The following is a 114830-nucleotide window of genomic DNA, read 5'->3' as shown; positions in this document are numbered from 1 at the left end:
CTGCCCTGACGGCTGCCATCCAGCGTGGCGTGGCCCTGGCCATCCAGCGTGACAGGACGATCCAGGGTCAGATTTTCATAGTAGGTGCCAGGCGCCAGAAACAGGGTATCCCCGTCTGCCGCCTGCATGAGCGTATCCGCGATGGCCCCCGCCCGATGGGGGACCTGCCAGTCGGCGGCGCGCGCGGCGCCTCCGATCAGCAGGGTTATAAGCAGGAGCCAGCGCATCTTGCTTAGGCCTCCCGAGGCTCTACGAACATCCGGCCGCGCATTTCCATGTGCAGTGCGTGGCAGAACCACTGGCAATAGAACCAGTGCACGCCAGGACGTTCGGCAATGAAGGTGACCGAGGCAGTGGCCTGCGGGCCAACCTCCATTGCGACGCCAAAGTTGGCCATGCAGAAGCCGTGTGTCAGGTCGTCGATATCATCCAGGTTGGTGACGTGGACGGTGACCTCATCGCCCTGCTTGACGCTAAAGCTCTCGAGGCTGAAGTTTGGCGCCTGGCTCGACATATAGACGCGGACCTTGTTGCCATCGCGGATGATCTCTTCCTGATAGTCGTCAAGATCCACACCGTCTGCCTCGGCCTGGGCGCGTGCATCGGCCCACATTGGGTCGTTCCGATCCCAGACATTCACCGGGTTCACCTTGGAGCGGTGCACGATGATGCTGTCGTGGGGTTCGGCAAAGGTTGGGCCATCGTGGACAATCTTCATCTTATCGCCAGAGATGTCGATGAGCTGCTCGTTCTCGGGCTTCAGAGGTCCGACATTCAGGAACCGGTCTTTCGAGAACTTGTTCATCGAGATCAGCCACTTGCCATCTGCCTCTGAGGTTTCCCCCATCGAGGTAGAGTTGTGGCCCGGCTGGTAATGCACGTCGATCTTTTCAAGGATCGGGTCGGCATCTCCGCCAGCATAGGCTTCAATCGCCTTGGCAATGTCCCATTTCACCACCTGGCTGTCGAGGAACAGGGTGGTATAGGCGCGGCCCTTGTTATCAAAGGCTGTGTGAAGTGGCCCAAGGCCCAGCTCTGGTTCGGCCACGATAGCGGAACGCGGGTCGGCATCGTTGTTGAACAGATCGTCCAGCTTTTCGACATCAATCACTGAAACGGTGGGCGACAGTTTGCCGTTGATCATGATGTGGCGCTTGTCGGGGGCTGCGTTCACACCGTGGGGGGAGTTGGGGATCGGGATGTAGCGGGTGTATTTGTTGCCCGCGCCCTTGCGGCCATCGACAACCTTGACGCCTTTCAATTCCTGATAATCGCCGGCTGCGATGCCTTTTTCGATTTCCTTCAGGTTAAAGACCACGACGTGGTCCATTTCGCTCTCGGTCATCTCGGCCAGGTTCATGCCCATTTCCGAGTTGTAGGAGGTCGAGAAGGCATATTTGCCCTGGTAGTCGCAATCGGTGTTGTCGAGGTTGCCCGAGACAATCACCTGCCAGGCCACTTCCATCTCGTCGCCGTCGATGGCGGTGAAGATGTTCACATATTCCGAAGGCTCATCCAGCACTTTGCCGTCGTTGACCAGCGGTGCTTCGTGTTCGCCATTGGCAAAGACATAGCCGGTGCGGGGGAATTTCTGCGGCCGCAGGCCGTGGATGTCATGCGCGTTGGGGACTTCGATGATCTTGTCGCATTTCATGACATCGCAGCGCACCCGCGCCACGCGGGTATTGGCCTTGTCGTTCATGAACAGAAAGCGACCATCATAGGACCCGTCGGTGAAGGACATGTGCGGGTGGTGCAAATCGCCGTTGTCGTAGGTTTTCTTGCCATTCGCCGCGAGGAATTCCTTGGTCTCGGGCAGCAGGCCTTCGGTCAGGATTTTCATCGATTCATTGGTCTGGCCCCAGCCGGTGGCAGAGCAGCGGTTGAACACGGGCACCCGCATGAATTCGCGCATGGAGGGCACACCCATGATGCGCAGCTCACCGGTCTGACCCGAGGACCAGAAGCCATAGTATTCGTCAAGCTCACCCGGAGCCAGGCTGGCTTCGTTGCCCGAGGCCTGGGCAGGGCCTGCGCCCAGCATCGAGGAGCTAACGCCAGTGGCGGCGAGGGCGGCACCGGTGGCGGTTGCCCCCAGCAGGCCACGACGGGTTACGGATAGGTTTGTTTTCTCTTCTTCAGACATGATGTCCTCCTTCAGGAAACAGATACTTTTTCTGCGTTGGGGTGATTGGCCGGTGGGCGGCCAAGGGCGAGATCAGGACCGGGGTTGCCAGTCTTGGCGCGGCGTTTGATCTTTTTGATCACCACCGGGCATTTGGTTTCTGATTGGTAAAGCACCTGACAATGCAGGCAGTTGACGCATTCATTCGGGTTGATTTCACCCGTGGGGTGAATGGCCTGAACCGGGCATTCATTGGCGCAGGTCTGACAGGGGCTGCCACATTCCTTGTAGCGTTTGAGCCAGTCGAACATGCGGATCCGGGCCGGGATCGCCAGCGCCCCACCCAGAGGGCAGAGGTAGCGACAGTAGAAGCGTTCGACAAACAGGCCGGCCAGAAGCAGGATCAAGGCAAACAGCACAAAGGGCCAGTCGCGGACAAACTTCAGAATGATCGCGGTCTTGAAGGGCTCGACCTCGGCATAGGTCTCTGCCAGCGGCATAGAGACCATCGACAGGCCAAACAGCCCAAGGAAGATCATGTATTTCACCGGCCAGAGCCGTTCATGCAGGCCCCAGGGCAGGGTCCACTGCGGCACCTTCAGGGCGCGGGCCAGCTTGTTTGTCAGCTCTTGCAGGGCACCAAAGGGGCAGAGCCAGCCGCAATAGGCACCCCGGCCCCAGAACAGGAGCGCGGCGGCGATGGCAAACCACTGGATAAAGACCAGCGGATCCATCAAGAAGGCATCCCAGGTGAAGCCAGACCGCAGAGAGCTGGCCAGTGCCATCAGGTTGACAACGGAAAGCTGCGCATTGGCGTACCACCCCAGAAATACCAGGGTAAAGCTGAGGTAGCCAATGCGGAACCAGTAGAAGACGCGCGCATTCATGGTGGACTGGAACTGGAAGAAAAACACCGCCGTCAGCACCAGAAGCATAGCGCCAAGAATGCCAATCTCGACCTGTTTGTCACGCCAGATCCGCTGCCACAGCGCCGATTTGGCGGCGGCCTCGTCGCTGTCATTGTTAAGGGCAACGGGGGCGGTCGGGGCCAGTGGCTGCAGATATGATTCTGGTAGTTTGTACCCCAGATCAAAGGTCAGAAAGCTCTTGTCGATGGCACCAACCGACCGCTGTACCAAGAGTTGCAGGCGGAAGGGCTTGGTCGGGTCAAATTCGGTATCGGCGGGGATCTTAAAGATGTCCAGCTCGCTGAAACTGGGGCTGTCATCGGTGGCCAATGCGCCTAGACGTCGATGCTGTTTATCAAAGAAGCGCACCGAATTGTCACCCTGGATCAGTTGGATACGGTCAAAGATGCCGCCCCGCACATAGCCGGATCCCTTAAAACTATAGACGCCACGCCCCAGTACCAGAATGGCCTCTTCGCCCTCTTGCAGCCAGTCGGACAGGTTTTGATATTCGGCCTCACCCAGCAGGCTGCGACCGATGGCCGGTACAGAAACCAGCGCCAGATGCATGTCGATATAGGTGTCGTCGGGATTGCCCGGTTCTGGGCGCTTGATGGCACGGGCATCGCCGGTCCCTTCAAAGGCGGCGTTGATCTGGCCAATGTCCAATGTCATCCGCCGGGTTGATCCATCACCCGCCAGGCTCTGCCAGTTGTAGGTTTCGCTCTGGGTCATGTCGACGGCGCGCTTGGGGCCAGTGGCGAGATTGGGGGCCAGCCCGCCCAGCCCCAGGGCGCGTGCGACCTTGATGCCGCCGCGGACCAGACTGTCGTCGATGATCATGATGGTGACGGTAGCGCCGGAAATGATATCCAGGTCATGCGCCTCGCCGCCGGTGGCGGCCTCGGCCTTCAGGTCCATCCCGGCGTAGCTCTCGGTGAGCGCAACCATTTTGGAATTGGGAATGCCGATCAGGACAATCGGCTCAGAGTGTTTGACCAGTTTGACCCCGGTCAGCACCGCGTCATGGTCAATCCCGGCGACCACATGAATCGGCTTGCCGGAATATCCGGTGGTGCCAACAAAATCAGAGGTCAGAAAGGCATAACCGAGGGTCTCACCGCCCTGCAGGATCGGCGCGACGGGAACATCCGCGCGGATCGGGCCAAAGCTATCGGCACCGGGCATCAGCTCGGCTGGCGCAAGATCGCTCAGAAAGGAGGCAAGGCTGTCGGCCTGCGCCAGGCTCGGGGCTGCGAATGCCACGAGAGAGATCATCAGGGGTGTAACCCAGCCGGAAAGGGTGCGCATTAGCTTCACAGCGCCACCTCCTTATATTGAGTGTGCGCCATGAACGCGCCGCGCGCGCGTGTCATGTTCTGTTGCTGCTTGCGTGGAGGCCCCCGGCCATCATGCCAGAACTGAGCCGGGTTGGACGCCACCTCAAGAGATGGCACCTGTCCGCTTGTGCCTGTCAGATAGGCCGGTTTGGTCCGGGTCGGCGCAGTGGCCTGGGAGGGGGTGATCTGCGCTAAACACATCAGGCAGGTGCCGCAGTCGGGGCAGTCCTTGTTCTGGGTGTTGCCTGTCTCTGCGGCGATGTCGATGCGGACTACGCCGACCTCGCCACAGATCTCGATCCAGTTTTCTGCCGCCTCTGCCCGGCCAAGGCCCGGCAGCAACAGCTGCATGATCAGTATAGCACCCAGACCATACCCCAAGGCTTGGCGCAATACTGCACCAAGCCGCTGAAGTTGTGTATGAAAAGGGGGCAGGACCATGTGTCGCCAGATTCGTTGCAGGATATGCGCGACCCTAGCGACAGGACAGGTCCAGTTATTTGAGCTAGATCAAAGATAACATCGTAGATGCACATTTTTTTCAGCGCCTGCCTTTGCCGCTATCTGCCCGGAAATCAGAGCCCGAGATCAGAGAGACCGGGATGATCATCCGGGCGGCGCCCAAGCGGCCAGTGAAACCTGCGTTCCTGCGCGCTGATGGGCAGATCATTGATGCTGGCAAAGCGGTTCTGCATCAGGCCATTTGCGGTAAATTCCCAGTTTTCATTGCCATAAGAGCGAAACCAATTGCCGCTGTCATCGTGCCATTCATAGGCATAGCGCACCGCAATGCGATTCTCGGTGAAGGCCCAGAGTTCCTTGATCAGGCGATACTCCAGCTCTCTGGTCCATTTTGCTGCGAGAAAGCGCTGCGCTTCGGCGCGCCCGCTGACAAAGCAGGCCCGGTTGCGCCAACTGGTGTCGGGCGTATAGGCAAGCGCCACCTTGGCGGCATCGCGGCTGTTCCAGCCATCTTCGGCCAGGCGGACCTTGTGGCGGGCGCTGTCTTGGGTAAAGGGCGGCAGTGGTGGGCGGGTGTCCATTGGTTGGGATCCTCCATGTTGCAGGGACTAGAGCGCGGGGGCTACTGGTCAGTTCGGGTTTGGGTATCGGTGCGAAAGGGCAGGGCATCCTGTAGGCACAGCCCCTCATCCAGGGAAAAACGCCAGCCGCCGACAGCATCGTCAAATCCCTGCAGTTCGGGGCTATCTTGGGCCAGCAAGGCGGTTCGCCCGGTAAGTTGCAGCAGTGTGCCGCTGTCAAAATCGGGAAAGACCAGCCCAGCCCTGGGGTTCAGAAGAAAGTTTCCCAAGGTGTTAAAGTGGTTGTTGCCGCGATAGTCGGGGATGATCAGGCTATTGCCGTCGATCCTGACAAATCCGACAGGCCCTCCCCTATGAGAGACATCAACCCCCTGAATTACGGGGTTGTCCTGCGCCTTGATGGCGCTGGCGACAAAGAACACCTCAGCCGCCACGATCTGGTCACGGACCGCCCCGGTCAACTGGGTAAATCGGGCAGAGACCCTGGCGGGGCTACTGTCTGTTGCGGGGCGCGACGGGGTCAGCTGGCGGCGCTTGATGTATTTAGGGCAATTGCCAAAGCTCTGATCAACCCGCAGTCGTATGTGATTGATATCCAGCGATTTAATCCGCCCGTTCAGCCGATTGCGGCGGCGGCTGTGCATCTCGATCCCGAGCAGGCCAATCGCTGCACCCGGTTGCAGGGCCTGGCGCACCGGGTCGGCTGCAGCACCATGCAAGGCAAGATCCAGGTGGTATTCATCAGGCGTGTGAACAAAGCCGGGCGGGCCGGGAAACAGGCTGGCCCAGGGGCGGCCATCCCCGTCAACTGCCGCCACTGCCACAAAGGGGAGCTGGGCAAAAAAGGCGCGGTGCTGGTCTGGCAGATATGGGCGTATCGCCCGGCGACCAAACATCTCTATCCTGTCGCGGCTGCCATTTGCGCGCTGCAGCGCCTGCTCCCCCGCGTGAAAGGGGGAGGGGCCGGGATCTGGCTGCACTGCAGTGACGGGCGCTGCAGTTGGGGGGATGGTCTTGGGCATCTCGGGCCTCATGGGGGGGGGGCAGGGTAGGGGGCGCGTAGGTTTCCAGCCCCGGCCAGCGATGCGACCGGGACATTTTGGATGCTGCGATTTCCACCTGGTGCCAGATAGGCGGCGATCAGGCGGCAGACAGGCCGACCGGGGTGGCGGGCATCGGCTTGAAACCCGGCAGGCCTTCGATTTTGGCCAGGAAGCGGCGCACATTCGGGAAGGGTTCTAGCGAGATATCGCCTTCGGGCGCATGGGCCAGATAGGAATAGAGCGCCACATCTGCGATGGTGACGCCGTCGTCAACCAGGGTATCGCGCCCCTCCAGATGGGGTTCCAGCTTGGCCAGCAGGCGCGTGGCGACGGATTTGCAGAACTCGGCATCCAGCGGTGCGTTAAACACATTTATCAGCCGCGCCGCCGCAGGGCCAAAGGCCAGCTCTCCTGCTGCCAGGCTGAGGAACTTTTGCACTTGGGCTTCTTTGACGGGATCACTGGGCAGATAGCTGGGGGCATATTTACGGGCGAGATAGACCAAAATGGCATTGGAATCGCTGATCACCACCGCACCATCTTCGACCACCGGCACCTGGCCGGCGGGGTTCAATGCCAGAAAGCTGTCGGTCTTTTGGGCACCCTTGGCCAGATCAACATGCACCACCTCATGCGGGATGCCTGCCAGCCTGGCGAAGAGCTCAACCCGGTGGCCGTGACCAGAGAGCGGAAAGCTGTGAATGCGGAGTGTTGTAGACATGAGATATTCCTATCTGAGGCCGCGCATGCGCGGTGACTATGAGCAATGCGACCTAGGGCCTTTGGCCCGGCCGCAGTGATAGGGGATAGATACATTCAGAACGTTCAGGTTATAATTGATCACTTTATAGACTATATATGTACGCTATGGGGGTAATGGGTGCCCTGATCAAAGCGGAACCCAGGGAGGCGTAGGGATGGATATTTTGCAATGCATGCGTGCCTTTACGGCGGTGGCGGGGCAAAGCTCCTTTACCGGCGGGGCGCGTCAGATTGGCATCAGCACCAAACTGGCCAGCAAATATGTTGCCCGGCTGGAGGAACATCTGGGCGCCCAGTTGCTGCACCGCACCACCCGGTCGGTCACCTTGACCGATACGGGGCAGGCCTATCTAGAACGCTGCCTGCCGCTGCTGGATCAGATTGATGAACTGGAAGGCGTCATCCAGGAACGCCAGTCGGAGCTGGGCGGCCTAATTCGGCTGACGGCGCCAACCGGCTTTGGCAGCCGCGAATTGGTACAGGCCCTGATGCCGTTTCAGCAGGCGCATCCCAAGGTGCAGATAGAAATGCAGCTGTCGGATCACCACGTGCCGATTGTCGAAGAGGGCATTGATCTGGCCATTCGCTTTGGGCAATTGCAGGATTCGACATTGGTGGCACGCAGGCTCTGCGATATGCGCCGGGTGGTGGTGGCGGCACCGGGCTATCTGGCGCGTCACGGCACCCCGGCCACCCCGGCGGCGCTGACCGATCACAATTGCCTGCTGCTGCAGCCTTCGGGCCAGCCGGATCACTGGCGGTTTCACGAGGGCGCGGCGACAACAGAGGTCGCCGTCGGCGGCAGCTTTCGCGCCAATTCCCCCCGCGCGGTGGCCTATATGGCGCTGGGCGGGCAGGGCATTGCGCGCTGTCCCTATTACACCGTTCAGCGCTTTGTCGAGGCGGGGCAATTGCAGCTGCTGTTGTGCGCGCATGAAGACGCGCCGCTGCCGCTCTATGTGGTTTATCCGCCAAGCCGCCACCTCACCGCGCGCATTCGCGCCCTGATTGAGCATCTCGCCCAGTGGTTCCGCACGGCTCCGCTTACATCACTTGGGGATTAGCCATGGTGGGCTTTGACCGGGCCACGCAGGGGGTGGGGGCCGCGAAATAAGGTGGAGCAGCAATCGGTCAGAGCCGATAGCGGCAAGATCGGCGGTTCAGACGGAAACATTTCCGCGCAACAGTCATCTATGGGGGTATCTTCGGGGTGGGACAGAAAAGAAGTGGTGGCGTGGGGGAGACTTGAACTCCCGACCTATCGATTATGAGTCGATCGCTCTAACCAACTGAGCTACCGCGCCATCTTCTGTGAGGGGCGATTTACGGAATGGGGCGCGTGGGGTCAAGGCGCAATTGCAGAAGAAACCTTCTTTTGGCAGTTTTTTTTGCCGCCGGTGGAAAATGCCGGATTTCTTCAGTTTGTTACGATTGCTTGTCCAGGGCTTTCACCGTGGCCCGGATAAAGTCTTCGCAGGGCTGCGGTGCGGTGATGGGCAGCATGTGGCCTCGCTGCGGCAGGATCTGGCAGTCAAGGCCATAGGTCTCCATTACTTTGCCCTGGGTCAGCGGATCCAGAATGGCGTCCTCTGACCCAAAGAGAATCGCGCCGGGCGTATTGAGCTGCGCGGCATAACACGCTGCCTGGGTTTCAATCGCAGGATAGAGGAAGGAAGCATCCGCTGAGGCCGCGACAAAGCTCTCGGGGCGCAGGCCAAGGGCACCGCCAGCCTTGATCAGGAAGTCATCGGGGCAGGTCTCTGGGGCGAAGATTTGGTTCAGAACCGGGGTGGCAGTGCGCTTGGCGGTGGGGATGGCCACGGTCTGCGCCATCAGGCGCCGCATCATGTTATTGTGCACGATCAAGCCTTTGAAAGCCTCTGGCCCCTGTTCTGCCGGGTGGGTCAGCGGCGACAGCAGCGCCAGGCCGGCAATGCGCTCGGGTGCTGCGAGCGCCATGGCCAGCGCCACTGCACCGCCCAGCGAATGGCCCACCAGAACAGGATGATTCACCTCGAGGCTCTGCAGCACCGCAAGCAGGGCCTTGGCTTGTTCGGGCAGCCGGGCCATGGCGTCACTGGTACGGGTTGAATAGCCACATCCGGGCCGGTCAAGAACGATCACCCGGTGATCTTTAGCCAGGCGATCTGCCAGCGCATAGGTGAAATGTTGCAACTGACCGCTGAGCCCGTGGATCAGAACCAGCGGCTGGGCCTGGCGGGGCCCGATATCGATATAGTGTATTCTGCCCTGCGGTGTGGCGCAGAACTGGCCAATGGGCGGCACCAGGTCGCGCGCCTCGCGGGCCAGCTGCCGGGTTTTCAGATGCGATGCGCCCAGCAGGGCAGCGGGGGCGGCAAGCGCCAGAATGGCAAGACTGCTAAGAGCGGACATGGGCTTATCTCCGAAACGGGGCGGTTTAGCTGACAGTGCCGGGATCCAGCGCTGACAGGCTGGGGCGCGGCAGCTGGTCAAGCAGGTCAAAAACACGGGTGCGACAGGTCTCGCCGGTCCAGTCGGCGGGGTGAAAGCTTGGCGGCAGGGCGGGGTGGCGCAGGGCGATTCTACGCCAGTGGTGCACGATCAAGGTGCGCAGTGTGGCCACCTGCACCGGCGACAGATCCGCAGGAGGAGAGAGCTCTGCCAAGGCCCGTTGCAGTGCCTGGCAGCTGGTGATCAGGTCCTTTGGAAACATCCGGGCCTGCAGCCAATTGGGGACCTGCGGTTGTGACAGGCTGGCAACAAAGAATTCCGCGTCCAGGGATACCGGGCGGGGACCATACCCCAGCGCGGTGCAGCGGTTGACCCTGGTATATTGCGGCAGCAGCAGCGCCGCCTCCAGCGCGGCCGAGCCACTGCTGTCTTCGCAGATCAGCAGATGCCAGTCCTGTGGCGCGATGGGGTCGCGGGCATAGATGCGTGGGGTCACGGCGGCCGATTGGCTGCGGCCATAGTCGGTTAGGTAATGCACCGAGGCCCGGCCCGAGCGGGTGCTTTCGATCCAGCCGTCCTTGCGCAGCCGGTGCAGGGCGACGCGGGTTGCTTCGGGCTTGATGCCCATGGGCGTGATGATCCGGGTGAGGGTGGTGCCGTTGATGCGGTCACCGGGTTTTTGCGCCAGATCGCCAAACAGCGAGACAATGATCGACCAGACCCGCAGGTTTTGCAGGGTGTTCAACTGGGCAATGCTTGTCTCAAACCATTGGGAGTGCGCGCTATTCATGCGCTTAAGATAGGCGCTCCGGGGCGGATAGACCAGCCCGGAGCGCAAAAGATCCCTGTCGCCCTAGAAGGCATTCATGGTCAGCAGTTCGTATTCCGCGACCTTTTCATCGTCCTGATTGGTCAGGGTGACATGCCAGCGCACCTCACCGTAGTCTTCATTCCGGGGGGTCTTTTTCTTGACGCTAAGCCGCACCTTGATGCTGTCGCCCGCCGAGACGGGTTTCATAAAGCGCAGATTGTCGAGACCGGTATTGGCAAGAACGGGGCCTTCATTGGGTTCGACAAACAGGCCGGCAGCAAAAGAGAGCAGCAGATAGCCATGCGCGACGCGACCGGGGAAGAAGGGATTCCGCTTCGCCGCTGCGTCATCCATATGGGCATAGAAGGTATCGCCGGTGAACTTGGCAAAATGCTCGATATCGTCCAGCGTCACCTCGCGCGCGGGGCTGTTGAGGGTCTCGCCAATGGCCAATTCGCCATACCTGCGGGTGAAGGGATGCGCCGGGGCCGGGATTTCGGTGCCGCCGGGCACCCATTGCTGGCCAATTGCGGCCAGAATATCGGGGCTGCCCTGAATGGCGGTGCGCTGCATATAGTGTTTTACACCGCGAATGCCGCCCAGCTCTTCGCCGCCGCCGGCCCGTCCGGGGCCGCCATGCACCATATGCGGCAGGGGAGAACCATGCCCAGTGCTTTCCTGCATCGAGGCGCGGTTGTTGAAATAGATCCGTCCGTGATAGGCTCCCGAACCCATGGCAACGCTGCGGGCCACCTCTGGATCGTTGGTGATGCAGGATGCCACCAGCGAGCCTTCACCGCGGTTGGCTAGGGCTACGGCGTGATCCAGATCTCGATAGCCCATCACGGTGGAAACCGGGCCAAATGCTTCGGTGTCATGTACCCGCTTGGCCGCATCGGGGTTTTCACAGTGGAACAGCATCGGCGGCACAAAGGCGCCTTTTTCGGCATCGGCACCATCCACGGTGAAATCATCGGGATCGCCGTAGACGCGGGTGGCCTCGGTCGCCAGAACCGCGGCCTTTTCCAGCACGTCACGTTTCTGCCCGTTGGAGACCAGCGCGCCCATGCGGGTGCTTTCCAGGCGGGGGTCACCAATGGTGGTTTTGGCCAGACGTGCCGAGAGGGCTTCGATTACCGCCTCGGTCTGGGCCTCGGGCGTGATGATGCGGCGTACGGCGGTACATTTCTGCCCCGCCTTGGTGGTCATCTCGCGGCTGACTTCTTTGATGAAAAGGTCAAATTCCGGCGTGCCGGGGGTGGCATCCGGCCCCAGGATCGACGCGTTCAGGCTGTCCTGTTCCGCCACAAAGCGGATCGAGTTTTCCAGAATGACCGGGGTCTGGCGCAGTTTCAGCGCGGTCTGGGCCGAGCCGGTGAAGCTAACGATATCCTGCATCGTCAGATGGTCGAGCATATCGCCAAGCCCCCCAGACACCAGTTGCAGTGCGCCAGCGGGCAGGATGCCGCTGTCCAGCATCAGGCGCACAGCCAATTCCGTCACATAGCAGGTGGCGGTGGCTGGTTTCACAATCGCAGGAACCCCCGCCAGCAGCGTCGGGGCAAGTTTCTCCAGCATGCCCCAGACCGGGAAGTTGAAGGCATTGATATGCACCGCAACCCCCTGCATCGGCGTGCAGATATGCTGGCCAAGAAAGGTGCCGTTGCGCGACAGCTGCTCTACCTCTCCGTCCAGATAGACCTGCGCATCGGGCATTTCGCGCCGCCCCTTGGAGGCAAAGACAAACATGGTGCCAATGCCGCCGTCGATGTCGATCATGTGATCAGCCTGAGTGGCGCCTGTTTCAAAGCTCAGATCATACAGCGCATGTTTGTGCTGGCCCAGATGGGCCGCCAGCGCCTTGAGCATACGGGCGCGATCATGAAAGGTCAGGGCACGTAGGGCAGGGCCGCCGGTGTCGCGGGCGTAGGACAGCATGGCCTGCACATCCAGCGCGTCATTGCCGGCCTGGGCCAGCGGTGCGCCTGTTATGGCGCTGGCGATGCTGCGGGCACCCGCACCTGGGGCGATCCACTGACCTGCGGCAAAACTCGATACATCTCGAAGGCTCATGCTGTGTCCTTTGCTTTCCTGTTGGGGCGCTGTCGGCGGCTGGCAGGACGAGTCGCCGAGGCGGGGCCTCAGATTTGCGTTGCATGATATATTGACCGTCCGGTCGGTTTATGCAAGAAGTTTGTCCAACAGCTTTGACCGCAGCCCAGGTGGGGCCGGGCGCTGGATGAGGGAGAGAGAGATGTCCGAGACAATTCTGGTGGCGGATCATGGTACCTGGGTAGAGATCACCCTGAATCGGCCCGATCGGCTCAACAGTTTCAATGATGAGATGCACTATGCGCTGCGCGCCGCGATCGAGGCCGCACGCGATGGTGGGGCACGGGCGATTCTGCTGACAGGCGCCGGGCGCGGGTTTTGCGCCGGGCAGGATCTTGGCGATCGCGATCCCAGTAAGATGGACGGCCCACCTGATCTTGGTAACACGGTACGCACATTCTACGCGCCGCTGGTACGCCTGATCCGGTCGCTGAACTTCCCGGTGATCTGCGCGGTGAATGGTGTCGCCGCCGGGGCCGGGGCTAATATCGCGCTGGCCTGCGACATGGTCTTTGCCGGTGAAAGCGCCAAATTCATCCAGTCCTTTTCCAAGGTTGGCCTGATCCCGGACACCGGCGGCAGCTGGCATCTGCCGCGCCTGCTGGGCGAAGCCCGCGCCAAGGGACTGGCCTTTACCGCGCAGCCACTGCCCGCCAAGCAGGCCGAAGACTGGGGCCTGATCTGGAAGGCGGTGCCGGACGCTGATCTGATGGCCGAGGCTCGCGCCATGGCGCAGCAGCTGGGCAATGGCCCAACGCTTGGTCTGGGGCTTAGCAAACACTGCATTCAGGACGCCGCTGTCGCGACACTGCAGGATCATCTGGAGCAAGAGGCAGATGCCATGAAGACCTGCGGCGAAAGCGCCGATTACGCCGAGGGCGTCGCGTCTTTCCTTGAAAAGCGCGCCCCCAGGTTTCAGGGGAAATGAGCATGCGTGCAAATCTGACATCAAAGCAACGCGCCGAAAAATCCGCCGAGGCCATGTGGGCCAGCGATGCGGCTTCGAAATGGGCCGGGATGGAGATTGCAGACGTGGACGAGGGCCGCGCCACGCTGGAATTGACGGTCAAGGCGCATCACTGCAATGGCCATGGCATTTGCCATGGCGGCGTGACTTTCATGTTGGCCGACAGTGCCTTTGCCTTTGCCTGCAACAGCCGCAATCAATCGACTGTCGCGCAAAGCAACTCTATCACATTCACCGCCGCTGGCAGGTTGGGGGATCGGCTGATCGCCCGCGCGACGGAGGTTTCTTTGACCGGGCGCAGCGGCATCTATGATGTGGCGGTGGAAAATCAGAACGGCGAGATGATCGCCGCCTTTCGCGGGCTTTCGCGCGCGATCAAGGGCCAGTTGTTTGACGAATAGGTGAGGAGAACGCCATGAAAGATTTGACCCCCAACAAGGCCGACCTTGATGCGATCGAGATTGCCTCGATTGATGAAATCCGCGCGCTACAGCTCAAGCGGCTGAAGTGGTCGCTGCGCCATGCCTATGACAACGTGCCCATGTACAAAGAGCGCTTTGATGCCGCTGGGGTGCACCCGGATGATTTGCAGCAGCTGTCGGATCTGTCGAAATTCCCGTTCACCTATAAAAACGACCTGCGCGACAACTACCCCTTTGGGCTTTTTGCGGTGCCACGCGAGCAGATCATCCGCCTGCATGCGTCCTCTGGGACCACGGGCAAGCCAACCGTGGTCGGCTATACCGCCAATGATATTTCCAATTGGGCTGATCTGGTGGCACGGTCTTTGCGTGCGGCGGGCCTGCGCAAAGGTGACATGGTGCACAACGCTTATGGCTATGGGTTGTTCACTGGCGGGCTCGGGGCGCATTATGGAATCGAACGCCTTGGCGCTACGGTGGTTCCGATGTCTGGCGGCCAGACCGAAAAACAGGTTGGTCTTATTACTGATTTCCAGCCTGACGGCATCATGGTGACACCGTCCTATATGCTCAACATTCTGGAACAATACCATAAAATAGGCCTGGATCCGCGCGACAGCTCGCTGCAGGTGGGGGTTTTTGGTGCCGAACCCTGGACGGATGCCATGCGCCGCGAGGTCGAGGCGGCCTTTGACATGCACGCGGTTGATATCTACGGGCTGTCCGAAATCATGGGGCCGGGGGTTGCCAGCGAATGCGTGGAAACCAAGGACGGACCGGTCATTTGGGAAGACCACTTCCTGCCGGAAATCATCGACCCGGTCACCGGCGAGGTGCTGCCGGATGGTGAAATGGGCGAACTGGTCTTTACCACCCTGACAAAAGAAGGCCTGCCGATGGTGCGCTACCGCACCCGTGATTTGACCCGGTTGCTACCGGGTACGGCGCGCACGATGCGGCGAATGGAAAAAATCACCGGCCGTTCGGATGACATGATCATCCTGCGCGGGGTGAATGTCTTCCCCAGCCAGATCGAAGAACAGTTGATGGCCACCGGCGGTTTGGCACCGCATTATCAGATCGAGCTGTACAAGGCGGGCCGCATGGATGCGATGCGGGTCTTTGTTGAGGCAACGCCAGAGGCCGCAGATGAACTGTCCAAAACCGCCGCAGCGCGGATGTTGACCAAGCGGATCAAAGATATGGTTGGCGTCTCGACCGAGGTCATTGTCGGCGACCCCGGCACAGTAGAGCGCAGCCAGGGCAAGGCCAAGCGCGTCATCGACAAGCGCGATGCGTAACAGACAGGGAGAGATGTGAGCCCATGGCCCGCACGATTGCAAAAGATCACGATGAAAAGCGCGGCCAGATTCTGAAATCTGCCGCCAGGGTTTTTGCCGAGGCGGGCTATGATCGCGCCTCGATGACCCAGCTGGCGCGCGAATGCGGGATCTCCAAGGCCAACATCTATCACTACTATGACAGCAAGGATGCCGTGCTTTTCGGCCTGCTTGAAACCTATCTGCGCGATCTGCGGGACCGGGTCTGCGGCGTTGACGTCGCAGGCCTGTCCCCCGAAGAAGGTCTGCGACGGGTGGTGGCTGAAATCCTGCTGGCCTATCAGGGGGCAGATGATGAACATAAGGTGCAGTCCAACGCCATGGGGGCCCTGCCGGAAGAGCAGCAGAAACTGTTACGGGCCTATCAGCGCGCATTGGTGCAATATCTCAGCGATACGCTGCAGACCGTCGCACCCGAAGCGTTTGCCAAGGACCCCAGCAAGCTACGCGCCACGACCATGTCGGTTTTTGGTATGCTCAACTGGTACTACATGTGGAATTCGGGCGCGGGATCAAAAGCCCGCGAAGACTATGCAGATCTGGTGGCCGACCTCACCCTTACCGGGGTGGCTGGGCTTTAGCGTAGGGTTGGCTTTGACCCAAACTTACGGATGCGGCATCAGGCCCTGATAGCAATCATGCGCAGGTGGCGTGCAGTTCCGTGCTGATGTCGCCCTTGGTTCGGCCAATCGAGCAGCCAGCCAGCCAGATGAGATCGTTTCCTCCCATCTTCAAAAGTCGTTTCAACAACAATTCGTATATCCATGGTGGTCGTCCTATTTGAACAACCGCTACATCATAGCAACCAATCCCCAGGTTTCCCCCCTCCCGTCAGATCCTTGTCCAGCGCCTTTCGGATCCGTCGTTGCGAGCCATCAATGTCAATAGAAATCCGCAAAGATATCGTCCTTGATGTGGTTTGCAAAGTGGAGGAAGAGATGACTGACAAGCAACTACGACTGGACATCATTGATGAACTTGATTTCGAGCCAAGCATTGATGCTGCCGACATTGGCGTGGCGGTCGATCAGGCTGTCGTAACGCTGACAGGGCATGTCCGCAGCTACAGCGACAAGATCACGACGCTGGGCATCGTTGAAACCGTCGTGGGCGTCCGTGCGATCGCCGACGAAATCGAGGTCCGGCCAATTGGTGCCCACATCACAGCTGACGATGAGATCGCGAAACGCGTCGCCAATTCGCTGAAGTGGAACACATCGGTACCGGAAGACAAGATCCATGTCACCGTCGCCAAGGGCCGGGTCACCCTCGAGGGTGATGTGGAATGGCGATATCAGGGTGATGCCGCAGAACGGGTGATCGGTCGGATGACGGGTGTAACCGGCATCAACAACCATCTCAGGGTCCGACCGTCGGTAAAGGTTTCGGACGTATCGGAGCGGATCAAGAAGACCCTCGTGCGCGATGCGGAACTTGATGCCTCGGGAATCCGGGTGGTGGTTCATGACGGGACCGTAACGCTTGAGGGCGAAGTCCGCTATCTGGGCGAACGCAGGAGCGCGGAGCGCGCGGCCTGGGCGGCCCCCGGGGTGACGAACGTCATCGATCATCTGGCGGTGCAGTGACCGCTCCATTTCAAACTGGATGGCGCGGCTATTTGCCTGATTTGAGCTCGCTGATTTGCGAGTTCGTCGCGCTGATCAAGGCCTCGGCCCCGGCGCTTTTGCGCTGCGGTCGTCCCGGCCCGGCCCCGTGATCAGGCCTGAGGTGATGCGCTAGGTCTCAGGGACGGCGTGTTCTTGACAGCCGAGCAGCGAGGCTGGTCGGGAACTTGGTGTAGAGCCGTCTGCATTCGTTCTCACGACCACAGACGGCCCGCATTCCGGCCCGCGAATGCGTTCGGGCGAAACACTACAGCAAGGTCTGCACTTACTATCACTGCTTTTCTAAACACAGCCAAAACCGCTTCGTTGCCAGCTATCAATGACATCAGACCTCTTTGGCCGCGTTGTGGCGGTGTCAGGCACAGGGCGAGCGCATTGCGTCCCGTCAATGAACCCCAGGCCTGTGTGGGTAGCATGTAGACCCAAGCTTTACGCAACAACGAAGCGCCATTTGGACGGGAGGTTGCCATGCCTGATATTCATTCCGGGCCGGCCATCGTGGACCGACCACATGGGCAGGAGAGCGATGATCGCCTTTTGCGCCATGTGTTGGTTTGTCTCGACCGGTCCCCTGATGCCGCGCGCATACTGGAACAAGCCGTATTGCTGGCGAACCAAACGGGGGCTGACCTGACGGCCATGCGAGTCGTGCCCGCCGGGCCGCCCACGGTTCGCTGCGCCGATCCCGTCGATTGGGAATTGACCAGACGCGATGAGACAGCCGATCTAATACGGATGTCCGACACCGCCGGGGCAACCACCGACATACGTGCGATCGTGGTGTGCGGTTCAGCCGGGCGGTGCATCCACGAAGAGGCGCTGCGCTGCGAGGCGGATCTTCTGGTCTTGGGCACCGGGACCTTCGGACCCCCAAGCCGATGGGGCCTCGGAGGGACGGCCAGGCATCTTGCAGAGGTCTTTCACGGATCGGTTCTGCTCGTTCCGGACGAAATTGCAGGTGAGCCTCCCAGGACCCGTCGTATCATAGTTCCAATGGACGGTTCGCCGCTATCAGAAGCCGCGCTTCGCTTCGCCGCCGCGATTGCGCGGATCCGCGCGGCAGAACTTGTCATCCTTCACGCTGTTTCGCATGCCGGCTCGTTCGGCACTGGACGGACGGGACAGGGAGATGAGGCGCTCTGGCGTGAACTCAAGGAGGAGGCGGCACGCACGGTCGAAGATCGGCTTCAGCGTTTGCGTCGATTGCTCCCTGTCCACAGACACGGCAACCGCGTCCGTCGGCTCAGCGGCGATGAGCCACGCAGGGCTCTGATGAAGGCGATTTGCGAAGAACGGGGCGAACTTGTGGTCCTTTCGGCCCGCGGGCTGGGAAACGATCCGGATCTGCCCATCGGGAGCACCGCAGAGTATCTTCTCTCCCGTGCCGTGACACCAGTTCTGTTAATCCGGAACGCGGAGATGAGCACTCATCGCGCGGGCGGAAAAACACCGAGATGGCCCGCTGCCTTGCGGCAAGAGCCGTGACACCGCCTTCCTCGCAGCTGCAGGAACCGGTCGCCGCTGCGTCCGAAACCCAGTTACGGCACAATTGCGTGCACCCTGGTCCTGCGCGGGCCGTACCCGTATGGAAGCGCCTCGACAGGATCCCCGCCTGGCTGGATGAGGCGCGGTGCATCTGCCGCGTGCCACCACCCGAAGCCTCGAAGGCGGCAGAGTGGCTGCTTGACAACGAGTATCATGTGCGTCGGGCGGTACGTCAGGTGCGTGAGGATATGCCACCGGCTTTCTATCGCCGTCTCGCCCGATCCGCCTTGCCTGAGGCGCAGGGGAGCCCGCGTGCATTTCTTGCAGCACGCAGCTACGTTGAGGAAAGCCATGCGCAGATCGACGTGGCGACTACGACAGCTTTCGTGAACGCGTTCCAAGGCGGGGAAGGGCTTTCCCTCGCCGAGCTATGGGCATTCCCTGCGATGCTTCGGCTCGTGGCGCTCGAAGAAATCATGACGACCTTCTGTTGTCTTGTCCCGGAACTCGCGCCACCCTTTCAAGAGCTGGAGAGGCCCGGTAACTGGCAAGACCGGGATCCCACCGATGCCCTGTCGCGGGCGATCGTGGCACTTGCCGCAATTGAGCGGATCGACTGGAAAGCATTTGTCGAAGAGACAAGCCATGTCGAGGCAATCCTGCGCAGGTCACCCGACGGGCTATACCCCGAGATGGATTTTGACACGCGAGACCGGTATCGGCAGGCGATCGAAGTTCTTGCCGATGGGACCGGGCAGTCTGAGCCAGACATCGCACGCGAGGCGGTTCGTATGTCGCGCGACCATAGGGGATCGTCACGCCAGAACCATGTCGGATGGTGGTTGGTCGATGGTGGCCGCGCCGAGTTCGAGGCGCTGACGGGCTATCGGGGCAAGCGCACCGAAGCCTTTCGCCGCCTGGCGTTGCGCCGACCGGGATGGGTCTACGTCTTGGGCCTTGTCGGAGTTGCCGCATTGGGGCTTGCCGCCCCGCTGGCGCTGCTCATCACTTGGGGTGCAAGCGGCGTCGCTCTTGCGCTTGGTGGTCTGCTGCTGCTGATGCCCGCTTCGATCATTGCGGTGACGGTGACCAATTGGCTTGTCACGCAAACCGTGCCGCCGCGGGTTCTGCCCAAGATGGATTTCCAAAAGGGACTGCCCGAAGGCGTCGACGCAGCCGTCATTGTCCCGGCCATTTTCCGACGTCCCGACGAGGTTGCTCCTGTTCTTGCGCAACTGGAACGTCACATGCTGACAAACCCGGATCCGCAGATACACTATGCGCTTTTGAGCGACCCTGCCGATGCCGCGCAACAAGTGACGGATGGGGACCAAGCGCTTGAGGCCGCACTCGTCGACGGGATTCGTGAGTTGAACCGTCGATACGAGAAGACCGCGCCCTTCGTCCTGCTCCATCGCCGACGCAGCTGGAACGAGGTGGACGGCATCTGGATGGGATGGGAGCGCAAACGGGGCAAGATTGAGGCATTCAACGATGTCCTGCATGACGGGGTCACGGATGCCTTTCCCCTGACCGAGGGGGATGTCGAAGGATTGCGTGCCGCGCGGTATATCGTGACGCTTGATGCCGACACAATTGCCCCCCCGGGCGCGGTGCACAGCCTTCTTGGCGCGCTGGCCCATCCGCTCAATCGCGCTGAATTCGACGAGGACGGAGAGCGTGTCATCGCGGGCTACACCTTCATCCAGCCCAGGATCGAGATATCCCCGGAAGCGGGGGCAGTTTCGCCGTTTACGCGGCTCTACACCGGCGACACGGCCATCGACATTTACAGCCGCGCGGTATCCGACATTTACCAGGACCTTTTTGGCGAAGGGATTTTCACCGGAAAGGGGGCTTATGATGCTCTGGCCTTTCGGCGCAGCCTCGGGAACCGGGTTCCGGAAAACGCGCTGGTCAGTCACGACCTGTTCGAGGGGCTCCACGGGCGGGCGGCTCTGGCATCCGATATTGTGCTCTACGAAGGGTTTCCAGCGCGGTATCCGGATTTCACACGCCGCATGCACCGCTGGATTCGCGGGGACTGGCAATTGTTGCCCTGGCTTGGCCGACAGGCACCGGGGCGCAGCGGGGATCGGTTGCGCAACCCTCTGTCTGCACTCGATCGTTGGAAGATCGTTGACAATCTCCGCCGGAGTCTGATCGCTCCGTCCCTTGTGCTGCTGGCTCTTTGCGGCTGGCTCGTGATCCCCGAGGCGGCACTGATCTGGACGCTGCTGACCGTGGCGGCTCCGGGCAGCTATCTGGTGACCTACATCGTCACGGGTATCTCGCGCGGGCGTCGTCGCGGCGCCGTGCAGGACCGCTGGCGACAATTGCGCGACCACGTTGGCCGGTGGCTTCTGGAAATCGCGTTCATGGCGAATGAGGCGGTCATCTGTCTCGACGCCATCGGACGTGCGCTATGGCGGCTCACCGTGTCGCGGCGCAACATGCTGGAATGGTCGACCGCCGCCCATGTTGCCGCGACGGGTGCCAATACGCGGGCGCGTTTCTGGATCGACATGGCGGGCGCACCCCTGCTTTGTCTCGTCATCACGGCCACACTGGCCGTTCTGGCCCCTGCTGCTTTGCCCGGAGCACTGCCGCTGCTGCTACTTTGGATTCTGTCGCCAGAAATCGCCTACCTGATATGCCGACCATGGCACCCCACAGAGGACAGTTTTTCGGACACCGACGTTGCGTGGCTTCGCCACATCGCACGGCGCACATGGGCCTATTTCGAGACCTTCGCCGGACCCGAGGACAACTGGCTGGCGCCCGACAATTACCAGACCGAACCCAAGGCGAAAATCGCCCACCGATCTTCGCCCACGAATGTCGGGATGCAATTCTTGTCGTCCATGACCGCACTTGATCTCGGGCATGTCGGGCTGCGCGACCTCGCGCAGCGGACAGAATTTGCACTTGAGGCGCTGGAACGGATCGAGCGCCACCAAGGGCATCTCGTGAACTGGTTCGAGACGCGCACCCTTCTGCCGCTGGAGCCTCGCTATGTCTCGACAGTGGACAGTGGCAATCTCGCGGTGTCACTTCTGACACTGCGCGAAGGCCTCATTGAGGTTGCGAATGGTCCGGCGCTGTCGCGCGCGCTCTGGGACGGGTTCATCGACACGCTTGGCGTGTTGGCAGAGGCAACCGGAGATCTGCCGGCCGAACATTCACAGGTGATACGGGCGCGGATCCGCACCCTCAGCGACAATGCCGAAGCGGCTCGGGATGATCCGGCCGGGTGGCGCGGCGCTCTTTGTCGGAGTCTTGAAGAAGACTTGCCCAAGCTGTCCGGGGCCATCCTGAACGCCATAGATGCCACGCCCGGCGCCGCTCCGGGCGAATTGCATTTCTGGTTCGAGCGCAGCCGCCATCACGCGGCAAGCTTCCTGCGTGATCTCGACGCCCTTTGCCCGTGGCTGGCGATCGACGGTTGGATGGAGGTCGAGGAAAACGCCGCCGAGATCGCCAAAAGGCTGCGCCCGGACATAGCGCTCGGGCAGCTTGATGATGTGTTGGGATGCATCCAGGATGGCACCCAAAGTCTTGCGAAAACCGGGCTTGAGGGTGCGGAACTACAGACCGCCATTTCCGCCGGACAGACTGCACAGGTGGCTATGCGCGACACCCTGTTGACCCTTGCTCAGGAGGCTGGCAGGCTCGCGATGGGAATGGACTTCTCGTTCCTTTATGATCGGGAAACCCGGACGTTCTTTATCGGCTACAATCTCAGCTTCGATCGGATGGACGAGCACCGCTACGATCTGCTCGCGTCCGAGGCGCGGCTGGCCAGCTACATCGCCATTGCCAAGGGCGATGTTCCGGCAGAACACTGGTTCCATCTGGGGCGGCCAATCTCGCGGTCCTCGGGTCCGCTGACGGTCCTGTCATGGAACGGATCCATGTTCGAGTTCCTGATGCCGACGCTTCTGATCCGCAGTGCTCCGGGTCAGTTGCTGGGCCAGAGCGAGCAGGCCGCCGTCGATATTCAGCGGCGCTACGGGGACAGGCTCGGCTTGCCATGGGGGGTGTCGGAAGCCGCATTCGCCGCACGGGACACCGCACAGAACTACCAGTATCGCGCCTTCGGCGTGGCCGGGCTGGGCATGCGCCAGGGACTTGCGGAGGATTATGTGGTCGCACCCTATGCAAGCGCGCTTGCGCTTTCGGTCCGACCGGGGGCAGCCGTGCGCAATCTACGTCGGCTCGAGGCGCTTGGCATCCGCGGGCACTACGGGTTCTATGATGCAGTTGACTTCACACCTTTGCGGTTACCTGAAACAGCCACCCATGTGCCGGTTTTTACCTATATGGCGCACCATCAAGGCATGCTTCTGTCCGCCATTGGCAACGCATTGGGCGACAGCGTTTTTGTGCGTCGCTTCAACCGCGATGCGCGCATTTCAGCCATTGATCTGCTAATGCATGAACGGGTGCCGTGGGAATATATCCCGGAGCCGTTGCCGGACGCGGGGTCGACGCTTCCAGAACAGATTGAACGACGCGTTCTTCCGCTGCACGGCTGGTCCGCCGAGGACACAGATGTACCGCAGATCCACACGGTCGGGAATGGCCATCTCTCGGTCTGGCTGTCGAGCGCGGCAACGGGGAGTATCTGGCGGCACGGGCAGTCGCTAACCCGTTGGAGCGGCGATCCCGTCATCGACAACGGCGCAGCGCGGCTTTTACTACGTGATGCCGAGGATGGCGCGACATGGGAATTCCGGCGCACACCCGAACAATGGGTGGATGTAATGTTTCACGCCGAAAAAGCGTCCTTCCACCTGCAGCACCACGAAATCGCCGCAACACAGGAGATTTGCGTCGCTGCGGCGGATGACGTGGAGATCCGGCGCGTTACGCTGGTCAATCATGACGACCGCCACCGGGTGGTCGACGTTACAAGCTATGCGGAACCGGTTCTTGCACCGCATGCGGCGCATGAACGCCATCCTGCCTTTAGCAAGCTCTTCGTCAGGAGCGAGATCTTGCCAGACATGGACGGAGTGCTTTTCACCCGGCGACCACGGCGGCCCGAAGATGCACCTTCGGTGATGCTGCACCGGCTTTTATGCGAGGATCGGGGCGTGGTCGCCGCAGGCGCCGAGACCGACAGGCGGGCGCTGGTCGGTCGTCATGGAACTTGTCTCGCTGCCGCAGATGCGGAAATGACGGGTGCGGCAGGTTGGACCCTCGATCCGGTGGCGGCGCTGCGGGCGCGGGTCAGTCTTGCACCGGGACAGCGTGCGACATTTGCATATCTCATGATCGCGGCGGGTTCGCGGCAGTCGGCAATCGACACGGCAGAACGCTACGCGACCGCTCCCGCACTGGACTGGGCCTTCGAGGATGCTGCCCGCTCGGCTGCGGTTGAGGCAAATCGTGTCGGTCTGGCGCCATCGGATATGGCCGATACACAGCTCCTGGCCACCCGCCTGCTCAGGCCGGCTGCACGGGTTGCCGCAAACGGCGAGACCGCAGGACCGGGACAACCTGACCTGTGGGGTCTTGGCGTTTCCGGTGATTACCCGATCATGCTCGTCGAGGTTGCGGACGCTGACAGCGCCGATCTGCTGCCGCCCATCGTGCGCGCGCAGCGTTGGCTCAGACGAAATGGTCTGCGCTCCGATCTTGTGGTTCTCGGCACGAAGGCCTCGAGCTACGAAGAGCCGATCGCCGCGAGACTGCGCGACGCTCTGCGCGATGCCGGACTCGCCGAGGGACTTGGCGGCGACGGCGGGGTTCATCTGCACAGTGTTGACCGGATCTCACCTGCTCAGGTGCGCGCGCTTGAGACGCTTGCGCGGGTAACGCTCGATGGTGCCGCGCCGACGCTGGAGGCGGCGCTGCCGACACCGCAGGAAGACACCGTCAAACCACCGGTCTTCGACCCCGGCGGCCACCCGATGACCGAGGCGATCGAGCCATTGAAGCGACCCCAGGACCTGGTTTGTGACAACGGCCTCGGGGGCTTTATCCCCGACAATGGCGACTATCTCATGCAGATCGGCCCTGGCCAAACCACCCCGGTGCCGTGGTGCAATGTCATTGCCAACGACGACTTCGGCACCATCGTCACGGAATCCGGGCTGGGGTTCACCTGGAGCCTCAACAGCGGGGAATTCCGTCTGACGCCATGGTCAAACGATCCGGTCACAGACATGCAGGGCGAAGCGATCTATCTGCGAGACGAGGAAACCGCGCAGGTCTGGACGGTCACGCCATTGCCAACGGGTGATCTGACACAATGCCGCGTCACCCACCGGGCGGGCGAGACGGTTTGGCAGCGGTCATCGCAGGGACTTGCGCAGCGGCTTTCGATTTCGGTGCCACAGAATGCACCGGTTAAGGTGATCAGCCTGGAGTTGACGAACACCACGACAGGCCAGCGGCGTATAACCGCGACCTGTTATGCAGAGTGGCAACTTGGGGCGACGCCATCGACCGCCAAGCCGAATGTCAGGACAGGCTATCACGAAGCGGTCGGGGCGCTGATCGCGCAAAGCGGCTGGTCACCGTCGTTTGCCGGTCAGATCGCGTTCCTGACCGCCAGTCGGCAGGCACATGCGATGACCTGTGACCGTGCGGCTTTTCTTGGCCCTGGCGGCACTGCAATGCCCGAAGGTCTGCGGCGCTGGAGCCCCTGGGGGCGAACAGATTCGGTGGAGGACGCCTGCGCGGCCTACCAGGTGCATCTCGATATCGCGCCTGGCGCGACGGAAAAGGTGGTTTTTGTGCTTGGGGCTGCCACCAGCCTGGCCGAGATAGAAACCCTCGCCGCGACATTCGCGGCACCGGACAAGGCGGCTGCGGCCACTCAGGCTGTGGCGGATGTCTGGCAGCACCGTCTTGGTGCGATCCGGGTCGAGACACCGGATGAGGCCTTCGACCTGATGGTGAACCGCTGGCTGCCGTACCAGTCCTATGCCTCCCGTATCCTCGCCCGTGCCGGGTTCCAGCAGGCCAGCGGCGGCGTCGGGTTCCGCGATCAGCTGCAGGACATGATGGCGTTCCTGCTGTCCGAGCCGCAACGCGTGCGGGCCCATATCCTTGATTGCGCAGGCCATCAATTTGAAGAGGGCGATGTGCTGCACTGGTGGCATCCACCAGAGGAGCGCGGTGTCAGGACCCGCTGTTCGGACGATATGCTCTGGCTGGTCTACGCCACCCATACCTATGTCCGCGCCACCGGCGACACATCCATCCTGACGGAGCAGGTGCCTTTTCTTTCCGCCCCGCCATTGGCCGAAGACGAAGAGGACCGCTATGCCGCCTTCGAGATCGGGCAATCATCCACGCTGCTTGATCACTGCCTTCGTGCGATGCAGCGCGGCGCCACCAAGGGGGCGCACGGCTTGCCACTGATCGGCAGCGGTGACTGGAACGACGGCATGGACCGGGTTGGCTGCCGGGGCCGCGGTGAAAGTGTCTGGCTGGCATGGTTCGCGGCGTATTGCGGCGATGCCTGTGCCGATCTGGCCGATCTGTCCGACCGGGCGGATGAGGCGGGGTTCTGGCGCCAGCGTGCAGGGGAATTGCGGCAGGCTGCGGAAACCTGCGCCTGGGACGGTGACTGGTATCTACGCGCCTTTGACGATGACGGTGTGCCGTGGGGGGCGGCGCAGAATGACGAGTGTCGGATCGACAGCATCGCCCAGTCCTGGGCGGTTCTGGCGGGTGCTCCGAACCGGGCACGTGCCGAACAGGCGCTCCGGTCGGCGGCCGCCCACCTGATCGATCCCGAACACCGGCTTGTGCGGCTTTTGACACCGGCCTTCGACAAGACGCCACGCGATCCCGGTTACATTCGCGCCTACCCGCCGGGGGTCCGCGAGAACGGTGGCCAGTATACCCATGCGGCCACGTGGCTCGGGCTGGCCTTTGCGCGGCTCGGCGACGGCGATGAAGCGTATCGGATATTCGACCTGATCAACCCCGCGCGCCGCAGCGCGCGCCCCGAGGACATGCGCATCTACCGTGGTGAGCCCTACGCCATACCGGCAGATGTGGGTGGTGCTGCGCCGTTTGAAGGCCGGGCTGGATGGACCTGGTATACCGGTGCCGCAGCCTGGGGGTGGCGTCTGGCGGTCGAAGGGATCCTTGGGCTGGAACTGCGGGGCGGTGCTTTGCGCATCGCCCCCTGCCTTCCGTCGGACTGGACCGGTTACCGCGCGACGGTGCGGGGACAGGCCGGGTCCATTGCGATAACGGTGCAGCAAGTTGATTGTAGCGACGACGGTGCCGCCAACACACAGGATGGGAACGGTGAAGACGGGATGATCGTGGAGTTTCCAACCGACGGATCGACCCGCCAGGTTTGCGTGCAAGTCCGCCGTGGGAGCATCGCGCGTAGGCGACAGGCCAGCGCGAGGGTATGAATGCCCGCTTGCACACCATCAATGCCGAACGTGCCGATTTGTCTATTCTGATACAACACATGATGGAGGAGAGAGGCCGATGCAGATCAATGAATTGCCACACTACGACATGTCGATCAACACGACAGGATGTTGTCCAAAGTTCAATCCCGAGGGATGGGACGGGCAGGATCTGCATTTCCGCAACAAGCCCATGATACGGGCGGTGACGATGTCGGTCATGCATGTGCCGCTGAATATGGGCCGGGTGTTTTCCCGTGTGCAAGGCCACATCAAGAATGCCGGTGCGTTTGATCCAGACGACTGCATCGTGTTGACCCAGGACACCTCGCCCTGGGCCAGCGAACACTACTTTTCCGTCAGAAAGCCGGTTGAAAACGAGGAGATGACCACGCTGTCCGGGGACTTTGTCACCAAGGTCTTTGAGGGACCCTATCGCGAGGCCCGCAACTGGTATCGGGAGATGCAGAATCTGGTCCGCGAGCGCGGCGGCTCGCCGGGCGATATCTATTTTTTCTAGACGATCTGGCCGCGTTACGCGAAAGCCTATGGCAAGAATTATGTCGTCGGCGTGGCGGAAACACGCGCCGCTTAGAAGGCGGCCGCCGGGAAGGTAATCACCGGCACCTCGATCTTGCGCTCGGTCATGCTGCCTCCGTTCAGAACTTCATGACCGATCTGCTTCAAGGTCTCTGCTGTTTCGTAGTCGATCAGGATTTCTGAACAGGTTGCACAACGCAGTGCGGGTATCCGCTCTATTACATAAGGCTTTTCCCCGCTCCAGATTGATGTCGTGGTTTCGCATTCGATGAGGTCATACCCGTTGCAACGGGAGCAGGTTCTAATGGGTTGCTCGTTAACGTTCGAGACGTTGGCTGCGGGCATGGGTCGGGCCTTTCTCTGATTTGGGTTGGCTGCTAGATGGGGGGGGACGAAAATCTGGCGGGCCAGTCGTCTTGAATATCCCTGCGGCATAAAACCCCGGTTCAGCCATGGCTGAATGCGCGACCATGGCCTTTGACCAGATCCGCAAGGTGATCAAAAAGAAAACCCCGGCAGTAGGCAGTCGAGGGACAGGCCTGGGACAAGGCTGCCGGGGCCGTAATGCGCCTCCATGTGGGGGGAGGCGCGGGGATTTGGACTGCGCAGTTCGCTCAGGCGGCGGATTTCACCTCCACCTTGCGTTCTTTCTGTTTCGCTTCCGGAGTCTTTGGTAACGTCACGGTCAACACGCCGTTGGCGAAATCTGCAGAAACGGCCTCGGCGTCGATGCCGGAGGGCATGGAAAGGATGCGCTGGAATTCCCCGTAGCGGCGTTCACTGACGAGGTAGTCCTCCTTCTCCTCTTTCTTCGCCTCCGATTTTTCACCGCGAATGGTCATCGTTCCATCACTCAGCTTGATGTCGATGTCCTCGGCGGTCATTCCCGGCAATTCGGCTGTGACCCGGTATTCACCGTCACATTCCACGAGTTCCGTTGCCGGCTGCAGCGTCCATTCGACACTTTCGGGGAACAATGAATGTACCCGGCGCGGCAGCAGCGGTTGCCGCCAGAACCCTGTGCCGAAATCGTCGAACAACCGATCAATCTCGTTTCTGAGCGAAAGCATTGATGGCCACCCCTCGACGGTCGCTGGTGGCGTCTCTCTGCGAACTTCAATCTCGGACTTCTTCTTGGACATCCTCAGGTCTCCTTTTGGCAAGGCCGCGCTTCTGCACGGACATGGATTTCATGACAGCGTTTAATCTATTTGCACCGTGCGCCAGTGCATTGACGGCGGTCATCCGGTTGTCAGATTTCAGTGACCTGAAGCAGGTTTCCATCCGCTTTGAGTGGTCACCCTCTGCCGCGTGACGAGCGGGCGGTTCCACGCCCGCAATGGTCGCGAGCAAGTCGAGATCGTGAATCCGGAACCGGTAGGGGGTAAGGCAGGTGATCAGCTTTTTCCCTTCCAGATATCGCAACGTCCGGCTGATCGTCTCGACGGCGGTATTGGTCAGGTCCGCCCAGTCGCCCCGGTCGATTTCCATGCTCAAAACGAGGCCCCCGTCGGGGAGCGGCTCGGTCGGCATGAACTCGACCGCCCTGATGAGGAAGCCAATGATCCGCTCGCGGCTGGTCAACGAACCATTGTGCCAAAGCGAGTCCAAAAGCCGTTGGTGCTGATGGTCCATTTCCTGCAGCAGCGACTTTCGGAAAGGCTGATTGATTTCCAGTTGCCGCTTGACTGTCGCACTGTCGTAAAAGCAGATTTCGATGTCAGTGGCGGCCTCTAAATCATAGCCATGCTCCTGACCGAGAAGCCCGCCAACGATGTCGCCGGGTATCACCAGGCCCACCAGAATACGTTTACCGCTCACCTTTATCACTGATCTTCGTGCATAACCGCGTCGGACAACTCCGAGAAAGCCGCTGCTCTTACCTTGTTCGAAAATTCGCTGTCCGCGGCCAAAACGGCGCAGAATTGGCGGATGAGTGCCGAAAACAGGCGCATCCTTGATGATGCGGCAGAGTTGAGAACCACGTAACTTGCATCTGCGACATGCTTTAAATGCTGCGTGGATTTCGGTTCGGGGCCAAGACACACCCATCCCCAAATCACGTGCAGTCTGAATCATGTTTATGGCTCCTTTCTAATTGCCCGGCGCACGGCGTCGCGCAGATCCGCCTCGGGTAGGTTGATGAGGTTGAGATCGCGTTCGAGGATCACCGCACTGTTCAGGGATGCGGGGATTTCGCGGCGCAAGACCCCCAGCATTTTTGGTGCGGCAAAAATCGCCAGCCGGGTCAGATGCCCCTTGCGAAAGTAATCTTCCAGAACGCTTAGGGTCTCCTGTGCAAAATCCTGCATGTCGCGCAGGACCGGGTCAGATCCGGGTTCCATGGCAGAACGCCGCCCGTCGGCACCCGATGCAAAGCTGCGGCCCGCCTTGTCGGAGAGATAATCGCGCAGATGGGTCGATTTTGCCTTGCTGACGAGTTCTATCGGGTCCTGAGAATCGCCGTCTTCGAGTTCCCGCAAAATACGGGCACGGACGCCATCACTTATCAGGGCCCATGTCTTGTGACGCATCACATCCTCCACTGTGCACAAGTTGCGCTCTTAGTATGGAAGCCGATCTACACCGGAAGGTCATTGATACCTATCAATGCCGACCCCGGTTCAGCGGTTTGCCGCTCGTGGCCGTAGGGGTGAAAGTGTGGTACTGATCAGATACTGGTGATCAAGGCGAAGGTGGCGCGACTCGCTAACTTGGCCAGGCAATCGGGGGGCACTGGAGATATGACGGGAAAGACTCGCAAAGGGACGCGCCTGGCCTTGTCTGGATCGACGGCGTTCTCGCAGCTTCGTCCCGAAACACGGGATGCACTGGAAGCGATGTGCCGTGCGAAAAGCTATCGCGCGGGACAAACAGTCATTCATGCGCAGGAGCATTCAGGTTTCATCGGCTGCGTTCTGTCTGGCATCTTGCGTATGCAAAAGACTTTGGCCGATGGGAGAGAGCATATCGTCGGGCTTCTTGTCGAAGGGGACACATTCGGAAGGGTGTTCGACGGCGCGGCAGAGTTTACCATCGAGGCGGCGACAGACGCGGAATTTTGCGCATTCCCCCGGACGAAATTTGAGGCCCTTATGACGCGGGCGCCCGACCTTGAACGCGCGATCCTGTTGAACATCACCAATGAATTGGATCGGGCGCGGGAGTGGCTGATCATTCTGTCAAACCAGAAGATCGCGGGGCGAATTTCCGGATTTTTGCTGCTGTTGTGCTCTCGCTTTCGCGATATCGACCATATTCTGCAGCCAAGCCCAGAGGGCATAGAGGTCAAGATACCGATCAACCGGGCCGATCTGGCCCACCTGTTGGGCACCCGACCGGAATCGATCTCTCGCTCACTGCATTCGCTAAGAGATCAAGGGGTTATCGACATTCTCGAACCCGACCGCATTTTGATCCGAGACACGAAAGCCTTGGCGTTAGCGGCTGACGTCGACGAAATCGAGGCCATTTCCACCCTTCAGGATCTTTTGAAGAACCATCGCCCCGAGCACTGACCAATGTCCAGAGGTCAGCCCGGATCGCGGCGGGTTTTCGGGCGTCTGGGATGCCGCCAACGCTGATCGCCCTCAATCCGCAATCGTCACCGACGCGGCGTAGGCCCCCTTGTCGCCCTGCATCTCGCGGAACCGGAGCCGGGTACCTTTGTCCAGACGCTCCCAGTCGTCAGAGGTCAGGCTGTCGCGCTGAAAATATACCTTTCGGCCATTGTCGGCCTGGACCCAGCCATATCCAAGTTCAGGCTCCAGTTCGGCGATTTCTCCGTGAAGCACGGGCGGATGGTGCTTTACCTCAATGCCGTCCATCTTCTTTTTGCGCTTTTTCAATGCCTTCTCGGCGGCGGTGAACGCGCGGTTCACGGCCAGAATCAAATCGTCTTGCGCGCTGCCTTGGGCGATTTCCCGGGAAATCGACAAATCAGGGCCGGGCAAATGCAGGTTGAGCCGAACCTTGAAGACGCGCCCGTGCGGTTTCCTTTTCTGTGGTGCCTCCATCGTCACCTCGCATTCGGTGATGCGGTTGTCCCGCCGCTCCAGCATCTTGATGCGTCGGCGCACGAGATTCTCGACCGCCAACGAGTGATCCACATTGTGATAGGAGATGATCGGTTCAATCTGCATCTTGAGGCCCCGGATTGCGGACGTCACGGAAATCGAGCACGTTAGCGCTGCGGATCAGGGATGGTGATCTGCCACGGCATGTAGAAGCTCGCCGGACAATTCCCTGCCAACCGCGTGGGAAATGTCGCCGAGGCTCAGCATTCCCACGAGCCGCTTGTCATCGTCGATGACCGGAAGACGGCGGATCTTCTTCTGATCCATGAGATGAATGGTGTCTTCCACCGTCTCGGTCGTCCTGCAATAGACGATGCCCTTCGTCATGATCTCCTCGGCGGTTGTTTTTGCCGGATCTCGTCCTTCCGCGACCACCCGAAGCGCGATATCACGGTCGGTGACCATGCCGATCAGCTTGTCATCCTTGCCGACCGGGATCGCGCCTATATCGTTTTTCTGCATTATCTTCGCCACCTCGCTGACGGGCGTGTCGGCACTGGCCCAATCGGCCTGTTGGTGCATTGCTGCGGCAACTTCCATTTGGGGGACTCCTTTCTGCGTCGCTTTGGGTACATGATAGGGGCTATGGCGCGCCGGTTTCATTGACTGCCGTCAAGCGGATGATGCAATCGCTTGATTGCATCGGCAATCAGGGGGCACATGTCAGGATGCGCATACGGTCGGCTAGGTTGCCACTGGGTGCCGCAACAGCAGCAATGCTGTCGGTCAGGGTGATGGTGTCGACCAGAGTGGTCTGAGAGAAGGCCGAGATCGCCGCATTCGTGAGCAGATCATGCGCCGCGATGGTACGCACTTTGGCAGCACTCCGGGCGCTTCTCCACCGTCGAATTCATGCCTTCGTTCCGGGCGATTTCGAATCCTCCGATCCGGGCAACCTGTCGGCCCAGCCTATCGGATCTGTTGAGCGCAAAGAAAAGCATGCCACTTCATCGCGGGCTGGGAACGTCGCGGCATTGACGGCCATCAATGCACTGCACGAGATTACCGCCCATCATGCAGTTCAACCATATTCAAGCGGCAGGTGCTTCATGACCACAACCGGTATCGCCACGCTCGATCATGCCCCGCAGGTTTTTGCCGAATGGCTGAATGAACTCTGCGATGATCTCGGGTTTTCAAAGCCACGGGCATACATGCTTCTGCACGAGACGTTGCACGCCATTCGTGATTTTCTGACGGTTGATGAAGCCGCAGATCTGGCAGCGCAGCTTCCGGTGCTGGTGCGCGGGGTGTATTTTGAAGGCTGGAACCCTTCGAAAACCCCGGCGAAGCCACGCAATAAGAGTGACCTGATCGAGCGGGTTGCATCGCGGTTTCAGAAAGAGCCTCTGGATGAACCGGACCGGGCCGTGGTGGCGGTCATCGACCTTTTGCGCCGACATGTATCCTGGGGCGAATTCGAGCAGGTCAAGCACGCCATGCGTAAACCTGTTCAGGAACTTTGGGAATAGGCGTAGGCTGCATGTCTTTGCCCGTCGGCACCCTGGTTCAAACGGAATGTGATCCTGTCGAGGTGTCTCTGAAGGACATTTGGGCAGCCCGCTGCGCGCCGACGTGCTGGATTTTGTCCCCCTCCGGCACCCGAATCCTGCCGTGGGGAAATCATCGCGCGGGCGTGTCGGGGCTTCTTGAGCGAAGGCCACGGCGACCTGCGCGCCGAACATGTCTGTCTGACCAACCCGCCGGTGGTCTTCGACCGCGTGGAAGTCGATCACGATGTCCGACTGGCCGATCCATTCTTCGAATTCGACGGGCTGGGGATCGACTGTGTGTTCGCGGGGGCAGCATGTATCCGGGTCCTCATGCTGTTGTGGGTGTCGCAGACAATCGCGCCACCAAGTCGCACCCTGCTGACCACCTATGGTGTTGTCACCTGCCTGACCCGCACACGGTTGGCCATCTACCACCTGCGTGATGCGGAAATCCGAACGCCGACCAAGTGGTCGCCCGGGCAAGGCATTATCAGGGCGCGGCGGCGACATTGATCGGGAGCCTCGGGATCAGTCAAACGGGCCATCATTGCCGCGACACCGGACGAAGTCAGGAAGGATAGCGAATGCCAAATGATCCGCCTCGCAAACCGCCATATGACGACGCCCAGAATCGATGGATGATTTTCGCTCTCTGGGCAGTGCTTTTTGCGGCTTATACCTTTGCGTCCCTCAGCAATGTTGATTCCAGGGTCCAGATCGTTTCCTACAGTGAAATCAAGCAGATGATTAACAACGGTGAAGTTGGTCAGGCGCTTCTGCAGGAGCACGCGATAACGGTCTCGGGCGAGGCTGACGTTACCACCGCAGTGCCGCGGTTCCGCGCGGTTACACCGTCCCAGGGCGATCCCGAGCTTCTGCCGCTGCTGGAGGCGCATGGCGTCGAGATCACCGCCGAAGAACCCCGGGGAGTGTCGGTTCTCAGCTATCTCCTGCCGTGGATTCTGATCCTCGCGGTCTATTTCTGGTTCCAGCGGCGGATGCTGAGTCAGATGGGGGGCGGATTTGGAGCGGGTGGGCTTGGCCCGGGCGGCTTGGGGGGCCTGTTCAGCGGACGGTTTTCCCGGCCCAACGAAAGCGGAACCCGGACAACCTTCGCTGATGTGGCTGGTCAGGACCAGGCCAAGAAGGAGGTGGCCGAACTGGTCGAGTTCCTGCGCGAACCCGAACGTTTCCAACGCGTGGGCGCCGAAGTGCCGCACGGGGTGCTTTTGATGGGCGCACCCGGCACCGGCAAGACGCTTCTGGCCAAAGCGCTGGCGGGCGAGGCTGATGTTGCGTTCTTTTCGACATCGGGCTCCGAGTTCATCGAGGTTTTTGTCGGTGTCGGTGCTGGCCGTGTGCGCAAGATGTTCGAGGCCGCGCGCAAGGCTGCCCCGGCGGTCATCTTCATCGACGAGTTGGACAGCATCGGCCGCACCCGGGGCACCGGGCTTGGCGGCGGACACGATGAGCGCGAACAGACGCTGAACCAGATTCTGGCCGAGCTTGACGGGTTTGAGGGCAAGGAGGCCGTCGTGGTCTTGGCCGCGACCAACCGGCCCGATGTGCTTGACCCTGCGCTTCTGCGCCCCGGGCGCTTTGATCGGCATGTTGTGCTCAATCTGCCCGACCGGTTGGACCGACGGGCAATCCTCGACATTCATGCCAGGGTGCTGCCGCTTGCCGATCCTGCGGATCTGGGTGCGATCGCGGATGGCACCCCGGGCTTTTCGGGTGCCGATCTGAAAAACCTGCTGAACGAGGCCGCGATCCAGGCCGCCCGCCGAAGCGCTGCATCTATCACTATGGCGGACCTTCAGGAGGCCCGCGACAAGGTGATGATGGGCACCGTGCGCACGCTGGCAATCCAGCCCGAGGAAAAACACCGCCTGGCCGTGCATGAGGCGGGTCATACAGCGGCGGCATTTTACACGCCGGGGGCCGATCCGCTCTACAAGGTGACGATCATCCCGCGCGGGCGCAGCCTGGGTGGGACGCATATGCTCGGGCGCGAAGAGCATCACACCCTGTCCGAGGTTTACCTTCGCAGCCAGTTGACCATCCTGCTGGCCGGGCGCGCGGCCGAAAAGCACCTGCTCGGCGGCGTCAGCTCCGGCGCCGACGACGACATCAAACGCGCCACCGAGCTGGCCCGATCGATGGTCGCCCGTTGGGGTATGAGCGACGACATAGGCCCGGTGGACCTGCGTCAGAGCGAGGATCATCCCTTCCTCGGCCAGTCGATGGCCCAGCCGCGCGAACACGCCGACAAAACCGCCGCACGGGTTGATGATGCGGTATCGACGCTTCTCAAACAGGCAGAGGCAGATGCAACCGGCATTATCACCCGCCACGAAAAAGAGGTCCGTGCGCTGATCGACGCGTTGGAGAGCAAGGAGGTGCTGGAGTTCAAGGAAATCGAGACCTGTCTGAAACCGGTCGTATCCGTGGTCAGGCCGCTGCCGCGCAAGAACGATGACAACGAATGCGAGACGTGAACAGGACACAATGGCACCATCCGAACCGGTCGGATATTCCGTCCCCTAATCGGCCACCTCCGCCTTGATGGGAGGACGCACGGCGCCATCAAATCCTGAAAAAGCCCGCTATTGACGCCAAAGCCCGGCTTATCGGATTGACTGGGATTGTCTCCGGGCAGCTGACGCGCGTAGATACGCGGAATTTGGCCAATGCAACATGGTTCAACGGCGCGGGAATCCATCCCCGTTGACGGCTGACAATGTGGCGAATCTGCGAATCTCCATACTCCACCGGGTTGCTGCTTTTGGAGGGGGCTACGCGATGATGAGATTCAATGACGATGCGACAATCAAAGCGAATGACCCATCGGTCCTCGCGCCCGAGAGTAAACCTTGGATTCTTTTCCCAATGCGGCATAGCGAATACCAGAATTGCCGAAACGATGTCGACGATCTGCTCGGCCCGCATCCCGAACGGACGGTTGAGACCTTTCACGACCTAGGGTTGAACGACGACGAGATCGCTAGGTACTTCGGAGTCTCTCCGCGCAGGATCAAACGCCTGTCAGATGGCGGCCAGCGATCGGATCGCTCCGACAGCCTTCACGACGTTGCAAAGCTGATGCGGGTGTCGCTCTTTGGCGGGCCAGGCGGATAACCCGGCCTTCCCTGGGCCGCAGTCTCCGACGTTTCCCCGCTACAGGCGATGCGGCATATATCGAATGCCGACACCAAAGGCTCTCGCCATTGATCCTGGTCAACGCACCCTGCCTTACATCGTCCAAGATGAGCGGAACCAGACTGAAGAGGAGCCTCGCGCCATGCCGACCGACGACGCCCAAGGGCAGCACCATATCGTCGGCGGCGGCATCGCCGGTCTTGCCACGGCGGTCTTCCTGATCCGCGATGCCGGGGTCAAGGGCCAGAGTATCCAGATCTACGAACAATGCGATGTCGTCGGCGGGTCGCTGGACGGCGCGGGTACAGCCGAACTCGGTTACGTGGTCCGTGGCGGCCGGATGTTCGAGAAACACTTCGCCTGCACCTTCGACCTGCTTGATACGATTCCCTCTGCCGACGATCCGGGCTTGACGGTTAGTGAGGATATCCGGGCCTTCAACAGGATGGTGCCCGGTTCGTCCGATTGTCGCCTCGTGCGTGACGGAAAGCCCGCCGAGGATCGCTACGATCTCACGCTTAGCGCCCACGACATCGTCGATATCAACCGGCTGGTTCTGCATTCGGAACGCACATTGGGCGCGCGGAAGATCAATGACTGGTTCCGGCCAGAATTCTTCGACAGCAATTTCTGGCTGATGTGGTCCACAATGTTCTCGTTCCAACCCTGGCATTCTCTCATCGAGATGCGGCGCTATCTGCGACGTTTCATCCACCTGTTTCCCGGGTTCACCCGGATCGCCGGGATCTTGCGGACGCGCTACAATCAGTATGACTCGCTCATTGGGCCGATCGTGACCTGGCTTCAGGACAGGGGCGTTCACATCGCGACCGACGCGCAGGTCACCAACGTAAGGATTGAGGGCACCCGGCAGGATCGCTGCGTCGTCGCCCTGATCCTCGCTGGTGACGAGAGGGTGCCGATCAGCGAGGCAGACTGGGTTTATCTCACCCTGGGGTCCATGACCGAGGGTTCGGTTCTGGGCTCGAACACCGAGGCCCCCGGTCTCGAGGATCACGAGGGCGGTGCATGGGCGCTCTGGCGCAGCCTTGCGGCAGAGCATGAAGGGTTCGGTAACCCCGAAGCGTTCTGCGGCGACACCAGCGAGACCGCCTGGCATTCCTTCACCGTCACGATGGACAGCCCTGACTTCTTTGAATTCATGGAGGATTTCACCAACAACCGCACGGGTACGGGCGGGCTGCTCACCTTTGCTGCGTCGGGCTGGACGCTTTCTATCGTGCTCATGCATCAACCGCATTTTCGCGGGCAAAAACATGGCAGCTATGTCTTCTGGGGCTATGGGCTGCGTGGCGACCGCGAGGGCGATTTCGTGTCCAAGCCGATGTGGGAGGCCACGGGCAACGAGATTATCAAAGAACTCTGTGGGCATCTGAACCTTACGGCGGCACAGAAAGAATGGTTCAAAGACGCCCGCTGCGTACCCTGCCGGATGCCCTTTATCACCAGCCAGTTCATGCCGCGCATCCTTGGCGACCGCCCCGATGTGCGCCCTCAGGGCGCCCGGAACTTCGCAGTGATTGGGCAATATGTCGAGCTGCCCCGCGATTGCGTCTTTACCGTGGAGTACTCCGTGCGATCTGCGCTCACCGCCGTGGCCAGCCTGACCGGTAAGGCCGATCCGCCGCCGCCTGTCGCACGCACAGAACGCGACCCGATGGTACTGATACGCGCCGCACGGGTTCTTGTGGGCATGGGGACAGAGTGACCGTCAGCCACACCGTCACCACCTTGCGGGATCAGGTTGGTGCAGGCACGATGATAGTGTCAGTTCTCTGGCTCTGCGTCGACGGCCTGTATTGATTGCAGATAGTGGACCAGTTCATAGATGCGGTTGCGCACGCGGGTTTCGTTGATTTCATCCGGTCCGTATTCAGACATGGCGGCGTTCATGTAACGGTCACCCCAGACCGGCATCTTGCGATCGCCATGCGCGGCTACTTCGGCCCGGCCATCGATGACCGAAAAGACGCGTTCAATCGGGAATGTGCCATCATTGCGAACCGAAAGCTGCGTCAAGTCGCCGGGGTCGACACCGCGGAACAGGCGAGTCAGAAAGCCTGCGCCCGTTCCGTCCATGCCGTGGCATGACGCACAGGAATTCAAGAACTCCCGTTCCGTCGGTTCGATGATCACGGGTTTCCAGGGCAGGGGTCGTTCTATCGGCCCCTGTGCTTTCAATGGCGCTCCAGACCCCAAGATCAAAATGGCCAGGACTGCGGCTGTGCGTGTCATATTGCGCTCTCCTTTTTTTCCAACAGGGTTGCGCCTCCAGCATCTCTGACTTGCCTTGCGGCGGCATTGACGCCGGACAACGGCCGCCCAGGGCATCTCTTGGTTGGCACTTCGAAACCGTGTGACCAGCTCCATCCCAACGCGGCACCCGTGCTAACCTTCCAGGCGCGACCATCGCTGCGCTCTCTAACGCCGGTTCAGCGCGGTTGCACCTGCGAGCACGTCCAGCATTTCGCTGGTAATCTGCTCTTGCCGCCGGAGCCGGAATGCACCGTTCATTTCTGCCAGCCGGTCGCGTATGCCCTTTTCGGCGGATTGCGTGGCCGCCAGCCGCGAGGCGTGTTCGGAGGCCTGCGCTTCAGCCAGAGCACGAAAGATACGGACAAAGACATGTTCGCGGATCAGACTGGTCAAAACGATATTGCGCTCCTCGGTATAGGTGGGCAGGCGCCGCGATGGCCATGTCCGATTGGCCTGATGGAAAAGATAGGCAGGCGAGACCGGTAACAGCGACATGGTCACCGGGCGGGCAGGGGTCTCTGGTGTTTGGACGGCGTGGACAATGCGCAGCCTGGCGATGCCTCGCTGCGTACGCCAGTGATCGGCCAGGGCCAGCAGGTTGCGTGTTGACGCGCGTAGCCCCTCGACCGAACCTGGCGTGGCATGAACTACGTCCGGTGTATGGCCGGCGCCTGTCAGCAATTCGGCGGCGCGGGTGCCGATCGCGGCCAGAGCGACATTTTCTGCCCGGCCAGACAGGATGTTTTCCAAGGCAGCGTTTAGGACAACTTCGTTGAATCGACCGCAGAACCCGTGGTCCGATCCCGACACGATCAGACCCACAGGCCCGGTCTTCCGCTCTGCCTTGGAGGCGGCAATGGCGGCATCGGCGACGTCCTTGTCGCGTAGAACGATCTGCAGGCCATAGTCGACGGTTTCGTCATAGGCACGCACTGCTTGGGCCGCGCGCTCGCAGCGCCGGATCGTGATCGAAGACAGTGTCTTCATCGTCCTCACGATGGATTGCAGGTCGCGCATCGTGGCAATCCGGCGCTGAAGGTGTTCAAGCGTCTCCATTGCCGCTCTCCTGTGCCAATGGCGCAAGGGCCTGCCGGATGGTCGAGATGAGGGCCGTGCGATCGTCTTCGGCAAAAGGCTCACCATTCTCGATCCGGCGGCAGAGCGGGGCCGCCGTCTCCCGGATCGCCCGGGATATGGCCCGCTCGGCATCGGCCACGCGATCTAGCGGCAGTGTGTCCATCAAGCCATGGGTTGCGGCCAAGAGCACTGCGATCTGTTCAGGGGGCGCTGGCCGCGCCTGCTCGCGTTGTTGCAGCGCCGCGCGCACACGGCGGCCGCGCGTGAGTTTCAGCTGCGTATCTTGGTCCAGTCGCGTCCCGAAGCGCGAAAACACCTCCAGTTCCTCGAACTGGGCAAAGGACAGAAACAGGTCGCCCGCAACGCTGCGATAGGCGGGCAGCTGTGCTTTGGCTCCCACCCGGCTGACCGACCGCCCAAGGTCGACCGCCGGCAGCAGGCCTTTTTCGAACAAAACCGGGGACAGGTATATCTGACCGTCGGTGATCGAGATCAGGTTGGTTGGGATATAGGCAGCGATGTTCTGCGCCTGGGTTTCGACAATCGGCAGGGCGGTCAGCGATCCACCGCCCCGGTCCGGGCGCAGATGGGTCGCACGCTCGAGAAGCCGCGAATGGATGTAGAAGATATCGCCGGGATAGGCCTCGCGTCCTGGCGGTCGGCGCAAAAGCAGCGACAGTTCGCGATAGGCGCGGGCATGGCGGGTGAGATCATCATAGACAACAAGGACATCCTCGCCGCAGGCCATGAAGAACTCGGCTATCGAAGTGGCGGCATATGGGGCCATGAACTGCAGTCCCGGCGTGTCCTCGCTGCCCGCCACGACGACCACGGTGCGGTCCAGCGCGCCCCCGCGGCGAAGCGTGTCGATAACCCGCGCAACCGCCGAGGCGCGCTGCCCCACGGCGCAATAAACGCAGATCCCCGGTTTGGCAGCCGGTCCCTGACCGCCGGGCCGCCCTGCCTGGTGGTTGAGCATGGCGCTGACGGCGATGGCGGTCTTGCCGGTCTGACGGTCGCCGATGATCAATTCGCGCTGGCCGCGCCCAATGGGGATCGCGGCGTCCACGGCCTTGACCCCGGTTTGCAGCGGTACTTCAACCGGGGCACGATCAAGGATCGCCGGGGCAGGGCGTTCGACCGGCCAACGCTCTGCCGCACGCAGTGGGCCGGCTTCGTCGATGGGGTGGCCAAGCCCGTCGACCACCCGCCCCAGAAGCGCCTGACCCACCGGAACGTCGATGGCGCGGCCGGTACGCCGTGCCTCGCTCCCGACGGCGAGCGCCGCGGCCGGGGTGAGCAGGGTCACCCCGACGCGTTTTTCGTCAATATCCAGGGCTGCACCCATGAGCCCGCCAGGAAAGGTAATCAGCTCGTCTGCGCCCAGTTCAGTGAAGCCTTCGACATCCGCAACCGCTGCGCCCACCCGGACAACCGTGCCGATCTGTTCATGTCGCAGGCGCGCATTGTGGGCGTCGAGCCCGCTGTCGAGCGTGGCCAGTAGATCCTTCGCGATGCCGTCTAACACTCCCATGGCTATTCTGCAGCCTCCTGCCTGTCTTCGCGCCCAATCATCACGCCGATTTCTTTTTCCAGATCGTCGAGATAGGCACTCACGTTCCACTGCAGGGTCTGGCCGCGCACCTTCAGCCGGATCCCGCAGCCGATCTGCGGGTCTCGCACGAAATCTGGCTGCGCATTTTCGTACACCACCGCACGCACCGCTTTGCGCAAACGGTTGCGCAGGGGATCAGGCAGATCGAAGGCGCTGGCCACGGTGATCCGGCCGCCAGAGGTGGTCTCGGCGCGCAGACTGGCGAGGCTCTTGCCAGTCAGCCCGTTCAGCTGGGCAATGAAAGTGTCGGCCATCGCCTCTTCCAGACGCGCGCCGGCAAGATCGTTCAGGACCCGGCGTGCCACCCGCCCAACATGCCCAGCTGCCTCGCGCCGAAGATCAACAAGGAACGCTGCCGTCTCTCGGTCAATCTGGCTCTCCCAGGCGGCGCGCTGCGCAGCAACGCGCTCGCGCGCTTCCGCTTCCAGCCTGTGTTCCAGGTCCTGCGCCTCTTGTTGAGCCTGTGCCAGCAGCGCCGCGCGCCGCTGTTGGAACTCCAACTGTTGCTGTTTCAGCGTCTCGACTTCTCCGGCGGCCTTGGCTTCGCGCTTCTCGGCCTCGGCGAACCGGCTGCGGATCGCCGCCTCCCGGTTCCGCATGGCGCGAACGACTGGCCGATAGAGCAACCGCTGAAGCAGCCAAACCAGCACCAGAAAGTTCGCGATCTGGGCGGCGACGGTGATCCAGTCGATTTGCATCACCTAGCCTCCTGCTGCGGTCCCTGCCTGCATCGCGGCATCCCAGAACGGATTGGCGAAAATCAGGATCATCGCAACGACGAAACAGTAGATCGCGGTGGATTCGATCATCGCGAGGCTGACGAACAAGGTTCTGGTGATCGTATTGGCCTCGTCCGGTTGTTGGGCGATCGAGGCCAGGGCCTGAGCGGCGGCCCGTGCTTCGCCAATTGCCGGTCCAATCGAACCGATGGCGATGGTCAGCCCGGCGGTGAGGATGGATATTAGTGCGATCAGGGTCGCGTCTGCCATGTCAGTCTCCTTTCGCGGCATCGGCGTTGCGGTGTTCATGCGTTGCAGATGCGATATAGACCATTGCGAGGATGGCGAAGATATAGGCCTGGATCACCCCCGTCAGCAGTCCCAGGAGCTGCATCAGGATCGGAAAGAAGAAAGGGGCAATCGAGATCAGAATCCCGGCGATCACGCTGCCGCTCATGACGTTTCCGTATAGCCGGATCGCCAGCGCCAGCGTGCGTGATATTTCGCCAATAATGTTGAAAGGCGCCATCAGCGGTGTCGGCTGAAGGTACGAGCGCAGATATGTGCCAACGCCCCTGCGCGCCAACCCAAAGAGCGGCACCGCGAACAGCACGCAGAGCGCCAGCGCCGTGGTGGTCGAGAGCGAGCCGGTGGGTGGTTGGAAACCGGGCACCACCGCCAGGATGTTCGACACCGCAATGAATACGAAAAGCGTGCCTACGAAGGGCAAATAGGGGCCTGCCTCCTGACCGCTGACCTCGCGGATCTGCGTGCGCATGGTCTCGACAAGCGTCTCCCAGAAGTTTTGGGCAACTGTGAGATCGCCGGTCTGCGAAAGGCGCAGGCGCACCACCAGGGCGGAAAGCACGAGCAGCGCCATTACGATCCAGGTAAAAAAGAGCGTCGCATTGATCGGCACTGGGCCAAGCGTCACGACTATCCATGTGTCGGGGGTCAGTCCCATGGCTTAGCCCCTTCGCCTTTTCCGTCCGGCCGTGATGTGACGAACAAGCCCGAAGCCAAGAACGCCCGCCAGCAGGTGTGCGGCCTCCGCGCCGGCTGCCAGCGCCAATGCCAGAGCCACCAGCGTGAGGGTCATGCGCATGGCAAAGCCGAGGACCAGTCGCCCTGCGCCGATCTGTTGCCTGTTGCAGGGCGGGCCACGCATCCCGGTCAGACCCTGCGCGGCGCGCCACAACAGCCTGAAATACAGCGCCCCGAAACCTGCGCCCAACAACAGCGACAGCGACAGACTTGCACCAAGGGTCAATTCGTCAGTCATCGTGTTCGCTCTCCTTGCTTACCCACCACCAGGCGTTGATGCACCCCAGTGCGACGCCGCCCAGCAGGAGCGCGAGCGTCCAGGAAAACTCTCCTGGCGCTATGCGATCCAGCCATACCCCTACGGCGACACCCAGGAGCGTCGGCACCGCTACAGCCCAGCCGATCAGCCCGAACATACCCAGCCCGAACCAGATGGTGTGGCGCTTGCCGCTTTCCTCGGCGTGCTGCTTGCGTGCGGCCTTGCGTGCGATGGCGTCTGCCTTCTCTTGTTCCTGAGCATACATTACCGGCGCTCCAGTTCGAGTATGCGCCGCACCACGCCTGCCTCCAGACGGGCCAATGCGCTGCGCGCCATCATTTCCTCTTCGTCGAAGGTGACAAACTCCGCTTGCACCCGCCGTCGCAGTTCTGCCAGGTCGCGTCCCGGCAAGGCGCGCCGGACCGCGACAGTGACATCGTCGGCGCATTTTACGAGAATGCCTTCGTCGATGCCGAAATACCGCGTCTTGCCGTCCGCGCGATCGCACAGCAACACACCAGCGACCAGCGGAGCTGTCATGTCGATATGCCGCGGCAATAGGGTGAATGCGCCGTTCGTGGCCTCGGCCGATACCTTGGCAACATCGCCGTGAAACACCTGGGCCTCGGGGGTCAGGACTGTGAGCTTCATGGCGGCGCCTGCCTTTCGGTGATCTCGTCGATAGTGCCGACCATGTAGAACGCGCTCTCGGGCAGGCCGGACACCACGCCCGACAGGATCAGTTCGCATCCCGCGAGGGTGTCCTCCAGGGGCACGAACCGGCCCGCCGATCCGGTGAACTGTTCGGTGGAAAAGAACGGTTGGGTCAGAAAGCGTTCCAGCCGCCGGGCCTGGGCCACCGTGGCGCGGTCGGCCTCGGTCAGCTCCTCAAGGCCCAGCATGGCGATAATGTCCGAAAGCGCCTCGTATTCCGCGAGGACGCGCCGCACCTCGCGCGAGATACGGTAATGCTGGTCCGACACGGTGCCGGGCGTCAGCATCTTGGAGGAGGATTTCAGCGGATCGATGGCGGGGTAGAGCCCCTCGCTTGCCCGCTTGCGCGATAGGGCCACCGAAGCCGACAGGTGCGAAAATACATGCGTCGCGGCCGGATCAGTGAAGTCGTCGGCTGGGACATAGACTGCCTGGATCGAGGTGATGGCGCCAGCTTCCGTGTTACAGATGCGTTCTTCCAGCTCGCCGAGCTCCGTACCCAGTGTCGGCTGGTATCCCACGCGCGAAGGGATGCGTCCCAGTAGGCCCGAGACCTCTGCACCCGCCTGGACAAAGCGGAAAATGTTGTCGATCAGCACCATTACATCACGATTCTGCTTGTCGCGGAAATGCTCGGCTATGGTCAGGGCCGTATGGGCCACACGAAAACGGGCGCCGGGGCTTTCATTCATCTGGCCAAAAACCAGGACGGCTCCGTCCAGCACGCCGGTCGCCTGCATTTCGCGGTAGAGTTCTTCGGCCTCACGGCTCCTCTCACCGATGCCGCAGAACAGGCTCACGCCCTCGTATTTGGCGACCATGTTGTGGATCATCTCTGTGATCAGCACTGTTTTGCCGACGCCGGCGCCGCCGAAGAGACCGGCCTTGCCGCCGCGCTCAATTGGCGAAAGCAGATCGATCGCCTTGATGCCGGTCTGGAAGATGCCCCCCCCAGGACGGCGGTAGGCGAGCGGGACCGGCGGGCGGTGGATCGGCCTGTACTCAACATTCTTGATTGGCCCCTTGCGGTCGAGCGGCGCACCAAAAACATCGATCATCCGGCCGAGCAGCCCGGGGCCGACCGGGGCCATCAGCGGGCCGCCACTGTCGATGACTTCCATGCCAAGCGCGACGTGTTCGGCCGGATTCAAGAGCAGGCCTTGAATGGTATGAAGATCAATCAGGCCGGCCACCTCGATCACCGATTTGCGTTCCGGACCGGCAAACAGCTGCGTATTTATAGTCGGTGCTGTGCTGGGAAATCGCGCTTCAACCACCGCCCCCCGGATCGCCGTGATGAAACCCCGACGCGCGGTTTCTTGAGACTTGGTGTTTCTCTCAAACGCGCCTGTGCCCATCATGACATCACGTCACTTTGGGAATTGCAGCTGCCAGTGCGCCGATGGGCATGACGTTCGATGATTTCGGACACAGTTGCATCCGAAACCTGCCCGAAATCGCGGTAGTGCAGCCCAACCGCACGGAATTCTGCCGGACATTCGAGGCAGATTACCTTGTCGCACTCACCCTCAAGAGCTGTGAGCGTTGCCGCTGACCCGACGGGAATGGCCGCGATAATCTGTGCTGGATCTGCATCGCGGACCAGTTGCAGTGCCGCGCGCATTGTTGCCCCTGTAGCAATGCCGTCATCGACAACCACCACGATTTTTCCCGCAAGTGGCGCGTGCGGACGTCCATTCAGGTAGATTTCGCGCCGTCGGCGTATTTCTGGCAATTCGCGCTCGGCAAGCCTGGCGATGTCTGCTTGGCCGAGCCCGGTCATCCGCGCCACATCGTCATTGACTGTGATTTTCGGGTTGTTGCCATTGGTCACCGCCGCAACCGCGAGTTCCGGCTGCCCGGGAATGCCGACCTTGCGGACAAGCACAATGTCGAGCGGGACGGCGCGCGCTTCTGCGATCACGTCGGCAACGGGCAATCCGCCGCGTGGTAGCGCCAGAATGACGGTGTTTTCGGGATCAAGCTGCCCAAGTCGATTCAGCAGTCTCTGACCGGCCTCACGTCTGTCCGTAAACATGCGGATTGTTGCCTCCAGTGCTTGTTGCAGGGAACGATGACCACCTTGCAGTTGGCGTGGTGCAGTCGCTTTTGTGATACGCTACCAAGCAGCACTTCCCGCACAGGGCCGAGTCCCCGGTGGCCCATTGCCATCGCAGTCGGGAAGCGACTGCGGACTATCACACCGTGGTTCCCGTGATACGGTGCCTAGGCCACAATCTCTCGAACCCAACTGAGCGCTCGGGAGAGCCGACCATCGAGCAAGGAAATGTCAAATACGGTGTCAGTAGGCATGCTCGCCATTCTCCTCCACGGTTCTCCAGATCCCCATGGCAGCGATCACAACGCCGCAGGCAATCGCAATCCACATGGCCATCTGCGAATAGGTGAATCCCACGATCCATGGCGAGGCTACAAGCCAGACCCCAAGCACGATGTCGAGCCACTCTTCCCACTTCCGGAAATAGAAGAGAGCAGCCGCACCGAGAATGATGGCGGCGACACCCGATAGCACGAAGTTTGCAATTAGCAGCGTAAGGCCAGTACCCTCCGGCGGTGTGATGGCGAGAGCGAAGGGGACCGCAACAAGTACGACACCAGCAACGAGCGTGATACCATCCTGAAAATGCATCCGTTCCATGATTTCTTCCTCCTGTAAAAGGCCATGATCACGCATTGTCCTTTGGAAATGCCGAGTCTTCATTGACTGCAATCAACGGGCGTCCGCCCGTAGCGAGTTTTTCATTCAGTGGTCTTGAATGACGGCATTGCGTTGTCCGCCGTCAATGCGTGAGAAACTGCACCCTGCAAAGTTCGACTCGCGAAAAAAGGAGGAAAGCAATGACAAAGACAAAACAGGGGCACGGGGCGCGTCCGAATGGACAAACAGCGTCGCCGTTCAATTCTCCGCTGAACTTTCTCCAGCTTTTGGGAACCATAACAAAGGCTCAGGCAAGCGGATGGCAGCAGGTGGTGCGGATGAACCAGGAGTATCTTGAATTCCTGAACCAGCGTCTGGAACGGGATCGTGAACTGTCCACTGACCTTGCGGACAAGAAGGATCCTGCCGAAGCGTGGTCAGCGTTGGTTGAATTCTATCAGACCGCACAGCGAGACTACGCAGCGGAGGTCGACCGATTGACCGAACTCTATGCGAATGGTGCACGAGCGGCCACAGCTGACATTCAGCAGCAGTTAGAGGAAACGTCTGCTATGGCGATGAACAGTGCTTTCAACGCCGCGAGCGCGACAAAATCAGATGCAGTGTAATGCTGGTCCAGACGGGTTTGACCTGGTTGGCCGGAGGGCGAGGCGCAGTTGCAGTCTGCGATAGATGTTGCGCTTTGGTTCAATGCGCTCCTCAGCGTGGCGTCCGTCTCTTCTGTTCCCGAGTTCCGGCCCACCGTGCAATATACACCAGAACGCATAGTGCTTCGGATGCAGGTGGCTAAAGAAGCGTTGGACCGTACGCTGCTGGTGTTCGCAAGGCTCGCGGCACAAGGTGTCCCAGGCGTCGCGTTTCCTCTTGTTACGACACGGACAGATTTTAAATGACAGTTCAAGGCTCTTTCACGATGCGCTGAGGCATTTCCGCTTGGCACCGAAGTGGAGTGAGCCTTCAGAAAGCTATCAAATGGTCGTTCGAAACGATCTTAACTGGTTCCACTGATTTTCTTGCAACGAGACCAATCAAGCCTGACCATTGCTGACGTCACCCTTCTCGGCCTGCGCCACATTGCGTTTGACGTTCAAAAAACTGTCCGGCGTCACAGAGATCGTGTCGATTCCGGCGCTTACCAGCAGGCGCGCGAATTTCGGGTCATTGCTGGGTGCCTGACCGCAGAGCCCGATCTTCCGTCCAGACTCGTGTGCACGCAGAATGGCGGTTTCGATCATCCAGAGCACCGCCGGGTCACGCTCACGGAACACATCGGCCAACGCTTCGCTATCGCGATCAATGCCCAGCGTAAGTTGGGTCAGATCATTTGATCCGATTGAGAAGCCGTCAAAACGTCCGGCGAATTCCTTGGCGCGGATCACGTTCGACGGGATTTCGGTCATCACGTAGACTTCGAGACCCTTCTCTCCGCGTCGAAGGCCATTTGCAGCCATTACCTCCAGTACCTTGTCCGCCTCTTCCGGGGAGCGACAGAAGGGCACCATCGCGATGACATTAGTAAAGCCCATCTCGTCTCTCAGCCGCTTCAGTGCGGCGCATTCCAGCGCAAAGGCATCGCGGTAAAAAGCCGAATAGTAGCGCGCGGCACCTCTGAGGCCGATCATGGGGTTTTTTTCCGATGGCTCGAAGTGACGGCCGCCCAGAAGACCGGCATATTCATTCGACTTGAAGTCGCTCAGCCGGACAATCACCGGTTTGGGGTGCCAGACGGAGGCAATCCGCGCTAGGCCCATAGCCAGCCGCTGAATGAAATAGGTAGGTCCGTCCTGGTATCCCTTCATCAGTTCGGTAATGGCACGGGCCTCAGCCGCGTCCGTCACCTGGTCAGGGTTCAGCAGGGCGAGTGGGTGCACCTTGATTTCGTTGCTGATCAGGAATTCCATCCGGGCCAATCCGACGCCGTCCGCCGGGAGCCGCCACCAACGGACGGCGGCCGAAGGATCGGCGATATTCAGCATCACACCGGTCTGCGTCTGAGGCACATCGTCAAGCGAGATGTCGCTGACCTCGACCTGTCCCAGCCCATCATAGACCGCCCCAGTTTCACCTTCTGCACAGGAGACGGTAACGTCTTGACCTTCGTGCAAGATATGGGTTGCGCTGCCAGTGCCGACAACTGCCGGGAGTCCCAGTTCTCGGCTGACGATGGCAGCGTGCGACGTTCGTCCGCCGTGGTCGGTGACAACGGCGGCGGCACGTTTCATGATCGGCACCCAGTCGGGGTCGGTGGTTGAGGTGACAAGCACCGAGCCATCAACGAAGCGGTCGATCTCCTGCGCTGAGCGGATCAGACAAACTCGGCCCACAGCTGCTGCCTCCCCGACACTCAGCCCCTGTACCATCAGCTTGCCTGATGGCGTGACGTTGAATGACTGGAACACCGCCCCAGACTTGCGTGACTGTACAGTTTCAGGGCGCGCCTGAACGATGAACAAATCACCGGTCTTGCCGTCCTTTGCCCATTCCATGTCCATGGCGACGCCGTAATGCGCCTCAATGGTCTTCGCATATCGGGCCAGTTCCACTGCCTCTTCATCGCTCAATGTGAAACGCTCGCGTTCAGCCACCGAGGTTGGCACGTTGCGCGTCGCCGCTTCGTCGGCCCGGCCATAGATCATCTTGATCTCCTTCCTGCCCAGCGTCTTGGCAACGATTGGCAGTTGGTAGGCATCGTTCAGGAAGGGTTTGAAGACCTGAAATTCGTCTGGGTCCACCGCGCCCTGAACCACGTTCTCTCCCAATCCCCAGGCACCGTTTATCAGCACGAAACGGTCACACCCGGTCTCTGTGTCGATCGAGAACATGACACCAGAGCTGCCGATGTCAGAGCGCACCATGAGCTGAACGCCAACCGATAAGGCGATTTCCGTCCGACCGAATTCCAGGATTTGACGATAGCTAATTGCCCGGTCGGTAAAAAGCGACGCATAGCACCGGCGGCATGCATCAAGCAGCGCCGCCTCTCCGGTGATGTTGAGAAAGGTCTCTTGCTGTCCGGCGAAACTTGCATCCGGCAAGTCCTCGGCAGTGGCGGAAGACCGGACGGCAACCGATGGCTGTTTTTGGCCACTGCGTTTCGCGAGTTCTCGATAGGCGGCGCATATTGCTTCCGCTGTTTGCTTGGGCCATTCGCCTGCGGTTATCGCGGCCCGAATGGTTGCACCGGCCTCGTGCAGCGTCGTGTGTCCAGCGTCCAACGCATCAATCCGCTCGGTGATGACTCGTTTCAGACCGTTGGCCGCGATAAAGCCGCGATAAGCCCAGGCTGTCGTGGCAAAGCCGTCTGGCACGCGGATGTTCTTGGCCGCGAGGGTCGAAACCATCTCGCCCAAAGAGGCATTCTTGCCGCCCACGACTGCGACATCGCTACGGCGCAGCCCCTCGTACCAGACCAGGTGTTCGTCCAAGTTTCATTCTCCGCAGTCAGTCTCGCAACAAACTGTGACACGCTGGTCGCGCCGTCATTGATGGCGGTCAATGCGCACCGGAGCAGGAGCATGGCACTTTCTCACCCAGCGATACGAAATTGTGGAAAGGGGACCCGTGAACATGAAACTGCGGGCTGTGGCAGACAGGATTGAGGCGGTGGGGACACAACTGACCAATGCTGAGGTTGCCCCTGTGCTTGAAGCGATCCGCAAGGTGCGGCCGGATCTCGCGGTAAAGGAGGCAGAGCTGCGCTCGGTTGAGAAACTGCTGCATTTTGTAGATCGCGTGGTGCCAGGCTGGAGCATCCTGCTACGGGGCGATGCACTGGAGCCTGATGGTCATTGGCGCTGCACGTTGCGCGAAAATGTCTCACGGGACAGTGACGAATATATCGGGGTTGGCAAGGGTGCTTCCCTTTCATCCGCTATTCTGGCCGCAACCCTGCGCGTTATCGATTCCCAAGCGCGCCAATGATACAATTCTATCGTTACTTGCTAGTTTATCATGAGATTTCGCGGACCAAGGTGCCTCGAATTAGGTGCATCGAATATTGGGGCGACCTGAGAGCTTGAGCAATCAAGAGATGTGTTGATCGCTATATAAAACGCGTGATTCTAGCAATTCTCCAATCGGCATTGGGGCAATAAGGCTGTGGTTTCGGAGAGGTCGCAAAAGGTGGTTCCTTCGGTGCTAACTGTAGCGGCAGCAGCTGCAACGCCCCATTTGAGGGCCTGTTCAGGCCTGTCGCCACGCGAAAGCGAGAGGGTAAAGGCCCCTACGAAAGCATCACCTGCACCAATTTTGCTGCGCAGGGGAACTTTGGGGGCGTGGCAGAAAAATCTCTGTTGTCCGGCAACCATAACTGCCCCCTCTGCGCCGTGACCTGTCACAACAATCCTCGCAACCCCGCGCCGCACGAGCTGTTCGCTATAGGCTAGATTGTCGGAAATCGACCGCACCGGGTGAGCAACAGCCTTTTCGATTTCGCTGCGATCCAGCCTCAAGACATCAAGAGGGGAAACCGGAGCTTCAATCAGGCGCAACAGCGGTGCCTTGGATGTATCGACAACCAACCTCCCATTGCGCCGCGAAACAGCTGCCTGCACATCTTGCGGATAGGTGTCAGCAAGGCCACTGGCGATACCACCGCTGAGCACGACATAATCGTCACCAGCCAGCGTGCCAGAGATCTGGTCCAGTATTTTTTGAGCGTCACTTTCATCAACGGGTGCTCCCGGCAGGGTGAAACGGAACTGTTCTTTGGTCTCTTCGTCGGTAACTGCCAGACTGTAGCCCGTTTCTATACCAACCCGACATTCCTCAACGGGGACGTTTTCTGCTTCCAACAACTGCAACAGGCGATTGCCCATTGCTCCGCCAACCACAACAAACGCCCTGACAAGCCCACCAAGCTTGACAATCGTTCGGGCAACGTTAACCCCGCCGCCACCGGGATCAATCTGCGGTTGGCGGCAATAAAGTTTCGGCCCCGCAGTCACATGGCTTGTCGATGTTGAATAATCGACGGCGGGTTTGAGGGTGATCGTCAGGATCTTGCGCATGATTTCCATTCTTATCTCGGCCTGCTCTCTGGACAAGAGGTTACGGCATAGTGGGCTCCACCGCTCTGCAACGAAAGGCGCGGGTAGCCTGTAGAAACGATACCGGCTTGGGGGCCCTGATGTGTTGCTTCGGACTGTTTTATGCGATTAAGATTCACGCTTCTGTCTTGGCAATTAGGAACACGCACCCGCATCAGGGAACCAGAACGGCGGCCCCGGTGAACCGTCCGAAACGAAGGTCGTCCAGCGCACGATTGGCCTGTTCAAGATGATAGGTCGTGGTTTCGGTCTCTATGCCGACCTTAAGGGCCAGGGGTAGAAATTCCTCGCCATCGGCACGCGTCAAATTCGCAACCGAGCGGATGATCCGTTCATGCCAGAGATCGGCGTAGGGGAATGTAGGTATATCACTCATGTGGATGCCGCCCGACACGACGCTGCCGCCCTTGCGCACCGCCTTCAGCGCCTTGGGAACCAGCGCGCCGACCGGCGCAAAAATCAGCGCTGCGTCCAGCGGTTCGGGCGGGCGGTCCTCGGACGAGCCAGCCCAGATCGCGCCCAGACGACGCGCGAAGGCCTGCGCCGACCGGTCGTCGGGCCGGGTGAAGGCATAGACCTTCTTGCCCTGCCAGACGCAGAGCTGGCACAGGATATGCGCCGCCGCCCCGAACCCGTAAAGCCCGATACGGTCGGCGGCACCAGCGCGCTTTAACGTGCGGTACCCTATCAGCCCGGCGCAAAGCAGCGGCGCCAGTTGCACCGGGTCGCTATCGTCGGGCAGAGGGAAGACATATCCGGCGTCGGCCACGCAGAGTTCGCCATATCCGCCGTTTCGGTCGTAGCCAGTGAATTCAGGCGCGTCGCAGAGGTTCTCGCGATGGGCGCGGCAATGCGGACATGTCCCGCATGTGCGGCCAAGCCAAGGCACCCCGGCCCGCTGGCCCAGTGTAAGGCTTTTTACACCTGGGCCAAGCGCGTCGATACGGCCGACGATCTCGTGCCCCGGTATCAGCGGAAGGCTGGGATGGGACAGCTCGCCATCCAGAATATGCAAATCAGTGCGACAGACGCCGCAGGCCTCCACCCTGAGCCGCACTTCGCCCGGCCTCGGGGCGGGGTCCGGCAGATTGCGGAGGACCAGCGGGGCGTTCTGTTTTTCCAAGACCATCGCGCGCATAGATGTCTTTACTTTGGTTGGCGGCCTATATGACCGCATCAGTTATGGACCCCTTCAAGATGAGAGACCCTTCGGGAGGGGTGGCAAAATAGAAGGTCGGGTCGTTCCTTTGGCGTTCTGAAACCGCCGTTCGACTTTCCCGGCGAAAGATCCGCGCCGCATTGACGACGGTCAAGGTCCGACGCAATTCAGGTGAGCGGTCGTCGTTGTTCACTATATCCGGGCGGCCAGATAGGACACCGCAAGCGCCAAGCTGGCGATCTGCGGATAATCCGTTTCCGGGATGTCGACATTCAGCCTTCGATGCAGGGCCGTCACCAGGTTCAGGACATCCATCGAGTCGAGTTCCAGATCGTCCTGCAGGTGATCGTCCTCGCCCAGGGTGGCCGGGTCGATGTCGGGTGCGATGGCGATCAGCTCTTCGATGAAAGCGGTGCGAATGTCTGCCTTGGTCATAGTGTCTCCGGCGATGCGATATGGGATTGGAACTCGGCGATGAAGCGCCCGGCCTGCCGACCGTCGCTGACGCGGTGATCGACGGACAGGGTCAGGGTGACAACGGTCCGTGGCACAACCGCGCCGTTCACCACCCATGGGCGCAGCTTGGGCGCCCCCAGGCCGACCAGCGCGACCTGCGGCGGAAAGATCACGCCGGCCATCGCCTCGGCCCCGACCGCGCCGAGGCTGGAAATCGTGATCGTACCTTCAGTCAGTTCCGAGGATCGGAGCCGCCCGGCCCGCGCGCGCAAGACCAGGTCGCGCAGGCCCGCCATCGTCTCATCGACCGACATTGCGCCCGCGTCGATCAGCGCCGGCGCGACCAGGCCGCCGCCCCGCAAGGCCACGGCGATACCGGTGTTTATCCGGTCAGAGGGGTGAAAAGTGCCGTCGACGCATTGCCCGTTCACCGACGGCACCTTTGCGGCAGCCAGCGCCGTGGCCCGGACGAACAGCGCCCCCAAGAGCAGCCGATCCGAGGGCAACCGATCTGCGTTCCGGGTTTCCAGCCACGCGCGCGCGGATTGAATGTCTATGGTCTGAGACAGGTAGAAATGCGGAATTGTCTGCTTGGACCGCACCATCGCCGCTGCGATCGCCCTGCGCATTTCCGCCATCGGCGCGGTGGTCTGCACCCTCATTGCGTCCGGCTCTCGTGCCTCCAGATCCGCTAGCAGAATGGCACCCGCCGGACCGCTTCCGCTGACCGTCGCCAGGTCGATGCCCAGTTCACGGGCCCGCAGGCGCGCGGCGGGCGAGGCAGGGGTAGCACCGCAGGGCAGGGGTGCCGCAACCGCTGGACCGGGCACGGCTTCGGGTTTGTCGGCAACAGCAGGCCTTGGTGCGACTTCCGGTTTGGCGGCAACCGCAGGCGCTTTGGGCTCTTTCGGTTCCGGCGCAGTCTCGCCGGGGCCCAAGATCAGCGCCAGCGGCGCGCCCACGGGCAGGGTTGCCCCCAGATCGGCCTGTAATTCCAGCACACTGCCATCTTGGAAACATTCGATCTCGATGGCGCCCTTCTGGGTCTCGACCACTGCAACCACGTCGCCTCGATGTACCTCGTCACCGGGTTTCACCAGCCACTCGACCAGCGTGCCGGCCTCCATGTCGGCCCCGAGCGACGGCATGGCGAAGATACCCATCAGGCCCGCCCCAACATTGCGCGTGCGGCGGCCACGATGTCTGGCGCTTGCGGTATCGCGGCGTCTTCCAGGTGTTTGGGATAGGGGATCGGGACTTCTGCCGAGCAGACTCGCCCCACCGGCGCATCAAGCGACCAGAAGGCCTGTTCCATGATCCGGGCCGAGATCTCGGCGGCCAATGATCCGCTACGCCAGCCCTCGTCCACGATCAGCGCGCGGCGCGTCTTGGCAACAGAGGCCATGATCACCGCGTCATCCAGCGGGCGCAGGCTGCGCAGGTCGATGACCTCGGCCTCGATGCCGTCTGTGGCCAGGAGCTTCGCGGCCGCCAGCGTCTTGAACAGCGATCCGCCATAGGTGATGAGGCTCAGGTCGCGCCCCTCGCGCCGCACAACTGCCCTGGAAATATCGACCGCACCGGCGTTGCTGTCGATCTTGCCGGTCATGTTGTAAAGCATCACGTTCTCGAAGACCAGCACCGGGTCGGGATCTTCCAGCGCTGTCCACAACATGCCGCGCGCATCCTCCAGCGTGGCTGGGGCCAGCACCTTCAGCCCCGGAATATGCGCATACCATCCCTCCAGGCTGTGCGAATGCTGCGCCGCCAGTTGCTTGCCCGCCCCGGTCGCCATGCGGATCACCAGCGGGACGCCGAATTGCCCGCCCGACATGTGCCGGATCGTCGCCGCCGTGTTCATGATTTGGTCGAGGGCCAGCAGCGAGAAATTGACGGTCATCAGTTCGACGACTGGCCGCATCCCGGCCGCCGCCGCGCCGATGCCCGCGCCAGTGAACCCGCTTTCCGACAGTGGTGTGTCGCGGATCCGGTCCTCTCCGAATTCCGCCATCAGGCCTTTCGAGACCGCGTAGCAGCCGCCATAGGCCCCCACATCCTCACCCATCAGAAAGACCCTGTCGTCGCGGATCATCGCGTCGCGGATCGCCTGCTTCACCGCCTCGCGGTAGGTGATTTCCACCAGCGCACCCGAGGGCGTCGTTGGCTCTGGCGGCACGGGCGCGGGGCCATGCACGTTCTGTGCCAGTTGTTCGACCGGCACCCATGTTGCACCCTCGGCAAAAGCTACGGCTCCGGCGATTTCGGCATCGGCATCGGCTTCAATCTGGGCCACGTCGCTTTCGTGGATCAGGTGGTTCTCCCGCAGCCAGCCTTGGAAACGGACGATCGGGCCGTGCTTGCGCCACTCCTCGATTTCGGCTTTGTCGCGGTAAAGCTGCGCGTCGAACATGGAATGCGCGCGAAACCGGTAGGTCTTGCACTCGATGAACGTCGGTTTGCCGGTCTCGCGGATCTTGCCGATGGCCTGGCGCGCAGCTGCCTCGACGGCGACGACGTCCATGCCATCGACCTGGCGCGCCTCCAGTCCGTAGGAGGCGGCCTTCTGGTGGATATCGGTTTCCGACTCGGTCCGGGCCAGCGCCGAACCCATCGCGTAGCCGTTGTTCTCGCAGACGAACAGAACCGGCAGCGACCAGAGCGTGGCCAAGTTCATCGCCTCGTGAAATTCGCCTTCCGCCACGGCGCCCTCGCCAAAGAAACAGGCCGTCACCGTGTCCGCACCCTGCATCCTGTCCGCCAGCGCGAGGCCCGTCGCCAACGGCAGACCACCGCCCACGATGGCGTTGCCGCCGTAGAAATTGGTGTCGGCATCAAAAACATGCATCGACCCGCCGCGCCCGCCTGAGCAGCCTTCGGCCTTGCCATACATCTCGGCCATGATTTTTGTCATGGGTACGCCGCGCACCAGCGCGTGCCCGTGCTCGCGATAGGTGGTGACGACCCGGTCCAGCGGTCCGAGAGCCGGGATAACCCCGGCGGCAATTGCCTCTTCTCCGTCATAGAGATGCAGGAAGCCACGGATTTTTTCTTGGGTGTATAGCTCGGCACATTTGTCTTCGAAACGGCGGACGCGGATCATATCGCGGAGCAGCGCAAGAACATGATTCCGGTCAAGTTTGGGTTTGTCGAGCGCGCTCATTTCTCATCGGTCTCCAGAGTGGAAATGTCACCTTCCGGAAGACCCAGTTCCCGCGCCTTGAGCAGCCGCCGCATGATCTTGCCAGAACGGGTCTTGGGCAGGTTTTCGCGGAATACCACCGCGCGCGGAGAAACGGCCGGGCCAAGCCTTTTGCGGGCATGGCCGCGCAAGTCTTGCTCCAGCGCCGCGCTGGCCGTGAAGCCCGGGTTCAGCGTGACATAGGCCTTCACGATCTCACCTGCGGTTTTGTCCGGCAGGCCGATAACGCCTGCTTCAGCCACTGCAGGGTGCTCGATCAACACGCTTTCCACCTCAAAAGGCCCAACCAGGTGGCCGGAGGTCTTGATCAGGTCGTCAGCCCGTCCGACAAACCAGAAATACCCATCCTGGTCCCGCGTGGCGAGGTCGCCCGACAGATACCAACCGTCCACGAAGCACTTGTCGTAGCGGGCCTGCTCGTTCAGGTAGTCCCGCATCATCGACGGCCAGCCAGGCCGGAGCGCCAGTTCGCCAATTTCGCCGGTGCCAAGTTCCTTCAGCGTACCGTCCTCGCGTTTGACGATTCCGGCTTTGATCCCCGGCATGGGCCTCCCCATCGCGCCGGGCTTGACCGTCATGCCGGGCAGGTTGGCGATCATGATCCCGCCGGTCTCGGTCTGCCACCAGTTGTCGTGGAACGGCTTGCCGAAGACCTTTTCTGACCAGACGACCGCTTCGGGGTTCAGCGGCTCTCCCACACTGGCAAGGAACCTCAGCGAGGAAAAGTTGTACGGTTTCGCCACATCCGAGCCCGCGCGCATCATCATCCGGATCGCGGTCGGCGCGGAATACCAGACTTCGACTTTTTCCCGCTCGATCGTGCCGTACCAGCGATTCAGGTCGAACTCGGCCTCGTCCACGATCATCTTTACCCTCTGAACGAGCGGCGCGATGATGCCGTAGGATGTGCCGGTGACCCAGCCGGGATCGGCGGTGCACCAATAGGTCGTCCCGGGCGTCAGATCCAGCGCGTGCCGCCCTGAGAAGGCGTGGTAGAGCACCGCCTCATGGACATGGACCGCGCCCTTCGGCCGCCCCGTCGTGCCGGAGGTGAAATGGATCAACGCCGGATCCTCGGGCCGGGTAGGGACTGTGTCGAAATCGGGCGATGCAGCTTCCATCGCGGGACCAAGAGCGACGCAGCCCTCGGTGGCGTCTTCGCCGGTGACAAGGACCAGTTTCAGCGTGCTGATCTCGTCGCGCCAGGCCGCGATCTTGCGCTTGTAGAGTTCCGGCGTTGTGACCAGCACCTTTGCGGCGCCGATCTCCATCCGGGTACGAATGGGGCCCGGCCCGAAGGCGGAGAAGAGCGGTGTGAAAACCATACCCGCCTTCAACGTGCCAAGTGCGGCTATGTAGAGCTCGGGAACGCGACCAAGCAGCACGAAGACGCTGTCGCCAGACGCGAGCCCATGGGTGGCAAGGACGTTGGCGAAACGCGAGGATTGTCGGGCTATGTCGGCATAGCTCAGGTCTTGGCGATCACCAGATTTGCCAAGCCAGAGCATCGCAGTTTCATTCCCGCGCCCGTGTATCACATGCCGGTCCACCGCCTCATAGGCGATGTTCAGCATACCGCCGGGCATGTCGAGCATTACACGGGCTTCGGCCCAAGGGTCCGCATCATGGTCTATCGCGCGATTGGTCATCGACGGAAGCTCCTCCTCATTGACCAGACTTGGGTGGGCCGGGGGAGGCCGCATTGACGGCGATCAATGCACCGAGGAGTCAATCCCTGTCGTCGGCCACCGAGGACGCAGTCCAATCGGCCAGAACCGTATTGAGCGCTGTCCAGTCGGTATACTCGATATCAGCGGAAAGATCCGCTGACGGATCCTTGTTCGCAAGGATGCGGCGCATCACGAAACGGCGGAAAACATCGTAATCAGAGGGCTTATAGGCACCGGCCAACTGTTCGATCCGATTGGGGGTCCAGCCGGTGGCTAAGGTGAAATTGGTCAGAATTTTGTCCAGTTCCTGCCAGTCTTCGGCTTCGTGACCCGCAGCGGCAAGCGAGACCGAGAGGAACAGACTGGACAACGCAGACAGAGTGTCGGCGCGTTTGGCGCAAAACTCCGTCAGCGCCTTTTGATAGTGCCCGATATGGACCGATGCTGCCAGCAACACCGCATCAAAGCGTGCCAGGTCAATGTCATCGGCATCGGCAAGCGGCAGGAGTTCGACCATATGACCCGCATCCGCAAGCCAATCCGCTGCGACGCGGCAAATCTTGCGGGTTTGACCATCGGTCGAGGCGTAGGCGACGAGGATTTTCATGACTCTCCTCTCTAGATCGCTTCGGCTGCGGCGGCATTGACGGCTGTCAATCGGATCGGAGACCGGCGTTGCGAGCTGTCACGCGGCAATGCCTTGACAGCGATCAATGGCGGCGTGGCAGCTGGGAGGTATCATTGATCTGCTGGAGCGGGTGGCGTCCTCTGTATCGTGATCGGCTGCCCACAAGAGGACAAGCCGAAGAAATGACAGTGACGGGATCTTGATCCTGGGCGCGCTGCCCATACCGGAAGGAGGAAAAACACATGCAGATCAAAGATTTGATTCCTTGGGCGCGCAAAGATCATGCGCCCGAACCGAAGACCGACGATCAGAACGCCATTTCCAGTCTGCAGCGTGAAATGAATCGCGTGTTCGAAAGCTTTTGGACCCGTGCAGGCGATCTCGATTGGCCATGGGTTGGCGGAGAGGCCAAATCCGACATGGTCGAAACCAAGGATCGCGTCGAAGTATCGATTGAACTTCCCGGTATGGACATGTCGGATATCGAGGTTTCTGTCAGTGACGAGTTTCTGACCGTGAAGGGTGAGAAGAAGATTGAGCGGCAGGAGGAGAAGAAGGGATACTACCTCTCCGAGCGCAGCTACGGCGCGATATATCGCAGGATCCCGCTGCCCCCAGGCGTCGATGGCGAAAAGGCCGAGGCCAGCTTCAAGAACGGAGTGCTGACTGTTAAGCTGCCGCAAACCCCGGTGGCCTAGGTCAAGGCCAGGGGGCGCGTGACAGGGCCGCTTGAGAGTTAACGACCAACGCTCGGGCAGACTGAGACTGAGGTGCGGCGGGCAACGCGCCCGCTGCATAAGGCAAAGGAGGGCTTCGGTCGGTTGCAGAACAGTCGCCCGGCCAGCAGAGAATGATGAATTCAGATCCCTACAAGATACTTGGCGTGTCCAAGACCGCGACGCAGGGGGAAATCAAGAAAGCCTATCGTAAGCTGGTCAAGGATTTGCATCCCGACCTGCACCCGGACGACGCAGCCAAGCAGGATCGGTTCAAGGCCGTCTCAGCCGCCCATGGTCTCCTCTCCGACCCCGAAAAGCGGCGCCGCTTTGATGCGGGCGAGATCGACGCGAGCGGACAAGAGAGGCCGGAACGCCAGTATTACCACCAATATGCAGGCCGGGAAGGCGGTCACCGATATGACCCCAGAACCGGTTCTGGTGCTGCGATGGGCGAGGACGATCTTGGAGGCATCTTCTCGCAATTCTTCGGCCGCAGCACCGGTGGTCAGGGACGGGGCGGCTTTCGCCAGGAGATGCACGCCCGCGGCCAGGACCTGCGCTATCACCTCGAGGTCGAGTTCCTTGATGCCGCTCGCGGCACGAAACGGCGCGTTACTATGCCGGATGGGAACGATATCGATATCAGCATTCCACCGGGCCTGAAGGACGGCCAGACCCTGCGTTTGCGCGGCAAGGGGGCGCCGGGATTTGGCCAGGGCAAACCGGGAGACGCGCTTGTGACCGTCGCGGTGCGCCCGCATCCCGTGTTCAGCCTGTCCGGCGACGATATCGAGATGGAGTTGCCGATCACCTTCGACGAGGCCGTTCTGGGCGTGAAAGTTGATGTGCCGACTGTGTCGGGATCGGTGTCGGTGACAATTCCCGAGGGCGCGTCCTCGGGGCAGCGCTTGCGCCTGCGCGGCAAGGGCATCAAGGGCTCCAAGGGAAAGGCCGGAGACCAGATCGTTCGGCTGAAAGTTGTGCTGCCCAAACACATCGATGGTGACCTGAAAGACCTGGCGCGCCGCTGGCGAGACAAAGCCGGTTTTGACCCGCGGGCCGAATTGCGGAGGATGTCATGAGCCATACGGAAGAGAAGGTTTTGGCCGAGATCCGCCGACTGACCCGCCGCGACCTTCGTCTTTGGGTGCGCGAAGGATGGGTGCGACCAGCAATAGGCGAGGCCGGCCCGCTCTATGACGACCTCGACGTTGCGCGGATTCGCCTCCTTTGCGACCTGCGCAAGGAGATGGCGCTGCCCTCAACCGCTGTGCCGGTGGTTCTGACGCTGATCGACCGGCTGCATCAGACCCGGCGCGACCTGTACAGTTTGGTGGAGGCGGTCGACGATCAGTCCGACTGTGTCAGGCATGCTGTTGTGGCACGCCTTCGTGCGCGATTTGACGAAGACGCGCCAGCGGGGGGCGACTGACAAAAGTCAATGCGGCGGTCATCCCGGCGAGGAAACATAGGTGAAAGGGAGGGTAGTTGGATGCACAGAGAACTAACCGCACATTATCGCCTCTTGGCGGCAGTCTATCGTCGATATGTAGATGCCGATTTCAGGCTGGCGAAGGCACGGAACGAATTGCGTGCGTTGTTTCCGGTCGATCAAGTACCATATCGCGGCACCATTGGCGCGCCGAGGTCGCCCATTCGCCGCCTTCATGAGGAACGCGATCGAGCCTTGCTCAGATTTCAGTCGGCCTACGTAAAATTCAAAACGGCGAAAGCGCGCGTTCACAAAAGAGAAGCAAGCCGCCGGATAAGGCTGCTATTGAGCTTTCAACGCGAATAGCGCGCTCTGGGCGAACGCAGGAATTGTCCGGAGAGGTCGGCATTGCGGTGCTTCGCGCGCCATCAATTGCCCTGAGTCTGTTTCAGACTGTCACCTTAAGTAAGGGGGATGGGTATGACAAAAAGCAAAATGGCAAAAAGAAACCCGCCCAGACATATCTGGGCGGGTTTTCTAAACGTTCTGCCGTGCCCCGCCTTTCCCCCGCTTCAGGTTAAAGGCGGGGCGCTTTTAGAGAGCCAGACCCAAGGGCTTAGATGGCGACGGGGGGCACCATGCCGACAATGTCATAGGTTTGACGCAGGATGGGCGCGGTGATGGCGCGGGCGCGTTCAGAGCCACGGGTCAGGATCTTGTCGATCTCATCCTGATGCTGCATCAGTCGGGCCATCTCGGTAGAGATGGGGGCCAGCTTAGCGACTGCCAAGTCCACCAGCATTGGCTTGAACTCTGAAAACTGCTTGCCCCCCACATCGGCCAACACCTGATCAACGGTTTGTTCGTTGAGCGCGGCGTAGATGTTGATCAGATTGCGGGCCTCTGGCCGTTCTTCCAGGCCCTTGGCTTCGCTGGGCAGGGCGTCTGGGTCGGTCTTGGCCTTGCGGATCTTTTTAGCGATGGTATCGGCATCGTCGGTCATGTTGATGCGGCTGGCGTCAGAGGGGTCAGATTTGGACATCTTCTTGACGCCGTCTCGCAGGCTCATCACGCGGGTGGCCGCGCCTTCGATCACCGGTTCGGTCAGCGGGAAGAAATCAACGTCATAGTCGTGGTTGAATTTGGTGGCGATGTCGCGGGTCAGTTCCAGATGCTGTTTCTGATCCTCACCCACCGGCACATGGGTGGCGTGGTAGATCAGGATATCTGCCGCCATCAAGGAGGGATAGGCCAGCAGCCCAAGCGAGGCATTTTGCGCGTTCTTGCCGGCCTTGTCCTTGAACTGGGTCATCCGCTGCATCCAGCCCATGCGGGCAACGCAGTTGAACACCCAGGCCAGTTGCGCGTGTTCCGGCACCTGGCTTTGGTTGATCAGGATGGATTTTTCAGGGTCGATACCCGCAGCAATGAAGCCGGCGCAGAGTTCACGGGTGGCCTTACGCAGATCGGCGGGGTCCTGCCAGACGGTGATCGCATGCAGGTCAACCATGCAATAGATGCTTTCGATATCGTTGGCTTGCCAGTCGACAAAACGCTTCAGGGCGCCAAGGTAGTTACCAAGGTGCAGGTTGCCGGAGGGCTGAATGCCGGAAAAGACACGCGGCGTGAAGGTGGTGTCGCTCATGTGGGCGTAACTCCCGTCTGGAATTATGGTCCCTAGTCGCTTACCCATGGGTTTCGGCAGCGTCAACAGGCAGCGTCACCGGGCGGTATCCAGGACGGTATCGGGGGCCCTATCCAGAGCGCGCCCTGGATAGGGTCCAGGTCGAGGCCCGAGCGTTAAAATAAGGGTCGGTAAGGCCGCCCAAGGAGGACAAGATCCATGAGCAATGATACGAATATCTCTCCGGTTAATCCGCTGCCGCCCGCAGTTGTGGCCCTCGTGCTGGTGATCATGGGGATCGAGGCTGTCCTTGCCCTGGGTCAGCGCGGTATCCTGGGCGGCCCCGAGGCGATTGGCTGGCGGTTGGAGGCCTTTCAATCCTATGCTTTTTCGCCAGAAATATTCTGGTGGATGGTCGAGACAGGACAATGGCCGACTGAACATCTGATCCGGTTTCTGTCCTACGCCTTTGTACATGGGGCCTTTACCCATGCGTTGTTCGTCTGTGTCTTTGTGCTGGCCATGGGCAAGATGGTGGGCGAGGTCATGGGGGATCTGGCGATGGTGATCATCTTTTTTCTTTCGGCCATTGGTGGGGCCCTGGGCTATGCGGTCCTTCTCGAGGCCAGCGTACCATTGATCGGTGGTTTTCCGGCGGTCTATGGCTTGATTGGAGCCTTTACCTATATCCTGTGGCGCCAGCTTTCGCTGGTGGGGGCGCAGCAAAGTCGCGCCTTTTCGCTGATTGCCTTTCTTATGGGGGTGCAGTTGCTGTTTGGCCTGTTGTTTGGCGGCTCACAGGACTGGGTGGCAGATCTGTGTGGTTTTGCCACCGGGTTTGGGCTGTCGTTTTTTCTGGCACCGGGCGGCTGGGCGCGGATCCGCAGTAAAATCAAACGCGACTAGTGGCTCTGCGCAGGGCTGGGGCTCCCGCCCGGATGGCGGCCGTGAAACATGGCCTTATCCCGTTGGGCCCGGCGCCGCGCAGAGGCGCGGCGCGGCAGCGCTGGATTACCCGGATTGGCGCTTGCCGCGCCGTAGGGAGGTTTTCAGCTCTGCCAGGTTGAAGGCCTTGAGCAGATATCCAGCGATAAAGAAGGTCGTTGCACCGCTTAGGATCAGGGCCAGCAGGGCGAGGTAGCGCCAGCTTGGCAGGGTGAAAAATGCTCCGAACTGTTGCACGGTGAGGACCAGTTGCGCGCCCATGACCAGCGCGGCCAGAAGAATACGCAGGCTGCAGTGGTAGAACCGGGGATCAAACCGGGCGGCGCTGCCCATGCGCCTGGTACCCAGCCAGAGCAGGATCACCATGGCCCAGCCGGCCGTAGAGGCAGCAATGGCAGGCGAGATCCAGCCCACCACGGGCTTCAGCCCCACCGCCAGCCCGGCGTTCACCACCATGGCAAAAACGGCATAGGCAAAGGGTGAGCGGGTGTCTTCGCGGGCAAAATAAAGCGGCTGCAGCACCTTTTGCAAAATGAAGGCCGGCAGGCCCGCGCCATAGATGGCCACCGCCAGGGCGATGGCGGCCGCGTCTTCAGGCCCAGTGGCACCACGTTGATAGAGCACGGAAACCAGTGGCAGCGGCACCAGCATGAAGGCCACAGCCGAGGGCAGGGTGAAGAGGAGTGAGAACTCACCAGCGCGGGACAGGGCATTGCGCGCACCGCTGTCATCGCCGCTGCGCAACCGGCGGGCCAGATCCGGCAGCAGCACGATGCCAACCGCAATGCCAATGACCCCAAGCGGCAGCTGATACAGCCGATCCGCGATGAACAGCCAGCTGACCGCGTTTTCAATATCCGAGGCCACCAGCTGGCCAACCACCAGATTGATCTGCGTCACTCCCATGGCCAATGCCGCAGGAACGGCCACCCGTACCAGGCGGCGCATTGCTGGGGTCACCCGAGGGAGACCGGGACGCAGGCTAATCCCGGCGCGGCTGCTGGCGCGCCAGACCAGGGCTAGCTGGGCAAGGCCTGCCACCGGGATGGTCCAGACCAGCCAGTCCACCACCGAGCCGCCCATCCAGGCCGCCAGCATCATGGCGCTGCAGGCAAAAATATTGAGCAGCACCGGCGCGGCGGCAGCCGCCGCAAAGCGCCCGGTGGCATTCAGCACCCCGGAAAACAGCGCCGCCAGTGACATGCACAGGATATAGGGAAAGACGATATAGCCAAAGCCCACCGCGATGTCGAAGCGGGCATCGCCCTGAAAGCCCTTGGCCGTGGCCCAGACCAGCGCGGGCATAAAGACCATGCCCAGCCCAACCAGGGCCAGAACGGCAGCCCCCAGCAGATTGAAGGCATCCTGGGCAAAGCCCTGCGGGTCTTCCCCACTTTCCAACCGTTTGGAAAACTGCGGTACAAAGGCAGCGTTAAAGGCACCCTCGGCAAAAAAACGGCGAAACATATTTGGCAGCCGAAAGGCCACCACAAAGGCATCCAACAGCGGGCCGGGGCCGATATATGCAGCGATCAGGATTTCACGCAAAAAACCCAGAACACGGCTGGCCAATGTCCAGAAGCCAACCGTGACAAAGCCGGAGAACAATCTGACCGGTTTCATGAACGCGCCTTTTTCGAGCCTTCTGAAATGGCCTCGCGCAGCTTGCGCTCCAAAAAGTCCTGTTTGGACTTGGAGTGGTATTTCAGGCCAAACATGTCTTTGACGTAGAAGGTATCAACCACCTGTTCGCCATAGGTCGCAATCACAGCATTGGCGATATAGACATTGGCTGCCACCATGGTGCGCGCCAGATCATAGAGCAGCCCGGTGCGATCACGGGTGTCGACCTCGATGATGGTGTAGATTTCCGAGCCTTCGTTATCAAAGGTGATATGGGTCGGCACCTTGAAGGCCTGTTCCCGTTTTTTGAACTTGTCGCGGGTTTCCAGCGCCTCTCCGGCGATCACCTCGCCCTTCAGGGTTTTCAGAATCATCTGGTTCAGCCGGGGCAGGCGAGAGGCCTCAAAGGGGTGACCCTCGGCGTCCTGGATCCAAAAGGCATCGGTGACATAGCCGTCTTTGGTGGTATAGCTACGGGCGTCGACCACATTGGCCCCAACCAGCGCCAAAGCACCGGAAATGCGGGCAAAGATGCCGGGGTGGTCAGCCATTACAAAACAGGCGCGGGTGGCATCGCGGTCATCATCCGGGTGCAGCCGAATGACAATGCCACCGGGGTCGTTCTTGGCTTCCAGCTCTCTCAGCATTTCGGCAAAATCGATATGGGCGGTGACATGCAGCCCCTGCCAATAAGGATCATAATGCCGCCCGGTTTCGCGTTTCAGATGGGCCTTTGGCCAGTCGGCCAGGGCGGCGCGCAGGGCCTTTTTGCCGGCCGCACCGCGATGTTCCCGGTTCAGAGCCTCCATGCCGTTGTCCAGCGCTTCGCGGGTCTGGTTGTAGAGCGCCCGCAGTAGGGCCGCTTTCCAATTGTTCCAGGTGTCCGGGCCGACGCCGCGAATGTCACAAACCGTGAGCAGCAGCAACAGATCCAGCCGCTTTACCGATTGCACCGCTTTGGCAAAGCCCCGGACGGTACGCGGATCGGCAATATCGCGTTTCTGCGCCATATCGGACATCAACAGATGATTGCGCACCAGCCATTCAACCGTTTCGCTGTCGGCCTTGTTCAGCCCAAGGCGCGGTGCCACCTTGCGGGCGATCTGCGCCCCCAGGATAGAGTGATCCTGTTCGCGACCCTTGCCGATATCATGCAACAGCATGGCCACCAGCAGGACCTTGCGGTTGATGCCCTTGCGGATCACCTCTGATGACAGCGGCAGCTCTTCTTCCAGTTCACCTTTGTCGATGGCGGTGAGGTTGGAAATCACCTGAATCGTGTGCTCATCCACCGTATAGGAATGGTACATATTGAACTGCATCATCGCCACGATGGGTTCAAATTCGGGGATAAAGGCGGCCAGCACGCCGAGTTCGTTCATCCGGCGCAGAGCGCGTTCCGGGTTGCCGTGTTTCAGCAGCAGATCCAGGAAAATGCGCCGTGCTTCCTTGTTGTTGCGCATGTCATCGTCGATCAGGTGCAGATTGGCGGTGACCAGGCGCATGGCGTCTGGGTGGATCAACATGCCGGTGCGCAGTGCTTCCTCAAAGATCCGCAACAGGTTGAGCTTATCGTTCAGAAATGCATCGGGATCCGCGAGATCCAGCCGGTTGTGAACCACGTGGTATTCGGGTTTCACCCTGGGGCGGCGGCGGAAAATGCGTTCCAGCAGCGGCGCGCGCTTTTGTTGGCTTGCTTCCAGCTTGGTCAGCAGGATTCGGGTCAGATCGCCCACAGTTGTGGCATGGCGGAAATAGTCTTGCATAAAGACTTCCACGCCGCGCCGCCCGGCGCGATCCTTGTATCCCATGCGACTGGCAACTTCGACTTGCAGGTCGAAATTCAGCTGTTCGGTGGCGCGTCGGGTCGCCAGATGCAGATGCGATCGTACCGCCCATTGGAAATTTGCAGCGGTGGAAAAGGTCTCCAGCTCTTCCGGTGTGAAGAGGCCAAGCGGTACCAGATCCGCCACGTCCTGGACCTTGTAGACGTATTTTGCAATCCAGTAGAGAGACTGTAAATCGCGTAGGCCGCCCTTGCCCTCTTTGACGTTGGGCTCCACCATATAGCGTTCACCCTGTTTCAGGTGGCGCTCGTCGCGTTCAGCCAGTTTGGCCTCGATAAATTCGGTGACTTCGCGGATGAACAGCTCTGTGCGCAGCCGTTCTTCCAGTTCTTCGGCAAGGGCGCGATCACCGATAAGATAGCGCTGTTCCAGCATGGCGGTGCGGATGGTGAAATCCTCGCCCCCCAACCGCAGGCAATCCTTGATGGTGCGGCTGGAATGGCCAACCTTGAGGCGCAGATCCCACAGAATATAGAGCATCGATTCTATGACGCTCTCGGCCCAGGCGGTGATCTTGTACGGGGTCAGGAACATCAGATCGACATCGGAAAACGGCGCCATTTCACCACGGCCATAGCCGCCGACTGCAATCAATGCGATCCGTTCAGAGGAGGTGGGCGTCCCAACCGGGTGCAGATAGGTGGTGGCCACATGAAAGGCGGTCAGCACCAGCCCATCCGTCAGATAGCTGTAGGATTGGGTCAGGGCACGGGCCGAAAATGGCGCTTGTGCAAAGTGCTCGGCGATGAGGGCGCGGCCCTGGGTGTTGGCGGTGCGCAGCAGGTCGACCACGCCGTTACGCAGGGCGTCGGGCGCGGTTTCTTGTGCCAGCTGGGCAATCTTGTCCTGCATCTCGGCACGATCAAAGATGGCCCGCGCATCACAAATCAGCCCAGAGGGAAGGGACCCTCCGGGCTGATCGTCCTGGGGTGTCTGGGCTGGATCAGAATCCGGCGCCCGAGAAGCTTCTGGGGGCTGCGTCAAGGATGACTACCTTCTGTTCTTGGATCGTTGCAATGGTCAGACCGCGGTCATTGGTGCCATCGGGCCGCAGGCGGAAAATGCCACCTGTGCCCTGGAAACCAGCCCCCTGGGTCAGGGCTGCGGCGGTCAGAGCATCGGATTTTCCAGCACCGACCAGGGCGCCAATTGCGGCGATACCATCATAGGCCAGCCCGCCAATGGCATGGGGGGGGGACCCATAGGTGGCTTCATAGCGGTCGCGAAAGCCCTTGGCCTTGCCGGGGTCGGGCATGGCAAACCAGCCGCCCTGCACACCGGGCAATGCCAGGGTCTGGGCCGGTACGTCCCAGCGGGTCAGCCCCATGTACTGTATATCTTCGGGTTTGACGCCGGCCTCTGGCAGCAGCTGGGTCAGCAGCGGCAGCGCGCCGGCTGTGGTCGCGGTCAGGAACAGCGCATCAGCCCCGCTAGTGGTGGCCGAGCGGATCTGCGGAATGGCATTGATCACGCCAGTCTGCGACAGATCATAGTCAATGGAGCTGACAACAGTCGCGCCGGACTGCGCCGCCGCATTTCGGATTGCGGTCTGCCCGGCGATTCCGGCGGCGTTATTGCCCCCGGCAATCACGATCCTGCTCTTGCCCTGCGCCTTGGCATAGCTGGTCAGGCGACGGGCCGTATTGTCAAAGGTTGGCCCCAGGATAAAGACATTGCCCCCGGCGATCGAGGTGGTGTTGGAAAAGGCCAGGACATTGATGCCGCGTTTGGCAGCGGCAATGCCGGCGGCATTGGCCGCTTCGGCATAGACCGGCCCCAGAATAATGCGTGCGCCGCCCTGCACCGCCTCGGTGGCGGCAGCGGCTGCGCGGGTCGGATCGCCTGCAGTGTCATAAATGCGCAGATCAATCTGTACGCCCTGCAGATCTGCAATCGCCAGGCGGGCAGCGTTTTCCAGGCTTTGCGCTAGAACGCTGTCCCCGGACTGTGCCGATCCGCGTGGCACCAGCAGCGCGACGGGAACGGGTTTAGATGTATTGATGCTTGGGCCGCCGCCCATGGCAATAGGATCGCAGGCGGCCAGTGCAAAAGTTGAAATAGCGGTGACGGCAAGCAATGTTGCCTTGCGGGCCCGTTTGAAAACAGCAAACATAATGGACTTGTAACTCCCCTTCGTCCGGCGCTTTGCACCGTGTTGGTTCGGGAGCGATAATAAACGACCAAAAAGGCGGGTCCAGCGTGAATCATCAGATCGTCAATTTGTTGCCGGGGCTATATTTTGTGGCAACACCTTTGGGCACGGCCCGCGACATTACCCTGCGCGCGCTGGATGTGCTGGCCTCGGCGGATTTGATTGCCGCCGAAGACACCCGGTCGCTGCGCCGCCTGATGGAAATTCATGGCGTGCCGATGCGGGATCGCCAGGTGATTGCTTACCATGATCATAGCGGGGTGGCTGCACGTGGCAAAATCTTGGCAGCGCTGGAGGTTGGGAAATCGGTTGCCTATGCCTCCGAGGCGGGAATGCCGTTGATCGCGGATCCGGGTTATGCCCTGTCAAAGGCGGTGTCCGAGGCGGGGTATTTGGTGACCACTGCACCGGGCGCGACGGCGGTGACCACGGCGCTGGCGCTGGCCGGATTGCCGACGGATGCGTTCTTTTTCGCGGGCTTTTTACCCAATGCCAGCGGTGCCCGGCGCAAACGTCTGGAAGAGTTGCGTGCGATTCCGGCCACCCTGGCCTTTTACGAATCCCCCAAACGGGTGGCGGCTTCGGTGGCGGATATGGCGGATGTGCTGGGTAATCGCCCGGCGGCGCTGTGCCGCGAGCTGACCAAAAAATTTGAAGAGGTCCGCCGCCTGCCGCTGCAGGAGTTGGCTGCAAGTCTGGTGGAAACTCCGGTGAAGGGTGAGATCGTCGTGCTGGTAGACCGCGCTGCTGCCGCGGTGGTCAGCGAGGGCGATATTGAGAGCGACCTGCGCGCCGCGCTGATCAACAACAGCGTCAAAGATGCCGCCACCATCGTTTCCGAGGCGCATGAGATGCCGCGCCGCAAGGTGTATCAGCTGGCCCTGAAACTGGCGAAAGAGGGCTGATATGCCCAGAACGCCTGTCTCTACCGGATTGCGTGCGCATCTTGCCGGCGCCGCAGCAGAAGAGCGGGCGGCGCGCGCCTATGTGGCGCGAGGCTACCAATTGGTTGAACAGCGCTGGCGCGGGGCAGGGGGCGAGATCGACCTGATCCTGCGCCAGGGCGCGCTTTGGGTTTTTGTCGAGGTGAAGACCGGCCCCAGTTATGCGGCGACCGTTGCCCGGATCACGCCGCGACAGATGCAGCGGGTGCAGGCCTCGGCGGCGCTTTATCTTGATCAAGAGGCGGGCGGCACCCTGGCAGAGGCGCGCATCGATGTGGCGCTGGTGATCGGCACTCAAGAGGTCGAAATTCTGGAAAATGCCTATGGTCAGGGCTGACGGCTTTCACGGCTTGTTGAACAAGGCATATTGAACCTTACTGCGCCCTGCGTCATCTATGGCGAAAGAAACAAGGAAAACTGCCATGAAAATCGCCTTTCAGATGGACCCGATCATGGGTGTCGACATCGACGCCGACAGCAGCTTTCGCCTGGCGGAAGAGGCCCAGGCGCGCGGCCATGAGCTGTTTTTCTATCTGCCGGACCATCTGGCCTACCAAGAGGGCAAGATTACCACCCGTGGTCAGGATATGACGATGCAGCGGGTGGCGGGAGCACCGGCCATTCTGGGCGAGATGCGTGACGTGGATCTGGCCGATTTTGATGTGATCTGGCAGCGCCAGGACCCGCCCTTTGACATGCATTACATCACCTTGAGCCATCTGTTGGACCGGCTGAAAGATGACTGCCTGGTGGTCAATGATCCCTTCTGGGTGCGCAATTATCCGGAAAAGCTCTTGGTACTGGATTTCCCCGACCTGACGCCGCCCACCGTGATTGCGCGCGATCTGGACACCATCAAGGCCTTCAAGGAACGGCACGGCGATATCATCCTCAAGCCGCTGTATGGGAATGGCGGTGCCGGGGTGTTCCGGCTGGACGCCAATGACCGTAATCTGACCTCTCTGCACGAATTGTTCACCGGCTTCAGCCGTGAGCCGCTGATCGCGCAGAAGTTCCTGCCCGATGTCAGTAATGGCGACAAACGGGTGATCCTGGTTGACGGCGAACCGGTTGGGGCGATCAACCGGGTGCCTGCCGCAGGTGAGACCCGTTCCAACATGCATGTGGGTGGGCGGCCAGAGAAAATCGGGCTGACCGAGCGCGACCTTGAAATCTGCGCCGCCATCGGGCCGTTGCTCAAGGAAAAGGGCCAGGTCTTTGTTGGTATCGATGTGATTGGCGACTATCTGACCGAAATCAACGTGACCTCCCCCACCGGCATTCAGGAGCTGGAGCGCTTTGACGGGGTGAATATCGCTGAAAAAATCTGGCTGGCGATCGAAGGCCGCGTTGCGGCCCGCGGCTGAGGCTGGGCGCTGAAGCTGGGGCGGTGGTCTCCGAGCCTTGCTCCCCCCGCGCTTGTTATGCCCGGTGCTTGTTATGCCAGTGTGATTGTTACACGCCAGTGCGAAAGTTCAGCGCCTCGGCCAGATGCGGGCGCTGCACCTGCGGTTCGGCGGCCAGATCGGCGATGGTGCGCGCTACCCGCAGCACCCGGTGATAGCCGCGTGCGCTCAGTCCAAAGCGTTCTGCGGCCTGTAGCAACAGCGCGCGGCTCTCTGCCTGCAGGGCCACGGCCTGCTCTAACACATCGCCCTCGGCATCGGCGTTAAGGGTGATTTCAGCGTTGTCGCGATAGCGATCGGCCTGGATCTCGCGGGCGATTGCAACCCGCTGGGCCACCTCGGCAGAGCCTTCGCTGGCGGCGGGCAGGTCCAGATCCTTGAAGGCCACCGGCGGTATTTCGATGCGCAGATCAAAGCGATCCAGCATCGGGCCAGAGATACGCCCGAGATAGTCTTCGCCACAGCCCGGTGCGCGGGCGCAGGCGCGGGCTGCGTCTGCCAGATAGCCGCATTTGCAGGGGTTGGCCGCCGCCACTAGCATGAACCGGCAGGGATAACGGATATGGGCATTGGCGCGGGCAATCATCACCTCGCCGGTCTCTAGCGGCTGGCGCAGGGTTTCCAGGACCACGCGGCTGAATTCCGGCAGTTCATCCATGAACAAGACGCCATTGTGGGCCAGGCTGATCTCGCCCGGCTGCGCCCGCCGCCCGCCGCCAACAATCGCCGCCACAGATGCGGTGTGATGTGGCTCGCGGAAGGGGCGGCTGCGGCTGATACCGCCGGCGTCGATCAGCCCGCACAGTGACTGGATCATCGAGGTCTCGAGCGCCTCGGCCGGGGTGAGCAGCGGCAGGATAGAGGGCAGCCGGGCCGCGAGCATGGATTTTCCCGATCCCGGAGGTCCGGTCATCAGCATATGGTGGCGCCCGGCGGCGGCGATCTCCAGCGCGCGTTTTGCCTGTTCCTGGCCCTTGATGTCACGCAGATCGCGCAGTGGTGCAGGTTGGCTCACCTCGCCGGGGCGGGCTGGGGTAAGGGGAAATTCGCTGGTGAAATGGCGCACCACCTCGGTCAGGCTGGCGGCACCAATGACCAGGGCATCGCCAGCCCAGGCCGCCTCGGCAGCGGATCCTTTGGGGCAGAGCAGCTGATGGTTGGCGCTGGCCGCAGCCATGGCCGCCGGCAGCGCCCCGGTGACCGGCATTAGCTGGCCGTCCAGCGACAGTTCCCCCAGGGCGAGGGTGTCTGCAACCGCCTCTGGCGGGATCAGACCGATGCCCGCCAGCAGCGCCAGGGCGATGGGCAGGTCAAAATGGCTGCCCTCCTTGGGCATATCCGCAGGCGACAGGTTGATGGTGATCCGCTTGGCTGGTAGCGCAATTGACATGGCGGCAAAGGCAGCACGCACCCTTTCGCGGGCTTCGGACACCGCCTTGTCTGGCAGGCCAACGATGGCAAAGGCAGGCAGCCCAGCCACCAGCGAGCACTGCACCTCGACGGGGCGCGCGTCTATGCCGTGAAAGGCTACCGTATTGGCGCGGCTGATCATCTGGGCTCATTCCCTTGAACTGGCAAGGAAAAACAATAGGCACCGTGGGGGCAGTGTCAGCAGCAGAACTGTGGTTTTGGGGGATTTTACGGTGATTTCCCGCAAGCCTGCCGCAGTCATTGGTTAGAAATGGACAGCGGCATGGCTTGCGGCGGGGGAGGGGGCGCCTCTGGGCGCCGCCTAGGTGATGGGCCAGGGGCTGCGGGCCAGATCCTGGGCATAGGGTTCCGGGTCATAGCTGACCTCGCGTGCCTGCGCCTGCCACTGCAGTACTGCGGGATCCGAGAGCAGCATTTCGCAATAGCTGCGGGTTTGCGGCGCGACTGGCAGGTCATAGCCAACGATCCGGGCTGCAACGGGGGTGTAAAACACCTCTGCTAGACCGTAATCCCCAAAGAGATAGCCCGCCTGTGCGCCAGAGATGCTGCGGGCATGGGCAAACAGCGCTTCGATACGGGCTAGGTCGGCCAGCACCGCCTCTGAGGGATCAAACCCCTGCCAGACATGCGACAGCTGCATCGGGCAGTCGCCACGCAGGGCGGAAAACCCAGAGACCATCTCGCTTGCCAGCCAGCGCGCGGTGGCACGCTGATCCGCGGCCACAGGCCAAAGACCCGCAGTCGGGAAGGCCTCGGCCAGGGTTTCGGCCATGGCTAGGCTCTCGCCAATCACCAGGCCCTGGTCGGTTCTGAGCGTCGGCACCAGACGCGCCGGGGCCAGATGCGCCAAATCCTGGGCCATGGTGCCAGAATAAAGCCCAACCAGATGGGTTCTATGCGGGATTGCAAATTTTTCGAGCATGAGCCAGCCGCGCAACGACCAACTGGAATACATGCGATCACCAATGTAGAGTTCATAAGGCATGAAAGCAGGCTAGCGCCCTGCATGATATCTTTAAATGGAATATTTGTTGGAAAATTCATCACGATAATTGATGAATTAAGGCCTCTGATTAAGCGCCCCACTGCGCCAGCCGTCTGGGCCATAGCTGAGGGTACTGAGCGACAGATTATCTATCTTGTGGGAGAAGGCGGCGGTGGGGCTTAGCCTTTCGGCCCGCTGGATCTGCGTCAGGATCTGACCAAAATGCCCGACAATCACCAGATCGCGTCCCGCATGGACCTGAAGCAGGTGATCGACCGTATCGTTGACGCGGGCGCAGACCTGGTTCCAGCTTTCGCCGCCGGGCGGAGTGGTGTCGCCCGGTGTTTCCCAATAGGCGCGGATGCGGTCGGGGTCTTCGGCGTCGACGTCTTTCCAGTTACGCAGCTCCCAGGTGCCAAAATGGATTTCACGCAGACCGGGCATATGCGGCAGACGTTGACGCGCGCCCTGGATGGCGCTGGCGGTATCCACTGCGCGGCGCAGATCGGAAGACACCACAAGCGCTTCGGGCGGCAGGCTGGCCTCAAGCCGCGCCAGGGCGGCGGTATCGGATAGATCGGCCGGTAGATCTGACCAACCCACCATGGCCTTGGCATGGGTCGGCCCGTGGCGAATAAGAAACAGGCGCGATTTCATAGCGTCCCTTTCAGCACCAACGGCAGCCCGGCGGTTACCTGAACCACCCGGTCAGCCTGGGCAGCCAGTGCGATGTTGAGCCGCCCCTGGGCCTCGCGGAAGCGGCGCGACAGGGCGTTTTCGGGCACAATGCCCTGGCCCACCTCGTTAGAGACCACAACCAGTTCTGCCCGACAGCGCTTGATCGCCGTCAGTAGCTCTTGCTGCGCGGTGGCCAGATCGCCTTCGGCCAGGATATGATTGGTCAGCCACATGGTGGCACAGTCCAGCAGGCAGATTTGATCCGGCGCAAGCTGGTCCAGAATCCGCGCAGGCGAGAGCGGTTCTTCATGGGTCTCCCAATCAGGCCCCCGCTGCTGTATGTGGCGTTTGACCTTGGCCTGCATCTCGGTATCAAATATTTGTGATGTGGCCAGGTAGCATTTTGATTTTGTTGACTTAAAACACAAATCTTCGGCGAATTTCGACTTGCCAGAGGCGGCGCCGCCGAGAATGAATGTGACAGGTGCCGACAAGTTCTTTACCCTTGTAAATGAACGGTTTCTACCCTGTGCTAGCCGCTGGTGACGCTCAAAACAAGGGTCTAGCCAGTACTGGCTGCGCTGCGTCGGCTGGGCCAGCGCCTTGGCGGGTGCTTTGGCCCTAGGTTGCCAAGGCGGGCTCGTAAAGAGCCAGGTGCCAAAAGGCCATAGGCCGACAAGCCGCTTCCTGGGTCAGGCCCAGGGCCGCACATTGTGCAAAAGAGACTGTGCCGTGGCATTGCGCTGCGGATTGGCGGAGGGACCGGCATACCCTTCCATTCGCCGTCTGGGGTCATACCCTGCGGCTGTCCGGTGCGCTCTGCCATGTTTTCAAGACGACCCCGATCCCGGAGGGAAACAATGGCGCTTGACCATATCACTGTGAATCCATTGCCCAAACAGGCGATGAAGGCAGAATTGCTGGATGCAGAGACCGAACGTAAACTTGCCTATGCTTGGCGGGATCAACGGGACGTGCAGGCGCTGCACCGGTTGATCAATGCCTATATGCGGCTGGCGATTTCAATGGCCTCCAAGTTCAAACGTTATGGCGCGCCGATGAATGATCTGATCCAAGAGGCGGGGCTGGGCCTGATGAAAGCGGCGGACAAGTTTGATCCCGATCGCGGCGTGCGCTTTTCCACCTATGCGGTCTGGTGGATCAAGGCCTCTATTCAGGACTATGTGATGCGCAACTGGTCGATGGTGCGAACTGGCTCTACCGCCGCGCAAAAGTCATTGTTTTTCAATATGCGCCGGGTGCAGGCCCAGCTTGAACGCCAGGCCTATGCCCAGGGGGCGCGGCTGGATCGCCACCAGCTGCATGAAAAAATCGCCTCTGAAATTGGTGTGCCGCTGCGGGATGTGGAAATGATGGATGGCCGTTTGGCCGGGGGCGATTTTTCGCTCAACGCAGTCCAGTCGAGCGAGGCTGAGGGCCGCGAATGGATCGATGTGCTGGAAGATGACAGCGCTCAGGCGGCTGAACTGGTTGAAGGCAGCCATGATCGCCGCCAGCTGCGGCGATGGCTGGTCGAAGCGATGCAGGGCTTGAGCGGGCGGGAAAAGCTGATCGTGGTGGCCCGCAAACTGAAAAGCCCGCCGCGCACGCTCGAAGACCTGGGGCGCGAATTAAAGCTGTCCAAGGAACGGGTGCGCCAGCTGGAGGCCGGGGCCTTTCAAAAGATGCGGAAACTGCTTGAAACCCGCTCGCGAGAGGTGCAAAGACTGCTTTCATGAGAAAGCGTAGTTTTTTAGTCAGGAATAGTGCGGCCACCCTTGTGGTCGCTTTGGTCGCGGGGCTTTCCGTTGGGGTGCCCGCCCAAGTCGCGGCGGAGGTCACCGCGGCGACGCAGGCGCAGGGGCAGGCTGGTGTGCAGCGAGATCAAACAGGCCTGGGCCAGGTTGCGGCGATGCTAAAAGGGGCGGATGTAATCCTGCTGGGCGAAGTGCATGACAATGCCGCGCATCACCAGACGCAGGCAGAGCTGATCGCGGCCCTGCGGCCCAGGGCGGTGGTCTGGGAGATGATCACCCAGGACCAGGCCGAAACACTCACCGTGCCGGTCCTGCAGGATGCGGCGCGCACCGCCGAGACGCTGAATTGGGCGACATCGGGCTGGCCTGATTTTGCGCTTTACGCCCCGGTGTTTCTGGCCGCCAGCGAGGCGGCGCAGTTTGGCGCATGGCTGCCGCGGGCTGAGGCCCGAACAGCCCTGCAAACCGGGATCGCCGACCATTTTGGCGACCAGGCCGCGCGCTTTGGTCTGGACCAGCCCCTGCCAGAGGCAGAGCAGGCCGCGCGCGAGGCTGCTCAAATGGTCAATCATTGCAATGCTATGCCAGCAGAGATGCTGCCAATGTTGGTTGATATCCAGCGCCTGCGTGACGCCCGTCTGGCTGCCCGCGCCGAACAGGCGCTGCAGCAAACGGGCGGACCCGTGGTGGTGATCACCGGCAATGGCCATGCCCGGCTGGACTGGGGGCTTGCGGTCTATCTGAAACGGGCGGTGCCACAGATCAGCCTGCGCGCGCTTGGCCAGATCGAAGGGGATCAGGACGCCGAGATGGGCGGCCAGGGGGCGCGGCGTTTTGATGTTGTTCTATCGGCCCGCGCGCCGACGCGCCCGGATCCCTGTCTGGCCTTTCGCAGCGCTGATTAGCGCCGTGGTGGTGGTACCAGCGGCCTGATGATTGGTCCTTGAAATCGCCTTGGAAAAGCATTTCCCTCTTTGTGCTCCAGGCGATAGGATTGCCAAGGGCCGGGGCGAGGCCGGGCAAACAAGGGACAGTGAAAATGCTGGCAGGCAAGCGCATTCTTCTGATCATCGGTGGCGGCATCGCGGCCTATAAATCGCTGGAGCTGATCCGCCGGTTGCAGGACCAGGGGGCGGCTGTCACCCCTGTCCTGACCCGTGCAGGCGAAGAGTTCGTCACGCCGTTGTCGGTCTCGGCGCTGGCGGCGACTGCGGTGCACCGAGATCTGTTTGATCTGACCGCCGAGGCCGAGATGGGGCATATTCAGCTGTCGCGCAGCGCCGATCTGGTTGTGGTGGCCCCCGCCACTGCCGATTTGATGGCCAAGATGGCACAGGGTCTGGCCAATGATCTGGCCAGCACCCTGCTTTTGGCGACAGATACTCCGATCATGCTGGCACCTGCGATGAATGTCCGCATGTGGGAACATGCCGCTACCCAGCGCAATATTGCCACCCTGTGCGCCGATGGCGTGCAGTTGGTTGGCCCCAATGAGGGCGGCATGGCCTGCGGTGAATTTGGTCCGGGCCGGATGGCGGAGCCGAACGAAATCATTGCGGCCATCGCAGCGCATTTCCGCCAGGGGCTGCTGTCGGGACGGCGTATTCTGGTGACCTCTGGCCCCACCCATGAACCCATTGATCCGGTGCGCTATATTGCCAATCGTTCCTCCGGTGCACAGGGCACTGCACTGGCCACTGCGCTGCGCGATCAGGGTGCAGAGGTGGTGTTTGTCACTGGCCCGGCAGAGGTGCCTCCCCCCGACGGGGTTGAGGTGATACCGGTGCAAAGCGCGCTTGAGATGCAGGCGGCCGTGCAGGCGGCACTGCCGGTGGATGTGGGGGTCTTCGCGGCCGCCGTTGCCGATTGGCGGGTGTCCAGTGCCTCGGATCGAAAACTGAAGAAATCCAAAGATGGCTTGCCGGTGCTGGAGTTTGCCGAAAACCCGGACATCCTGAAATCTGTCGCGCAGATGCGCACCGGGCGACCGCCGCTGGTGGTCGGTTTTGCAGCGGAAACCAATGATGTGGTGGATAACGCCACGGCCAAGCGCCTGCGCAAGGGCTGCGACTGGATTGTTGCCAATGATGTCTCCCCCGCCACGGGCATCATGGGCGGGGCGGAAAACGCCGTGATCCTGATTTCAGAACAGGGGGCTGAAGCCTGGCCACGGATGGGCAAGGCAGAGGTGGCCCGCCAGCTTGCCGCCCGGATTGCAGAGCACATTGCAGCCCCGATTGGGGACAGGCAGTAACCCTGCAACAGGCTAGCCCCTTGTGAAACATCAGCGACAAAAGAGGACGAGATGGTTGAAATCCGGGTGACCCATGAGGCTGGTGCAGATCTGGATCTGCCGCTGCCCGCCTATGAAACCACTGGTGCGGCCGGGGCTGACCTGCGCGCCAATCTGCCGGATCGCGATAGCCTGACGCTGTCCCCCGGCGCGCGGATGCTGGTGCCGACCGGGCTGCGGCTGTCGATTCCGCCGGGCTACGAGGTGCAGATCCGGCCGCGTTCCGGCCTGGCTTTGAAACACGGGATCACCCTGCCCAACAGCCCCGGCACCATCGACAGCGATTACCGCGGCCCGCTGGGGGTGATTGTGATGAACGCAGGCGAAGCAGATTTTGTCATCTCGCATGGCGACCGGATTGCACAGATGGTGGTGGCACCCGTTGTGCAGGCCCGGATCTCGCTGGTTGACACCCTCGAGGAAACCGCGCGCGGCCAAGGGGGCTTTGGCTCTACGGGGCGGCGCTGATGCTGCGGATCCTGGCCGTTGCGGCGTTCATCTGGTGGGGCGGCGGCTACCTCGGCTGGAGCCGCGCCCTACGTGGCAGCCTGCTGGCGATCCTGTTTACCGCTGTTCTGGCCTTGCAGGCGACGCTGCCTGCCGAACATGCATTGCGCCAGGCCACGGGGGGCTCTGCTGCGCTGTGGCTGATGCTGGGTGGTTTTGGCCTCTTGGCGCTGGGCTATGGCTGGATTATTTCTGCCCTCAAAGCCCGAGCGCAACCAAAAGGCAGCGATATGTCCCACCCCGCCCCTCTGTTTAGCGAAACAGAGCTGAACCGCTATGCCCGCCATATCGTGCTGCGAGAGCTGGGCGGGCCGGGACAGAAAAAACTGAAACAGGCCCGCGTCCTGGTGATTGGTGCCGGTGGTCTCGGGGCTCCGGCCCTGCAATATCTGGCCGCCGCCGGGGTGGGGACCATTGGGGTGATTGATGACGATGTGGTGGAAAATGCCAATCTGCAACGCCAGGTGATCCACCGCGACGCGGATATCGGCCTGCCCAAGGTGTTTTCAGCCGAGGCCGCGATGAAGGCGCAAAACCCCTATGTAGAGGTGCGCCCCTTTCATCGTCGCCTGACCGAAGAGATTGCCGCAGAGCTGTTTGCCGATTTTGACCTGATCCTGGACGGCAGCGATAATTTTGAAACCCGCTATCTGGTCAACCGCACTGCGGTAAAGCTGGGCAAGCCGCTGATTTCCGGGGCGCTGTCGCAATGGGAAGGTCAGCTGAGCCTGTTTCACCCCAAAGGCGGTAGTCCCTGCTATCAGTGTATTTTCCCTGAAGCACCGGCTGCCGGGCTGGCGCCGTCCTGTTCCGAAGCCGGGGTGGTTGGCCCGCTGCCGGGGGTGCTGGGGGCGATGATGGCGATGGAGGCGATTAAGGCGATCACCGGCGCGGGCACGGGCGTGAAAGGTGAAATGCTGATCTACGATGGACTATATGGCGAAAGCCGCAAGATCCGCCTGTCGCGGCGGCAGGACTGTCCGATTTGCAGCGACGGTCGGTAACGTCAGAAAGCCCGCAGCAGTGAATGAAGCCTTTTTTATTACCGCGCTTTGCGGTGCCCTGTTTGGCGGCGAGTCCGAGACCGTGCATGACTTTACCTATCCAGGTGGTGATGCCTCGATCCGGATAGATTGCGAGAATGACAACCGGGTGGTTGAGTTCGGTCTGGACAAGCGCAGCAGCCTGGACAGTATCCAGCAGGCCCTCTTTGCCGCCGAGGTGACCGGCAAAGAGGCGGTGGTGGTGCTGATCGACACCGATGGGCGAATTGGCCGGTTTGAATGGCGCATCGCCCGCGCGGCCAATATTGCGGGGGTGCCGATCCGCATTCTGTCGGCCTCTCTGATCGACAGCCTTGAGGTGGGCGGCTAGATTTACCGCGTTCCTTTGCATTCACGTGGCTGGCTCACCTCATTTGATTTTGCATGTCGCGCCAAACCGGTCCTCACTTTTGCGCGACATGCCCTCGCAGGCGCTGCGGCCCCTGATTGCAGCCGCCCGAGTTTGCCGCTAGCGTCGCGATCAAAGGAGATTTGACATGTCCAACCCGCTTTTGTCCCATTGGGACACGCCGTTTGAAATTGCCCCCTTCAGCCGCATTTGTGATGATGATTTTGCCCCGGCATTGGAGCAGGCGCTGACCGCCCATAGCGCCTGGATTGATGCCATAGCCAATAACACCGCGCCGCCCAGCTTTGCCAATGTGATCGAGGCACTGGAAACCCCGGTGCGCGAGTTGGAGCAGGTCTTGTCGGTGTTCTTCACCGTGGCGGGGGCAGATAGCAATGCCAAGCGCGAAGAGCTGCAGCGTGAATTTTCCCCCAAACTGGCGGCGCATTTTTCCGCCATTACCGCCAATAAAACGCTTTATGCGCGGGTGAAATCTGTTTGGGATCAACGCGATAATCTGGGTCTGAACGCTGAACAAAGCCGGGTTTTGATGCTGACCCATCGCGGCTTTGTGCGCGGTGGTGCCGCTTTGACCGGGGCGAATGACCAGCGAATGCAAGAGATCAAGGGCCGTCTGGCCACCCTTGGCACCGCCTTTACTCAGAACCTGCTGGCGGATGAGCGCGACTGGCATATGGAGCTGAGCGAGGCGGATCTGGAGGGCTTGCCGGATTTTGTTGTGGCCGCGACACAGGCTGCAGGCGCAGAGAAGGGCGCGCCAGGCCCGGTCGTGACGCTGTCGCGGTCGGTTATCACACCGTTCCTGCAGTTTTCCCCGCGCCGCGATCTGCGGCAAAAGGCCTTTGCCGCCTGGGGCGCGCGTGGGGCCAACGGAGGCGATAGCGACAACCGTGCCATTGCGGCCGAAATCCTGGCGCTGCGGGCCGAACGCGCTGCCTTGCTGGGCTATGACAGTTTTGCCGCCTACAAGCTGGAAACCGAGATGGCCAAAACCCCGGACGCGGTGCGGGATCTGCTGATGCAGGTCTGGCAGCCGGCCAAGGCACGGGCCGACAGTGATGCCGGAATCCTGACCGAGATGATGCATCAGGATGGGATTAACGGCGATCTGGAACCCTGGGACTGGCGCTACTACGCCGAAAAGCGGCGCAAGGCCGAACACGATCTGGATGAGGCGGAACTGAAGCCCTACCTGCAGCTGGATCGGATGATCGAGGCCAGCTTTGCCTGTGCCAACCGCCTGTTCGGGCTGGAGTTCAAACCCCTGGATGTGCCGCTGTACCACCCCGATTGCCGCGCCTGGGAGGTCACGCGCGCGGGCAAGCATCTGGCGGTCTTTATCGGCGATTACTTTGCCCGCGGCTCCAAGCGCTCGGGGGCCTGGTGTTCGGCGATGCGGGCGCAGGCGAAACTGCCGCAAGAGCAGAGCCCGGTTGTAATCAACGTCTGCAACTTTGCCAAAGGCGATCCGGCCTTGTTGTCCTGGGATGACGCGCGCACCCTGTTCCATGAATTTGGTCACGCGCTGCATCAGATGCTGTCTGATGTCAGCTACGAGAGCATCTCAGGCACCTCGGTCGCGCGTGATTTTGTCGAACTGCCAAGCCAGCTCTACGAACATTGGCTGGAGGTGCCCGAGGTCCTGAGAGAATTTGCCACCCATGCCGAGACCGGCGAAGCGATGCCGCCCGAATTGCTGCAAAAAGTGCTGGGGGCCTCGACCTTTGATATGGGGTTCCAGACGGTGGAATATGTGGCCTCGGCGCTGGTGGATCTGGCGTTTCACGAGGGGGCGCCGCCACAGGATGTGATGGAAAAACAGGCAGAGGTGCTGGCAGAAATCGGTATGCCGACAGCCATCACCATGCGTCATGCGACACCGCAGTTTGCCCATGTGTTTTCCGGCGATGGCTATTCCTCGGGCTATTACAGCTACATGTGGTCCGAGGTGATGGATGCCGATGCCTTTGCTGCCTTTGAAGAGGCGGGCGGTGCCTTTGACCCCGAACGCGCCGCCGCATTGGAGCGCCATATCCTGTCCAAGGGCGGATCCGCCGACGCGGCAGAGTTATATACCGCGTTTCGCGGTCGTCTGCCGGGGGTTGAAGCGCTGTTAAAGGGGCGTGGTCTGACCGCTGTCGGGTGACTGTGTTGCCGGGCTGAGCACAGAGGCGCGGTGGGAGGGGGCGCTGCCCCCGGTCTGCGACCTCCCCCGAGGTATTTTTCGTAAGATGAATATGGGGGAGGTGCCTGCCGTTGCCCGCATTGGCAGCCTGGGCTGATCAGTAGCCGAGCTGGCGATCGACCTGGTTGAGAAAGGGCAGGCCGCTTTCGCCGTGCTGGATGTTTTTCGCAATCATCCGTGCCGCTGTCAGGGGGCGAGTTTCTGCCGCGATATGGGGCGTGACCGTGACCCGTGGGTGGGCCCAAAAGGGATGGGTTTGCGGCAGTGGTTCTTGTCGGAAGACATCAAGGGTGGCATGGGCAATCCGGCCGCTGTCGAGAGCGTCCAGCAGGGCGACATCGTCGATCAGGGGGCCGCGGCCGGGGTTGATGATTCGCGCGCCTTTGGGCAGATGCGCCAAGGTTGTTGCATTCAGGGTGTTTTCTGTGGCGGCAGTGTCGGGCAGCAGCAATATCACGATCTGGGCGGTTTCAAGGGCGCGTGTCAGCCCCTCGGCCCCATGTTCGCAGTGAAGGCCTGTAAGCGTTTTTTGCGACCGTGACCAGCCGGTGACGGGAAAGCCGAGCCGCTGCAGAGCGGTGGCGCAGGCGGTTCCCAATGCGCCGAGCCCCAGCAGGGTGACGGGTCGTTCCTGTGCCAGGGGGGGCACAACCGGATCCCAGCGATCCTGGGTGGCGATGCTGCGGTCGATGTCAAGGTGGTAGCGCAGCACATGACCGGTGACCCATTCCACCATGCCGGCTGTCAGCCCAGGATCGACCATCCGGCACAGGGGCTGTGTCAGGCTGGTGTTGCCGGTGATCTTTTCTACCCCGGCCCAGAGGCTGAACACCGCCTTGCATCGGGTGTAGGGGGTGAAATCCTGCAGGTCGGAGTTGGGGGCGTAGATCACATAGTCCACCTCGGCGGCGGGGTGATCCTGGCGCAGGTCGACCTGTAGTTGGGCGGCGGCAAAGGCGGTTTCTAGCGCAGGCCGATAGCTGTCCCAGCGTTCCGGGTGGGCGGCGAACTGAACCTTGATCATGTTGCAAATACCCCGGTCATGTCCTTGAAACCCTTGATCTCGATCGGGTTGCCGGCGGGGTCGTGAAAGAACATGGTGCTTTGTTCACCCGGTTCATTGGCAAAGCGTGTGGTTGGGGGCAGGGTGAAATTCAGCCCCGCCTGCACCAGGTGATCGGCCAAGGCCTGCCAGTCCTGCTGGGGCAGGATCACCCCCAGATGTGGCATCGGCACCATGTGTTCCCCGACCTTTCCGGTATTGGTGGTGGCAAAGGCAACTCCCAGGTGCAGTGAGATCTGGTGGCCAAAGAAGTTGTAGTCGACCCAGGTGTCGGTGCTGCGCCCCTCGGTGCAGCCCAACAGGCCGCCATAAAACGCGCGGGCCTTGTCCAGGTCATCCACATGATAGGCGAGGTGAAAGATGCTCATGCTTTGTGCTCCGATCGCGGTGTTCCTTGGTATCGGGGGATGCCATGGAAAGCCGCAGCTTGTGTTCTGGCATGGGTTTCTCATGGATCCAGGGTTCGCCACAAGTATCAAGCCTGATTGTAGATATTTGCCTTGCCCCCTGTTGGCAGGGGGCAAGGCCTAGCGGGGGCGGTGTACATTGGCGCTTTGGACCAGACCAAAGGCGGCCAGCAGCACCAGCATCGCCGAGCCCCCGTAAGAAACCAGCGGCAGTGGCACGCCCACGACGGGGGCCAGCCCCATGACCATTGACATATTGACGGCAAAGAACAGGAAAAAGGTGATGGCCACACCCAGGGAGACCAGCGATGAAAACCGATCCTTGGCGGCCAGCGCGGTGGCGACGCAAAAGACGATGATCAGCATATAGAGGCTGAGCAGGGTGAGGCCGCCAATAAAGCCAAACTCTTCGGCCAGGGTGGTGAAGATGAAATCGGTGTGTTTTTCCGGTAGAAAGTTCAGCCGTGATTGGGTGCCCTGCATATAGCCGCGCCCGGACCAGCCGCCCGAGCCCAGGGCGATCTTGGATTGGGTGATATGATAGCCCGCGCCCAACGGGTCTTGTGAAGGGTCGAGGAAGGTGTCGATGCGGCGATATTGGTAGTCCTTGAGCAGCTGCCAGTCGGTGCCGCGGCTTTGGAATACGGCGCTCACCAGCCCCACGGCGGCGCCAATGACGGCGGCGAAATAGGCCCAGTGGACCCCAGCCAGAAACATCACCCCACCGCCGGCGGCCATCAACAGGATCGAGGTGCCCAGATCCGGTTGGCGCAGCACCAGAAGGGTGGGGAATAGGATCATCAGCAACGGCAGCAACACCCAGATTGGCCGCGAGCTGCGCTCTGGCGGCAGCCAGTCGTAATAGGCGGCCAAGAGCATGACAGAGGTGATCTTCATCAGCTCTGAGGGCTGCAGCCGCATAAAGCCAATGTCGATCCAGCGCTGCGCCCCCATGCCAACGGTGCCAAAGAATTCAACCGCCAGGAGCAGGGCAACAGAGATCAGATAGGCCAGCACCGAGATATTGCGCCAGAACCAGATCGGCACCATGCCCACCACCAGCATCACCCCCATACCCAACAGGAAGCGTTTGAACTGTGGTTCGGCCCAGGGCGAAAAGGAACCTCCCGCCACCGAGTAGAGCATCAGGAACCCAACCCCGGCCACCGAGGCCAGCAACAGGGTCAGCGGCCAGTTCAGATAGAGGATCTTGCGAAACCCCGAGGGGGTCGCCTTGGCGTTATACTCAAGATAGCTCATGCCCGGTCACTGTCCTGGGGGTGGTCGCTTTTGATGCGTTCGCGTTCCAGCCGCTCTTGCTGGGCCTTGATGCGGCTACGATCCCCTTTGGGATAGGCCGAAAGGGGGGGCGTGCCATCGTAAAGTGCTTGCAACATCACGTCGCGGGCAATGGGGGCCGCAGCGGTAGAGCCACCACCCCCGTGTTCAACGATCACCGAGATGGCGTATTTGGGTTTGTCGAAGGGGGCAAAACAAACGTAGAGCGCGTGATCGCGCCGCTCCCATGGCAGATCCTTGTTGCGGATCACCCCGGCGGCGCGTTCGGCGGCGGTGATGTTGCGGACCTGGCTGGTGCCGCTCTTGCCGCCCATTCGCATGCCTTCGGCAATGATACGCGAGCGATAGCCAGTGCCGCGCCGGTCGTTGCTGACCGAATACATGCCGCGTCGTATCATGCGCAGATTGTTTTCATTCAGGCCCATGGAGGTGCCTGCCCCTGAGGGCTGTTCTACCCCGTCGATGGATTTCACCAGGCGTGGGGTCACACTGCGCCCTGTGGCCAGGCGGGCGGTCATCACCGCCAGCTGCATCGGCGAGGCCAGCATGAACCCCTGGCCAATAGAGGCATTGACGGTATCCCCGACTAGCCAGTCCTGGCCGCGTACCCGTGCCTTCCAGTCCCGATCAGGGGCCAGCCCGCTGGCCACGGCCGACATCGGCAGGTCGTGGCGCACTCCCAGCCCCATCCGGTTGGCCATGGCTGAAATCTTGTCGATGCCCACCTTGATTGCCAGATCGTAGTAATAGACATCGCAGGATTGCTTGAGCGAGGTGTTGAGATCGACATGGCCATGCCCGGCCCGTTTCCAGCAGTGAAAGCGCCGTCCCGAGACCTCTAGATAGCCGGGGCACCAGACGGTATCTTCCGGCCCGATCAGCCCTTCTTCGAGTGCTGCCAGCGAGACGACCATTTTGAAGGTCGATCCGGGTGGGTAGGTGCCCTGTACGGTCTTGTTGGCCAGGGGGCGGTAGGGATCCTCGGTGAGCAGGCTGTAGTCCGCTACCGAAATGCCGCGAACAAACAGGTTGGGGTCAAAACTGGGGGCAGAGGCGATGGCGCGCAGGTCACCCGTGTCGCAGTCCACCACCACCACGGCGGCGCTCTCGGCGCCCAGCCGGGCCTGGGCGTAGTTCTGCAATCCCGCATCTACCGCTAGCTGCATATCGGCGCCGGCCTGGCCTTCCTTGCGGTCCAGTTCTCGCATGACGCGGCCAGTGGCGTTTACTTCGACCCGTTTGGCCCCGGCGGTGCCGCGCAGCACATCTTCGCGCTTGGCCTCAAAGCCGACCTTGCCGATCTGAAAACGCGGAATGCGCAGCACCGGGTCCGGTGAATCCAGTTTGCTAAGGTCATAATCGGACACGGGTCCCACATAGCCCACCACATGGGCAAAATCGCTTTGCTGCGGATAGATTCGGGTCAGGCCGACCTCTGGGGTGATGCCGGGCAGGGCCGGGGCGTTCACTGCCACCTTTGAAATATCTTCCCAGGTCAGCTGGTCAGCCAGGGTGATCGGCAAAAAAGGTGGCGAGCGGCGCATCTCTGTGCGGGCGCGCTCGATGTCTTCGGCGGGCAGGTGGATCAGCTTTGACAGCCTGGCGATCACCGCCTCCACATCACCGGCGTCTTCGGGGACGATGATGATCCGATAGGAGGGAGAGTTATGCGCCAGGGTCTTGCCGTTGCGATCAAAAACCTCGCCACGGGCGGGGGCCAACAGGCGGATGTTGATGCGGTTCTCTTCGGCCAGCAGGCGGAACTGATCTGCCTGATCGACCTGCAGATAGCGCATGCGCGCGGCCAGACCCCCGGCAAAGCCCAGTTGCAGCCCGCCCAATAGCAGCGCGCGGCGGCTCAGCTTGCGATGGGCACCTTCCAGATCCTTTGGGGTGCGTTTCATTTGCGAGCTCCCAGAATTTCGGCCTCGGTGGCCGAGAGTTTGCGCACGCCAAGAAGCCCCTGGCTGAACAGCACCACCAGCGGGTAGGTCACAATGGTCGCTATGGTTTCAATGACCGACAGGCCCAGCGGCGCCTGCGGCACCGCAAAAAGCGAAAGGGTGACACGGTTCAAGATGGTGATGACCGTCAGGACCACTGTCACCGAGAGCCACTCGGCGGCAAAGGTACCTTCGTGCTGGTTCTGGCCACGCGAGCGCAGGAATTCACAACCCAGAACTACCAAAAGTGTCAGCAGGCCAGGCGGGCGGTGAAACAGGAAATCCGCCAAAAGCAGCACCGGGACCAGCAGTGAAATTGGCACGTAATCCGGGCGGCGCAGCGTCCAGGCCATGGCCAGAGCGGTCAGCAGATCCGGCGGTGCCCAATTGCGCGCCAGCGTATCCAGTGGTAGCAGGTGAAAAAAGATCACCAGAAACGCCAGCCCGACAAAGCTGAACCGCATGAGCAGAATTCTGGCGGGGGTGACCTCAGCCATTCTCGGCCCCCGTTGCAGGAGCGGTGTCGGCGTCGGTCTGGGCATCGGGGGTGGGATCCAGATCTCCGGGGCGGGATTTCGGGGTGGTGGCACCGGGGGCGGGAACGATCAATCCGCCGGGATCGCCAATCACCTGGGTGCCGTGATGGCGCAGCACCCGCAGGTATTCAAGCCGCTCATAATCGGCCGACAACCGCACCCGCATGCGGCCGCTGCGGTCCTCGGTGGCCTGTCCAACCAGCAGCCCAGCCGGAAAAACACCGCCATCGCCCGATGTGACGATCCGGTCGCCCGGGCGCACCAGATCGGCGTTTTCCAGAAAGGTCAGCAGTGGTGCGGCGCTGTTGTCGCCGGTCACAAGCGCAGTCTGCCCCGAGGGCTGGATGGTCACCGGCACGGCGCTGGCCGCATCGGTGAGCAGGATCACCCGCGCGGTGTTGCGCCCGGTGCCGGAAATCCGCCCAACCAGACCAATGCCATCCATGGTGGCCCAGCCATCCTGGATGCCATCACGGGCACCGACATTCAAGATGACAGACTGACGAAACGGCGAGCCGCTGTCGGCCATGACCACGCCGGTGATAAAGGTAAGCTTGGGATCAAGCCGCACATTGTTCAGGTCCAGCAGGCGGGCGTTTTCCTGCTCCAGCTGCAGCGCCGCCTCTTTCCAGGCGCGCATCTGGCGCAGTTCCGAACGCAGCTCGCGGTTTTGTTCGGCCAGACGTTGATAGCTTCGAAAATCGCGAAACAGATTGACGGTGCCGGTGACCGGCACCATGGCCCAATCCATATTGGGCACGACCGTGTCAATCAGCTGGGCGCGAAAGCGTTCGACCCTTGGGCTGTCGATGCGCCAGACCAGAAACAGAGCCGTCAGACAGAGGCAGACCACCACGACGAACAGGCGGCGCAGCGGCGTTGCATAGTCTTCACGCTGGGAGCGATCTTTGGCCAAGGGGCTCCTTTCTGGCTGCTGTCCCGGCCCGCCCTGCGATCAGATCGGGCTGGCGGGGCCGCGCTGCCCGATCAGCTGTCGTAGTCGATGGCGTGGCGCAGCTGCTTTTCGTATTCCAGCGCTTTGCCGGTACCAAGGGCCACACAGTTCAGACATTCATCCGCGATCGAAACGGCCAGACCTGTCTGTTCGCGCAGGGCAAGATCCAGATCGCCCAGCAGCGCGCCGCCGCCGGTCAGCATGACGCCGCGGTCGACAATATCGGCGGCCAGATCGGGCGGGGTGGTTTCCAGCGCGGTCATCACCGCTTCGCAGATCTGCTGCACCGGTTCTGCCAGGGCCTCGGCAACCTGGGCCTGGCTGATCTCGATTTCTTTGGGCACCCCGTTCAGCAGGTCACGACCACGGATCTGCATCGACTGGCCTCGGCCATCATCGGGCATCCGAGCGGTACCGATAGAGGTCTTGATGCGTTCGGCTGTGGCCTCGCCGATCAGCAGGTTCTGCTGGCGGCGTAGATAGGCGATGATCGCTTCATCCATCCGGTCGCCGCCCACCCGAACCGAGCGCGCATAGACGATGTCGCCCAGCGACAGAACCGCCACTTCGGTGGTTCCGCCGCCGATGTCGACAACCATGTTGCCGGTGGGGTCGGTGATGGGCATGCCGGCCCCGATCGCTGCGGCAATCGGTTCGGCAATCAGCCCGGCCCGGCGGGCACCGGCGGACATAACAGATTGACGGATCGCGCGTTTTTCAACCGGAGTTGCGCCATGCGGCACGCAGACGATGATCTTTGGTTTGGAAAAGGTCGAGCGTTTGTGCACCTTGCGGATGAAATGCTTGATCATTTCTTCTGCGGTATCAAAATCGGCAATGACCCCTTCGCGCATCGGACGGATCGCCTGGATACTGCCGGGGGTTCGCCCCAACATCAGCTTGGCGTCTTCGCCCACGGCCAGGACTTTTTTCACCCCATCCTTGATGTGGTAGGCCACCACGGAAGGTTCCGACAGGATCACGCCACGGCCCTTGACGTAGACCAGCGTATTTGCGGTGCCAAGGTCGATGGCCATGTCCGAGGTGAACAAACCGCCAAGATTTCCGAAAAACGCCATATAAAATGTGATCCTATTGAACTGCAGCGAGGGGCGACTCCAAAGGGGTCGCAGACCATGGTCTTATACCAGCGCAGCCCTGTCGGGAAAGGGCGTTTTATGCCCAACTAGCGCCTTTTCGCTTGCGCTGCATAAAGGAGGGGCTTTCGCCTTGCACTTTGCCCGCTTGCAGGCTGGGCCCCAAGGGTGCGCCTTGGGGATTGGCCGCGCAGGCCAGCGCTATCGGATCGAGCGCCGAATTGGCCTGCAGGGCGGGTCTTTGTGGTTTCGCAACCGGTAAATCCGCGCTACAGCCTGTTGTATGCTATCCTATCAACATATCTATCATGCCGGTAACCTGGCCGATGTGCAAAAACACGCGCTTTTGGCGGAGATCCTGTCCTATCTGACCCAGAAGGACAAACCGATCAGCTATATTGAAACCCATGCCGGGCGTGGGCTTTATCATCTGGATGCCCCCGAGGCTGTGAAAACCGGCGAGGCGGCGGCGGGGATTGATCGCATTCTGGGGAAGGGCCTTTTGCCGGTAGAGCACCCTCTGCTGCAGGCGCTTGCTTCCTGTCAGGCGGCGCATGGCGAGACCGCCTATCCGGGTTCACCGTTGATTGCGGCCAATCTGCTGCGCCCCCAGGACAGCCTGCATCTGGCCGAACTGCACCCAGGGGAACATGCAGCCCTGCGTCAGGCCCTGCCGCGAGGGAGGGCCAAGGTGCATCTGCAGGACGGGTTTGAACTGGCCCAATCGCTGGCACCGCCAACGCCCCGGCGCGGGCTTTTGCTGATGGATCCAAGCTATGAGATCAAAAGCGACTACAGCCGCATTCCGGGGTTTATCTCGACGCTGCACCGGAAATGGAATGTTGGCATTCTGGCGCTGTGGTATCCCATTCTGAAAGACGGCACCCATACATCCATGCTGCGGGCGCTGGAACATCAGAACCTGCCCGGCGCGCTGCGCCATGAGGTGCGCTTTCCCCCGGCACGGGCTGGGCACCGGATGATTGGCTCGGGCATGTTCTTGGTCAACACGCCCTACGGCACCAAGGCCGAATGCACCCGGCTGGACAAGATTTTTAGCAGTTTGAAATAGGCGCTCTACTGGCCTCTACAGGGTGGCGTCACGGGCTTCCCATTCCTTGATCCAGTCCCAGCCGCCAAGCGCCTTGATCAGGGGGGTCAGTTCGCGCTCAAACCGGGTCCATTTGCCCAGCCCGGATTGGTTCAGACCTTTGCGCACCTGCGTCACAGAGGCGGTTTTGACCAAGCTCTTGTTATTTAGTGGCGTCAGGCAGGCAGGGTCCCAATTCAGGCCTAGGTGCGCAACAAGCGCGCGCATTTGTGGTTCTGGGTTTTCGACCAGCTGGCGGTAAGATTGCACACGTAGCCTATCCCCGAGCTTGGGAATGTAATCGTCCAGAGAGTCGTAATTGGTGCGGATATGCTTGCCAATCCAGTCCAGCCGCTTTGAATAGGCATGGCCTTGATGGAAGTTGGTTGTGAAGAGAGACAGTCCCACATCCAGAGGATGACGCATCATGAAGACAAAGCGGGCTTCCGGCAGGATCATCCGGGCAAAGCCCATTTCAAACAGGTTCTGCGGAAGTTTGTCGATGATAATCCGCGACGACATGTTGTTCTGTGGATACTGGGCCAGATAGGCGTTGCGCGCCCTCTGGGCAAGCTCTGGGCTGGTCTGCGTGCACCAGTCCCAGCTTTGATCCCGGTTCTGTTGTAGCTTATTGTTTTTGGCTATCGTGTCATCAGTCTTGACCAGCTTTGGCCCCCGCTGGGTTTGTTGAGACAGCTGCAGTTGGACGACTTTTCTGGTCTGGATCAGAACCGGGCTTTCGCCGATGCTGCTGACATCGGAATGGGCCAAAAGCATGTTTTCAACCAGCGTGGTGCCAGATCGCGGCAGGCCGACGATGAACAGGGGTTGGGTGCCTGCGCCTTTGTCGGTGTTGATGGCAGGGCCGGGCAACTGCGGTAGCTGGGCGGGATCAAAGTAGCTGCATTGTTGCGCCACCGATGCCGATGTGGCGCTGGGGTCATAGTCACCCGGAGTGGCCATGTTTGCGGCTTCATAATAGAACATAGCCATCTTGGTTTGGTCCGCAGCAGCTGCAGCTTTGCCCAACGTGTTGATTGCACCTGCGCGTCCTGCTTCTGGTAGTTTGGCGTTGGTAAAGAGATCGCGTAGCCGCGCCGCGTAGTCGCTATCCCAGGCAAAGGGTTCTGCGACATAAAGTGCGCTCAGCGCCGTAGCAGAATCAGGCTCTTGGACGAGTATTTCCTTAAAGGCTTCAGCGGCGCGGCTGCTATCGCCGTTTTGCAGGCTAAGACTGCCCAGTTTGCCCCAGATGGGCAGATTTTCTGGCCAGGTTTCAACAATTGCTTCCAGTACCGCCAGGCCGCGATCCGCACGGCCAAGGCCAAAATAGCATTCAGCGACCAGGTCCAACATTGCAGCGTCGGCTTGCCCGGCCGCGATCAGTGGTTGCAGCGTGATCAGCACCTCCTGATATTTCTGCTTGTTCATCAGTGGCTCAAAAAAGGTCGCATCCATCGCTTTTGAAGCGGATTGTGGGATTTGTTTTTGAGCTTGAGTCATTTCGACCACCGATTTCCATTCTTGGTTGGTTATCGGTTTAGGGAAAAGTTGTTGCTATTTTGATAATTTTTTTACCGGGAGCGAAAGGCTGGCTGGCATTTGGTCTGGGCGTAACCATGGCCAACAGAGAGACCCACTACCCGCGCAGCGAGGGCATTCTGAGGGCACGGAGGGTGCAGAAGCACTGTATTTTTTGGGGGGAGGGAGAGCAGGAAAATGACCTGTTAAATATGGCAGGCACATCGGCGCGACATGCCTGCCAATTCGTTTGGAGTAGTTTGTTAAGGCCCTTTCAGTCAGGCCTGTACATTCAGTTTAGGTCACATCTTTATACGAAATTTCGCGGGCATCCGCGCCTTCGCCCACCCTCTCGCGCCGCACGATCACCCGGTTCAGCGCGTTGATATAGGCCTTCGCCGAGGCCACGACCGTATCGGTATTGGCGCTCTCGCCAGTCGCAATGATGCCGTCTTCTTCCAGGCGCACGGAAACGGTGGCCTGGGCATCGGTGCCTTCGGTAACCGCATTCACTTGATAGAGTTGCAGGCGGGCGGTGTTCGGATAGAGCTTGCGGATCGCCCTGAAGGTGGCATCGACCGGGCCATCGCCTTCTTCCACGGCGGTCTGATCCTTGCCGTCGATCTCCATCTCCACTGTGGCCTCTGCCGGACCGCCGGTGCCACAGACCACCTTCATCGAGACCAGCTGCAGGTGATCGTTTTCGGCATCTTCGCCCGCGCGCATCAGCGCCAGGATGTCGTCGTCGAAGACCTCTTTCTTGCGGTCGGCAAGTTCCTTGAACCGGACAAAGACATCTTTGAGCTGGTTGTCGCCTACCTCAAAACCGAGGGTAGTGAGCTTGTCGCGCAGCGCTGCCCGCCCTGAATGTTTGCCAAGCGGCAGCGAGGTGCCAGCCAAGCCGACATCTTCGGGCCGCATGATTTCAAAGGTTTCTTTGTTCTTCAGCATGCCATCCTGATGGATGCCGCTTTCATGGGCAAAGGCGTTCTTGCCGACGATGGCCTTGTTGAACTGGACCGAAAAACCCGAAACCGTGGCGACGCGGCGCGAGATGTGCATGATCTTCTTGGTGTCGATGCCGGTTTTCCACGGCATCAGATCATTGCGCACCTTCAAGGCCATGACGACCTCTTCCAGGGCAGTATTGCCGGCCCGTTCGCCAAGACCATTGATGGTGCATTCAATCTGGCGCGCACCGCCTGCCACGGCGGCAAGCGAGTTGGCCGTGGCCAGGCCAAGGTCGTTGTGGCAATGGGTGGCAAAGACCACCTCATCGGCGCCGGGCACAGTTTCGATCAGGCGCTTGATCAGATCGGCGCTTTCGACCGGGGCGGTATAGCCGACGGTATCGGGGATATTGATTGTGGTGGCGCCGGCCTTGATGGCGATTTCGATCACCCGGCACAGATAGTCCCACTCGGTGCGGGTGGCATCCATCGGCGACCACTGCACATCCTCGACCAGATTACGGGCGTGGGTGACGGTTTCGTGAATACGCTCGGCCATCTCATCCATGGTGAGGTTGGGAATGGCCCGGTGCAGCGCAGAGGTGCCGATAAAGGTATGGATGCGCGGCTTGGCGGCCTGGCGCACGGCTTCAGCGCAGCGGTCGATATCTTTGAGATTGGCCCGTGCCAAACCGCAGATCACCGCATTCTTCGATCGCTCGGCGATCTCGCTTACCGCTTTGAAATCACCTTCTGATGCGATCGGAAAGCCAGCTTCGATGATGTCGACACCCATGTCATCCAGCAGCTCGGCAATTTCCAGCTTTTCATCATGGGTCATGGTGGCGCCGGGGCTTTGTTCGCCGTCACGCAGGGTGGTGTCGAAGATCAAGACGCGATCTTTGTCAATGATATTGGTCATTTGGGTAACTTTCTAGTTCTGTCCTGGGGTCCAGTGTGGCAGTCCATGTGGGGCGCGTATAAGCCGGTCTCCTCTGAGCGGACGCGCCGAATGGCACGCTCAGAGGCGGACTAGGAGCAGGCGTAGGTCACGCAGAGACGCGCCGCGTAGGGCGGCGTCGGTCTTTGGGATATCTGCGTAAACTGTCATGCCAGTGATTTATACAGAGCTGCAACTGAATGAAAAGAGGGAAATCGATTCCCCGTCTGATGGGGCCTCTGCGCTGCGCCCGGCGCGCCGGGCTATGGGCGATTAGTTGTCTGTTTGCGAACCAGTGCCGGTGTTCGAACCAGCACCAGCGTCGCCCCCTGTCCCCGTGGCTTTGGTGTTTTCGGCATCTGCCGGAGGCGGTGGTGTCCCGGACGCAGGGTCGCCTTGCGGATCTGCCTGCGTATCCGCCTGTGGTTCTGCGCCATCTTCGCTGCCGTCAGCCGTGGGCGGGGGGGCACCATTGTTCCAGTTGCCGCTGACCGTCTGACCGCTACTGTAGGTCATGGTGCCCGGTCCTTGGCGCTTGCCGTTGACAAAGCTGCCGACATAGACGTCGCCATTTGCAAAGATCGCTGTGCCTTCACCGGTGATTTTGCCTTCGGCCCAGTCGCCCTCATAGCTAAAGCCGCCGGGCACTTCGAGCTTGCCTGTGCCGTGACGCTGGCTGTTGACAAAACTGCCAGTGTAGACCGCACCATCGGCATAGGTGACGTGGGCCTCGCCGTGGCGCTGGCCGTCCAGCCAGCCGCCGTCATAGCGATAGCCGTTGCTTTCGGTCAGAATACCCTGGCCATGGTTGCGGGCATTCTTGAATTCACCGGTATAGGTCACGCCATTGGCGTAGGTCGCGGTGCCAGTGCCCTCAAACACCCCGGCAATCCAGTCGCCTTCATAGGTTGATCCATCGGGATAGGTAATCTTACCGATCCCATGTGGTTGGTCGTCTTTCAGCTCCCCTTCATAGATGGATCCATCAGGGTAGGTTATGCGGCCCGTGCCTTCGATCTGGCCGGCCAGCCAGTCGCCCGTGTAGGTGTAGCCATCGGTCTTGGTGAAGGTGCCGGTGCCGTGGCGCAGGTCATCCTCGAACATGCCTTCATAGACATCGCCATTGGCATGGGTCTGGGTGCCGATTCCCTGGCGGCGGCCCTGGTCCAGTGGCCCGGTGTAAACGTCGCCATTGGGTTGGGTCAGGGTACCGGTACCATGCATCTGGTTTTCGACCCAATCGCCGGTATAGTGCAGCCCATCCGGCATTGTCAGGGTGCCAACCCCGTGCAGCTGCCCATCAGAGATTTCGCCTTCATAAGTGGCACCATCGGGATAGGTGATGATGGCGTGGCCTTCCTTGCGGCCTTCGACCCAGTCGCCATTGTATTCATAGCCGCCGGGATTTTGCATCACGCCTTTGCCGTGGTGTTGCCCCTGGACAAAGCTGCCCTCATAGCGGACCCCATTGGAATAGACTGCAACACCCTGGCCATTGATTACGCCCGCCAGCCATTCGCCTTCATAGGTGCCGCCATCTGACATGGTGATCTTGCCCAGGCCTTCGGGTTTGCCTTTGACGAAATCGCCCTCATAGACCGAACCATTGGGAAAGCGCGCCACGCCCCGGCCAAGGATCTCTCCGTCCACCCAGTCGCCAGAGTACTCATAGCCATTTGGCAGCCGGTAGGTGCCTTTGCCATGCTGCAACCCCCCGCGAAAAGTACCCTCGTAAAGGCCGCCGATTTCATCCTCGTTGGTGATGATTTTGCCGTCCTGTGCCGCTGCGGGTATGGCCAGGGTCAAAAGGAAGAGTGTCGCAAGCGTTCTGCTGAAACCGGTCATGAAAACCTCTGTCTGCCGCGCGCCGATATCGTCGGCCGTGGAAATTGCATCTGCCAATAGGCTACTTGTGGGTTACTTGCTGGGAAACTAAGCGAGCAAACAGCTTGTCGCAATGTCTTTTGCGCTCGGCCCTTTTCCTTGGCTGCCGATCTGATAAACGACTGGCAACATGTTTTGCAAAGGGCTTGTGCAGGATGGCAGATCGTTTCCGGGTAACTCTGGCGCAATTGAACCCCTCGGTTGGGGATCTTGCAGGCAATGCAGCAAAGGCACGTGAGGCCTGGGCCGCGGGCTTGGCGGCAGGGGCCGATCTGGTCGCCCTGCCGGAAATGTTCCTGACTGGCTATAACACCCAGGATCTGGTGCAAAAGCCTGTGTTCCATCAGGCCGCCATGGCGGCGGCCGCGCAGCTGGCGCAGGACTGTGCTGCGGGGCCGGCCCTGGCCATTGGCTGCCCCTGGGCCGAAGAGGGCAAGCTGTACAACGCCTATCTGATCCTCAAGGAGGGCAAGATCGCCTCGCGCTGTCTGAAGCATCATCTGCCCAATGAGACGGTTTTTGATGAGATGCGGATCTTTGATGCCGGGCCGCTGGCAGGGCCCTATGCGGTGGGGGATGTGCGCATCGGATCGCCTATCTGCGAAGATGGTTGGCACGAAGACGTGGCCGAAACCCTGGCCGAAACGGGCGCTGAATTTCTTTTGATCCCAAATGGTTCGCCCTATTATCGCAATAAGATGGAAGTACGGCAGAATCACACGGTGGCCCGTGCAGTCGAAACCGGCCTGCCGGTGATCTACCTCAACATGGTGGGCGGGCAGGACGATCAGGTCTTTGATGGTGGTTCCTTTGTACTGAACCCGGATGGGGCGCTGGCGCTGCAGATGCCGGTCTTTGACGAAGTCATCACCCAGCTTGATCTTATCCGCACCGAGGCGGGCTGGCGCGCGGTCGAAGGCGAAAAGGCCCATCTGCCGGATTCCTGGGAGCAGGATTACCGGGTGATGGTGGAATCCCTGCGGGATTACATGGGCAAAACCGGGTTCAAAAAGGCGCTTCTGGGTCTGTCCGGCGGGGTGGATTCCGCCATTGTCGCTGCCATCGCAGTGGATGCCATCGGGGCCGAAAATGTGCGCTGCGCTATGCTGCCTTCGGAATATACCAGCCGTGAATCACTGGAGGATGCCGAAGCCGTGGCCAAGGCCCTGGGGGTGCATTACGACTATGTGCCAATCGCCGAGGGGCGCAGCGCCATTTCCAACACTCTGGCACCGCTGTTTGCGGGCTATGATGAAGATTTGACCGAGGAAAACATCCAGTCCCGTCTGCGCGGGTTGTTGCTGATGGCGATGTCAAACAAGTTTGGCGAGATGCTGCTGACCACCGGCAACAAATCCGAAGTCGCCGTGGGCTATGCCACCATCTATGGCGATATGAACGGCGGCTATAACCCGATCAAGGATATGTATAAAACCCGCGTGTTTGAAACCTGCCGCTGGCGCAATGCCAATCACCGCCCCTGGATGATGGGGCCTGTAGGCGAGGTCATTCGCCCCAATGTGATCGACAAGCCGCCCTCGGCTGAGTTGCGCGAAGATCAGAAAGACAGCGACAGCCTGCCGGACTACCCCGAGCTGGATGCCATTCTGGAAATTCTGGTCGATCAGGACGGATCCGTTGCGGATTGCGTGGCCAGAGGTTTCGCGCGCGAAACAGTCAAACGGGTAGAGCATCTGATCTATATCAGCGAATACAAACGCTATCAGTCGGCGCCGGGGGCACGGTTGTCACCGCGGGCTTTTTGGCTGGATCGACGCTACCCGATTGTCAATCGTTTTCGCGACATGTCGTGACTATTGTCTTGTGATCAGGCCCGAGCCTGCGCGCTAGAGGTGACGATTCCACCTGTTTTCAAATGATTTACCCGGAACTGCCCCCCCCCAGAGAGCTGACGATGCGTCCCAAAGATCACATTTTGTTCTTCTGCCAACCATGGGCTGTTTTGCCCCCTAGACCGGCTGTCATTGGCGCGGCATAGACCTCATCATGCCCGGATTGAAACTGCCATATTTCCAAGCCGATCTTGCTCTGCCCAAACGCGTTGACGTGGTTGTGGTGGGGGGCGGCATTATTGGGGCCTCGACCGCGCTGGAACTGGCCGAGCGGGGCCATTCTGTCTTGCTGTGTGAAAAGGGCCAGATCGCGGGCGAACAAAGCTCGCGCAATTGGGGTTGGGTGCGGATCTCGCAGCGCGACCCGCAAGAACTGCCCTTGATGCGAGAGGCGCTGCGCCTTTGGGATAGGCTGGAGGCGCGTACCGGCCATCCTACCGGCTATCGGCGCTCTGGCATCCTGTTCACCGCAGAACGCAGCCGCGAAGAGGCCGAGCTGGAACGCTGGGCGCCACATCTTGCGGCGATGGACCTGCCGGGACAAATGCTGCGCGGCGATTTCCTGCGCCAGGTGATGCCCGGTTATCAGGGCAAAGCGATCTCTGGCTATTATACGCCGCTGGATGGGCGCGCCGAACCGCAGTTGGCCACCCATGCCATCGCACGGGCGGCCCAGGCGGCGGGGGCCAGGGTTATGACCGAATGCGCGGTGCGCGCGGTCGAAAGCGAAGCCGGGCGCATCAGCGGTGTGATGACCGAGCGTGGCCGGGTGGCCTGTTCAGCCGTGGTGGTGGCAGGCGGGGCCTGGTCGCGGCTGTTCCTGGGCAATGCCAGGATCGCATTGCCGCAGTTGAAAGTGTTGAATTCGGTGCTGCGCACCTCACCGGTGCAGGGCGGGCCAGACTGTGCAATCTGGTGCAATGGCTTTGCCCTGCGCAAGCGCCAGGACGGCGGCTATACCATTGCCAGTGGTAGTGAAAACATTGTCGACATTGTCCCCGACTCATTGCGGCTGGGGCTGAAGTTCCTGCCCCGCTATCTGCAAGAGCGGCGCTCTATTCAGTTCCGCTTTACCGGGTCGGGGCGGTGGCGCGAAGAGGCGGCGCAGGACCGGCGCTGGTCGGCGCAGCAGACCTCCCCCTTTGAAACTTGCCGGGTGCTGGATCCAGCACCTTCGCAAAAGGCGATCAAACAGGGCTGGGACGCAGCGCAACGGGCCTTTCCTATCCTGCAGGGCTGCGACGTGGTGCAGAGCTGGGGCGGGCTGATCGACGTGACGCCGGATGCCCTGCCGGTGATCTCGCAGGTGGATGATCTGCCGGGGCTGTTCATCTCCACCGGCTATAGCGGTCATGGCTTTGGCATTGGTCCTGCAGCGGGGCGTCTGACCGCAGATCTGGTTACGGGTGATGCGCCCATTGTCGATCCGCATGGCTTTCGCCTGTCGCGCTTTGGCAAAAAGAAATAGCCTGCCTGCCGACCTGGGAAACTACCGCCTTGGGCCGCATGATTTCATATTCACACAAGGCCGGTCGGCGATGGGAAGGGCTGGCAGACAGGCGCCGGGCACAAGAGGCCTGGATCAGCCCATCATTTGATAGCTTACCGGCACAAAGCGGAACCCGCTGTCGCGCGTTTCAACATATCCCGCCGCAGGAAAGGGCATGTGATAGCCGATCATCGGCGTGCCGGTGCTGGCCAGCATATCTAGTATTCTGCGGCGAGAGCGCGTTGCGGCCTCTTTGTCCATGTCGAATTTGACCTCCCAGTCGGGATGGGCAAAGGACCAGACATAGTGGTTGGCCAGATCCGCTGTCAGCATCAGCTGCTGTCCGTCGCTTTCCAGCATATAGCCCATATGGCCGGGGGTATGGCCAAAACTGGCCATGGCGCTGATGCCTGATGCGACCCTGTCGCCGTCTTCCAAGAAGGTCAGCTTTTCGGCAAAAGGCGTTACCTTCTGGGCCATCAGGTCGCCGACCCGGTTGCCTTCGTCCTGGCCGCGCCAGAAATCAAACTCCTGTCGGCCAGTGATATAGCGGGCCTTGGCAAAGGTTTCTGCGCCGTCCGTTGTCATGCCGCCGATATGATCCGGGTGCATATGGGTCAGGACAACAACGTCAATATCCTGCGGCGTCAGGCCGACCTGGGCCAGCGCAATCTGAATGCCGCCCTGGCCCAGGCCCGTGTCGAACAGGATCTTTTCACTGCCAGTATCCACCAGCGTCGGGGTAAAGAAAAACTGCGCCATATCGGCTGGAATGAAGTTCTGCTTTGAGGTAGCGGCAAATTCTTCATCTGTTGCGCCGCCGCCAAAAATCGCTTTGGCCCCTTCCAGGGGGCGGCTGCCATCAAGCAGGGTAGTTACGGTAAAGCTGCCAAGTTTGAAGCTACGACTATGGGAGGCCGGAGCCCTGGCCATCTCGGTGCTGCCGCTGGCAGCAAGGGTCGGGCGGGCCGTCGCTGCCAGGGGCAGGGCGGCGGCTGCGGCAAGGGCGGAGCGGCGGGTGAAGATCGCGGTCATCGAAGGGTCCTCTCTATAGGGCAGCAAGGGGGGGTGCTTTCTGGATCGCTTTGGGATGCGCTGGCTTCGGCATCCGGGACGATGCTAGCTCTGCCCTAAGCAAAACAAAGCGATTTTGGCGGAAACTCACGCAATTGTGTGCGCAAGGGGGCACCCCAGAGAGGGTGGCTCCAGCTGCGGCAAAGTGAACCGCCATGGCGATGTGGGTTTTGATGTGTCACAGGCTGGCAGGGCCGGGCTGAGGGTGGCAAAAACTGGACAAAGCTTGCCTCATGTGACATGGGCAGGGCAACAGGAGACATCTGATGACCACCACCCGTTTTGCCCCGTCGCCCACCGGCTATATCCATGTTGGCAATCTGCGCACCGCGCTGATGAATTATCTGATCGCCCGCAAGGCTGGCGGCAGCTTTATTCTGCGCATCGACGACACCGATCCCGAACGCTCCAAAGAAGAATATGTCGATGCAATCAAGCAGGATCTGGAATGGCTTGGCCTGACCTGGGACCGGATTGAACGCCAGTCTGACCGCCTGGACCGTTATGTCGCCGCCGCCGATGAACTGCGCAGCATTGGCCGTTTTTACGAAGCGTTTGAAACCCCGACCGAGCTGGATCTGAAGCGCAAAAAGCAGTTGAATATGGGCAAGCCACCGGTTTATGACCGGGCCGCGCTGGCGCTGTCAGAGGATGAAAAATCCGCCCTGCGCGCCGAACGCGGTGATGGCGTCTGGCGGTTCAAGCTGGATCATGAACGCATCGAGTGGAAAGACGGCGTATTGGGCGATATCTCGATTGATGCGGCCTCGGTGTCGGATCCGGTATTGATCCGGGGTGATGGTCAGTTCCTCTATACCCTGGCCTCGGTTGTGGATGACACCGAAATGGGCGTGAGCCACGTGGTGCGCGGATCGGATCATGTGACCAATACCGCAACCCAGATCCAGATCATCAAGGCGCTGGGCGGCACCGTGCCCGAATTTGCCCATCACTCGCTGCTGACCGGCCCGCAGGGCGAAGCACTGTCCAAACGTCTGGGCACCTTGGCACTGCGTGATCTGCGCGAGGCGGGCGTGCAGCCCATGGCCCTGTTGAGCCTGATGGCGCGGTTGGGCTCTTCTGACCCGGTTGAGGTGCGCAACGAGATGGCAGAACTGATTGACGGTTTTGACATCAACCGCTTTGGTGCAGCGCCAACCAAGTTCGATGCCGAAGACCTGTACCCGTTGACCGCTCGCTATCTGCAGTCGCTGTCGCTGGAGGATGTAAAACCCCATATCGACGCGCTGGGCGTGCCTACGGACAAGCAAGAGGCATTTTGGGCGCTGACAAAAGAAAACATCACCACGCTGAAGGATCTGGCCGGCTGGTGGGAGCTCTGCTGTGAGGGCGCCGCGCCGCTGATCGCCGAGGAAGACGCCGAGTTCATCGCCGAGGCCATGGCGCTGCTGCCGGAAGGCCCCTATGACGAGACCAGCTGGAAGAGCTGGACAACCGCCGTCAAAGAGGCCACCGGGCGCAAGGGCAAGGGCCTGTTCATGCCGCTGCGCAAGGCGGTCACCGGGCGCGAACGTGGCCCGGACATGAGCGCGCTTTTGGCGCTGATGTCTGTGGTGCAGGCACGCGGCTAGAAGGCGCCAGGCCCATCTCCCCTATGCGCTGGGGGTGACAGGGCGGGGATGACAGATACAACAGGCGGTGCCAAAAGCGCCGCCTGTTTTGTTTTGTGATCGGTCCCTATGCCTGCGGGATGATGTTCGACCCCAGGTCGGCAAGATAGCGATCCACCATTGCGGTTTCAGAGACGGATAGCTGCTGGTGGCGGGGGTATTTCGGCGCGGCGCGGTCATTCAGGATTGGGGCATCCCAGCCCAGGGTGGTGGAGAAAAAATCATCCACCCCCGCCGCGCCAAAGATCTGCAAATGCCCCTGCACGACCACATCAAGATAGCTCAGCAAAATCGGGTGTCGGGTGTCGCCCTGGCTCTGGCTATGCGGGGGTACCGAATAAAATGAAATCTCTGGGCTGCGTGACAGGTCGTGGCTGATCAACCCGTTGCCCGGCAGGCGGTCATAGGCGAATTCACGTTCGTCCAGCGCCTGCCAATCGGCATTGGGCACGGCCGCGATCAATCCGTCGATCTGCACCTGCGGCGCGGGTACCACGCTCAGGAAGGCTTCATCGCGCAACGCGGTATGGCACCAGCTGCGTTGCCAGCCGCTCAGCCGGGCGGGCTGCGGGTCGAGGTAGTCATGGGTGGCGGTGTTCACCAGGCTGCCATAGCCAAAGAAATAGGGATGGGGCATTATCTGATCGTCATTCCATTGTTAAAACGCTGGGTGATTGATGTATGTCAAACTTCTTTTTCGCGCGCTGTGCAACATAACATGATCGAAAACTTGGGCGGAGCCAGACCATGCGAATTACCAAAAGGACCAATATCGCCGTACGCCTATTGATGTACTGCGCCGCAAACGAAGAGCGTCTGGTGACAAAATCCGAAATCGCAGAATGTTGCAATATCTCTGAAAATCATTTGGCGCAGGTGATCAACCAACTAAGCCAGTTGGGGTATTTGCATACCCAGCGCGGCCGTAACGGGGGCATGACCCTGGGGCGGGATCCGGCTGAAATTCAGATTGGCCAGGTCTTTCGTCATGTCGAAGGCGCGCTGCCAATTGCCGAATGCTTCGCCGATACCGACAATACCTGCCCGCTGGCCTCGGCCTGTCGCCTGAAACTGGCTCTGTCAGATGCGGCGCAGGCCTTCTATCGGTCGCTGGATGATCTTTCGGTCGCGGATCTCGTCTGTGGCAACGTCGACTTGCTGCGCATCCTTCAGCCGGTGGCCTGTGGTACAGCGGCAGGCGTTGCCGCTGCTAATGCCAAGCTAGAGGTCGCGCCTTCGGTGGGTTAATCGCGGGTGCGCAGAATGCGTGCGGGCCGGGCTGCCAGGGGCCGCCAAGCAAAGATCAACCCGGCCAGCAGTGTGGTCAGTACCCCTCCTGATATTACCGCCAGCGCATTCGGCCAGATCACCACAAAGCTGGTTTCAAAGACATAGTAGTTCACAGCCCAGGCTCCGCATATCCCGGCGGTCAGCGCCACCGCCGCAGCCCCGGCGCCCAGGATGATTGAGCGCAGGGCAAAACTGGCAAGGATTCGCGCCCGGGAGGCGCCCAGGGTTTTCAGCAGCGCCGCCTCGTAGCGGCGTGCCGGTTCCCCGGCGGCGGCGGTGCCCAGAAGCACCAGAAACCCGGTCAGCAGGGTGGCTGCCGCGCCATAGCTGGTGGCTGCTGCAAGCTGGCGCAGAATGTCAGACACCCTGTCGATGGCATCGCGCACCCGGATGGCGGTGATATTGGGCATCTCGCGGGCCAGATCGCGCAGGATCTGCGCTTCGGCTTCGGGCGCGGCATAGACGGTGGCAATGAAGCTGTGCGGCGCGCCCGCCAGGGTGGCCTCATTCAGAGTCAGCACAAATCCCATGCCGGCGGTGGAAAAATCTACATTGCGAAAGCTGGTGATTTCGGCCTGTATATCGCGTCCCAGCACATTCAGCGTGATGGTATCGCCCAGATTGAGACCCAGCTCTTCGGCCTCTTCGGCGGCAAAGCTGACCTGTGGCGGGCCAGTGTAATGCTCGGGCCACCAACTGCCCGCCACCACCTCTGTGCCCTTGGGCTGGGCGGAGGCATAGGTGACTCCGCGATCACCGCGCACCACCCAATGATCGCCTGCCACCTCCTGCGCGGGGGAGCCGTTGATCTTGGTGATGACGGCGCGCAGCATGGGGGCGCTTTCGACCTTGCTGACCGCGGGATCGGTTTCAACCCGGTTCAGGAAGGCAGGCATCTGGTCGCGTTGAATATCAACAAAGAAATAGGATGGGGCCACATCGGGCAGGTTACCGGCGATGGCGCGGCGCATATTGCCGTCGATCTGGCCAATGGCGGCAAGAACCGTCAACCCCAGCCCCAGTGCCAGCACCGCAGGCACCGCGCCATCGCGGGCGGTGCCGATGGCGGCCAGCGCCCAGCGGAGCGCTGGTCGGCCACGGCTTAGCCTTCTGCCATGGCGCGCCAGCCAGCCCAGGCCAAGCGCGGCAACCAGCAGCACCAGCAAGGCCGCCATCAGCCCGCCGGCTGTCCAGAGCGTCAGCTCAGGCGCGCCGGAAAACCAGGCGGCAGATCCCACCAGCAGCGCCAGCGCCAGCGCAGTAGTCAGGATATAGCGCGGAGCGGGCAGGTGGCTTTCCTCGCCCAGGGTGCCGCGAAACAATGCGGCGGCGCGGATCCGTTCTGCCCGCGCCAGCGGCCAGAGCGCAAAGATGAAGGCGGTGAGAAAGCCATAGAGCGCCGCCTCAACTAGGCTACCAGGGTAGAGCGCAAACAGCGCCGGAAAGGGCAGCTGCGCCGCAATCAGTGGTTCCAGCAGGACAGGCCCCAGCCCGCCCAGCCCCAGCCCGATCGCAACCCCCAGCAGGGTCAGCGCCCCAATCTGCAAAAAATAGGTCAGAAAGATCACTCGCCGGTCGGCGCCCAGCGTGCGCAGGGTAGCGATGGTGGTGGTTTTGGTGGCCAGATAGGCGCGCACCGCCGCCGAAACCCCAACGCCGCCCACCGCCAGACCGGACAGACCCACAAGCACCAGAAACCCACCCAGCCGTTCGACAAAAGTGGCAATGCCGGGCGCGCCATTGCGGGCATCGCGCCAGCGCATGCCGCTGGCCTCAAACCGGGCGCGCGCCTCGGCCTGCAGCGCATCCAGGTCCCTGTCGGCTGGCAGCGAGAGCCGGTATTTGGTGGAAAATAGTGATCCCGGTGCCAACAGCCCGGACTCTTCCAGTGCCGGACGGGCCACCAGGGTCCGTGGCCCCAGCGCAAAGCCCGAGGCGGCAGCGTCCGGTTCGGTCTTGATGGTGGCCATCAGGACAAAATCCTGGGTGCCAAAGCGGAGCCGATCACCGGGGCGCAGCCCCAGCCGGTCGGCCAGAACCGGCATCATCGCCACCCCCGGCAGCCCATCCTGGCCTGCCAGTGCATCAGCCAGCGGCATTTGGGGCATGAGCGCGATCTGCCCCTCCAGCGGATAGGCGTCATCTACCGCCTTGACCTGGGTCAGGGCGCGCTCTTCCCCCAGGGTCGCCATAGAGCGGAATTCGACAATCTCTGACACGGCGGTAGAGTTTTTCGCCATCCAGGCGCGTTCCTGCGCATTGGCAAAGCGATAGGTAAAGGTCAGTTCGGCATCGCCGCCCAGCAGGCTGGCACCTTCCTGTGTCAGCCCCGCCTCAATTGAGGCGCGAATGGAGCCGATAGCGGCGATCACCGCCACCCCCAGTGCCAGACAGGCCAGAAAGATTCGAAAGCCTTTTACGCCGCTGCGCAATTCGCGCCGGGCAAAGCGCCAGGCCAGCGACAGGGATTGCCCAAAAGGGGTCGCAGGGGTGGCCCCCGTCATTCGGCGGCCTCTGTTGCCTGTTGCGGTGCGGCCAGTTGGCCATCGCGCAGCCGAACCACCCGATCGCAACGCGCGGCCAGTTCTGGCGCATGGGTAACCATGATCAGTGTGGCCCCGGTGCGGTCACGCAGACCAAAGAGCAGATCCATCACCGCCGCGCCATTGGCCTCGTCCAGGTTGCCGGTGGGTTCATCCGCCAGCAGAATTGACGGGCGGGGGGCCAGGGCCCGGGCCAGGGCCACACGCTGCTGTTCTCCGCCAGACAATTGGGCCGGGAAATGCCCAGCACGATGACCCAGCCCAACAGCTTCCAGCTCGGCCTGGGCGAGGTCAAAGGCATCGCGTCGACCGGCCAGCTCTAGCGGGGTTGCGACATTTTCCAGCGCTGTCATGGTGGGGATCAGATGGAAGCTCTGGAAGACCACGCCCATATGTGCACGGCGAAACCGGGCCAGGGCGTCTTCATCCATGGCGGTGAGATCTTGGCCCAGAGCGGTGATCTGACCGCCTGTTGCCAGCTCTAGCCCGCCCATCACCATCAAGAGCGAGGATTTCCCCGAACCCGAAGGCCCGATCAGGCCCAGAGTTTGACCTTTGCGCACATCCAGCGAGATCCCACGTAGAATTTGCACCGGCCCGGTATTGCCATTCAGCGTTAAAGACGCATCTTTGAGGTGAAGAACGGGTGGTTCTGTTTCGGTCATGATGCTGCGCCTGTGAAATACACTCTATCGGATATGGAGCATTTAGCGCGATGCGCAAGGTTTTGGCCCTGTTGGGATTGATAATTTTTGTAAACGTTGCGACCCAGAGCCAGGCAGAGGATCTGCGGATTACCGCCTTTGGCGACAGTCTGGTGCAGGGCTACGGGCTGCCACAGGGAGAGGGGTTTGTGCCGCAGCTGGCTGCCTGGCTTGAGGTCCACGGTGCCGAGGTGACCCTGAGCAACGCCGGAGTATCGGGGGATACCACGGCAGGGGGGGCTGCCAGAGTTGACTGGACGTTGTCGGATCAACCGCAGGGGCTGATTGTGTTGTTGGGGGGTAATGATCTGCTGCGCGGACTGCCCGCAGCCGAGGCCCGCGCCAACCTGCGCAAAATTCTACAGGCGGCGCAGGCACACAGGGTTGAGGTCCTGTTGATCGGCATGCAGGCGCCGGGCAACTATGGTCCGGAATACAAGGCCGCCTTTGATAGCATTTATACGGATCTGGCGCAGGAGTTTGACGTGCTGCTGCATGCCGATGCCTTTGCCGGAATTCGCGCTGAAACCGGGCAGGACCCGGCGGCGGCGCAGGCCTATATGCAGGCTGATAACATTCACCCCAATGCCAAAGGTGTGGCGCTGAATGTGGCTGCGGTTGGGCCTGCGGTCATGGCCCTGCTGGCGCGTCTGTCTAGCCCGGAGGAAAACGGCTAGGGGCAGGAAAAAGGGCCAGGAGGCCAGCGCCAGGGCACTGTCGGCGGCGTCTGTTCCAAGGATCTACCCTATCCGGGTTGCGGCCATTGGTGGCAGATTCCAGCCAGGGACTAAAGCGGCGTATTGCAGGGGCGGACGCAAAAGCGGCCCCAAAAAATCAGGGCCGCCGATACAAATGTTTGGGGGCTTATAGCAGCGCGAGATCAACCGCGGATTCACGGCCATCACGACCAGGCTGCATTTCGTAGCTCACTTTTTGATTGTCCGCGAGGCCTGTCAGACCGGACCGCTCTACTGCGGAAATGTGAACAAATACATCGCTTCCGCCGCTGTCAGGGGCGATAAAGCCAAATCCCTTGGTGGTGTTGAACCATTTGACGGTGCCAGTTGCCATCGTCTCTTCTCCTAGTTTCTTCTCACGCTTTCTGCCCGCAACATGCGGCAGTATGGCTTGCTCATTCTGGTGGTAACCCATCCATCAGGGACAAATATCACCCCTTTTATGACCTCGCGATGACAGCATTGGACAGAAGCGGCTTTCGCGCAAGAAAAAATCTTCAATCCGCCTTTGTGCGGCGCTGCAGGTGCCTATGTCACCGGGGCTGTTGCAGAAATTTCTTTTGCATGATGTTTTTTTTGGCGATTTATCGGGGCTACGTCCTGCATTATGTCGGGCCTGCTGACCTATTGTCGGGTCTACAAAACCGTGACTTTGGTGCCCAGCGGTACCCGTTGGTAGAGATCGGTAACATGTGAATTCAACATGCGGATGCAGCCATTGGAGGCCGAAGTGCCAATGGTTTCGGGCTGGGTGGTGCCGTGAATGCGAAAGTAGGTATCCACCCCGTTTTGGTAGAGATAGAGCGCCCGCGCGCCCAGCGGGTTGTCCGGCCCACCTGGCTGTACGTAGCTGTTATCGACAAAGCGTTGGTAGATGCGCGGGCTGCGTTCGATCATGTCCTGGGTGGGACGCCAGCCGGGCCATTCGCGTTTGCGCTGGATAATGGCGCTGCCGGTGAATTCCAGCCCGGCCTTGCCAACCCCCACGCCATAGCGGATGGCCTTGCGCTGTTCGGTGACAAAATAAAGGTAGTAGGATCGCGGCAGGATCAGGATTTCGCCGGGTTGGTAATGCTTCTTGATCCTTACGTATTGCGGTGTCGGGTCAAAAACGGGTGCCGATTTTGCGCGGGCGGGCATGGCAAAACCCGACAGGGAGAAGGTCGAAACGGCTGCAAGAGCGGAGGTGGAAAAAACGCGGCGAGAAATCATCTGAGCCTCACATGTTGGAACATACCTGCCTGTGTATCTTGTGGCGCTGGTACCATTCCGTCAAGACGGCGAGGGGCAGGGAGGCCGGGTAGAGCTGGGCCTTGCAGATTGCAGCAGCGCGCCTATGATCAAGCCGATTGCCTGCACTGGGAGCGTTGTTATGGCGGAAAAAACCCTGACCTGCCTGGCCTGTGGCCAGTTGAACCGAGTGCCCGAGGCACGGCTGACGGCGGGCCCCAAATGCGGCAGTTGCGGCGCGGCACTGCTGTCAAAGCAGCCTGCGGATGTGGATCCGGCGATCCTGCAAAAGGCGGTGCAGAACGATGATCTGCCATTGATTGTGGATTTCTGGGCACCCTGGTGCGGACCCTGCAAGATGATGGCGCCAGAGTTCACCAAGGCAGCCGACAAGCTGACCGGCCAGGCCCGTCTGGTCAAGCTGGATACCCAACGGCATCAATCCACCGGTGGGCGCTATCGGATCAAGGGGATCCCGACCTTGGTAGCTTTTGAGCGTGGCAAAGAAAAAAGGCGCCAATCAGGCGCCCTGCGTGAAGGTCAGATTGTCGCGTGGGTCAAAGCGCGTTAGCGCCACCGGGCCGAGAGGCCGAAAACTGCGGCTCGGGAGTGCTGCGCAGTACCAGCATGGCAATCGCCAGCGCGGCAACGCCAATACCCGTGCCGGAATAGAGCAAGAGGCTGTGCCAGATGTGCAGATCAAACAGGGTAAAGCCGGTCACAGCCGTGACAAGGCCAACGAGGGATCCAAACATGATACTGACAAACGCCATTGTGTCTCACCTTTACTCAACGATCTTGGCCTAGCTTAGCGCGGCCCTGTCCTTTCAATACAGTTTGAAAAGGTTAAGATTTTCTTCAAACCTTCCCGGTTTCTGCGTATCGCACAAAAGATAATTGGCAAGGTGTTACAAATAATCCGAAAAATTTAATTTCGCGGTGGGGGCTACCCCTGCCGATGTTGGATTATTTTGACACGAGCGCCACGCCATCCCTTGGTTTCGGCATCCGGCCACGACCCTGTTGCAGAACATGGGCGAGTTCGTGCACCAGAAAATCGGCTTTCTTGGCGCTGGCGGGTTTGGCAAAATAAACGTCATTGCCAATGGTAAAGGCCTTGGCTTTCAGGTCTTTGCACAGATCCTTGGCATTGCCGCCGACATGCAGCTTTACCTTGGAAAGCTTGCTGCCAAAATGCGCCTCCAGCCCTTTGCGCAGATCGCTGGGCAGTTTGCGGCTTTTGGTGCCTTCGGGCGCTGTGGTCAATTTTTTGCGTTTTGCTTTCTTGCCCTTCAGGGCCTCGACCTGACTGGTGATTTCTTCAGCGGTGATGGGCATGGACAGGGGACCTCTCAAAAAATGACACTGATAACCCGTCGTTAGAAAATACAACGCGCCTGCAGGATAGCGCCGTCGGGGCAAAACGCCAAATGCATCTTTGTGGGCGAAGGGTCCACGACCCGGCCTTGCCTGCGGCGAGAATATTTTGGGAAAGATGAAGAGATGGCAGCCTGCGGGTCCGGCGGGCCGGGTGGGCTATAGCCGGGCCTGCTATGAGAGGCGGGCGCGCGAGGTCCAGGAACGTTCCCACCGGAAAGGGAGCGTGCCGCAGGGGCAGTGGGCAAGAGGGACGGCCGAAGAAGGCCGCCCCCCAACATTTTTATCGCACGAATTTTTTGTGCTTCAGGCGCTTAGGTTCCAGTGCATCGGCCCCCAGACGGCGTTTTTTATCTTCCTCATAGTCTTCAAAGTTGCCTTCAAACCATTCCACATGGGCGTCGCCCTCAAAGGCCAGCATATGGGTGCAGATCCGGTCGAGGAAGAAACGGTCGTGGGAGATCACCACGGCACAGCCGGCAAAATCCACCAGCGCGTCTTCCAGTGCCCGCAGGGTCTCCACGTCCAGATCGTTGGTTGGTTCATCGAGCAAGAGCACGTTGCCGCCCTCTTTCAGCAGGCGCGCCATGTGCACCCGGTTGCGCTCCCCACCGGACAACAGGTTCAGCGGTTTTTGCTGATCGCCGCCTTTGAAGTTGAACGAAGAGCAATAGGCGCGGGAGTTTACCTGGGCGTCGCCGAGTTCAATGATTTCAGCGCCACCAGAGATGGCTTCCCAGACGGTTTCATTGTCTTTCAGATCATCGCGTGACTGATCCACATAAGACAGTTTGACCGTGTCGCCATAAGAGACAGAGCCGCTGTCGGGCTGTTCCTGGCCTGTCAGCATGCGGAACAGGGTGGATTTACCGGCGCCGTTGGGCCCGATCACACCGACAATACCGCCGGGCGGCAGATCAAAGGACAGGTTTTCAACCAGCTGCTTGTCGCCATAGTGTTTGGCCAGATCCTTGACCTCGATCACCTTGCTGCCCAGGCGCGGGCCATTGGGGATGACGATCTGGGCGCGGGTCAGCTTTTCGCGCTCGGACTGTTCGGCCAGATCGTTATAGGCGTTGATCCGGGCCTTTGATTTGGCCTGACGCGCCTTGGCGCCTTGACGCATCCACTCCAGCTCGCGCTCGAGTGTTTGCTGCTTGGATTTGTCCTCGCGGGCCTCTTGCGCCAGCCGTTTGGCCTTTTGCTCCAGCCAGTCCGAGTAGTTGCCCTCGTTGGGGATGCCCTTGCCGCGGTCGAGCTCAAGAATCCAGCTGGTGATGTCATCTAGGAAATAGCGGTCGTGGGTGACGATCAGGATGGTGCCCTTGTAGTCGATCAGGTGCTGTTGCAGCCAGGCGATGGTTTCCGCATCCAGGTGGTTGGTCGGCTCATCGAGCAGCAGCATCTCGGGGGCTTCGAGCAGCAGTTTGCACAGGGCCACCCGGCGTTTTTCACCGCCCGACAGATTGGCGATCTCGGCGTCATCGGGGGGGCAGCGCAGCGCCTCCATCGAGACATCGACCTGGCTGTCCAGATCCCAGAGGTTTTCCGCATCGATGCTGTCTTGCAGCGCGGTCATCTCTTCCATCAGCTCGTCGGTGTAGTTCTCGGCCATCTCAACCGCGATCTGGTTAAAGCGATCAACCTTGGCCTTTTTCTCAGCCAGACCAAGCATGACGTTTTCACGGACCGTCAGGCTCTCGTCCAGCTTGGGTTCCTGCGGCAGATAGCCAACACGGGCGCCTTCGGCGGCCCAGGCTTCGCCGGTGAAATCCTTGTCGAGACCGGCCATGATCTTCATCAGGGTCGATTTACCAGCGCCGTTGACGCCGACGACACCGATTTTTACGCCGGGCAGGAAGGAGAGGTGGATGTTTTCAAAGCATTTCTTACCACCGGGGTAGGTCTTGGAGACACCCTGCATGTGGTAGACGTATTGATAGGCGGCCATGTGACTGCTCCATGATGGGGGAATGCGTGCTGGCTGGTGTGATAGCGGATGGCAGGGGCGGGGGCAATCATGGATACTGAAAGGCAGCGCCTGCGATTTTTATGCGCTCGGGTCCGAGCCCTTTTGTGGCCCGCCCTGCGCCTGATTTTGCCGTCCCGGTAGTGGCGTGCGGTCAGCATGACGACGGCGGTTTATGTCTTTCCAAGGTCCATGCAGGTTTTGCGGGTAAAGCTGGTTGTATTTACGGGGTGGTCGGCTTGATCTCACCTTGGAAACTGTGCATCACCGAACGGATGAGACAGGGGTTTCCATATCTGCGGCCGGGGCTGCGCGTCGGTTTGCTGGGGGGCTCCTTTGATCCGGCCCATCAGGGCCATGTGCAGATCAGCCGCGCGGCGCTGCAGCGGTTTAATCTTGATCGGCTCTGGTGGCTGGTTTCGCCCGGCAATCCGCTGAAGGCACATGCCCCTGCCAGCATGGCTGGTCGGGTGGCGGCGGCATCTGCGCTGATGGATCACCCAAAGGTGCATGTCAGCGATATCGAAGCCCACCTTGGCACGCGTTACACGGCGGAAACGCTGCGGGCGTTGCGGCGAATCTATCCGGGGGTACGATTTACCTGGTTGATGGGGGCGGACAATCTGGTCCATTTTCACCACTGGAAGGACTGGCGTCAGATCATGGAGACGGTGCCGATTGGGGTGCTGGCGCGACCTGGCGACCGGATCGCGGCGCGGCTCTCTCCGGCGGCGCGGATTTACCGGGGCGCGATGATCGGTGACCGCGATAGCCAGGCACTGGCCCAGGCCCAGGCGCCGGCTTGGTGTTTTGTCAATATTCCGCTGATTGCAGCCAGTTCTAGTCAGATTCGGGCTGCCGGGAAATGGCCGGGCAGGGAGCCCAGCGGGTGTGCCGCTGGGCCAGAGGCCGATCAGCCGCCCTCTGCCTGACGGGCGCGGCATCATGGAGGGAGGCAACCAGACAGTAAACCGGGCTGAGCAGTGGCACATATTGCAAAAGAACACTCTGGCAATCTGCATTTTTTGTAGGTGACACGGTATTAAATGCAATATGAGCGAGACAGCATGCCATAAAACGGGTCTTTGTTTGCTGTATCGTAGCTTTCCTATTAGATATTGACTGACATGTTTTCGAGACGCTTTTTCCTTTCCTCTGCCGCAGCAGCCCTTGTCGTTCCGGTAGCTTCCGGTGCCCTGGCCAATGCGCCTACAACCTCTTTGCGGCCGCAGGCACGGGCGGGGGGCGCATTGCTTCAGGGCGGCACTGGGGAGCCTTCTGTCAGCCTCAAGACGCTGCTTACGCGTTCCGGTCTGTCGGGGCAGGTGGTCTGCGCCGTGGCCGAGGTGGACAGTGGCAAGGTGCTGGAAGCCGAAGGCAGCCAAGAGGGGCAGCCGCCGGCAAGTGTGGCCAAGGCGCTGACGGCGCTTTACGCGCTTGAAACATTCGGCGCACAACACCGTTTTACCACCAGATTATTGGCTGCCGGCCCGGTCCTGGGGGGCGTGCTGAAGGGCGATTTGATCCTGGCCGGCGGCGGCGATCCGATGCTGAACACCGATCATCTGGCGCAATTGGCGCGCGCGTTGAAAAACGCCGGCATCCGCGAGGTGCGCGGTGGTTTCAAGGTCTGGGACGGGGCGCTGCCCCAGGTGCGCAGCATTGACGGCGATCAGCCCGATCACGTGGGGTATAGCCCGGCGGTTTCCGGTATCGCGTTGAATTTCAACCGGGTGCATTTTGAATGGAAGCGTGCCAGCAAGGGCTGGTCGGTCACCATGGATGCCCGCACTGAGAAATACCGCCCCGAGGTCAGCATGGCGCGGATGAAAGTCGCCAATCGTGCGTTGCCGGTTTATACCTATGCTGATCGCGGCGGCGTGGACAGTTGGACCGTTGCCTCCCAGGCGCTGGGCAAGGGGGGGGCGCGCTGGTTGCCGGTGCGGCGCCCGGCGGATTATGCGGCAGATGTGTTTCGCACCATGGCCCGGGCGCATGGGGTCAAGCTGAAGGCCGCGAAATCGGTGCAGAACCTGCCGCAGGCGACGCTTTTGGCGCAGCATCACAGCCCGCCGCTGGATCAGATGCTGAAGGGCATGTTGAAATATTCCAACAACCTGATGGCCGAAATGATTGGCATGTCGGCCACGGCTAAACGCGGCAAGCGCCCCAGGGATTTGAAGGATTCTGCCAATGAGATGTCGCGCTGGGTCAAGGCGCGCTACGGGGTCAGCGGCATCCGCATGGTGGACCATTCCGGCCTTGGCGATGCGTCACGGGTGACGCCAAGCGCCCTGCTGAAGGTTCTGGTCGCGGCATACAAGGGGGGCAGGCTGAAGCCGCTGTTGAAAGAGTTCCCCATGCGCGACAGCAATGGCCGGGTGATCAAAAACCACCCGATCAAAGTGGCTGCCAAGACCGGAACGTTGAATTTTGTTTCCGGACTGGGGGGCTTTTTGACCACCCCTGGCGGTACCGTGCTGGCCTTTGCGATCTTTGCCGCCGATACCCAGGCCCGCGCCCGTATCAGCCGGGCAGAGCGCGAGAGGCCAAAGGGGGCGCGCCGCTGGAACAAACAGGCCAAGCGTTTGCAGCAACAACTGATCGAACGCTGGGGCCAAAGCTACGGCAGCTAAGGCCTGGCCACCAGCTGCCCCCTGTCTTGCCTGTTCAGGGCGGAGGCAAGGG

General features: G+C 60.9%; 105 protein-coding genes and 1 tRNA gene (1 of these 106 only partly in view). 40 read left to right on the top strand and 66 right to left on the bottom strand.

Annotation, left to right across the window (positions count from 1 at the left end; translation table 11 throughout):
- From LRK71_RS13350 to LRK71_RS13320, 7 genes are all read right to left on the bottom strand, one after another.
- Positions 1-227 carry the 5' portion of a nitrous oxide reductase family maturation protein NosD gene (locus LRK71_RS13350; RefSeq protein WP_232404325.1) on the bottom strand. The gene continues 1030 nt to the left of window position 1, outside the view, so the window shows 227 of its 1257 coding nt (coding positions 1-227); it begins with the start codon at positions 225-227; its stop codon lies beyond the left edge, outside the window.
- Between the two features lie 5 nt (positions 228-232).
- Positions 233-2146 (bottom strand): TAT-dependent nitrous-oxide reductase, encoded by a 1914-nt coding sequence (nosZ, locus tag LRK71_RS13345; protein ID WP_232404324.1) that lies wholly within the window; start codon positions 2144-2146, stop codon positions 233-235.
- A gap of 11 nt (positions 2147-2157) precedes the next feature.
- Positions 2158-4311 carry a 4Fe-4S binding protein gene (locus LRK71_RS13340; protein WP_408636006.1) on the bottom strand — a complete coding sequence of 718 codons (2154 nt, stop codon included), beginning with the start codon at positions 4309-4311 and terminating at the stop codon, positions 2158-2160.
- Positions 4312-4349: 38 nt separating this feature from the next.
- On the bottom strand, positions 4350-4724 hold the full coding sequence (locus LRK71_RS13335; RefSeq protein WP_232404323.1) for a hypothetical protein: 375 nt from the start codon (positions 4722-4724) through the stop codon (positions 4350-4352).
- Positions 4725-4948: 224 nt separating this feature from the next.
- Positions 4949-5416 (bottom strand): nuclear transport factor 2 family protein, encoded by a 468-nt coding sequence (locus LRK71_RS13330; RefSeq protein ID WP_232404322.1) that lies wholly within the window; start codon positions 5414-5416, stop codon positions 4949-4951.
- Between the two features lie 41 nt (positions 5417-5457).
- On the bottom strand, positions 5458-6438 hold the full coding sequence (locus tag LRK71_RS13325; protein WP_232404321.1) for a pyridoxamine 5'-phosphate oxidase family protein: 981 nt from the start codon (positions 6436-6438) through the stop codon (positions 5458-5460).
- A gap of 118 nt (positions 6439-6556) precedes the next feature.
- Positions 6557-7180, bottom strand: a complete 624-nt coding sequence (locus tag LRK71_RS13320; RefSeq protein ID WP_232404320.1) for a glutathione S-transferase family protein — start codon at positions 7178-7180, stop codon at positions 6557-6559.
- Positions 7181-7376: 196 nt separating this feature from the next.
- Between LRK71_RS13320 and LRK71_RS13315 the strand changes: the two genes are divergently transcribed.
- Positions 7377-8285 (top strand): LysR family transcriptional regulator, encoded by a 909-nt coding sequence (locus LRK71_RS13315; RefSeq protein WP_232404319.1) that lies wholly within the window; start codon positions 7377-7379, stop codon positions 8283-8285.
- A gap of 163 nt (positions 8286-8448) precedes the next feature.
- Here the strand turns inward: LRK71_RS13315 and LRK71_RS13310 are convergent.
- The 4 genes from LRK71_RS13310 to paaZ all read right to left on the bottom strand — a co-directional run bounded on the left by LRK71_RS13310 (position 8449) and on the right by paaZ (position 12538).
- Positions 8449-8525, bottom strand: a tRNA-Met gene (locus LRK71_RS13310).
- A 121-nt stretch (positions 8526-8646) separates the two neighbouring features.
- Positions 8647-9615: an alpha/beta fold hydrolase gene (locus LRK71_RS13305; protein WP_232404318.1), complete on the bottom strand. Its 969-nt coding sequence runs from the start codon at positions 9613-9615 to the stop codon at positions 8647-8649.
- A 25-nt stretch (positions 9616-9640) separates the two neighbouring features.
- On the bottom strand, positions 9641-10444 hold the full coding sequence (locus tag LRK71_RS13300; protein WP_232404317.1) for a PaaX family transcriptional regulator C-terminal domain-containing protein: 804 nt from the start codon (positions 10442-10444) through the stop codon (positions 9641-9643).
- A 63-nt stretch (positions 10445-10507) separates the two neighbouring features.
- A complete protein-coding gene (paaZ, locus tag LRK71_RS13295; protein WP_232404316.1) occupies positions 10508-12538 on the bottom strand; it encodes a phenylacetic acid degradation bifunctional protein PaaZ in 2031 nt (676 codons plus the stop codon).
- A 181-nt stretch (positions 12539-12719) separates the two neighbouring features.
- On the opposite strand from paaZ, the gene paaG reads away from it, so the two are divergent.
- From paaG to LRK71_RS13255, 8 genes are all read left to right on the top strand, one after another.
- The gene (gene paaG / locus LRK71_RS13290; protein ID WP_232404315.1) at positions 12720-13505 is read left to right on the top strand and encodes a 2-(1,2-epoxy-1,2-dihydrophenyl)acetyl-CoA isomerase PaaG; all 786 of its coding nucleotides are present in this window, start codon (positions 12720-12722) and stop codon (positions 13503-13505) included.
- 14 nt (positions 13506-13519) lie between these two features.
- Positions 13520-13945 (top strand): hydroxyphenylacetyl-CoA thioesterase PaaI, encoded by a 426-nt coding sequence (gene paaI, locus LRK71_RS13285; RefSeq protein WP_232404359.1) that lies wholly within the window; start codon positions 13520-13522, stop codon positions 13943-13945.
- 14 nt (positions 13946-13959) lie between these two features.
- The gene (gene paaK / locus LRK71_RS13280) at positions 13960-15267 is read left to right on the top strand and encodes a phenylacetate--CoA ligase PaaK (protein ID WP_232404314.1); all 1308 of its coding nucleotides are present in this window, start codon (positions 13960-13962) and stop codon (positions 15265-15267) included.
- A gap of 23 nt (positions 15268-15290) precedes the next feature.
- Positions 15291-15887 carry a TetR/AcrR family transcriptional regulator gene (locus LRK71_RS13275; RefSeq protein ID WP_232404313.1) on the top strand — a complete coding sequence of 199 codons (597 nt, stop codon included), beginning with the start codon at positions 15291-15293 and terminating at the stop codon, positions 15885-15887.
- 357 nt (positions 15888-16244) lie between these two features.
- Positions 16245-16892: a BON domain-containing protein gene (locus LRK71_RS13270; RefSeq protein WP_232404312.1), complete on the top strand. Its 648-nt coding sequence runs from the start codon at positions 16245-16247 to the stop codon at positions 16890-16892.
- A 507-nt stretch (positions 16893-17399) separates the two neighbouring features.
- Positions 17400-18416 carry a universal stress protein gene (locus LRK71_RS13265; RefSeq protein WP_232404311.1) on the top strand — a complete coding sequence of 339 codons (1017 nt, stop codon included), beginning with the start codon at positions 17400-17402 and terminating at the stop codon, positions 18414-18416.
- Positions 18417-18574: 158 nt separating this feature from the next.
- A complete protein-coding gene (locus LRK71_RS13260; RefSeq protein WP_232404310.1) occupies positions 18575-26806 on the top strand; it encodes a GH36-type glycosyl hydrolase domain-containing protein in 8232 nt (2743 codons plus the stop codon).
- A 79-nt stretch (positions 26807-26885) separates the two neighbouring features.
- Positions 26886-27326 carry a hydrolase gene (locus tag LRK71_RS13255; protein ID WP_232404309.1) on the top strand — a complete coding sequence of 147 codons (441 nt, stop codon included), beginning with the start codon at positions 26886-26888 and terminating at the stop codon, positions 27324-27326.
- Positions 27327-27397: 71 nt separating this feature from the next.
- Here LRK71_RS13255 and LRK71_RS13250 read toward each other — a convergent pair whose 3' ends face one another.
- From LRK71_RS13250 to LRK71_RS13235, 4 genes are all read right to left on the bottom strand, one after another.
- Positions 27398-27691, bottom strand: a complete 294-nt coding sequence (locus LRK71_RS13250) for a YgiT-type zinc finger protein (RefSeq protein WP_232404308.1) — start codon at positions 27689-27691, stop codon at positions 27398-27400.
- A gap of 269 nt (positions 27692-27960) precedes the next feature.
- The gene (locus LRK71_RS13245) at positions 27961-28488 is read right to left on the bottom strand and encodes an Hsp20/alpha crystallin family protein (RefSeq protein WP_232404307.1); all 528 of its coding nucleotides are present in this window, start codon (positions 28486-28488) and stop codon (positions 27961-27963) included.
- Entirely contained in the window at positions 28463-29425 is a 963-nt protein-coding gene (locus LRK71_RS13240) for a Crp/Fnr family transcriptional regulator (protein ID WP_232404306.1), read from the bottom strand. The genes LRK71_RS13245 and LRK71_RS13240 overlap by 26 nt, the downstream gene beginning before the upstream one ends.
- A gap of 2 nt (positions 29426-29427) precedes the next feature.
- On the bottom strand, positions 29428-29880 hold the full coding sequence (locus tag LRK71_RS13235; RefSeq protein ID WP_232404305.1) for a host attachment protein: 453 nt from the start codon (positions 29878-29880) through the stop codon (positions 29428-29430).
- A gap of 147 nt (positions 29881-30027) precedes the next feature.
- Between LRK71_RS13235 and LRK71_RS13230 the strand changes: the two genes are divergently transcribed.
- On the top strand, positions 30028-30864 hold the full coding sequence (locus tag LRK71_RS13230; protein WP_232404304.1) for a Crp/Fnr family transcriptional regulator: 837 nt from the start codon (positions 30028-30030) through the stop codon (positions 30862-30864).
- Between the two features lie 72 nt (positions 30865-30936).
- On the opposite strand, the gene LRK71_RS13225 is transcribed toward LRK71_RS13230, so the two are convergent.
- The 3 genes from LRK71_RS13225 to LRK71_RS13215 form a co-directional block, all read right to left on the bottom strand.
- Complete coding sequence (locus LRK71_RS13225) at positions 30937-31488, bottom strand: HPF/RaiA family ribosome-associated protein (protein WP_232404303.1); 552 nt, start codon at positions 31486-31488, stop codon at positions 30937-30939.
- 54 nt (positions 31489-31542) lie between these two features.
- A complete protein-coding gene (locus tag LRK71_RS13220) occupies positions 31543-31962 on the bottom strand; it encodes a CBS domain-containing protein (RefSeq protein WP_232404302.1) in 420 nt (139 codons plus the stop codon).
- Positions 31963-32071: 109 nt separating this feature from the next.
- Positions 32072-32236 (bottom strand): hypothetical protein, encoded by a 165-nt coding sequence (locus tag LRK71_RS13215; RefSeq protein ID WP_232404301.1) that lies wholly within the window; start codon positions 32234-32236, stop codon positions 32072-32074.
- Between the two features lies 1 nt (position 32237).
- Here LRK71_RS13215 and LRK71_RS13210 point away from each other — a divergent pair, with 1 nt between their 5' ends.
- The 5 genes from LRK71_RS13210 to LRK71_RS13190 all read left to right on the top strand — a co-directional run bounded on the left by LRK71_RS13210 (position 32238) and on the right by LRK71_RS13190 (position 37803).
- Positions 32238-32894 (top strand): DUF2267 domain-containing protein, encoded by a 657-nt coding sequence (locus LRK71_RS13210; protein WP_232404300.1) that lies wholly within the window; start codon positions 32238-32240, stop codon positions 32892-32894.
- 177 nt (positions 32895-33071) lie between these two features.
- Positions 33072-33428 (top strand): hypothetical protein, encoded by a 357-nt coding sequence (locus LRK71_RS13205; protein WP_232404299.1) that lies wholly within the window; start codon positions 33072-33074, stop codon positions 33426-33428.
- A 125-nt stretch (positions 33429-33553) separates the two neighbouring features.
- The gene (ftsH, locus tag LRK71_RS13200) at positions 33554-35413 is read left to right on the top strand and encodes an ATP-dependent zinc metalloprotease FtsH (protein WP_232404298.1); all 1860 of its coding nucleotides are present in this window, start codon (positions 33554-33556) and stop codon (positions 35411-35413) included.
- 304 nt (positions 35414-35717) lie between these two features.
- Positions 35718-36053 (top strand): hypothetical protein, encoded by a 336-nt coding sequence (locus tag LRK71_RS13195; RefSeq protein WP_232404297.1) that lies wholly within the window; start codon positions 35718-35720, stop codon positions 36051-36053.
- Positions 36054-36216: 163 nt separating this feature from the next.
- Positions 36217-37803, top strand: a complete 1587-nt coding sequence (locus LRK71_RS13190; RefSeq protein ID WP_232404296.1) for an oleate hydratase — start codon at positions 36217-36219, stop codon at positions 37801-37803.
- A 59-nt stretch (positions 37804-37862) separates the two neighbouring features.
- Here the strand turns inward: LRK71_RS13190 and LRK71_RS13185 are convergent, their stop codons facing one another.
- The 13 genes from LRK71_RS13185 to LRK71_RS13125 form a co-directional block, all read right to left on the bottom strand.
- Positions 37863-38330, bottom strand: coding sequence for a c-type cytochrome (locus LRK71_RS13185; protein WP_232404295.1), 468 nt, complete (start codon positions 38328-38330; stop codon positions 37863-37865).
- Positions 38331-38516: 186 nt separating this feature from the next.
- Positions 38517-39407 (bottom strand): F0F1 ATP synthase subunit gamma, encoded by an 891-nt coding sequence (locus tag LRK71_RS13180; protein WP_232404294.1) that lies wholly within the window; start codon positions 39405-39407, stop codon positions 38517-38519.
- Positions 39394-40962, bottom strand: coding sequence for a F0F1 ATP synthase subunit alpha (locus tag LRK71_RS13175; protein ID WP_269751752.1), 1569 nt, complete (start codon positions 40960-40962; stop codon positions 39394-39396). The genes LRK71_RS13180 and LRK71_RS13175 overlap by 14 nt, the downstream gene beginning before the upstream one ends.
- Positions 40963-40964: 2 nt before the next feature.
- Positions 40965-41741: a F0F1 ATP synthase subunit B family protein gene (locus tag LRK71_RS13170; RefSeq protein ID WP_232404293.1), complete on the bottom strand. Its 777-nt coding sequence runs from the start codon at positions 41739-41741 to the stop codon at positions 40965-40967.
- Between the two features lie 3 nt (positions 41742-41744).
- Positions 41745-42032, bottom strand: coding sequence for a F0F1 ATP synthase subunit C (locus tag LRK71_RS13165; protein ID WP_232404292.1), 288 nt, complete (start codon positions 42030-42032; stop codon positions 41745-41747).
- A gap of 1 nt (position 42033) precedes the next feature.
- Entirely contained in the window at positions 42034-42726 is a 693-nt protein-coding gene (locus tag LRK71_RS13160; protein WP_232404291.1) for a F0F1 ATP synthase subunit A, read from the bottom strand.
- A gap of 3 nt (positions 42727-42729) precedes the next feature.
- The gene (locus tag LRK71_RS13155) at positions 42730-43044 is read right to left on the bottom strand and encodes a hypothetical protein (RefSeq protein ID WP_232404290.1); all 315 of its coding nucleotides are present in this window, start codon (positions 43042-43044) and stop codon (positions 42730-42732) included.
- Positions 43037-43330 carry an AtpZ/AtpI family protein gene (locus tag LRK71_RS13150; RefSeq protein ID WP_232404289.1) on the bottom strand — a complete coding sequence of 98 codons (294 nt, stop codon included), beginning with the start codon at positions 43328-43330 and terminating at the stop codon, positions 43037-43039. Before LRK71_RS13150 ends, LRK71_RS13155 begins: the two co-directional genes overlap by 8 nt.
- Entirely contained in the window at positions 43330-43716 is a 387-nt protein-coding gene (locus LRK71_RS13145; protein WP_232404288.1) for an ATPase, read from the bottom strand. Before LRK71_RS13145 ends, LRK71_RS13150 begins: the two co-directional genes overlap by 1 nt.
- Positions 43713-45137, bottom strand: coding sequence for a F0F1 ATP synthase subunit beta (gene atpD, locus LRK71_RS13140; RefSeq protein WP_232404358.1), 1425 nt, complete (start codon positions 45135-45137; stop codon positions 43713-43715). Before atpD ends, LRK71_RS13145 begins: the two co-directional genes overlap by 4 nt.
- Positions 45137-45817, bottom strand: coding sequence for a phosphoribosyltransferase (locus tag LRK71_RS13135; protein ID WP_232404287.1), 681 nt, complete (start codon positions 45815-45817; stop codon positions 45137-45139). The genes atpD and LRK71_RS13135 overlap by 1 nt, the downstream gene beginning before the upstream one ends.
- A complete protein-coding gene (locus tag LRK71_RS13130; protein WP_232404357.1) occupies positions 45778-45945 on the bottom strand; it encodes a universal stress protein in 168 nt (55 codons plus the stop codon). Before LRK71_RS13130 ends, LRK71_RS13135 begins: the two co-directional genes overlap by 40 nt.
- A 136-nt stretch (positions 45946-46081) precedes the next feature.
- Positions 46082-46438, bottom strand: coding sequence for an SPW repeat protein (locus LRK71_RS13125; RefSeq protein WP_232404286.1), 357 nt, complete (start codon positions 46436-46438; stop codon positions 46082-46084).
- Between the two features lie 200 nt (positions 46439-46638).
- On the opposite strand from LRK71_RS13125, the gene LRK71_RS13120 reads away from it, so the two are divergent.
- Positions 46639-47067 (top strand): phasin family protein, encoded by a 429-nt coding sequence (locus tag LRK71_RS13120; protein ID WP_232404285.1) that lies wholly within the window; start codon positions 46639-46641, stop codon positions 47065-47067.
- A 420-nt stretch (positions 47068-47487) separates the two neighbouring features.
- On the opposite strand, the gene ppsA is transcribed toward LRK71_RS13120, so the two are convergent.
- Entirely contained in the window at positions 47488-49884 is a 2397-nt protein-coding gene (ppsA, locus tag LRK71_RS13115) for a phosphoenolpyruvate synthase (RefSeq protein WP_232404284.1), read from the bottom strand.
- A 142-nt stretch (positions 49885-50026) separates the two neighbouring features.
- Between ppsA and LRK71_RS13110 the strand changes: the two genes are divergently transcribed.
- Positions 50027-50380: a hypothetical protein gene (locus tag LRK71_RS13110; protein ID WP_232404283.1), complete on the top strand. Its 354-nt coding sequence runs from the start codon at positions 50027-50029 to the stop codon at positions 50378-50380.
- Positions 50381-50520: 140 nt separating this feature from the next.
- On the opposite strand, the gene LRK71_RS13105 is transcribed toward LRK71_RS13110, so the two are convergent.
- The 7 genes from LRK71_RS13105 to LRK71_RS13075 form a co-directional block, all read right to left on the bottom strand.
- Entirely contained in the window at positions 50521-51468 is a 948-nt protein-coding gene (locus LRK71_RS13105; RefSeq protein WP_232404282.1) for a 1-phosphofructokinase family hexose kinase, read from the bottom strand.
- A gap of 193 nt (positions 51469-51661) precedes the next feature.
- Positions 51662-52645, bottom strand: a complete 984-nt coding sequence (locus tag LRK71_RS13100; protein ID WP_232404281.1) for a zinc-dependent alcohol dehydrogenase family protein — start codon at positions 52643-52645, stop codon at positions 51662-51664.
- Between the two features lie 213 nt (positions 52646-52858).
- Positions 52859-53101, bottom strand: a complete 243-nt coding sequence (locus LRK71_RS13095) for an acyl carrier protein (RefSeq protein WP_232404280.1) — start codon at positions 53099-53101, stop codon at positions 52859-52861.
- Complete coding sequence (locus LRK71_RS13090; RefSeq protein ID WP_232404279.1) at positions 53098-54285, bottom strand: dihydrolipoamide acetyltransferase family protein; 1188 nt, start codon at positions 54283-54285, stop codon at positions 53098-53100. The genes LRK71_RS13095 and LRK71_RS13090 overlap by 4 nt, the downstream gene beginning before the upstream one ends.
- Positions 54285-56282, bottom strand: coding sequence for a pyruvate dehydrogenase (acetyl-transferring) E1 component subunit alpha (gene pdhA / locus LRK71_RS13085; protein ID WP_232404278.1), 1998 nt, complete (start codon positions 56280-56282; stop codon positions 54285-54287). The genes LRK71_RS13090 and pdhA overlap by 1 nt, the downstream gene beginning before the upstream one ends.
- A complete protein-coding gene (gene acsA, locus LRK71_RS13080) occupies positions 56279-57970 on the bottom strand; it encodes an acetate--CoA ligase (RefSeq protein ID WP_232404277.1) in 1692 nt (563 codons plus the stop codon). The genes pdhA and acsA overlap by 4 nt, the downstream gene beginning before the upstream one ends.
- Positions 57971-58049: 79 nt before the next feature.
- Positions 58050-58598 carry a flavodoxin domain-containing protein gene (locus LRK71_RS13075; RefSeq protein WP_232404276.1) on the bottom strand — a complete coding sequence of 183 codons (549 nt, stop codon included), beginning with the start codon at positions 58596-58598 and terminating at the stop codon, positions 58050-58052.
- A gap of 263 nt (positions 58599-58861) precedes the next feature.
- Between LRK71_RS13075 and LRK71_RS13070 the strand changes: the two genes are divergently transcribed.
- From LRK71_RS13070 to LRK71_RS13060, 3 genes are all read left to right on the top strand, one after another.
- Positions 58862-59317, top strand: coding sequence for an Hsp20/alpha crystallin family protein (locus LRK71_RS13070; RefSeq protein ID WP_232404275.1), 456 nt, complete (start codon positions 58862-58864; stop codon positions 59315-59317).
- Between the two features lie 152 nt (positions 59318-59469).
- Positions 59470-60420 carry a J domain-containing protein gene (locus LRK71_RS13065; RefSeq protein ID WP_332460267.1) on the top strand — a complete coding sequence of 317 codons (951 nt, stop codon included), beginning with the start codon at positions 59470-59472 and terminating at the stop codon, positions 60418-60420.
- Complete coding sequence (locus LRK71_RS13060) at positions 60417-60770, top strand: MerR family transcriptional regulator (RefSeq protein WP_232404273.1); 354 nt, start codon at positions 60417-60419, stop codon at positions 60768-60770. The genes LRK71_RS13065 and LRK71_RS13060 overlap by 4 nt, the downstream gene beginning before the upstream one ends.
- Before the next feature lie 616 nt (positions 60771-61386).
- Here LRK71_RS13060 and trpS read toward each other — a convergent pair.
- Positions 61387-62415, bottom strand: coding sequence for a tryptophan--tRNA ligase (gene trpS, locus LRK71_RS13055; protein ID WP_232404272.1), 1029 nt, complete (start codon positions 62413-62415; stop codon positions 61387-61389).
- A 198-nt stretch (positions 62416-62613) separates the two neighbouring features.
- Here trpS and LRK71_RS13050 point away from each other — a divergent pair, with 198 nt between their 5' ends.
- On the top strand, positions 62614-63300 hold the full coding sequence (locus LRK71_RS13050; protein WP_232404271.1) for a rhomboid family intramembrane serine protease: 687 nt from the start codon (positions 62614-62616) through the stop codon (positions 63298-63300).
- Between the two features lie 105 nt (positions 63301-63405).
- On the opposite strand, the gene murJ is transcribed toward LRK71_RS13050, so the two are convergent.
- Genes murJ through LRK71_RS13035 form a run of 3 tightly spaced genes read right to left on the bottom strand, consistent with a single transcriptional unit; the run spans position 63406 to position 68922 of the window.
- Positions 63406-64962 (bottom strand): murein biosynthesis integral membrane protein MurJ, encoded by a 1557-nt coding sequence (gene murJ / locus LRK71_RS13045; protein ID WP_232404270.1) that lies wholly within the window; start codon positions 64960-64962, stop codon positions 63406-63408.
- Positions 64959-67793 carry a [protein-PII] uridylyltransferase gene (locus tag LRK71_RS13040; RefSeq protein WP_232404269.1) on the bottom strand — a complete coding sequence of 945 codons (2835 nt, stop codon included), beginning with the start codon at positions 67791-67793 and terminating at the stop codon, positions 64959-64961. The genes murJ and LRK71_RS13040 overlap by 4 nt, the downstream gene beginning before the upstream one ends.
- A complete protein-coding gene (locus LRK71_RS13035) occupies positions 67753-68922 on the bottom strand; it encodes a penicillin-binding protein activator (RefSeq protein WP_232404268.1) in 1170 nt (389 codons plus the stop codon). The genes LRK71_RS13040 and LRK71_RS13035 overlap by 41 nt, the downstream gene beginning before the upstream one ends.
- Positions 68923-69008: 86 nt before the next feature.
- Here LRK71_RS13035 and rsmI point away from each other — a divergent pair, with 86 nt between their 5' ends.
- The 3 genes from rsmI (at position 69009) to gshB (ending at position 71272) form a co-directional block, all read left to right on the top strand.
- On the top strand, positions 69009-69866 hold the full coding sequence (gene rsmI / locus LRK71_RS13030) for a 16S rRNA (cytidine(1402)-2'-O)-methyltransferase (RefSeq protein ID WP_232404267.1): 858 nt from the start codon (positions 69009-69011) through the stop codon (positions 69864-69866).
- 1 nt (position 69867) lies between these two features.
- Positions 69868-70242 carry a YraN family protein gene (locus LRK71_RS13025; RefSeq protein WP_232404266.1) on the top strand — a complete coding sequence of 125 codons (375 nt, stop codon included), beginning with the start codon at positions 69868-69870 and terminating at the stop codon, positions 70240-70242.
- Between the two features lie 85 nt (positions 70243-70327).
- A complete protein-coding gene (gene gshB, locus LRK71_RS13020) occupies positions 70328-71272 on the top strand; it encodes a glutathione synthase (RefSeq protein ID WP_232404265.1) in 945 nt (314 codons plus the stop codon).
- A gap of 88 nt (positions 71273-71360) precedes the next feature.
- On the opposite strand, the gene LRK71_RS13015 is transcribed toward gshB, so the two are convergent.
- The 4 genes from LRK71_RS13015 to cobU form a co-directional block, all read right to left on the bottom strand.
- Entirely contained in the window at positions 71361-72863 is a 1503-nt protein-coding gene (locus LRK71_RS13015; protein ID WP_232404264.1) for a YifB family Mg chelatase-like AAA ATPase, read from the bottom strand.
- A 180-nt stretch (positions 72864-73043) separates the two neighbouring features.
- Positions 73044-73727: a glutathione S-transferase gene (locus LRK71_RS13010; RefSeq protein WP_232404263.1), complete on the bottom strand. Its 684-nt coding sequence runs from the start codon at positions 73725-73727 to the stop codon at positions 73044-73046.
- 75 nt (positions 73728-73802) lie between these two features.
- On the bottom strand, positions 73803-74384 hold the full coding sequence (locus tag LRK71_RS13005; RefSeq protein ID WP_232404262.1) for a histidine phosphatase family protein: 582 nt from the start codon (positions 74382-74384) through the stop codon (positions 73803-73805).
- Positions 74381-74899: a bifunctional adenosylcobinamide kinase/adenosylcobinamide-phosphate guanylyltransferase gene (cobU, locus tag LRK71_RS13000; RefSeq protein WP_232404261.1), complete on the bottom strand. Its 519-nt coding sequence runs from the start codon at positions 74897-74899 to the stop codon at positions 74381-74383. The genes LRK71_RS13005 and cobU overlap by 4 nt, the downstream gene beginning before the upstream one ends.
- A 366-nt stretch (positions 74900-75265) precedes the next feature.
- Between cobU and LRK71_RS12995 the strand changes: the two genes are divergently transcribed.
- From LRK71_RS12995 to LRK71_RS12965, 7 genes are all read left to right on the top strand, one after another.
- The gene (locus LRK71_RS12995; RefSeq protein ID WP_232404260.1) at positions 75266-76144 is read left to right on the top strand and encodes an RNA polymerase factor sigma-32; all 879 of its coding nucleotides are present in this window, start codon (positions 75266-75268) and stop codon (positions 76142-76144) included.
- Entirely contained in the window at positions 76141-77067 is a 927-nt protein-coding gene (locus tag LRK71_RS12990; protein WP_232404259.1) for a ChaN family lipoprotein, read from the top strand. The genes LRK71_RS12995 and LRK71_RS12990 overlap by 4 nt, the downstream gene beginning before the upstream one ends.
- A gap of 134 nt (positions 77068-77201) precedes the next feature.
- On the top strand, positions 77202-78416 hold the full coding sequence (gene coaBC, locus LRK71_RS12985) for a bifunctional phosphopantothenoylcysteine decarboxylase/phosphopantothenate--cysteine ligase CoaBC (RefSeq protein ID WP_232404258.1): 1215 nt from the start codon (positions 77202-77204) through the stop codon (positions 78414-78416).
- Positions 78417-78467: 51 nt separating this feature from the next.
- Positions 78468-78923: a dUTP diphosphatase gene (gene dut, locus LRK71_RS12980; protein WP_232404257.1), complete on the top strand. Its 456-nt coding sequence runs from the start codon at positions 78468-78470 to the stop codon at positions 78921-78923.
- Positions 78923-79966, top strand: a complete 1044-nt coding sequence (locus tag LRK71_RS12975; protein WP_232404256.1) for a HesA/MoeB/ThiF family protein — start codon at positions 78923-78925, stop codon at positions 79964-79966. The genes dut and LRK71_RS12975 overlap by 1 nt, the downstream gene beginning before the upstream one ends.
- A 19-nt stretch (positions 79967-79985) precedes the next feature.
- Entirely contained in the window at positions 79986-80336 is a 351-nt protein-coding gene (locus LRK71_RS12970) for a hypothetical protein (RefSeq protein ID WP_232404255.1), read from the top strand.
- Between the two features lie 166 nt (positions 80337-80502).
- A complete protein-coding gene (locus LRK71_RS12965) occupies positions 80503-82521 on the top strand; it encodes a M3 family metallopeptidase (protein WP_232404254.1) in 2019 nt (672 codons plus the stop codon).
- Positions 82522-82657: 136 nt separating this feature from the next.
- On the opposite strand, the gene LRK71_RS12960 is transcribed toward LRK71_RS12965, so the two are convergent.
- The 7 genes from LRK71_RS12960 to LRK71_RS12930 all read right to left on the bottom strand — a co-directional run bounded on the left by LRK71_RS12960 (position 82658) and on the right by LRK71_RS12930 (position 89842).
- The gene (locus tag LRK71_RS12960; RefSeq protein ID WP_232404253.1) at positions 82658-83584 is read right to left on the bottom strand and encodes a 2-hydroxyacid dehydrogenase; all 927 of its coding nucleotides are present in this window, start codon (positions 83582-83584) and stop codon (positions 82658-82660) included.
- Positions 83581-83991, bottom strand: coding sequence for a VOC family protein (locus LRK71_RS12955; RefSeq protein ID WP_232404252.1), 411 nt, complete (start codon positions 83989-83991; stop codon positions 83581-83583). Before LRK71_RS12955 ends, LRK71_RS12960 begins: the two co-directional genes overlap by 4 nt.
- A 159-nt stretch (positions 83992-84150) precedes the next feature.
- Positions 84151-85290 (bottom strand): rod shape-determining protein RodA, encoded by a 1140-nt coding sequence (gene rodA, locus LRK71_RS12950; RefSeq protein WP_232404251.1) that lies wholly within the window; start codon positions 85288-85290, stop codon positions 84151-84153.
- A complete protein-coding gene (gene mrdA, locus LRK71_RS12945; protein WP_232404250.1) occupies positions 85287-87233 on the bottom strand; it encodes a penicillin-binding protein 2 in 1947 nt (648 codons plus the stop codon). The genes rodA and mrdA overlap by 4 nt, the downstream gene beginning before the upstream one ends.
- The gene (locus LRK71_RS12940; protein ID WP_232404249.1) at positions 87230-87769 is read right to left on the bottom strand and encodes a rod shape-determining protein MreD; all 540 of its coding nucleotides are present in this window, start codon (positions 87767-87769) and stop codon (positions 87230-87232) included. Before LRK71_RS12940 ends, mrdA begins: the two co-directional genes overlap by 4 nt.
- On the bottom strand, positions 87762-88724 hold the full coding sequence (gene mreC / locus LRK71_RS12935; RefSeq protein ID WP_232404248.1) for a rod shape-determining protein MreC: 963 nt from the start codon (positions 88722-88724) through the stop codon (positions 87762-87764). The genes LRK71_RS12940 and mreC overlap by 8 nt, the downstream gene beginning before the upstream one ends.
- A 71-nt stretch (positions 88725-88795) precedes the next feature.
- Positions 88796-89842, bottom strand: coding sequence for a rod shape-determining protein (locus LRK71_RS12930; RefSeq protein ID WP_232404247.1), 1047 nt, complete (start codon positions 89840-89842; stop codon positions 88796-88798).
- A gap of 301 nt (positions 89843-90143) precedes the next feature.
- Here LRK71_RS12930 and LRK71_RS12925 point away from each other — a divergent pair, with 301 nt between their 5' ends.
- On the top strand, positions 90144-90932 hold the full coding sequence (locus LRK71_RS12925) for a 23S rRNA (adenine(2030)-N(6))-methyltransferase RlmJ (RefSeq protein WP_232404246.1): 789 nt from the start codon (positions 90144-90146) through the stop codon (positions 90930-90932).
- 15 nt (positions 90933-90947) lie between these two features.
- On the opposite strand, the gene LRK71_RS12920 is transcribed toward LRK71_RS12925, so the two are convergent.
- The 3 genes from LRK71_RS12920 to LRK71_RS12910 all read right to left on the bottom strand — a co-directional run bounded on the left by LRK71_RS12920 (position 90948) and on the right by LRK71_RS12910 (position 96206).
- On the bottom strand, positions 90948-92381 hold the full coding sequence (locus tag LRK71_RS12920) for a tetratricopeptide repeat-containing sulfotransferase family protein (RefSeq protein ID WP_232404245.1): 1434 nt from the start codon (positions 92379-92381) through the stop codon (positions 90948-90950).
- Between the two features lie 387 nt (positions 92382-92768).
- Positions 92769-94343: a 2-isopropylmalate synthase gene (locus tag LRK71_RS12915; protein WP_232404244.1), complete on the bottom strand. Its 1575-nt coding sequence runs from the start codon at positions 94341-94343 to the stop codon at positions 92769-92771.
- A 291-nt stretch (positions 94344-94634) separates the two neighbouring features.
- The gene (locus LRK71_RS12910; protein ID WP_232404243.1) at positions 94635-96206 is read right to left on the bottom strand and encodes an MORN repeat-containing protein; all 1572 of its coding nucleotides are present in this window, start codon (positions 96204-96206) and stop codon (positions 94635-94637) included.
- A 194-nt stretch (positions 96207-96400) separates the two neighbouring features.
- Between LRK71_RS12910 and LRK71_RS12905 the strand changes: the two genes are divergently transcribed.
- Both LRK71_RS12905 and LRK71_RS12900 read left to right on the top strand, forming a co-directional pair.
- Positions 96401-98059 (top strand): NAD+ synthase, encoded by a 1659-nt coding sequence (locus LRK71_RS12905; protein WP_232404242.1) that lies wholly within the window; start codon positions 96401-96403, stop codon positions 98057-98059.
- Positions 98060-98252: 193 nt separating this feature from the next.
- Positions 98253-99566: an NAD(P)/FAD-dependent oxidoreductase gene (locus tag LRK71_RS12900; protein WP_232404241.1), complete on the top strand. Its 1314-nt coding sequence runs from the start codon at positions 98253-98255 to the stop codon at positions 99564-99566.
- Positions 99567-99680: 114 nt separating this feature from the next.
- Here the strand turns inward: LRK71_RS12900 and LRK71_RS12895 are convergent, their stop codons facing one another.
- Positions 99681-100622: an MBL fold metallo-hydrolase gene (locus LRK71_RS12895; RefSeq protein ID WP_232404240.1), complete on the bottom strand. Its 942-nt coding sequence runs from the start codon at positions 100620-100622 to the stop codon at positions 99681-99683.
- 305 nt (positions 100623-100927) lie between these two features.
- Here LRK71_RS12895 and gltX point away from each other — a divergent pair, with 305 nt between their 5' ends.
- Positions 100928-102253: a glutamate--tRNA ligase gene (gene gltX / locus LRK71_RS12890; RefSeq protein ID WP_232404239.1), complete on the top strand. Its 1326-nt coding sequence runs from the start codon at positions 100928-100930 to the stop codon at positions 102251-102253.
- Positions 102254-102359: 106 nt separating this feature from the next.
- On the opposite strand, the gene LRK71_RS12885 is transcribed toward gltX, so the two are convergent.
- Positions 102360-102929 (bottom strand): gamma-glutamylcyclotransferase family protein, encoded by a 570-nt coding sequence (locus LRK71_RS12885; protein ID WP_232404238.1) that lies wholly within the window; start codon positions 102927-102929, stop codon positions 102360-102362.
- 110 nt (positions 102930-103039) lie between these two features.
- Here LRK71_RS12885 and LRK71_RS12880 point away from each other — a divergent pair, with 110 nt between their 5' ends.
- Positions 103040-103540, top strand: a complete 501-nt coding sequence (locus LRK71_RS12880; RefSeq protein ID WP_232404237.1) for an RrF2 family transcriptional regulator — start codon at positions 103040-103042, stop codon at positions 103538-103540.
- Here the strand turns inward: LRK71_RS12880 and LRK71_RS12875 are convergent.
- Positions 103537-106086 (bottom strand): ABC transporter permease, encoded by a 2550-nt coding sequence (locus LRK71_RS12875; RefSeq protein WP_232404236.1) that lies wholly within the window; start codon positions 106084-106086, stop codon positions 103537-103539. The genes LRK71_RS12880 and LRK71_RS12875 overlap by 4 nt on opposite strands.
- On the bottom strand, positions 106083-106790 hold the full coding sequence (locus LRK71_RS12870) for an ABC transporter ATP-binding protein (protein ID WP_232404235.1): 708 nt from the start codon (positions 106788-106790) through the stop codon (positions 106083-106085). The genes LRK71_RS12875 and LRK71_RS12870 overlap by 4 nt, the downstream gene beginning before the upstream one ends.
- Positions 106791-106840: 50 nt before the next feature.
- On the opposite strand from LRK71_RS12870, the gene LRK71_RS12865 reads away from it, so the two are divergent.
- Positions 106841-107506, top strand: a complete 666-nt coding sequence (locus tag LRK71_RS12865) for an arylesterase (protein WP_232404234.1) — start codon at positions 106841-106843, stop codon at positions 107504-107506.
- A gap of 187 nt (positions 107507-107693) precedes the next feature.
- Here the strand turns inward: LRK71_RS12865 and LRK71_RS12860 are convergent, their stop codons facing one another.
- Entirely contained in the window at positions 107694-107900 is a 207-nt protein-coding gene (locus LRK71_RS12860) for a cold-shock protein (RefSeq protein ID WP_027241328.1), read from the bottom strand.
- A gap of 302 nt (positions 107901-108202) precedes the next feature.
- Complete coding sequence (locus tag LRK71_RS12855) at positions 108203-108778, bottom strand: L,D-transpeptidase (protein WP_232404233.1); 576 nt, start codon at positions 108776-108778, stop codon at positions 108203-108205.
- A gap of 160 nt (positions 108779-108938) precedes the next feature.
- Here LRK71_RS12855 and trxA point away from each other — a divergent pair, with 160 nt between their 5' ends.
- The gene (trxA, locus tag LRK71_RS12850; protein ID WP_232404232.1) at positions 108939-109367 is read left to right on the top strand and encodes a thioredoxin; all 429 of its coding nucleotides are present in this window, start codon (positions 108939-108941) and stop codon (positions 109365-109367) included.
- On the opposite strand, the gene LRK71_RS12845 is transcribed toward trxA, so the two are convergent.
- The 3 genes from LRK71_RS12845 to ettA all read right to left on the bottom strand — a co-directional run bounded on the left by LRK71_RS12845 (position 109354) and on the right by ettA (position 112124).
- Entirely contained in the window at positions 109354-109569 is a 216-nt protein-coding gene (locus LRK71_RS12845; protein ID WP_232404231.1) for a hypothetical protein, read from the bottom strand. The genes trxA and LRK71_RS12845 overlap by 14 nt on opposite strands.
- 193 nt (positions 109570-109762) lie before the next feature.
- A complete protein-coding gene (locus LRK71_RS12840; RefSeq protein WP_232404230.1) occupies positions 109763-110134 on the bottom strand; it encodes an eCIS core domain-containing protein in 372 nt (123 codons plus the stop codon).
- A gap of 322 nt (positions 110135-110456) precedes the next feature.
- Positions 110457-112124 carry an energy-dependent translational throttle protein EttA gene (ettA, locus tag LRK71_RS12835; protein ID WP_232404229.1) on the bottom strand — a complete coding sequence of 556 codons (1668 nt, stop codon included), beginning with the start codon at positions 112122-112124 and terminating at the stop codon, positions 110457-110459.
- Between the two features lie 293 nt (positions 112125-112417).
- On the opposite strand from ettA, the gene LRK71_RS12830 reads away from it, so the two are divergent.
- Together LRK71_RS12830 and dacB are read left to right on the top strand one after the other, a co-directional pair.
- A complete protein-coding gene (locus LRK71_RS12830) occupies positions 112418-113074 on the top strand; it encodes a nicotinate-nucleotide adenylyltransferase (protein ID WP_232404356.1) in 657 nt (218 codons plus the stop codon).
- 195 nt (positions 113075-113269) lie between these two features.
- A complete protein-coding gene (gene dacB, locus LRK71_RS12825) occupies positions 113270-114778 on the top strand; it encodes a D-alanyl-D-alanine carboxypeptidase/D-alanyl-D-alanine endopeptidase (protein ID WP_232404228.1) in 1509 nt (502 codons plus the stop codon).
- Positions 114779-114830: the final 52 nt, after the last annotated feature.

It is taken from the genome of Pseudophaeobacter flagellatus, assembly GCF_021228235.1.
Classification (GTDB): domain Bacteria; phylum Pseudomonadota; class Alphaproteobacteria; order Rhodobacterales; family Rhodobacteraceae; genus Pseudophaeobacter; species Pseudophaeobacter flagellatus.
This window is presented reverse-complemented; position numbering and strand designations above follow the sequence as displayed.

Excerpts from the sequence above, each read along its gene's own strand:
- LRK71_RS13105 (WP_232404282.1), bottom strand. The coding sequence starts at position 51,468 with ATGCGCAAGATCCTGACGATCACCCTCAAACCCGCCGTCGATTATTCA.
- LRK71_RS13235 (WP_232404305.1), bottom strand. The coding sequence starts at position 29,880 with ATGCGTCACAAGACATGGGCCCTGATAAGTGATGGCGTCCGTGCCCGT.
- LRK71_RS12920 (WP_232404245.1), bottom strand. The coding sequence starts at position 92,381 with ATGAACAAGCAGAAATATCAGGAGGTGCTGATCACGCTGCAACCACTG.
- LRK71_RS13095 (WP_232404280.1), bottom strand. The coding sequence starts at position 53,101 with ATGACCAAGGCAGACATTCGCACCGCTTTCATCGAAGAGCTGATCGCC.
- LRK71_RS13305 (WP_232404318.1), bottom strand. The coding sequence starts at position 9,615 with ATGTCCGCTCTTAGCAGTCTTGCCATTCTGGCGCTTGCCGCCCCCGCT.
- LRK71_RS13195 (WP_232404297.1), top strand. The coding sequence starts at position 35,718 with ATGATGAGATTCAATGACGATGCGACAATCAAAGCGAATGACCCATCG.
- LRK71_RS13270 (WP_232404312.1), top strand. The coding sequence starts at position 16,245 with ATGACTGACAAGCAACTACGACTGGACATCATTGATGAACTTGATTTC.
- LRK71_RS12845 (WP_232404231.1), bottom strand. The coding sequence starts at position 109,569 with ATGGCGTTTGTCAGTATCATGTTTGGATCCCTCGTTGGCCTTGTCACG.
- LRK71_RS13145 (WP_232404288.1), bottom strand. The coding sequence starts at position 43,716 with ATGAAGCTCACAGTCCTGACCCCCGAGGCCCAGGTGTTTCACGGCGAT.
- LRK71_RS13170 (WP_232404293.1), bottom strand. The coding sequence starts at position 41,741 with ATGCAAATCGACTGGATCACCGTCGCCGCCCAGATCGCGAACTTTCTG.
- LRK71_RS13125 (WP_232404286.1), bottom strand. The coding sequence starts at position 46,438 with ATGGAACGGATGCATTTTCAGGATGGTATCACGCTCGTTGCTGGTGTC.
- LRK71_RS13300 (WP_232404317.1), bottom strand. The coding sequence starts at position 10,444 with ATGAATAGCGCGCACTCCCAATGGTTTGAGACAAGCATTGCCCAGTTG.
- LRK71_RS13135 (WP_232404287.1), bottom strand. The coding sequence starts at position 45,817 with ATGTTTACGGACAGACGTGAGGCCGGTCAGAGACTGCTGAATCGACTT.
- LRK71_RS13035 (WP_232404268.1), bottom strand. The coding sequence starts at position 68,922 with ATGTTTGCTGTTTTCAAACGGGCCCGCAAGGCAACATTGCTTGCCGTC.
- mrdA (WP_232404250.1), bottom strand. The coding sequence starts at position 87,233 with ATGAAACGCACCCCAAAGGATCTGGAAGGTGCCCATCGCAAGCTGAGC.
- LRK71_RS13070 (WP_232404275.1), top strand. The coding sequence starts at position 58,862 with ATGCAGATCAAAGATTTGATTCCTTGGGCGCGCAAAGATCATGCGCCC.
- LRK71_RS13245 (WP_232404307.1), bottom strand. The coding sequence starts at position 28,488 with ATGTCCAAGAAGAAGTCCGAGATTGAAGTTCGCAGAGAGACGCCACCA.
- acsA (WP_232404277.1), bottom strand. The coding sequence starts at position 57,970 with ATGACCAATCGCGCGATAGACCATGATGCGGACCCTTGGGCCGAAGCC.
- LRK71_RS13050 (WP_232404271.1), top strand. The coding sequence starts at position 62,614 with ATGAGCAATGATACGAATATCTCTCCGGTTAATCCGCTGCCGCCCGCA.
- LRK71_RS12895 (WP_232404240.1), bottom strand. The coding sequence starts at position 100,622 with ATGACCGCGATCTTCACCCGCCGCTCCGCCCTTGCCGCAGCCGCCGCC.
- coaBC (WP_232404258.1), top strand. The coding sequence starts at position 77,202 with ATGCTGGCAGGCAAGCGCATTCTTCTGATCATCGGTGGCGGCATCGCG.
- LRK71_RS13315 (WP_232404319.1), top strand. The coding sequence starts at position 7,377 with ATGGATATTTTGCAATGCATGCGTGCCTTTACGGCGGTGGCGGGGCAA.
- LRK71_RS13130 (WP_232404357.1), bottom strand. The coding sequence starts at position 45,945 with ATGGGCCACCGGGGACTCGGCCCTGTGCGGGAAGTGCTGCTTGGTAGC.
- pdhA (WP_232404278.1), bottom strand. The coding sequence starts at position 56,282 with ATGAGCGCGCTCGACAAACCCAAACTTGACCGGAATCATGTTCTTGCG.
- dut (WP_232404257.1), top strand. The coding sequence starts at position 78,468 with ATGGTTGAAATCCGGGTGACCCATGAGGCTGGTGCAGATCTGGATCTG.
- LRK71_RS13340 (WP_408636006.1), bottom strand. The coding sequence starts at position 4,311 with ATGATCTCTCTCGTGGCATTCGCAGCCCCGAGCCTGGCGCAGGCCGAC.
- LRK71_RS12915 (WP_232404244.1), bottom strand. The coding sequence starts at position 94,343 with ATGACCAATATCATTGACAAAGATCGCGTCTTGATCTTCGACACCACC.
- gshB (WP_232404265.1), top strand. The coding sequence starts at position 70,328 with ATGAAAATCGCCTTTCAGATGGACCCGATCATGGGTGTCGACATCGAC.
- LRK71_RS13065 (WP_332460267.1), top strand. The coding sequence starts at position 59,470 with ATGATGAATTCAGATCCCTACAAGATACTTGGCGTGTCCAAGACCGCG.
- ftsH (WP_232404298.1), top strand. The coding sequence starts at position 33,554 with ATGATTTTCGCTCTCTGGGCAGTGCTTTTTGCGGCTTATACCTTTGCG.
- rodA (WP_232404251.1), bottom strand. The coding sequence starts at position 85,290 with ATGAGCTATCTTGAGTATAACGCCAAGGCGACCCCCTCGGGGTTTCGC.
- LRK71_RS12925 (WP_232404246.1), top strand. The coding sequence starts at position 90,144 with ATGCTATCCTATCAACATATCTATCATGCCGGTAACCTGGCCGATGTG.
- trpS (WP_232404272.1), bottom strand. The coding sequence starts at position 62,415 with ATGAGCGACACCACCTTCACGCCGCGTGTCTTTTCCGGCATTCAGCCC.
- LRK71_RS13250 (WP_232404308.1), bottom strand. The coding sequence starts at position 27,691 with ATGCCCGCAGCCAACGTCTCGAACGTTAACGAGCAACCCATTAGAACC.
- LRK71_RS13015 (WP_232404264.1), bottom strand. The coding sequence starts at position 72,863 with ATGATCAGCCGCGCCAATACGGTAGCCTTTCACGGCATAGACGCGCGC.
- LRK71_RS13185 (WP_232404295.1), bottom strand. The coding sequence starts at position 38,330 with ATGACACGCACAGCCGCAGTCCTGGCCATTTTGATCTTGGGGTCTGGA.
- paaG (WP_232404315.1), top strand. The coding sequence starts at position 12,720 with ATGTCCGAGACAATTCTGGTGGCGGATCATGGTACCTGGGTAGAGATC.
- LRK71_RS13255 (WP_232404309.1), top strand. The coding sequence starts at position 26,886 with ATGCAGATCAATGAATTGCCACACTACGACATGTCGATCAACACGACA.
- LRK71_RS13240 (WP_232404306.1), bottom strand. The coding sequence starts at position 29,425 with ATGATTCAGACTGCACGTGATTTGGGGATGGGTGTGTCTTGGCCCCGA.
- LRK71_RS13150 (WP_232404289.1), bottom strand. The coding sequence starts at position 43,330 with ATGTATGCTCAGGAACAAGAGAAGGCAGACGCCATCGCACGCAAGGCC.
- LRK71_RS13335 (WP_232404323.1), bottom strand. The coding sequence starts at position 4,724 with ATGCAGCTGTTGCTGCCGGGCCTTGGCCGGGCAGAGGCGGCAGAAAAC.
- LRK71_RS13100 (WP_232404281.1), bottom strand. The coding sequence starts at position 52,645 with ATGCGCGCGATGGTCTTGGAAAAACAGAACGCCCCGCTGGTCCTCCGC.
- LRK71_RS12865 (WP_232404234.1), top strand. The coding sequence starts at position 106,841 with ATGCGCAAGGTTTTGGCCCTGTTGGGATTGATAATTTTTGTAAACGTT.
- LRK71_RS13005 (WP_232404262.1), bottom strand. The coding sequence starts at position 74,384 with ATGAAATCGCGCCTGTTTCTTATTCGCCACGGGCCGACCCATGCCAAG.
- dacB (WP_232404228.1), top strand. The coding sequence starts at position 113,270 with ATGTTTTCGAGACGCTTTTTCCTTTCCTCTGCCGCAGCAGCCCTTGTC.
- ettA (WP_232404229.1), bottom strand. The coding sequence starts at position 112,124 with ATGGCCGCCTATCAATACGTCTACCACATGCAGGGTGTCTCCAAGACC.
- LRK71_RS13225 (WP_232404303.1), bottom strand. The coding sequence starts at position 31,488 with ATGCAGATTGAACCGATCATCTCCTATCACAATGTGGATCACTCGTTG.
- LRK71_RS12930 (WP_232404247.1), bottom strand. The coding sequence starts at position 89,842 with ATGGCGTTTTTCGGAAATCTTGGCGGTTTGTTCACCTCGGACATGGCC.
- LRK71_RS13155 (WP_232404290.1), bottom strand. The coding sequence starts at position 43,044 with ATGACTGACGAATTGACCCTTGGTGCAAGTCTGTCGCTGTCGCTGTTG.
- LRK71_RS12875 (WP_232404236.1), bottom strand. The coding sequence starts at position 106,086 with ATGACGGGGGCCACCCCTGCGACCCCTTTTGGGCAATCCCTGTCGCTG.
- LRK71_RS12960 (WP_232404253.1), bottom strand. The coding sequence starts at position 83,584 with ATGATCAAGGTTCAGTTCGCCGCCCACCCGGAACGCTGGGACAGCTAT.
- LRK71_RS12830 (WP_232404356.1), top strand. The coding sequence starts at position 112,418 with ATGAGACAGGGGTTTCCATATCTGCGGCCGGGGCTGCGCGTCGGTTTG.
- LRK71_RS12940 (WP_232404249.1), bottom strand. The coding sequence starts at position 87,769 with ATGGCTGAGGTCACCCCCGCCAGAATTCTGCTCATGCGGTTCAGCTTT.
- LRK71_RS13165 (WP_232404292.1), bottom strand. The coding sequence starts at position 42,032 with ATGGCAGACGCGACCCTGATCGCACTAATATCCATCCTCACCGCCGGG.
- LRK71_RS12840 (WP_232404230.1), bottom strand. The coding sequence starts at position 110,134 with ATGCCCATCACCGCTGAAGAAATCACCAGTCAGGTCGAGGCCCTGAAG.
- LRK71_RS12995 (WP_232404260.1), top strand. The coding sequence starts at position 75,266 with ATGGCGCTTGACCATATCACTGTGAATCCATTGCCCAAACAGGCGATG.
- LRK71_RS13160 (WP_232404291.1), bottom strand. The coding sequence starts at position 42,726 with ATGGGACTGACCCCCGACACATGGATAGTCGTGACGCTTGGCCCAGTG.
- LRK71_RS12855 (WP_232404233.1), bottom strand. The coding sequence starts at position 108,778 with ATGATTTCTCGCCGCGTTTTTTCCACCTCCGCTCTTGCAGCCGTTTCG.
- LRK71_RS13325 (WP_232404321.1), bottom strand. The coding sequence starts at position 6,438 with ATGCCCAAGACCATCCCCCCAACTGCAGCGCCCGTCACTGCAGTGCAG.
- LRK71_RS13090 (WP_232404279.1), bottom strand. The coding sequence starts at position 54,285 with ATGGGTATCTTCGCCATGCCGTCGCTCGGGGCCGACATGGAGGCCGGC.
- LRK71_RS13265 (WP_232404311.1), top strand. The coding sequence starts at position 17,400 with ATGCCTGATATTCATTCCGGGCCGGCCATCGTGGACCGACCACATGGG.
- LRK71_RS12870 (WP_232404235.1), bottom strand. The coding sequence starts at position 106,790 with ATGACCGAAACAGAACCACCCGTTCTTCACCTCAAAGATGCGTCTTTA.
- paaK (WP_232404314.1), top strand. The coding sequence starts at position 13,960 with ATGAAAGATTTGACCCCCAACAAGGCCGACCTTGATGCGATCGAGATT.
- LRK71_RS13025 (WP_232404266.1), top strand. The coding sequence starts at position 69,868 with ATGCCCAGAACGCCTGTCTCTACCGGATTGCGTGCGCATCTTGCCGGC.
- nosZ (WP_232404324.1), bottom strand. The coding sequence starts at position 2,146 with ATGTCTGAAGAAGAGAAAACAAACCTATCCGTAACCCGTCGTGGCCTG.
- LRK71_RS12900 (WP_232404241.1), top strand. The coding sequence starts at position 98,253 with ATGCCCGGATTGAAACTGCCATATTTCCAAGCCGATCTTGCTCTGCCC.
- LRK71_RS12965 (WP_232404254.1), top strand. The coding sequence starts at position 80,503 with ATGTCCAACCCGCTTTTGTCCCATTGGGACACGCCGTTTGAAATTGCC.
- LRK71_RS13075 (WP_232404276.1), bottom strand. The coding sequence starts at position 58,598 with ATGAAAATCCTCGTCGCCTACGCCTCGACCGATGGTCAAACCCGCAAG.
- LRK71_RS13010 (WP_232404263.1), bottom strand. The coding sequence starts at position 73,727 with ATGCCTTATGAACTCTACATTGGTGATCGCATGTATTCCAGTTGGTCG.
- LRK71_RS13220 (WP_232404302.1), bottom strand. The coding sequence starts at position 31,962 with ATGGAAGTTGCCGCAGCAATGCACCAACAGGCCGATTGGGCCAGTGCC.
- murJ (WP_232404270.1), bottom strand. The coding sequence starts at position 64,962 with ATGAAACCGGTCAGATTGTTCTCCGGCTTTGTCACGGTTGGCTTCTGG.
- LRK71_RS12860 (WP_027241328.1), bottom strand. The coding sequence starts at position 107,900 with ATGGCAACTGGCACCGTCAAATGGTTCAACACCACCAAGGGATTTGGC.
- LRK71_RS13190 (WP_232404296.1), top strand. The coding sequence starts at position 36,217 with ATGCCGACCGACGACGCCCAAGGGCAGCACCATATCGTCGGCGGCGGC.
- LRK71_RS13330 (WP_232404322.1), bottom strand. The coding sequence starts at position 5,416 with ATGGACACCCGCCCACCACTGCCGCCCTTTACCCAAGACAGCGCCCGC.
- trxA (WP_232404232.1), top strand. The coding sequence starts at position 108,939 with ATGGCGGAAAAAACCCTGACCTGCCTGGCCTGTGGCCAGTTGAACCGA.
- LRK71_RS13120 (WP_232404285.1), top strand. The coding sequence starts at position 46,639 with ATGACAAAGACAAAACAGGGGCACGGGGCGCGTCCGAATGGACAAACA.
- LRK71_RS12975 (WP_232404256.1), top strand. The coding sequence starts at position 78,923 with ATGCTGCGGATCCTGGCCGTTGCGGCGTTCATCTGGTGGGGCGGCGGC.
- LRK71_RS12880 (WP_232404237.1), top strand. The coding sequence starts at position 103,040 with ATGCGAATTACCAAAAGGACCAATATCGCCGTACGCCTATTGATGTAC.
- LRK71_RS12885 (WP_232404238.1), bottom strand. The coding sequence starts at position 102,929 with ATGCCCCATCCCTATTTCTTTGGCTATGGCAGCCTGGTGAACACCGCC.
- LRK71_RS12990 (WP_232404259.1), top strand. The coding sequence starts at position 76,141 with ATGAGAAAGCGTAGTTTTTTAGTCAGGAATAGTGCGGCCACCCTTGTG.
- LRK71_RS12905 (WP_232404242.1), top strand. The coding sequence starts at position 96,401 with ATGGCAGATCGTTTCCGGGTAACTCTGGCGCAATTGAACCCCTCGGTT.
- LRK71_RS13175 (WP_269751752.1), bottom strand. The coding sequence starts at position 40,962 with ATGGGAGTGTTAGACGGCATCGCGAAGGATCTACTGGCCACGCTCGAC.
- LRK71_RS13060 (WP_232404273.1), top strand. The coding sequence starts at position 60,417 with ATGAGCCATACGGAAGAGAAGGTTTTGGCCGAGATCCGCCGACTGACC.
- paaZ (WP_232404316.1), bottom strand. The coding sequence starts at position 12,538 with ATGAGCCTTCGAGATGTATCGAGTTTTGCCGCAGGTCAGTGGATCGCC.
- LRK71_RS12910 (WP_232404243.1), bottom strand. The coding sequence starts at position 96,206 with ATGACCGGTTTCAGCAGAACGCTTGCGACACTCTTCCTTTTGACCCTG.
- LRK71_RS13320 (WP_232404320.1), bottom strand. The coding sequence starts at position 7,180 with ATGTCTACAACACTCCGCATTCACAGCTTTCCGCTCTCTGGTCACGGC.
- LRK71_RS13110 (WP_232404283.1), top strand. The coding sequence starts at position 50,027 with ATGAAACTGCGGGCTGTGGCAGACAGGATTGAGGCGGTGGGGACACAA.
- gltX (WP_232404239.1), top strand. The coding sequence starts at position 100,928 with ATGACCACCACCCGTTTTGCCCCGTCGCCCACCGGCTATATCCATGTT.
- LRK71_RS13180 (WP_232404294.1), bottom strand. The coding sequence starts at position 39,407 with ATGGAGACGCTTGAACACCTTCAGCGCCGGATTGCCACGATGCGCGAC.
- LRK71_RS13275 (WP_232404313.1), top strand. The coding sequence starts at position 15,291 with ATGGCCCGCACGATTGCAAAAGATCACGATGAAAAGCGCGGCCAGATT.
- atpD (WP_232404358.1), bottom strand. The coding sequence starts at position 45,137 with ATGGGCACAGGCGCGTTTGAGAGAAACACCAAGTCTCAAGAAACCGCG.
- LRK71_RS12955 (WP_232404252.1), bottom strand. The coding sequence starts at position 83,991 with ATGAGCATCTTTCACCTCGCCTATCATGTGGATGACCTGGACAAGGCC.